This window comes from Pectobacterium atrosepticum, from assembly GCA_019056595.1.
GTDB lineage: Bacteria > Pseudomonadota > Gammaproteobacteria > Enterobacterales > Enterobacteriaceae > Pectobacterium > Pectobacterium atrosepticum.
Genome location: CP036163.1, coordinates 3,633,306 through 3,748,648 on the forward strand (window position 1 = coordinate 3,633,306; position 115,343 = coordinate 3,748,648).

The 115,343-nt window shown below is 49.3% G+C and carries 100 protein-coding genes, 1 other RNA gene, 10 pseudogenes and 1 riboswitch (2 of these 112 cut by a window edge); of the genes and pseudogenes, 51 read left to right on the top strand and 60 right to left on the bottom strand.

Annotated features, from left to right (window positions below; genetic code table 11):
- Positions 1-264 carry the end of an aminotransferase class I/II-fold pyridoxal phosphate-dependent enzyme gene (locus DCX48_17165; protein ID QXE16095.1) on the top strand. It extends 1,017 nt beyond the left edge of the window, so 264 of the gene's 1,281 nt are visible here — the last part of the coding sequence; its start codon lies beyond the left edge, outside the window; the stop codon is at positions 262-264.
- 62 nt (positions 265-326) lie between these two features.
- On the opposite strand, the gene DCX48_17170 is transcribed toward DCX48_17165, so the two are convergent.
- The 4 genes from DCX48_17170 to nifJ all read right to left on the bottom strand — a co-directional run bounded on the left by DCX48_17170 (position 327) and on the right by nifJ (position 6,762).
- Entirely contained in the window at positions 327-1,418 is a 1,092-nt protein-coding gene (locus DCX48_17170; GenBank protein ID QXE16096.1) for a L,D-transpeptidase, read from the bottom strand.
- 181 nt (positions 1,419-1,599) lie between these two features.
- Positions 1,600-2,397 (bottom strand): deaminated glutathione amidase, encoded by a 798-nt coding sequence (locus tag DCX48_17175; GenBank protein QXE16097.1) that lies wholly within the window; start codon positions 2,395-2,397, stop codon positions 1,600-1,602.
- Between the two features lie 21 nt (positions 2,398-2,418).
- Positions 2,419-2,955, bottom strand: a complete 537-nt coding sequence (locus DCX48_17180) for a cytochrome b561 (GenBank protein ID QXE16098.1) — start codon at positions 2,953-2,955, stop codon at positions 2,419-2,421.
- 273 nt (positions 2,956-3,228) lie between these two features.
- On the bottom strand, positions 3,229-6,762 hold the full coding sequence (nifJ, locus tag DCX48_17185) for a pyruvate:ferredoxin (flavodoxin) oxidoreductase (GenBank protein QXE16099.1): 3,534 nt from the start codon (positions 6,760-6,762) through the stop codon (positions 3,229-3,231).
- 389 nt (positions 6,763-7,151) lie between these two features.
- Between nifJ and DCX48_17190 the strand changes: the two genes are divergently transcribed.
- Entirely contained in the window at positions 7,152-7,577 is a 426-nt protein-coding gene (locus DCX48_17190) for a hypothetical protein (protein ID QXE16100.1), read from the top strand.
- A gap of 83 nt (positions 7,578-7,660) precedes the next feature.
- Here the strand turns inward: DCX48_17190 and DCX48_17195 are convergent.
- A pseudogene (locus DCX48_17195) lies at positions 7,661-7,886 on the bottom strand (glycoside hydrolase).
- Positions 7,887-7,936: 50 nt separating this feature from the next.
- Here DCX48_17195 and DCX48_17200 point away from each other — a divergent pair.
- Entirely contained in the window at positions 7,937-8,434 is a 498-nt protein-coding gene (locus DCX48_17200) for a GNAT family N-acetyltransferase (protein ID QXE17285.1), read from the top strand.
- A 43-nt stretch (positions 8,435-8,477) separates the two neighbouring features.
- On the opposite strand, the gene DCX48_17205 is transcribed toward DCX48_17200, so the two are convergent.
- The 6 genes and pseudogenes from DCX48_17205 to DCX48_17230 form a co-directional block, all read right to left on the bottom strand.
- Positions 8,478-9,104, bottom strand: a complete 627-nt coding sequence (locus DCX48_17205) for a LysE family translocator (protein QXE16101.1) — start codon at positions 9,102-9,104, stop codon at positions 8,478-8,480.
- A 196-nt stretch (positions 9,105-9,300) separates the two neighbouring features.
- A complete protein-coding gene (locus DCX48_17210; GenBank protein QXE16102.1) occupies positions 9,301-10,083 on the bottom strand; it encodes an ABC transporter substrate-binding protein in 783 nt (260 codons plus the stop codon).
- Between the two features lie 410 nt (positions 10,084-10,493).
- A protein-coding gene (locus DCX48_17215; protein ID QXE16103.1) for an IS3-like element ISPeat2 family transposase occupies positions 10,494-11,641 on the bottom strand; the annotation gives its coding sequence in 2 pieces (ribosomal slippage) (positions 10,494-11,386 and positions 11,386-11,641; 1,149 coding nt in all).
- A 65-nt stretch (positions 11,642-11,706) separates the two neighbouring features.
- A pseudogene (locus tag DCX48_17220) lies at positions 11,707-12,168 on the bottom strand (hypothetical protein).
- An 854-nt stretch (positions 12,169-13,022) separates the two neighbouring features.
- Positions 13,023-13,739, bottom strand: coding sequence for a hypothetical protein (locus tag DCX48_17225; protein QXE16104.1), 717 nt, complete (start codon positions 13,737-13,739; stop codon positions 13,023-13,025).
- Between the two features lie 775 nt (positions 13,740-14,514).
- Positions 14,515-14,894, bottom strand: a pseudogene (locus tag DCX48_17230) (hypothetical protein).
- Positions 14,895-15,317: 423 nt separating this feature from the next.
- Here DCX48_17230 and DCX48_17235 point away from each other — a divergent pair.
- Entirely contained in the window at positions 15,318-15,863 is a 546-nt protein-coding gene (locus DCX48_17235) for a hypothetical protein (GenBank protein ID QXE16105.1), read from the top strand.
- Positions 15,847-16,047: pseudogene (locus tag DCX48_17240) on the top strand (nucleotidyl transferase AbiEii/AbiGii toxin family protein). The gene DCX48_17235 and the pseudogene DCX48_17240 overlap by 17 nt, the downstream one beginning before the upstream one ends.
- A 327-nt stretch (positions 16,048-16,374) precedes the next feature.
- Here DCX48_17240 and DCX48_17245 read toward each other — a convergent pair.
- The 10 genes and pseudogenes from DCX48_17245 to DCX48_17290 all read right to left on the bottom strand — a co-directional run bounded on the left by DCX48_17245 (position 16,375) and on the right by DCX48_17290 (position 21,320).
- Positions 16,375-16,659: a type II toxin-antitoxin system RelE/ParE family toxin gene (locus tag DCX48_17245; protein QXE16106.1), complete on the bottom strand. Its 285-nt coding sequence runs from the start codon at positions 16,657-16,659 to the stop codon at positions 16,375-16,377.
- A complete protein-coding gene (locus tag DCX48_17250) occupies positions 16,649-16,900 on the bottom strand; it encodes a prevent-host-death protein (GenBank protein QXE16107.1) in 252 nt (83 codons plus the stop codon). Before DCX48_17250 ends, DCX48_17245 begins: the two co-directional genes overlap by 11 nt.
- Before the next feature lie 259 nt (positions 16,901-17,159).
- Positions 17,160-19,487 (bottom strand): DNA primase, encoded by a 2,328-nt coding sequence (locus DCX48_17255; protein QXE16108.1) that lies wholly within the window; start codon positions 19,485-19,487, stop codon positions 17,160-17,162.
- 10 nt (positions 19,488-19,497) lie between these two features.
- The gene (locus DCX48_17260) at positions 19,498-19,839 is read right to left on the bottom strand and encodes a hypothetical protein (protein QXE16109.1); all 342 of its coding nucleotides are present in this window, start codon (positions 19,837-19,839) and stop codon (positions 19,498-19,500) included.
- A complete protein-coding gene (locus tag DCX48_17265; protein QXE16110.1) occupies positions 19,836-20,102 on the bottom strand; it encodes a hypothetical protein in 267 nt (88 codons plus the stop codon). Before DCX48_17265 ends, DCX48_17260 begins: the two co-directional genes overlap by 4 nt.
- Positions 20,099-20,293, bottom strand: coding sequence for a hypothetical protein (locus DCX48_17270; GenBank protein QXE17286.1), 195 nt, complete (start codon positions 20,291-20,293; stop codon positions 20,099-20,101). Before DCX48_17270 ends, DCX48_17265 begins: the two co-directional genes overlap by 4 nt.
- Positions 20,286-20,483, bottom strand: coding sequence for a host cell division inhibitor Icd-like protein (locus DCX48_17275; GenBank protein ID QXE16111.1), 198 nt, complete (start codon positions 20,481-20,483; stop codon positions 20,286-20,288). The genes DCX48_17270 and DCX48_17275 overlap by 8 nt, the downstream gene beginning before the upstream one ends.
- Positions 20,462-20,830: pseudogene (locus DCX48_17280) on the bottom strand (hypothetical protein). Before DCX48_17280 ends, DCX48_17275 begins: the two are co-directional and overlap by 22 nt.
- An 8-nt stretch (positions 20,831-20,838) precedes the next feature.
- Positions 20,839-21,063, bottom strand: a complete 225-nt coding sequence (locus tag DCX48_17285) for a hypothetical protein (protein QXE16112.1) — start codon at positions 21,061-21,063, stop codon at positions 20,839-20,841.
- On the bottom strand, positions 21,060-21,320 hold the full coding sequence (locus DCX48_17290; GenBank protein QXE16113.1) for an AlpA family transcriptional regulator: 261 nt from the start codon (positions 21,318-21,320) through the stop codon (positions 21,060-21,062). Before DCX48_17290 ends, DCX48_17285 begins: the two co-directional genes overlap by 4 nt.
- Positions 21,321-21,866: 546 nt before the next feature.
- On the opposite strand from DCX48_17290, the pseudogene DCX48_17295 reads away from it, so the two are divergent.
- Positions 21,867-22,373, top strand: a pseudogene (locus DCX48_17295) (capsid size determination protein).
- On the opposite strand, the pseudogene DCX48_17300 reads toward DCX48_17295, so the two are convergent.
- Positions 22,358-22,538, bottom strand: a pseudogene (locus DCX48_17300) (hypothetical protein). The pseudogenes DCX48_17295 and DCX48_17300 sit on opposite strands and share 16 nt — an antisense overlap.
- Here DCX48_17300 and DCX48_17305 point away from each other — a divergent pair.
- From DCX48_17305 to DCX48_17315, 3 genes and pseudogenes are all read left to right on the top strand, one after another.
- Positions 22,483-23,362 (top strand): annotated as a pseudogene (locus tag DCX48_17305) (IS630 family transposase). The pseudogenes DCX48_17300 and DCX48_17305 overlap by 56 nt on opposite strands.
- A 22-nt stretch (positions 23,363-23,384) precedes the next feature.
- Positions 23,385-23,630, top strand: a pseudogene (locus tag DCX48_17310) (capsid size determination protein).
- Positions 23,627-23,875 (top strand): hypothetical protein, encoded by a 249-nt coding sequence (locus DCX48_17315; protein ID QXE16114.1) that lies wholly within the window; start codon positions 23,627-23,629, stop codon positions 23,873-23,875. Before DCX48_17310 ends, DCX48_17315 begins: the two are co-directional and overlap by 4 nt.
- Here the strand turns inward: DCX48_17315 and DCX48_17320 are convergent.
- Complete coding sequence (locus DCX48_17320; GenBank protein ID QXE16115.1) at positions 23,826-24,005, bottom strand: hypothetical protein; 180 nt, start codon at positions 24,003-24,005, stop codon at positions 23,826-23,828. The genes DCX48_17315 and DCX48_17320 overlap by 50 nt on opposite strands.
- Before the next feature lie 263 nt (positions 24,006-24,268).
- On the opposite strand from DCX48_17320, the gene DCX48_17325 reads away from it, so the two are divergent.
- Positions 24,269-25,657 carry a hypothetical protein gene (locus DCX48_17325; GenBank protein QXE16116.1) on the top strand — a complete coding sequence of 463 codons (1,389 nt, stop codon included), beginning with the start codon at positions 24,269-24,271 and terminating at the stop codon, positions 25,655-25,657.
- 73 nt (positions 25,658-25,730) lie between these two features.
- Here the strand turns inward: DCX48_17325 and DCX48_17330 are convergent, their stop codons facing one another.
- Positions 25,731-26,918 (bottom strand): DUF4102 domain-containing protein, encoded by a 1,188-nt coding sequence (locus DCX48_17330; protein QXE16117.1) that lies wholly within the window; start codon positions 26,916-26,918, stop codon positions 25,731-25,733.
- A gap of 742 nt (positions 26,919-27,660) precedes the next feature.
- Here DCX48_17330 and DCX48_17335 point away from each other — a divergent pair.
- Positions 27,661-27,864: an AlpA family transcriptional regulator gene (locus DCX48_17335; GenBank protein ID QXE16118.1), complete on the top strand. Its 204-nt coding sequence runs from the start codon at positions 27,661-27,663 to the stop codon at positions 27,862-27,864.
- 918 nt (positions 27,865-28,782) lie between these two features.
- Here the strand turns inward: DCX48_17335 and DCX48_17340 are convergent.
- The 3 genes from DCX48_17340 to DCX48_17350 form a co-directional block, all read right to left on the bottom strand.
- Complete coding sequence (locus DCX48_17340) at positions 28,783-29,160, bottom strand: hypothetical protein (GenBank protein ID QXE16119.1); 378 nt, start codon at positions 29,158-29,160, stop codon at positions 28,783-28,785.
- 36 nt (positions 29,161-29,196) lie between these two features.
- Positions 29,197-29,691 carry a DUF4755 domain-containing protein gene (locus tag DCX48_17345; GenBank protein ID QXE16120.1) on the bottom strand — a complete coding sequence of 165 codons (495 nt, stop codon included), beginning with the start codon at positions 29,689-29,691 and terminating at the stop codon, positions 29,197-29,199.
- A 362-nt stretch (positions 29,692-30,053) separates the two neighbouring features.
- A complete protein-coding gene (locus tag DCX48_17350) occupies positions 30,054-31,385 on the bottom strand; it encodes a hypothetical protein (GenBank protein ID QXE16121.1) in 1,332 nt (443 codons plus the stop codon).
- A gap of 310 nt (positions 31,386-31,695) precedes the next feature.
- Here DCX48_17350 and DCX48_17355 point away from each other — a divergent pair, with 310 nt between their 5' ends.
- The 6 genes from DCX48_17355 to DCX48_17380 are packed head-to-tail and all read left to right on the top strand — an operon-like array spanning position 31,696 to position 33,655.
- Entirely contained in the window at positions 31,696-31,881 is a 186-nt protein-coding gene (locus DCX48_17355; protein ID QXE16122.1) for a hypothetical protein, read from the top strand.
- Complete coding sequence (locus tag DCX48_17360) at positions 31,878-32,213, top strand: hypothetical protein (GenBank protein ID QXE16123.1); 336 nt, start codon at positions 31,878-31,880, stop codon at positions 32,211-32,213. The genes DCX48_17355 and DCX48_17360 overlap by 4 nt, the downstream gene beginning before the upstream one ends.
- The gene (locus tag DCX48_17365; protein ID QXE16124.1) at positions 32,203-32,553 is read left to right on the top strand and encodes a hypothetical protein; all 351 of its coding nucleotides are present in this window, start codon (positions 32,203-32,205) and stop codon (positions 32,551-32,553) included. Before DCX48_17360 ends, DCX48_17365 begins: the two co-directional genes overlap by 11 nt.
- A complete protein-coding gene (locus DCX48_17370) occupies positions 32,546-32,956 on the top strand; it encodes a hypothetical protein (protein ID QXE16125.1) in 411 nt (136 codons plus the stop codon). The genes DCX48_17365 and DCX48_17370 overlap by 8 nt, the downstream gene beginning before the upstream one ends.
- Positions 32,953-33,189 carry a hypothetical protein gene (locus DCX48_17375; protein QXE16126.1) on the top strand — a complete coding sequence of 79 codons (237 nt, stop codon included), beginning with the start codon at positions 32,953-32,955 and terminating at the stop codon, positions 33,187-33,189. Before DCX48_17370 ends, DCX48_17375 begins: the two co-directional genes overlap by 4 nt.
- Before the next feature lies 1 nt (position 33,190).
- Positions 33,191-33,655, top strand: a complete 465-nt coding sequence (locus DCX48_17380) for a hypothetical protein (GenBank protein ID QXE16127.1) — start codon at positions 33,191-33,193, stop codon at positions 33,653-33,655.
- Between the two features lie 201 nt (positions 33,656-33,856).
- On the opposite strand, the gene DCX48_17385 is transcribed toward DCX48_17380, so the two are convergent.
- The 4 genes from DCX48_17385 to smpB all read right to left on the bottom strand — a co-directional run bounded on the left by DCX48_17385 (position 33,857) and on the right by smpB (position 37,968).
- Positions 33,857-35,596, bottom strand: coding sequence for a hypothetical protein (locus DCX48_17385; protein QXE16128.1), 1,740 nt, complete (start codon positions 35,594-35,596; stop codon positions 33,857-33,859).
- Positions 35,597-35,678: 82 nt separating this feature from the next.
- The gene (locus DCX48_17390) at positions 35,679-36,908 is read right to left on the bottom strand and encodes a DUF4102 domain-containing protein (GenBank protein ID QXE16129.1); all 1,230 of its coding nucleotides are present in this window, start codon (positions 36,906-36,908) and stop codon (positions 35,679-35,681) included.
- A 164-nt stretch (positions 36,909-37,072) separates the two neighbouring features.
- Positions 37,073-37,435, bottom strand: a transfer-messenger RNA (tmRNA) gene (gene ssrA / locus DCX48_17395).
- 50 nt (positions 37,436-37,485) lie between these two features.
- On the bottom strand, positions 37,486-37,968 hold the full coding sequence (gene smpB, locus DCX48_17400; GenBank protein ID QXE16130.1) for an SsrA-binding protein SmpB: 483 nt from the start codon (positions 37,966-37,968) through the stop codon (positions 37,486-37,488).
- 155 nt (positions 37,969-38,123) lie between these two features.
- Between smpB and DCX48_17405 the strand changes: the two genes are divergently transcribed.
- Both DCX48_17405 and DCX48_17410 read left to right on the top strand, forming a co-directional pair.
- Positions 38,124-38,570, top strand: a complete 447-nt coding sequence (locus DCX48_17405; protein ID QXE16131.1) for a type II toxin-antitoxin system RatA family toxin — start codon at positions 38,124-38,126, stop codon at positions 38,568-38,570.
- Positions 38,551-38,841 (top strand): RnfH family protein, encoded by a 291-nt coding sequence (locus DCX48_17410; protein QXE16132.1) that lies wholly within the window; start codon positions 38,551-38,553, stop codon positions 38,839-38,841. Before DCX48_17405 ends, DCX48_17410 begins: the two co-directional genes overlap by 20 nt.
- A 237-nt stretch (positions 38,842-39,078) precedes the next feature.
- Here the strand turns inward: DCX48_17410 and bamE are convergent, their stop codons facing one another.
- From bamE to nadK, 3 genes are all read right to left on the bottom strand, one after another.
- Complete coding sequence (bamE, locus tag DCX48_17415) at positions 39,079-39,414, bottom strand: outer membrane protein assembly factor BamE (GenBank protein ID QXE16133.1); 336 nt, start codon at positions 39,412-39,414, stop codon at positions 39,079-39,081.
- 154 nt (positions 39,415-39,568) lie between these two features.
- Positions 39,569-41,230: a DNA repair protein RecN gene (recN, locus tag DCX48_17420; GenBank protein QXE16134.1), complete on the bottom strand. Its 1,662-nt coding sequence runs from the start codon at positions 41,228-41,230 to the stop codon at positions 39,569-39,571.
- Positions 41,231-41,309: 79 nt separating this feature from the next.
- Positions 41,310-42,188: an NAD(+) kinase gene (nadK, locus tag DCX48_17425; protein QXE17287.1), complete on the bottom strand. Its 879-nt coding sequence runs from the start codon at positions 42,186-42,188 to the stop codon at positions 41,310-41,312.
- Between the two features lie 148 nt (positions 42,189-42,336).
- Between nadK and grpE the strand changes: the two genes are divergently transcribed.
- The gene (grpE, locus tag DCX48_17430) at positions 42,337-42,924 is read left to right on the top strand and encodes a nucleotide exchange factor GrpE (GenBank protein ID QXE16135.1); all 588 of its coding nucleotides are present in this window, start codon (positions 42,337-42,339) and stop codon (positions 42,922-42,924) included.
- Between the two features lie 436 nt (positions 42,925-43,360).
- On the top strand, positions 43,361-44,593 hold the full coding sequence (gene mntH, locus DCX48_17435) for an Mn(2+) uptake NRAMP transporter MntH (GenBank protein ID QXE16136.1): 1,233 nt from the start codon (positions 43,361-43,363) through the stop codon (positions 44,591-44,593).
- A gap of 31 nt (positions 44,594-44,624) precedes the next feature.
- Here mntH and DCX48_17440 read toward each other — a convergent pair whose 3' ends face one another.
- From DCX48_17440 to DCX48_17450, 3 genes are all read right to left on the bottom strand, one after another.
- Positions 44,625-44,828 (bottom strand): 4-oxalocrotonate tautomerase family protein, encoded by a 204-nt coding sequence (locus tag DCX48_17440; protein ID QXE16137.1) that lies wholly within the window; start codon positions 44,826-44,828, stop codon positions 44,625-44,627.
- Between the two features lie 13 nt (positions 44,829-44,841).
- Entirely contained in the window at positions 44,842-46,008 is a 1,167-nt protein-coding gene (locus DCX48_17445) for an MFS transporter (GenBank protein QXE16138.1), read from the bottom strand.
- A 198-nt stretch (positions 46,009-46,206) separates the two neighbouring features.
- Positions 46,207-47,304, bottom strand: a complete 1,098-nt coding sequence (locus DCX48_17450; protein ID QXE16139.1) for a glycerol dehydrogenase — start codon at positions 47,302-47,304, stop codon at positions 46,207-46,209.
- Between the two features lie 377 nt (positions 47,305-47,681).
- On the opposite strand from DCX48_17450, the gene nudK reads away from it, so the two are divergent.
- The 6 genes from nudK to DCX48_17480 all read left to right on the top strand — a co-directional run bounded on the left by nudK (position 47,682) and on the right by DCX48_17480 (position 54,676).
- The gene (gene nudK / locus DCX48_17455) at positions 47,682-48,263 is read left to right on the top strand and encodes a GDP-mannose pyrophosphatase NudK (GenBank protein QXE16140.1); all 582 of its coding nucleotides are present in this window, start codon (positions 47,682-47,684) and stop codon (positions 48,261-48,263) included.
- Positions 48,264-48,657: 394 nt separating this feature from the next.
- Positions 48,658-49,923: an extracellular solute-binding protein gene (locus tag DCX48_17460; GenBank protein ID QXE16141.1), complete on the top strand. Its 1,266-nt coding sequence runs from the start codon at positions 48,658-48,660 to the stop codon at positions 49,921-49,923.
- A 63-nt stretch (positions 49,924-49,986) separates the two neighbouring features.
- Positions 49,987-50,868 (top strand): sugar ABC transporter permease, encoded by an 882-nt coding sequence (locus DCX48_17465; protein QXE16142.1) that lies wholly within the window; start codon positions 49,987-49,989, stop codon positions 50,866-50,868.
- A 1-nt stretch (position 50,869) separates the two neighbouring features.
- Positions 50,870-51,682: a carbohydrate ABC transporter permease gene (locus DCX48_17470; GenBank protein QXE16143.1), complete on the top strand. Its 813-nt coding sequence runs from the start codon at positions 50,870-50,872 to the stop codon at positions 51,680-51,682.
- A gap of 36 nt (positions 51,683-51,718) precedes the next feature.
- Entirely contained in the window at positions 51,719-52,804 is a 1,086-nt protein-coding gene (gene ugpC, locus DCX48_17475; protein ID QXE16144.1) for a sn-glycerol-3-phosphate ABC transporter ATP-binding protein UgpC, read from the top strand.
- Positions 52,805-53,152: 348 nt separating this feature from the next.
- Positions 53,153-54,676, top strand: a complete 1,524-nt coding sequence (locus DCX48_17480; protein ID QXE16145.1) for an exotoxin — start codon at positions 53,153-53,155, stop codon at positions 54,674-54,676.
- Positions 54,677-54,794: 118 nt separating this feature from the next.
- Here DCX48_17480 and DCX48_17485 read toward each other — a convergent pair whose 3' ends face one another.
- From DCX48_17485 to rpiB, 10 genes are all read right to left on the bottom strand, one after another.
- Entirely contained in the window at positions 54,795-55,826 is a 1,032-nt protein-coding gene (locus DCX48_17485) for a LacI family DNA-binding transcriptional regulator (protein QXE16146.1), read from the bottom strand.
- Positions 55,827-55,962: 136 nt separating this feature from the next.
- Positions 55,963-56,724 carry an amino acid ABC transporter ATP-binding protein gene (locus tag DCX48_17490; protein QXE16147.1) on the bottom strand — a complete coding sequence of 254 codons (762 nt, stop codon included), beginning with the start codon at positions 56,722-56,724 and terminating at the stop codon, positions 55,963-55,965.
- A 74-nt stretch (positions 56,725-56,798) separates the two neighbouring features.
- On the bottom strand, positions 56,799-57,743 hold the full coding sequence (locus DCX48_17495) for an amino acid ABC transporter permease (protein ID QXE16148.1): 945 nt from the start codon (positions 57,741-57,743) through the stop codon (positions 56,799-56,801).
- Positions 57,740-58,636, bottom strand: a complete 897-nt coding sequence (locus DCX48_17500) for an ABC transporter substrate-binding protein (GenBank protein QXE16149.1) — start codon at positions 58,634-58,636, stop codon at positions 57,740-57,742. Before DCX48_17500 ends, DCX48_17495 begins: the two co-directional genes overlap by 4 nt.
- 411 nt (positions 58,637-59,047) lie before the next feature.
- Entirely contained in the window at positions 59,048-59,896 is an 849-nt protein-coding gene (locus DCX48_17505) for a PRD domain-containing protein (GenBank protein ID QXE17288.1), read from the bottom strand.
- Positions 59,897-60,044: 148 nt separating this feature from the next.
- The gene (locus tag DCX48_17510) at positions 60,045-61,472 is read right to left on the bottom strand and encodes a glycoside hydrolase family 1 protein (GenBank protein ID QXE16150.1); all 1,428 of its coding nucleotides are present in this window, start codon (positions 61,470-61,472) and stop codon (positions 60,045-60,047) included.
- Between the two features lie 65 nt (positions 61,473-61,537).
- Entirely contained in the window at positions 61,538-63,457 is a 1,920-nt protein-coding gene (locus tag DCX48_17515) for a PTS beta-glucoside transporter subunit EIIBCA (protein QXE17289.1), read from the bottom strand.
- A 316-nt stretch (positions 63,458-63,773) separates the two neighbouring features.
- Entirely contained in the window at positions 63,774-65,768 is a 1,995-nt protein-coding gene (gene tkt, locus DCX48_17520) for a transketolase (protein ID QXE16151.1), read from the bottom strand.
- A 15-nt stretch (positions 65,769-65,783) separates the two neighbouring features.
- Positions 65,784-66,734: a transaldolase gene (tal, locus tag DCX48_17525; protein ID QXE16152.1), complete on the bottom strand. Its 951-nt coding sequence runs from the start codon at positions 66,732-66,734 to the stop codon at positions 65,784-65,786.
- A 198-nt stretch (positions 66,735-66,932) separates the two neighbouring features.
- On the bottom strand, positions 66,933-67,391 hold the full coding sequence (gene rpiB / locus DCX48_17530; protein QXE16153.1) for a ribose 5-phosphate isomerase B: 459 nt from the start codon (positions 67,389-67,391) through the stop codon (positions 66,933-66,935).
- Between the two features lie 543 nt (positions 67,392-67,934).
- Between rpiB and DCX48_17535 the strand changes: the two genes are divergently transcribed.
- The 8 genes and pseudogenes from DCX48_17535 to DCX48_17570 all read left to right on the top strand — a co-directional run bounded on the left by DCX48_17535 (position 67,935) and on the right by DCX48_17570 (position 78,963).
- Positions 67,935-69,317: an MFS transporter gene (locus DCX48_17535; protein QXE16154.1), complete on the top strand. Its 1,383-nt coding sequence runs from the start codon at positions 67,935-67,937 to the stop codon at positions 69,315-69,317.
- 1 nt (position 69,318) lies between these two features.
- Complete coding sequence (locus DCX48_17540; protein QXE16155.1) at positions 69,319-71,091, top strand: dihydroxyacetone kinase family protein; 1,773 nt, start codon at positions 69,319-69,321, stop codon at positions 71,089-71,091.
- The gene (locus DCX48_17545; GenBank protein QXE16156.1) at positions 71,088-71,867 is read left to right on the top strand and encodes a triosephosphate isomerase; all 780 of its coding nucleotides are present in this window, start codon (positions 71,088-71,090) and stop codon (positions 71,865-71,867) included. Before DCX48_17540 ends, DCX48_17545 begins: the two co-directional genes overlap by 4 nt.
- Before the next feature lie 16 nt (positions 71,868-71,883).
- Positions 71,884-72,711 (top strand): annotated as a pseudogene (locus tag DCX48_17550) (sugar phosphate isomerase/epimerase).
- Positions 72,712-72,738: 27 nt separating this feature from the next.
- A complete protein-coding gene (locus DCX48_17555; GenBank protein ID QXE16157.1) occupies positions 72,739-73,596 on the top strand; it encodes an oxidoreductase in 858 nt (285 codons plus the stop codon).
- A 199-nt stretch (positions 73,597-73,795) separates the two neighbouring features.
- Positions 73,796-74,758 carry a sugar-binding transcriptional regulator gene (locus tag DCX48_17560; GenBank protein ID QXE16158.1) on the top strand — a complete coding sequence of 321 codons (963 nt, stop codon included), beginning with the start codon at positions 73,796-73,798 and terminating at the stop codon, positions 74,756-74,758.
- Positions 74,759-75,012: 254 nt separating this feature from the next.
- The gene (locus DCX48_17565; GenBank protein ID QXE16159.1) at positions 75,013-77,292 is read left to right on the top strand and encodes an NADP-dependent oxaloacetate-decarboxylating malate dehydrogenase; all 2,280 of its coding nucleotides are present in this window, start codon (positions 75,013-75,015) and stop codon (positions 77,290-77,292) included.
- A gap of 396 nt (positions 77,293-77,688) precedes the next feature.
- Entirely contained in the window at positions 77,689-78,963 is a 1,275-nt protein-coding gene (locus DCX48_17570) for a tryptophan permease (protein QXE16160.1), read from the top strand.
- Between the two features lie 78 nt (positions 78,964-79,041).
- On the opposite strand, the gene DCX48_17575 is transcribed toward DCX48_17570, so the two are convergent.
- Positions 79,042-79,494, bottom strand: a complete 453-nt coding sequence (locus DCX48_17575) for a YaiI/YqxD family protein (GenBank protein ID QXE16161.1) — start codon at positions 79,492-79,494, stop codon at positions 79,042-79,044.
- Between the two features lie 3 nt (positions 79,495-79,497).
- Positions 79,498-80,430 (bottom strand): oxygen-dependent coproporphyrinogen oxidase, encoded by a 933-nt coding sequence (locus DCX48_17580; protein ID QXE16162.1) that lies wholly within the window; start codon positions 80,428-80,430, stop codon positions 79,498-79,500.
- 181 nt (positions 80,431-80,611) lie between these two features.
- Between DCX48_17580 and DCX48_17585 the strand changes: the two genes are divergently transcribed.
- The gene (locus DCX48_17585; GenBank protein ID QXE16163.1) at positions 80,612-81,037 is read left to right on the top strand and encodes a GNAT family acetyltransferase; all 426 of its coding nucleotides are present in this window, start codon (positions 80,612-80,614) and stop codon (positions 81,035-81,037) included.
- Between the two features lie 106 nt (positions 81,038-81,143).
- On the opposite strand, the gene DCX48_17590 is transcribed toward DCX48_17585, so the two are convergent.
- The gene (locus DCX48_17590; protein QXE16164.1) at positions 81,144-83,342 is read right to left on the bottom strand and encodes a TonB-dependent receptor; all 2,199 of its coding nucleotides are present in this window, start codon (positions 83,340-83,342) and stop codon (positions 81,144-81,146) included.
- A gap of 650 nt (positions 83,343-83,992) precedes the next feature.
- On the opposite strand from DCX48_17590, the gene DCX48_17595 reads away from it, so the two are divergent.
- The 10 genes from DCX48_17595 (at position 83,993) to cysM (ending at position 98,141) form a co-directional block, all read left to right on the top strand.
- Entirely contained in the window at positions 83,993-84,955 is a 963-nt protein-coding gene (locus DCX48_17595) for a TonB family protein (GenBank protein QXE16165.1), read from the top strand.
- Positions 84,956-85,031: 76 nt separating this feature from the next.
- Positions 85,032-87,623 (top strand): TonB-dependent receptor, encoded by a 2,592-nt coding sequence (locus DCX48_17600; protein QXE16166.1) that lies wholly within the window; start codon positions 85,032-85,034, stop codon positions 87,621-87,623.
- A gap of 105 nt (positions 87,624-87,728) precedes the next feature.
- Positions 87,729-90,503, top strand: coding sequence for an insulinase family protein (locus DCX48_17605; GenBank protein QXE16167.1), 2,775 nt, complete (start codon positions 87,729-87,731; stop codon positions 90,501-90,503).
- Positions 90,500-92,173: an ABC transporter ATP-binding protein/permease gene (locus tag DCX48_17610; GenBank protein QXE16168.1), complete on the top strand. Its 1,674-nt coding sequence runs from the start codon at positions 90,500-90,502 to the stop codon at positions 92,171-92,173. The genes DCX48_17605 and DCX48_17610 overlap by 4 nt, the downstream gene beginning before the upstream one ends.
- 188 nt (positions 92,174-92,361) lie before the next feature.
- Positions 92,362-92,961: an RpoE-regulated lipoprotein gene (locus DCX48_17615; GenBank protein ID QXE16169.1), complete on the top strand. Its 600-nt coding sequence runs from the start codon at positions 92,362-92,364 to the stop codon at positions 92,959-92,961.
- Between the two features lie 166 nt (positions 92,962-93,127).
- Complete coding sequence (locus DCX48_17620; GenBank protein ID QXE16170.1) at positions 93,128-94,027, top strand: Dyp-type peroxidase; 900 nt, start codon at positions 93,128-93,130, stop codon at positions 94,025-94,027.
- 282 nt (positions 94,028-94,309) lie between these two features.
- Entirely contained in the window at positions 94,310-95,338 is a 1,029-nt protein-coding gene (locus tag DCX48_17625) for a sulfate ABC transporter substrate-binding protein (GenBank protein QXE16171.1), read from the top strand.
- Positions 95,338-96,192, top strand: coding sequence for a sulfate/thiosulfate ABC transporter permease CysT (cysT, locus tag DCX48_17630; protein ID QXE16172.1), 855 nt, complete (start codon positions 95,338-95,340; stop codon positions 96,190-96,192). The genes DCX48_17625 and cysT overlap by 1 nt, the downstream gene beginning before the upstream one ends.
- The gene (cysW, locus tag DCX48_17635; protein ID QXE16173.1) at positions 96,192-97,085 is read left to right on the top strand and encodes a sulfate/thiosulfate ABC transporter permease CysW; all 894 of its coding nucleotides are present in this window, start codon (positions 96,192-96,194) and stop codon (positions 97,083-97,085) included. The genes cysT and cysW overlap by 1 nt, the downstream gene beginning before the upstream one ends.
- A 174-nt stretch (positions 97,086-97,259) precedes the next feature.
- Positions 97,260-98,141, top strand: a complete 882-nt coding sequence (gene cysM, locus DCX48_17640; GenBank protein QXE16174.1) for a cysteine synthase CysM — start codon at positions 97,260-97,262, stop codon at positions 98,139-98,141.
- A gap of 42 nt (positions 98,142-98,183) precedes the next feature.
- Here the strand turns inward: cysM and macB are convergent, their stop codons facing one another.
- Positions 98,184-100,136 (bottom strand): MacB family efflux pump subunit, encoded by a 1,953-nt coding sequence (gene macB / locus DCX48_17645; protein QXE16175.1) that lies wholly within the window; start codon positions 100,134-100,136, stop codon positions 98,184-98,186.
- 3 nt (positions 100,137-100,139) lie between these two features.
- Entirely contained in the window at positions 100,140-101,336 is a 1,197-nt protein-coding gene (locus tag DCX48_17650; protein QXE16176.1) for an efflux RND transporter periplasmic adaptor subunit, read from the bottom strand.
- Between the two features lie 250 nt (positions 101,337-101,586).
- On the opposite strand from DCX48_17650, the gene DCX48_17655 reads away from it, so the two are divergent.
- Positions 101,587-102,267 carry a response regulator transcription factor gene (locus DCX48_17655; protein QXE16177.1) on the top strand — a complete coding sequence of 227 codons (681 nt, stop codon included), beginning with the start codon at positions 101,587-101,589 and terminating at the stop codon, positions 102,265-102,267.
- Positions 102,267-103,634 (top strand): HAMP domain-containing protein, encoded by a 1,368-nt coding sequence (locus DCX48_17660; GenBank protein QXE16178.1) that lies wholly within the window; start codon positions 102,267-102,269, stop codon positions 103,632-103,634. Before DCX48_17655 ends, DCX48_17660 begins: the two co-directional genes overlap by 1 nt.
- Positions 103,635-103,700: 66 nt before the next feature.
- On the opposite strand, the gene DCX48_17665 is transcribed toward DCX48_17660, so the two are convergent.
- The 5 genes from DCX48_17665 to cysZ all read right to left on the bottom strand — a co-directional run bounded on the left by DCX48_17665 (position 103,701) and on the right by cysZ (position 108,823).
- A complete protein-coding gene (locus DCX48_17665) occupies positions 103,701-104,210 on the bottom strand; it encodes a PTS glucose transporter subunit IIA (protein ID QXE16179.1) in 510 nt (169 codons plus the stop codon).
- Positions 104,211-104,359: 149 nt separating this feature from the next.
- A complete protein-coding gene (ptsI, locus tag DCX48_17670) occupies positions 104,360-106,087 on the bottom strand; it encodes a phosphoenolpyruvate-protein phosphotransferase PtsI (GenBank protein QXE16180.1) in 1,728 nt (575 codons plus the stop codon).
- A gap of 45 nt (positions 106,088-106,132) precedes the next feature.
- A complete protein-coding gene (locus DCX48_17675; protein QXE16181.1) occupies positions 106,133-106,390 on the bottom strand; it encodes a phosphocarrier protein Hpr in 258 nt (85 codons plus the stop codon).
- Positions 106,391-106,843: 453 nt separating this feature from the next.
- Entirely contained in the window at positions 106,844-107,812 is a 969-nt protein-coding gene (cysK, locus tag DCX48_17680; GenBank protein QXE16182.1) for a cysteine synthase A, read from the bottom strand.
- A gap of 162 nt (positions 107,813-107,974) precedes the next feature.
- Positions 107,975-108,823, bottom strand: a complete 849-nt coding sequence (gene cysZ, locus DCX48_17685) for a sulfate transporter CysZ (protein ID QXE16183.1) — start codon at positions 108,821-108,823, stop codon at positions 107,975-107,977.
- Between the two features lie 207 nt (positions 108,824-109,030).
- On the opposite strand from cysZ, the gene zipA reads away from it, so the two are divergent.
- Both zipA and yjeH read left to right on the top strand, forming a co-directional pair.
- Positions 109,031-110,026 (top strand): cell division protein ZipA, encoded by a 996-nt coding sequence (gene zipA / locus DCX48_17690; GenBank protein QXE17290.1) that lies wholly within the window; start codon positions 109,031-109,033, stop codon positions 110,024-110,026.
- A 128-nt stretch (positions 110,027-110,154) separates the two neighbouring features.
- Complete coding sequence (yjeH, locus tag DCX48_17695) at positions 110,155-111,408, top strand: L-methionine/branched-chain amino acid transporter (protein ID QXE16184.1); 1,254 nt, start codon at positions 110,155-110,157, stop codon at positions 111,406-111,408.
- A 73-nt stretch (positions 111,409-111,481) separates the two neighbouring features.
- Here the strand turns inward: yjeH and DCX48_17700 are convergent, their stop codons facing one another.
- On the bottom strand, positions 111,482-111,775 hold the full coding sequence (locus DCX48_17700) for an accessory factor UbiK family protein (GenBank protein ID QXE16185.1): 294 nt from the start codon (positions 111,773-111,775) through the stop codon (positions 111,482-111,484).
- Between the two features lie 311 nt (positions 111,776-112,086).
- Positions 112,087-112,287: riboswitch (FMN riboswitch) on the top strand.
- A gap of 127 nt (positions 112,288-112,414) precedes the next feature.
- Here DCX48_17700 and ribB point away from each other — a divergent pair.
- Positions 112,415-113,068: a 3,4-dihydroxy-2-butanone-4-phosphate synthase gene (ribB, locus tag DCX48_17705; GenBank protein ID QXE16186.1), complete on the top strand. Its 654-nt coding sequence runs from the start codon at positions 112,415-112,417 to the stop codon at positions 113,066-113,068.
- An 84-nt stretch (positions 113,069-113,152) separates the two neighbouring features.
- On the opposite strand, the gene tehB is transcribed toward ribB, so the two are convergent.
- Positions 113,153-114,013: an SAM-dependent methyltransferase TehB gene (gene tehB / locus DCX48_17710; protein QXE16187.1), complete on the bottom strand. Its 861-nt coding sequence runs from the start codon at positions 114,011-114,013 to the stop codon at positions 113,153-113,155.
- 371 nt (positions 114,014-114,384) lie between these two features.
- A protein-coding gene (gene norW, locus DCX48_17715; protein ID QXE17291.1) for an NADH:flavorubredoxin reductase NorW crosses the window boundary here: on the bottom strand, positions 114,385-115,343 show its 3' portion. It continues 178 nt past the right edge of the window; 959 of the gene's 1,137 nt are visible here — the last part of the coding sequence; its start codon lies off the right edge, out of view — the gene reads right to left on this strand; its stop codon occupies positions 114,385-114,387.

Below are 115,343 nucleotides of genomic sequence, written 5' to 3' on the forward strand. Positions count from 1 at the left end.
ATCAGCTTTGGTATTAAAGGTGGAAAGACATCAGGTGGCCATTTTATTGATGCGCTGAAGATGATCTTACGGCTGGTTAATATTGGCGATGCTAAATCGCTTGCGTGCCATCCGGCAAGTACCACGCATAGGCAGTTGAATGCGGAAGAACTGGCGAAACCGGGAGTGAGTGAGGATCTGGTTAGAATCTCGGTCGGCATTGAGCATATTGACGACATCATCGCTGATGTGGCGCAGGCGCTGGAAGCCTCGCAGAAAAATTAAACGGTAGGGGCGTTTGAGAAACACGTTGGAAACCCGAATCGGTTTCCAACGTGTCATAGCGATCACGAACGGTTGGCGTTGGCCTCTGTCGTAGTCGTCTGTGGCTCAACGGGTGCAGCGTTTTGTACCGCATTGAGGCTGTCTTGCGGCTGTGCTTCTGGTGCTTCTTGTTGAATTTCTGGTGTAGCGGGTACCGCAGCAGATTCAACCGGAATTGCCGGTGTGGCTTGTTCGATCAGACCATTGATTTTGGTCGGCATACCAGAACGTCTCTGGACTGCCTGATCGACTTCGCTGGTGTTCACACTGGCATCAGCCAGAACCTTGCTCACTTTTGGCGTCATGCTGATCGGTGCCGGAGAATCAGAATGGAATTCTTCTACCGTGCGGGACAGCGGATTGTGAACTTCAACATAGCGTGAACCATCTGGCTCAACGGTGGCTTTCACTGGCTCATTGATGAACTGAACGCGTGTACCGACCGGAACGCTGTTGAACAGATATTTAATATCATCGGCACGTAGACGAACACAGCCGTGGCTTACGCGCAGGCCAATACCGAAATTGGCGTTGGTCCCGTGGATCGCGTACAGATTACCGATGTAGAGCGCATACAGCCCCATAGGGTTATCCGGGCCTGCTGGGAAAACTTTTTGCAGCGTCTCACCGCGTGCTGCATATTCTGCGTGCATCTTGGCGGTTGGTGTCCAGGTTGGGCCCGCTTTCTTACGCTGAACGGAGGTTGTCCAGTTAATCGGCGTATCTTTACCTAATTCACCAATCCCGATTGGCAGTACAACTACGGTCTTGGAACCTTTCGGGTAGTAGTACAGACGCATTTCGGCGCTGTTGATGACAATGCCTTCACGCGGTGCGTCTGGCAGAATTAACTGATGAGGAATCATCATTTTGCTGCCGGGAACGGGCAGATAAACGTCCGCTTCTGGGTTGGCTTCCATGATGTTACTCAGGCCCATTTGGAACTGTGCAGCAAAATGTTCCAACGGCTGCGTGCTATCTTCCGGTACGGTGATTTCTAGATTTTCGCCTACCAATCGGCTGTTAGCCGCAGGCAGAGGATAAACTACGGCAAAAGCGGCCTGGCTGAATGTGGCGGCTGCAAGAACTAAAGTAAAGATCGCGCGAATACTCATTTTCATTTCTTTATTTGAGTGATAAATGCGCCTCCGAATAGGGAGGCCGGGCTGCTAAGGTCGATAACGACCGGATGCGCATTATATGTGCAGAATGGCCTTTGAGGGAAACAACATGTGTAACTAATCACACTTTTTGACGCACCAATGAGAGAGCGGGTTTATCGAGTATATAGCTGACTTAGTTTTCCCCTTCCAGTGTGGGTTTTTGAAAGCGGCGATTAGCCAGTACCGGAAGAGCCTGACGAGCGTACGCCAGCCGTTCTGGTTCAATGTCGGCATAGATAAGAGCAGGTGTTTCCGGTGCCTGAACCACGACAACGCCCAGAGGATCGACAACCATGCTGTTGCCGATATTCTTGACGCCGCATTCGCCAACGGCGACGAGATAAGTGGTGTTTTCCAGTGCTCTTGCGCGCACCAGCAGCTCCCAATGCGCTTCTTTCAGCGGCCCTTTAATCCAGGCGGAAGGGAGGACAAGTACGTCTGCGCCGTCCAGAACCAGACGGCGTGCAAGCTCAGGGAAGCGAATGTCATAGCAGGTCATCAGCCCAACGTTCAACCCAGCGATGGTCAACAGCGGTGGAATCGCTTCACCTGCTAGTACGTTTTCTGATTCTTGTACGGAGAACGCATCATACAAATGCAGCTTTCGGTATTGGGCGATGATCTCGCCGTTGCGCAGCGCCAGCAGCGTATTCCAGACTTTCCCCTCTCCGTTCGGGATATGCACACACAGCATGGTCGTCAGGTTGCTGCCCTTGCTGGCTTCCAGCAGATGTGACACAAACGGGCCATCAAGCGGCTGGGCGGCGGTGAGCACCATGTTGGGATTGGTGATATCGCGAGCCAGCACGCCTTCAGGCAGCACCAGCAGATCGGCACCGTTTTGCTGTGCTGCCGACATAAATTCAGCGATTGTCGTGGCGTTTTGTTGCCACTTGCGGTCAACAGCGAATTGTCCCAGCGCGACTTTCATTCTTGCTCCTTCTTTGCCTGATTAATCACGTTTGGCTGGCATCATGCGCAGCAGCGTGTTGTCTTTCATGACATAGTGGTGGAACAGGGCGGCTGCGGTATGCAGTGCAATGAGCCAGTACCCTAGCGGTGCCAGCGTTTCGTGCCAGCCAATCAGTGTTTCAGCAAGCTCGAAATTCGGTGTAGCGGATGTTGGCATACTGATACCAAAAAGCATCCAGTCGCGGCCATTGTAATAGCGTGAGGCAACGCCCAGTATCGGCAGCGTGATAAACAGCAGGTAAATAACGGCGTGAGTGAGTGAGCCCAGCGCACTCTGCAAACGGGACAACGGCGGCGTAATAGCGGGTGAGGTATGCCGATGGCGTAAGAACAGACGAGCCAGCATAAGAACAAGTATGGCTACACCACAGCTAAAGTGCGTCACGATCATCACGGTGCGCAGCAGTGAACCTCGTTCAGCAAATCCGCGTAGTTCTATCGTGGCATAGGTAACAACGAGCAAAATAAAAACCAGCCAGTGCAGTGCAATCTGCGATGGTGCGAACTTTCCTTTCATGTTTCATCCTCTGCAACGTTGAGCTCGATTTAACACCGTAACGAACGAATAATCCCATAAAGTATAAGGTAACGTGCTTCTTGTCAGCCCTTCTTTACCCTGCCTGACAAACTGGGTTATCAGCGTTGGATTTCTCAGTATTAATCCCTATTCGGTTCTCCGTTTATCGTAAGAGAAAGCAGATCAAATTGCATTGATGAGCCAGTACAAAGGGGAGATCTCGGAAAACGTAGATATAAAAAAACCGGCCGAAGCCGGTTTGGAGGGGAAAGGTTATTCCTGCGGGTTTTTCTCTGCCTTGCCTGCCATCATGGTCAGGAAGTCAAAGCGGCGACGCAGATCCAGTTCTGCCTCTTCATAGAGCCGTGCGGTTTCTTCCGGCATCATGTTATTCAGGCGGCGGAAGCGTTGCTCTTTCAGCAGCGTTTCACTCAGGCTGCTTGATGGCGGACGAGAATCCGTCACCAGCGCAGGTTTACCTTCCTCGGTGCGACGTGGGTCGAAGCGATAGAGTGGCCAGAAACCGGTAGCCGTCAACTGACGCATCTGATCGTGGCTGAATGCCAGATCGTAGCCGTGCTCTTCACACGGGCTGTAGGCGATAATCAGTGACGGACCCGGCCAGGCTTCTGCTTCCTGAATCGCTTTCACGGTCTGGTTCAGCTGTGCACCCAGCGAGATCTGCGCAACATACACGTGACCATACATCATGACGTTGATGCCCAGATCTTTACGCGCTTTGCGTTTACCCTTCTCACCAAATTTGGTCACTGCGCCCAGCGGCGTGGCCTTGGATTGCTGGCCGCCGGTGTTGGAATAACACTGCGTATCCAGCACCAGTACGTTGACGTTTTCACTTAGGCTCATGACGTGATCTAACCCGCCGTAGCCGATGTCATACGCCCAGCCATCACCACCGATGAGCCAGATGGATTTATCAACAAAGTGGTCGGCTTCGCTCGCCAGCACTTTGGCGTCAGTATCATTGACGGCTGCCAGCAATCCACGCAGTTGCTCAATCTGCTGGCGGCGCAGATCGGGCGCGATGGCGTCTTCCTGCAACGCACTAACCAGATCTTGCGGCAGTTGCGGTGCCAGTTTATTGAGCAAACGTACGGCGCGCTGACGGTGTTGATCGACGCTCAGACGGAAGCCCAGACCGAATTCGGCATTGTCCTCGAACAGAGAGTTAGCCCAGGCTGGGCCGCGACCGTTGGCATCGGTGGTCCACGGCGTGGTCGGCAGATTACCGCCATAAATAGACGAACAGCCCGTTGCGTTCGCCACCAGCAGACGGTCGCCATAGAGCTGCGTCAACAGCTTGATGTACGGCGTTTCGCCACAGCCGGAGCAGGCACCTGAATACTCGAACAGCGGTGAAATCAGCTGAGAAGTCCGGATATCGATACGTTCCAGCGTAGATTTGTCGATTTCCGGCAGTTGCAGGAAGAAATCGAAGTTCTCTTTTTCCGCCGTCAGATTATCCAGACGGGATTCCATATTGATAGCTTTGATTTCTGGGTTCTGACGGTCTTTAGCAGGACAGACTTCCACACACAAATTACAGCCGGTGCAGTCTTCCGGAGCGACCTGCAACACGTATTTTTGGCCGCGCATGTCGCGTGCTTTCACATCCAGTGATTGCAGTGACGCAGGTGCATTCTCCATCGCATCTGGCTGGACAACTTTGGCGCGGATGGCAGAGTGCGGGCAGGCGGCGACACAGTGGTTACACTGCGTGCAGAGCTGCGGCTGCCATAGCGGAATCTCTTCCGCGATATTACGTTTTTCCCACTTGGTGGTGCCGGTTGGCCAGGTGCCATCGGGCGGCAGGGCTGAAACGGGCAGCGTATCACCCAGCCCAGCCAGCATCGCGGCCGTGACGGTCTTGACGAAATCGGGTGCGGCGTCGGAAACCACTGGTGGCCACTGCGGGCTGTCTGGGTTAACGGCTTCTAGCGGGACTTCTGCCAGCGCTTCCAGCGTGGCGCTCAGCGCCTGCCAGTTACGTTCAACCAGTTCCTGGCCTTTACTGCCATAACTCTTGGCGATGGCGGTACGCAGTTTTTCTACCGCAACATCCGCTGGTAAAATCTGTGACAGGTGGAAGAACGCCATCTGCATGACGGTGTTAATACGCGCACCCAGATGGCACTCACGGGCAATTTTGGCGGCGTTGATACAGTACACGCGAGCATTGCGCTGATTCAGCCCTGCCTGCACTTCCTGCGGCAAACGGTGCCACAGATCGTCGCTGCTATACGGCGAGTTGATCAGGAAAACGCCGCCGGGCTTCAGTCGTTCGACCATGTTGTACTTGTCGATAAACTGCCACTGATGACAGGCGACGAAATCGGCCTGATCGATCAGATAGGCTGAGTTGATCGGGTGCGGGCCAACGCGCATATGGGAAACGGTGAGGCTACCGGCCTTTTTCGAGTCATAGACAAAGTAGCCTTGTACAAACATCGGGGTGGTTTCACCGACGATTTTGATTGCGTTCTTGGTTGCAGAAACGGTGCCGTCACTGCCTAGGCCGTAGAACAGGGCTTCGAGTGATGCACTACTTGGAAAACGCTGTTCTGGCAGTGGCAGGGACAGGTTAGTGACATCGTCATAAATCCCAACGGTAAAGCGGGGTCGTGGGTTAGCAAGTGCTAACTCATTAAAGATCGCCTGTATGCACTGAGGGGTAAATTCTTTGGAAGACAGCCCGTAACGTCCACCAATCACGCGTGGCATAAGTGAACGCTCACCAGCGGAGAACGCCTCGGCCAGCGAGGTCATCACATCAAGATATAGCGGCTCTGCCAATGCACCTGGCTCTTTAGTGCGATCCAGCACCGCAATGCTCTTCGCCGTTTGCGGAATGACGGCCAAAAAATGTTTGGCAGAGAACGGGCGATATAGGCGGATTTTCACCACGCCGACTTTCTCGCCGCGCATCAACAGCGTATCGACGACTTCTTCGCAGGTGCCGACGCCGGATCCCATCAGGATGACGATTTTGGTCGCTTCTGGGTGGCCATAGTATTCAAACGGCTGATATTGGCGTCCTGTGGCGGCGGCGAAATCATTCATCGCCTGCTCAACGTGCCCATAACCTGCGTCATACCACCGGTTAGTGGCTTCACGAGCCTGGAAGAAGGTATCTGGGTTAGATGCAGTACCTCGAATCACCGGACGTTCCGGTGTGAGTGCTCGCTCACGGTGTGCATCAATGGCGTGCTGTGGCAGAAGCTGGAGGAGCACCTCATCACTCAGCGGCTCAATCTTGTTAATTTCGTGCGAGGTACGGAAACCGTCGAAGAAATGGATAAACGGCAGACGGCTGTTCAGGCTAGCGATTTGCGAAATCAGCGCAAAGTCCTGCGCTTCCTGCACATTGCTGGCACACAGCATAGCGCAACCCGTCTGGCGTACGGCCATGACGTCCGAGTGATCGCAGAAGATGGACAACGCATGCGTCGCAACCGTACGCGCCGCGACATGCAGGACGAACGGCGTCAGCTCACCGGCCAGCTTATATAGCGTGGGGATCATCAGCAGTAGACCCTGCGATGAGGTAAATGTGGTGGCTAGAGTGCCCGTCTGTAATGCGCCGTGGACGGTAGCGATCGCGCCGCCTTCCGATTGCATTTCAACAACGCGTGGCGTGTCTCCCCATATATTCAGCCCGCCGTCGCTCGACCAGGCGGCCGCGTGTTCAGCCATGCTGGAGCTGGGAGTGATGGGGTAGATGGCGATGACTTCACTGCTTCGCCACGCCACAGAGGCGACTGCGTTATTACCGTCGGTGGTGATCATGACTTATAGCCTTCTTGCTCACTAAGCCTTTCATTTTACATGGTCTTTTGGGGCGATGAAAATGACTGGGCATAAACGAAAATACGATTTTTATCGGAGGATTATCGCATTTCAGGAAAAAAGAGGGTGGAACGATGTATGCAGAGTTGTATCAATATGTGTTTTATCTCCGTCATACTTCAAGCTGCCTTTCTGCGCGTTGCTTTCGTGATTAGGAAGAGCCGCGTTTCCGAAAGATTGGCGTTATTATACACCGCAGAGCAGATTGATGTCTTTTTGTACCTCTTCAAGAGTACTGGAGCATGATTTTGTTTGCTCATTACTGTCATGACAGGTAGCGTGCTTATACTAAAATAACATCTGCAATGAATGTATGAAGGAACCGAACGATGGCAAATGATGAAATAAAAAATAAATTGGTTTCCGTACTGGCTTCACAACAGGCGCAGGGAAAAACGCCAGAACAGGCCGTCGAACACATCCTTCAGGCATTGGGTGGGCGAGCAGGTGATGTGTCCCGTATTTCAGTTTTGACGTCGACATTAATTGCTGATGTGCTTTATACCGTGTATCAGGATGCGATAACACACCAACAGATTGCGGTGATTTTACGCCAACTGTGTTATCCCGCTCGCGACATTGCCGTCGCATCACACGCCATCTACCCTAAGTTGACGGTACAGGAAATTGGCCAACTTTTGCAGAGCCCAGAGATTTATCCGACGATCGATCGCGCCGCGCTACTTGATGCGCTGACCTACGCAAATTTTTCCAAAGCGGAAAGCGAGCAGGCTGCTGATGTTCTCGGCGTTTAATACCCGAGCAATTCGATACCAGAACAGTACCGAAGAGTAGACAGCCAGACTCGTGATTTTCCTATAGCCGCTATCGGACCGGACTATTGTTCGATAGCGGTGACCTTAACGTCCTTTACCCGAGCGTGACTTCCGCTGTTTCCTGATGCAGTCGTCAGCTCATACAACCCCACTTTAGCGCCTACCCATTTCTGCGGCGAAATGTTCGTCAAGTGTACAATATTCCCCGTTATCGCCCAGCCAGGCGAACTGGCAAATGGCGTTCTGCCGCACGGTGACACGCAGTGTGATGCTCTGCGGTCCGAGTAGGTACTGGAAAGTTAGCATCATAGAAGAGAGACTTTATGAATCGAGCCCGTATGGACCGAACCTGTATAGATATAGTCATCCGCCCCGCGCAGAAATCAGATGCGAGCGTGATTCTGGAGTTAATTATTGAATTGGCCGTATACGAGAAGGCGCGCCACGAAGTGTTAGCCTCGCTTGAGGATATTGAGAACTCGCTATTTGGCGAGGGTGCGACGGCCGAAACGCTGATTTGTGAGATTGACGGCAAACCTGTCGGCTATGCGATTTTCTTCATGAGCTATTCAACCTGGCTGGGGAAACACGGCATTTATCTGGAAGATCTCTATATTGCGCAGGCGTATCGTAATGCGGGAGCAGGAAAGGCGCTGCTGAAACAGATTGCGCGTCTTGCGCAGGAAAGGCAGTGCGGTCGTTTGGAATGGAGCGTGTTGGACTGGAACCAACCTGCGATCGATTTCTATAAAAGTATTGGTGCGAATCCGCAGGATGAGTGGGTTCGCTATCGGATGGACGAGAAGGGCATTGCTGATTTCGTTACGGCATCGTAACGACTTTGCTCCTGCTGGCTTTAAGGCAGCAGGAGCTGATGGTTTAACGCGTTGACGCCGCCAGCGTAGTGCCTGCCAGAATAAATATGCCACCCGTTGAGCGGTTAAACATCTTAATGCGGCGTGGGTTGGAAAACAGGCCCGATAAACGGCGGCCGGTGCAGGCATAGATAAACATGATGCTGAAATCGAAGAAAGCCCAGGTTACCGCCAGAATGATGAGCTGTAAGGCGTGCGGCGCGCTGGTATCGATAAAGTTTGGGAACAGTGCAGCGAAAAACAGCAGATCTTTTGGATTGCTGATCCCGACCAGAAAGCCTTTGCGGTATAGCGGAAACCATCCCGGAGCCCCTGTTTCCCGCACGTCCTGCTCCGCTGTGGTCATATCTTTGGAACGCCATGACGCGATACCTAACCAGATGAGATAAACCGCACCAATAATTTTTAATGCGATAAATGCAGTGGTTGACGCGGCGAGGATGGCACCTAACCCCAATGCTGAACAGGACATCAATATCATTGCCGCGCTGACTCCGCCGAGTACGGTTGCTGTTGCGCGTGAAGCGCCGTAGCGTAAACCGTGCGACATGCTGATTAAGGCAGAGGGGCCCGGAATGGCAATCAGGGCGATGATGATTCCTGTATAAGCCAGCCAGAGGTGAAGGCTCATGATTTCTCCTGCGTGTCGTTCACGGTGAAAGCGTCATTAAAAACGGTGATGTCGAGCAATATGTATTCACATACATATCGATATTTTCCAACGCGTGATAGTAACAGAAAAGGGGCTGATGGCGCGCTCCCTCTTTATCAACATTCTGTTGCTGACGCTGGTGTGGGGCGGATCATGGCTGTAACCACGCCTGATGTTATTCCTTCACGCTTAAATCGATATCGCCAAAATAGCGTTTCTGTATATTGGCATATATGCCTTTTTGGACGATATTTTTCAGCCCCTGATTGATTAGCTGTTTTGTTTTTATATCATCTTTGCGTATGCCGTATGCGGAACCAATACTGAATAAATTAGCATCGGTGACTTCCGGGCCTTTTAGTTCAAAATCCTTGCCCTGCGGACTGTGTAAAAATCCAAATGTCAGAGCAACGGACGGGCACAGCGCGCCTTCAACTCTGCCTGAATATAAATCCTCATAAATGGCTTCTTGGTCAGGATAGCTTTTAACTATGACTCCTGCGGGCAGCCAATATTTGTTGGCGTAAGCTTCCTGAATAGTGCCTTGCTGTACCGCGATATTTTTCCCGCGCAGCACATCTACATTGGGAAGAATATTTGCCTCTTTCCTTGCGACAAGTTTAGTGGGGGCGTGGAAAACGTAGTTACTGAAATCTATCGATTCCCTTCTCTTACGCGTCACCCCAAGCGGTGCAATAACGTCTATTTTTTTCGAGAGAAGGGCGGGAATCTGGGAATCGAATGTGTTGACGATATAGTCGCATTTTGCATTTATTGATTGGCAGATGGCATCGGTCACCTCAATATCAAAACCCGATGGATTACCATTTGTACTCATGCTCTGAAAAGGAGGATAGGTCAAATCGACGCCAATACGCAGTATGTCCGATTTTGCACATGCAAAGGGCGAAATAGCAAAAATGGCAACGATTTTCAGGAAAGATAATTTTCTGGACATAATAGTAACACCTCTTTTTAGTCGTATGAAATGAAGATGAATATTCCGATCTTCATATCATCAGTGATCGGACTTGAGCGGATTGGGTGCCGCAATATCATTCAGGCATATTCGAAAAACTGACGTTAATTTACACTTGAAATTATAATCAATTGTTATTATTTCTTTTCGGAATGTAATATTGAGAAATCGATGATGTCCAGACGTGTAAATAATAAATCGATTCCAATCGATAATTTAATTTTTTTTGCGGGGAGTCTTACTTGTAGGTAAACCGATAATCGACAATATAAGTGCCGAGTTTATTAACTCGTGCGGTGATCCATAACTCATCCATGCCTTGTCTTCTTTTTTTAAACAACGTCTCTCTATTGGTACACTGATCCTACCCACCTAATGTGGACACGGCCCTAAGCGAGGTTCTGGTTTTCAAATTGTTCCGGGCTGAGTCCGCCACAGGCACTGTGACGACGCCAGCGATTGTAATCACACTCGATATAATTAAACACCGCTGTTCGCATTATTTCCCTGCTGACAAAGCGTTCGCCGTGGATACATTCTACTTTTAGCGAGTGAAAGAAGCTTTCCGCGCAGGCATTGTCGTAACAACATCCCTTCGCACTCATACTGCCACGCAGATTATGCTCATTCAGCATCGCTTGATAATCCGCTGAACAATACTGACCACCGCGATCGGTATGTACAATAACGTTTTGTGGACGCTTTCGCCTCCACAGTGCCATTTGCAGTGCATTACATGCCAGCGCCGCCGTCATTCGCGATGACATCGACCAGCCTATAACTGCACGCGACCACAGGTCGAGAACAACGGCAAGATAAAGCCACCCTTCATCCGTGCGTAAATACGTGAAATCGCCGGCCCATTTTTGATTCGGGCCGCTGGCGTAAAAATCCTGCTTCAATAGGTTCTCTGATACTGGCAACCCATGTTCACGGTAGCTGACCGGGCTGAACTTCCGAGCCGCTTTCGCTCGTAGTCCCTGACGACGCAGGCTGGCGGCAATGGTTTTGATGTTGTAGGCCGGAAGCTCATCAGCAAGACGTGGCGCACCATAGCGCTGTTTTGCGTCACCGAATGCCTTACGGACCGCGCCATCGCAAGTGAGACGGAACTGCTGACGCGGGCTTATCTGATGGCGGCGCACTCGCCAGGCATACCAGCCGCTGCGGGCAACCCGAAGCATACGACACATGGTCCTGACAGTGAATTCAGCCCGATGTTTTTCGATAAAGACATACTTCATTTCAGGCGCTTCGCGAAGTATGTCGCGGCCTTTTGGAGAATGGCCAACTCCTCATCCCGCTCAGCCAGTTGTCGCTTAAGGCGGGCATTTTCAACGGCAAGCTCGCTCTCACGCTCTGAAGAAGTCATTTGTTGCTGCTGTTTACTGCGCCAGGCATAAAGCTGTGACTCGTACAGGCTGAGTTCACGGGCTGCGGCAGCAACACCGATGCGTCCAGCCAATTTTAGGGCTTCATCGCGAAACTCTGGCGTATGCTGTTTACGGGGCTTCTTGGTTGATACTGATTTTGTCATGTGAGTCACCTCTTACTTGAGAGTTTACTCACTTAGTTGCGTGTCCACTATTGTTGGGGAGGATCACACAGCTGTTTAAATTGACCGGTATGCACATCTTTAATCCATAAACCTGCTTCGCAACGACTACTTTTCCCTTTGGATGGCCCGGGAAAAACAATTTCATAGTCGGATGTGTAATTAATCACGTCATCGGGGAACAGATAAACGTATACGTCAAAAATATTAACGATGGAAAGAAATCCCAAAACAAAGCCACCTAGGAACATTTCGAGCATGTGTTTTAGTTTTTTCTTTATCGATTGAGAGTAGAGCGCTCGGACAGAAAAAATCAGCCCCAGAACGAGTCCAAAGGTAAGATAGAGGGCGAAGTCTGGAAGTGTCTTTATCAATATTGTGCTACGCGACAGATTCGAAGCCCAAAGCATGTACCAGAGAATCGGTAACATGATGGATAAAACGAGGAGAATAACGAGAAAATCCTTGGATAATAAATAGGTTATCGATTTTTTATAGAGACGTTGCATCTATCCATGACCTTGTATCAACAGCTTGTTTTGTTGGTATGTTACATGACTTTGCCACTTAGAGAACCAAGATGGTTACTTGTTATTGCTTATTGGCCTATGCGCTACTGCTTAATAAAATAAATCATTATATTCAACCCATTGTCGTTGTAGGGTATTACCGCAACAATACAAGGCTATTTAATTTATTCAGAAGGGTTCGTTATAAACCACTTGATACTAAATAGCCTCACCTATTGTTGCTCCATTTTAGCCCTGTCGTGCTGGGGGAAGTTGAGGTAAATGGCTATCTTTATTTTTTAAAATGTTAATTCTGAATCCAGATCTGTAGTGTGTACCTAAACGTATACCAGTACAGATAACTGTGCTTCGTGATGTTCATATTTTGAACTCTTTCGAAGAGGGACTTTGACAAAACCTACGCAATAAAAAAGAATTATGGAAAAACTGATTGTAGTATTCATTTTTTAATCTAACTGATTAATGATTTATATAGTGATGACTATGTTGTTAGTTGACCTAAACTAACTAACCAGCTGTTATTAAAAGTCTTTCTTCTAAGAAAATATTAGTCTTAAGCAGCGCAGATATTCCAGAGGTACTATATATGTAATGAACATTGAAAATAATAGGAAGTCCTGTAAGTATGCCTTGCTAAAATAAAATGACATAATTTTTTTAAAATTAAAGTGTTGTTCTATTAAAAATAGCATATTAAATATCATAAGTTATTTTGTGAATTAAAGTAATTAGCGCTGTGTTATTTAGTGTTGTATCTTTTATTTTTGTATGAGGTTTTTTTATATGTAAGTTTAAAGTTTTTTCAATCGACATGAAATGTATGATTAAATGTGTTATAAAAAGTTTTTTAATAACAAGTTTTCTATGTGTTTATATCTTGCAGTGTGCTTTTTAGAATGATTGCTATCCGCAATGATTGGTTTGGGGTATTTAAGGTATGCAATGCATTTCGATTCAAAAAAATCTACTGAATCGCTTTTTATTTTCTCTATTCCTAAAGTCCCAATCATACCACTACCGTAATAAGCACAGCTTAGATAACTAATAGATATTATATTTTTAGGTACTAATTGGTTTAACATAACAGCTAATACTTGTTCCCGTATTTTCCTTCGTAGCGTTCGCTCATAACGTTGAGTTATGGTTCTAACAAATTGTTGCTCTATAGTGCTTGCTCCCTGATATTTCCCATATAATATGCGTAATTTTATAACACGCAGTATAGCCAACAGGTCAACACCAAAATGAAGGCTGTTTCTGTGATCTTCTGAAATCACTAATGCTTTTATTAATTGGTTCGTGATTGATGAATTTTCATTTCCTTGCGTTGCATGAATATACGTTAGACATTTTTTCAAATCTTTAATAAGTGGTTTGTAATTAACCAGTTTTAAGAGGAATATTATTGTAAATATCGGGATGGTGAAGAGTGCGAAGGATGTTCTGTAAATTTTGAATCTTGACATATTATAGAGCCTTTTGAATCTGCAGAACTTGAAAAGAAACTTCCACTGAACAATTTTGATTCTCTTTTTTTCCAAACTTTCCATTTGAATGGATCGTTATTTTTTAAATAGATATAGTGAGAAAAGGATCTTAAACTGCCATTTTCTTCAATGTGTATGTGTATCTTATGAGGTCTTAGATATCGTCTTTCTATTCTTCCTGTTACTTTTCCTCTACTTCTGAATTTTCCAGTATACAACCAATCTCCCTTGATAGGGGCTGTCTCTGCTGTTTTTTCAGAGGTTCCCTCTATAATGCTTCCATCAGAGTAAATTATTAATGTATAATAAATAATTATGTTTTTGTATGGATTGTAAGATGATTCTGTTGTCGTTGATTTAAGATAGAAAACTCCAGATAATTTTGGCGGTATTCTGAAAAATTCTTTTATGAAAAACAATATAAAAGCAACAATAATAGCTGAAACGATAGAACCATAATTATCAGGTTGATGAACTACTTTATTTATATAATTAAATGTTAAGGAAGTGAATTCAAGAAAATTGCAAATAATCATAATAAATCCTAACTATTTATGTTATAAAAACACTGGGTTCTCAGCATTGCGCTCACAGCATCTTTCATTAAACCATTGAAATCTTATTTAAGTAATATGAATATAATATCCTTAAAATATCTCATTTAAAAGGGTTCTAGAACAATTAATTACTTTATCTATTTATTTTAATTAAGCCTTAAAAAACATATAGTTAGTTTGCAGGCGGTCATGAGATGGTTAGGAAGATGAAAATTTTTAGATCTACCGTCTAATATTGATAAACTGGCCTGATTCGGTTTTATTGAGTAAGTAATTTAGGCTTAGTACTTCGGCAACCAATCCACCTCACTGTCGTCGTTTAATGTAAGATTAGTTTGCACATTCCCTGATTTGTCTTGCGCTTCAAAAATTCAATCTCATACTCCTTTAACGTTTGCGGCACTGCCCGACCAAAAGCCGTCATGCTCATAGGGCGCTCATGCCCTCGCGCTTCCATCATACACGAAAGGTAAGCGTGATAGAGGTACTTGCGCGGGTTAGCAGGATGCCAATATAGAGGGCATTAGTCGCACTGGCAGACAGCAGGTAACCGCAGAAATCAACTAAAGGATCGGCGCTGCGTTTTATCTCCAATGCCTCATTGGAATTCTGCTGTATCTGTAACAGCGCGTGCGTCATCGGGAACGGCAAAGCGTTGCATCAAGTGGTGAACAATGATGACCAGTTCCTGACCTATTTTCTCTACTACGGACACAAAAAAAACCGCAGGGCTTGCGCCATGCGGGTTTTTCGTACTTCATCGGACTTATCTGGTAATACCCGATGTCTAAATTGGGCTGGGGAATCTGAATAATTCACATAACATCATGATATTTATGTTTTAAGTATGAGTTTAGACTTTGTTGGTATACCTAAACGTATACCAATGCAGAAAAGTGATAGGTTTTTTTGCTAACGTTCTCACCCTACTAGCCCCACCTTTTTGTTACCTCAATCTATGACGATTCTTTGATAAGTACACGTGAATATCACTTTTTAGTGGTATTGGCGTCAACTTGACGGATGGCTTCTATTTAAGTATACGTGAATAACACAATTATGTGGTTTTCATGTGGACTTATGAATGGACAGGATCACTGCTATTGAGCGTTTAAATGCTTTCGATAAGCAAGGGCGTTATGTCTTCACCTCCCGCGATTTAGCCAAGATTTTCCATGAAGATACGCCCAGAGCGTTTAATGCTGGGCTAAATCGTTTGGTAAAAGATGGCATTCTTACCCGTGCGATTCGCGGCGTGTACGTTTACAACCATGCCAAAAGCAAAGATGCCTATACGCTTGAGCGCATCGTGTTAGCGCTACGCCGTGGTGAATATAACTATCTTAGCCTTGAATCCGCATTGTCTGAATATGGTGTGATTTCTCAAATCCCGATTGACCGGATCACGGTGATGACTACCGGACGTTCCGAAGAACATAAAACGCCTTTTGGGGTGATTGAATTTACCCATACCAAGCGGCCCCCAGAGCAGATTTTGCAGGATACCTATTTTGGCAATTCCCCGTTACGGCAAGCGACGAAGAAAACCGCCGTGAGGGATTTACGCCGCGTTGGGCGCAATACCCACCTGATTGACGAATCGGAGCTATATCATGAATCAGAAAGTTAACTTTGCCGAATTGGTCAGCAAAGCGGTGGAATCAGCCGAGCTTGAAGGCTTGCGCAATGTGGTGGAGAAGGAGCTTTTGCACTACGACATCCTCTATTGTTTGGATAATGCGGGCTTGCTGGAGCAGCTTACTTTTCAGGGAGGGACATCGTTAAGGCTGTGTCATGGCGCAAACCGCTATGCGGCGATTCCTGCCACAAGCAGTATTTGATAGAACGTTAGGGAGTGAGGCTTTTAGCCAATATTTAAGCAGCGAATTAAAAGCACTCTTAAGTGCGTTACAGCAAGCGTTAAAAGGAGAGGGCGGGAAAGTGCCGTTCGTCATGTAAGCGTCAGTAGCCAAAATAAAAAGATTTTGCACAAAACTGTTCACTCTCTTCACTATGGTTTTTTATTTTTACTAATCAATACATTAATGGGTGATGAGTTGGTGAACAGGTGACGAGTGACTCATCACCTTGATGGCAGATAGGCCATATAACAAAAAGCTGTAAATGTAAGATATTCGCGCTTATAGTCGGTCTTTGGCTGCTTGATAAACCTCTGAGCGTTCACGCTTGCCCACAGCTAAAACCAGTACTACGATCTCATGCTCAAGCACTTGATACACTAGCCGATAGCCAGCGGAACGAAGTTTGATTTTGTAGCAGTCAGCCATTCCATGAAGTCGGTTGGCGGGAACGTGGGGATTTTGTAAAACCGCTTTCAGCTTTTTGGTGAACAGCTCCCGCACGGGTGCACCCAGCTTCTTAAATTCTTTCAGCGCGTGCTCTTCAAACTCCAGCTTATAACTCATCCAGATCGACCTTCACACGTTTCCCCTTCATCCGGGAGCGGGCAATTTTGGCAAGTTCGATATCTTCCTGATAGTCGGCCAGCGCTTCCCATGTTTCCGGGGAAACATAATAGCCAGAGATACGGCCATTGGTTAACACGGCTACAGGCTCGCCGTTAGCTTCTTTCAACGCTGCATTGGGCGATTTTTTAAAGTCGCTAATACTCACGGCAGCATTGGCAAGAATAGGTTGCACGGACATAATCAGCCTCTTTTAAGTATGATATTTGATACTTAATTTAGCACTTAATCAAAAAATCAGCAACGCTATGGTATAAACGTGACACCAAATAAAAAAATTTTTCACAAAACTGTTCACTATCTTCACTACGGATTTTTATTTCTATTAATCAATTAATTACATAGTGATGAGTCGGTGAACAGGTGATGAGTAACTCGTCACCTTTGAAGTGTTTGGACGTAAAAAAACCGGCCGGAGCCGGTTTTGTCGTTTCTGGTGTCTACCTCGCTATCTCGCATTTGGGCAGCCAGTCAGCGTCGGATTCGTCTTTCAGTTCAAGGTTAGTCTGTATGCCCTGATTGGTTCGCCCCTTGAGATACGTCTGCCCATATTCCGACATCATGTTCGGCAGCACCTTACCAAACGCCGTCAGGCTGATAGGCTTCTGGTGGCCGTGCGACTCCATAAAGGACAGGTAGGCATGGTACAGGTATTTACGCGGGTTACGGGGCGTGATGTTGGCGTTGCCCATATACAGCCCGGTGGTGTCGCCATGTGCCAGCAGGTAGCCGCAAAAATCAACCAGCGGGTCAGCCTGCCGTTTGATTTCCAGCGCCTCAGCGGAGTGTTGCTGTGCCTGTAACAGCGTCCGGGCATCGTTCGGGTCAGCAAAGCGTTTCATCAGGTGACGCACAATCACCGCCAGTTCTGCGCGGATTTTCTCTTTCAGCTTGGGGTCGCGTTCGCTGGCCGGGATGGTTTCGCCGAAGTGGATAATCACCCGGCGACGGGACACGCCGCCGCTGCGGTCGCTAAAGCGCATCGGCGAGTTATTGACGGCCAGAATCACCGCCGGAATACGGGTGGAATAGGCATCACGGTATTTCGGGTCAACCATCACCGCATCGCCGCCGGTAATGGCTTTAATGCCTGCACCGTCACCGCTCCATTTTTCTTGGTCAGGCAGGACGATTAACGAGAAGCCGATAATCGACGAGCGTTCACGGGACGATTCAATGGTGTTGATGGTCGCCGCCGTGGTGTTGTCCTCCCCGGCCAGCATGGTGGCAATTTCTGCCAGAATACTTTTTCCACTGCCGCCGGGGCCGGTGACCTCAAGAAACAGTTGCCAGTCGTAGCAGTTCGCCAGCACCATAAACAGCGCGGCCAGAATACGCTCCTGCTTATCCGCGTGGTTCCCGGCGGCACGGGTCAGCCAGCGCCAGAAGTGCGGGGCGTTATCCGCAAGGTTTTCCCCAGCCTTAAACGGCGTGTAATCCACATCATTGACGGTATTCAACCAGTGCTCCCGGCGATGCGGTTTAAATTCACCGCTGGCAGTATCAAACACCCCGTTACGAAAACCGATTAACCGGCGCTGGGGCTTCTCCTGCGTCGGGATAATCAGTTTCAGGGTGTCCAACACGCTGCCAATGCCGGACGCGGTAAAGGGGGCGTGTATCTTCTGAAACAGCGCTGCGATATCCCGGCTTAACAGGCGATAGGGCAACACTTTCCACGCACCATTCTGATACTGGAAGAAGGTTTCCACGAAGGCGTCAATCGCCAGTGTGTCGCGGTAGTGGTCGCGTATCTTCTCTGCTTTCTCGCTGGCGCTCATGGCCTTGAATTCAGCCTCGCCCAGCGACGCAAACGGGCTGACTGGCTCCGGCTGGGTAAACACGTCCAGGTGCTGCCGGGTGGCGTCAGCACCCTCGGCACGATAGACATCATTCCAGTCACCAAACACCGGCGGCAGCGCGACACGGCCATTCACAGCCGCGGCGGCTTGTTCGGCTTTGGTCTGGCCGGTGCCGTTCTCGTCCCGGTCAGCGGCTATCAGCAGCGTGACCGCCGGGTGGCGGGTTTTCAGCTCACGGGCAAGGGACGGCAGGTTGTTGGCACTGAGCGCGACATACACCGTATCACCGGTTAACTGATGCAGCGTTAAGCCCGTGGCGTAGCCCTCAGCCAGCCAGATAACGCTGGCCTGCTTACCGCTGAAAGCGTGAAAGGTGCCTTTGACCTGTCCACCTTTTAACGTGCGCTTGTCACCCTGTGCATTGATAAGCTGGAGATTCACCACTTCACCGTCCGGTGTGGTCAGCGGCACCAGTACATCGCCGGGCTGATAGGTGATACCGCCCACGCGCAGCGGCTTACCCTGTAGGGTTGGCACGGCGCTATCCGGCCAGCCTTTGACGCTGAGATACGCGTTGCCGGGTTGTGTCACCGCCTCTTTCAGTTTCGCCTGTGCCTGAACCGCCGCCCGTTGCCGGGCGGCCTCGCTGTCTTCTTCATCGGGTGTTGACGCTGCCGGACTGTCCGGCAGATCGCCCAGCCATGCGCCCACTTTCAGGGCGGCTTCTGTCGGCGTCAGCTTCAGCACTTTTTCAACCAGATTCAGGCCATCCCCCGCGCCGCACTGGTTACAAATCCATGTGCCGCGCCCTTCCTTGTTATCGAAGCGGAAACGGTCTGTGCCCTCGCACATCGGGCAGGCGGTATGCTGCCCGGTGGCATCAATGCGGATACCCACTGCGGGGAGCAGTTGCGGCCAATGGCCGCTGGCGCGTTTCACAGTCTGTGTCACGGTAAGGTGTGCCATGCGTTGCCCCTTAATGTAGTGTGGTGGTCGGGGTCGCCGCTGTCGCGCACTGGCACAGCTCCCCCATGATGATGTGCCCCAGCACGGTTAGCCGGGGTTTATCGGTCAGTAAGGTGGGTTGCACCATATCACCCAGCATGGCGCAGGCGATTTCCATCCCGGTGGCGGTGCCGTGCTCACGCACGTGTGCGCCCTCCAGCTCCAGCGCAATGGCGATTTCCAGTTCGGTTAAGTTGCAGTTCAGGGCAATGCCGGTTTCCCGGCAGTTATCCAAATAGGCCTGTGCCACGGCGCGACGGTACACGGCAGTACGCACTTCCAGCGGAATACAGGACTGATTATTGATGTTCATTGTGCTGTCTCCCGTGCGGTGAAAAGGTGGGCTTCACAGTGGGTCATGACGTGGCCTATCTGGTCAGTCAACAGCGCCACCAGTGCGGCCATATCATCGGCCGGTAGCGTATTGGGTTTGGCGGCGGTCATGCCGCATTGCTGGGCATCCAGCATATCGAGAAACATCACGCCGACGCGGTGCGCATGAGACAGGCGCAGGTAGTCAGCATGGGAAACAGGATAGGTATCATGATTATTGAGACGGGCGGCTAAGGTATTCATGCGCTCACCCCGTTCTCGGTTTCGGACGCTTCCGGGCTTTGCAGCGTCGTCGCCAATAATTCCAGCCGTTCAGCGAGTACAAACGTCAGCACCTCTTTGGCTACCGGGTTATCCAGCTCAATCACGGCGTGCGTCAGGGCGCGGCACTGGTCGGCGATTTCATCAAGGGTCAACGGAGTAGAATCAAACATGGCTAACCCCCTGAGCAGGCAGACGGCCAGCAAAAGACAGCACATAGTCACGCGCCAGTAAACGGCGGGCGCTGATTTCATCCGGAGCGATAACAGCTTCACGGTGCGGTAAGGCGCGTAATTCGGCGCGGCGCACGGCCAGAAACAGAAAGGTAAATTGCGGGTGTGACGGAGTGAGGGTCGTAGCCATGTGGGAGTCTCCAAGTTTAGCTGATAACAGCTACCACCGGAGTTCCTACACTCATGGGTGGTAGCCCAGACGGGGGTAGGAATACCGGCAACCTTGGAAACCGGCCAGCCCGAAGGCTGCCCCGCCTGAGCCACCATTGTTTGGATGCAATAACGGCGTAAAACATGCCGCACAACATGCAGGTGTGCTAAGGCTACGACACAAAAAAAGACGCAAGCGGCGTCTGGTGTCGCCAAGATTAAACACGGGTTCCTACGCCCGGCTGTCGATTTTGCGACAGCAGCGAGACTATAACGCCAAAAAGCCCCGGCAGGCAAGCCGGGGAAACGGATAAATTGCGCAGTCATGAACAGCCTCAGCAGTTGGTCAGCGCATCACCGGCACGGGATGCACAGTAACGCCGGGGTGAATCAGAAGCGGCGGGCGTCGGTGCAACGCTCAGCAGCAACGCGCCGAAACGCTGTTCACGGGCGGCAACGGTGGCCGGATTACGGATGGCGGGAAACAGTTGATCGCACAGGCTGAGGGCTTCCCGTTCATCGAGTGTGACTGACTGACCGGCGATAGTTAAGGTGATCATGCGTGGTTCTCCTGTTGACGGGCGGCGATACGCTCAGCCACCCAATGATGAATTTCGGACTCAACCCATGCGACGTTCTTTCCACCCAGTGGAACACGGGCGGGAAAAACTTTGCGGCTGCTCAGTTCGTACAGCGTCGAGCGGGAAATGCCGGTGACGTGCAACACTTCCGGCAGACGCATTAAGCGCTCTCTGACCGGATGAAGTGGCATCGGGGGCATAGCAGGAATAGGGGCTAGGGGTGTGGCTGACAACATGTGATGCTACCTCGTTAATGTCCGCCCGGGTCTGGCCGGATGGCGCTGGATTGCTCTGGTAGCTCGCTATTATGTGAATATTTTCGGAGACCGCAACAAGGTGCTGTTGTGCTATCGGTGAGCAAAATACGGTCTATTTTTTCCACCAACTGTTAATAAAGGGCAATAAAAAGCAACGAAGGGCAGCGTGATTTATTCAATAAAAATATAAGTGTTTGTAACTATCGATAACCCACTTATCTATAGGAAATAACATCGTAAAACAGGCTCGCCAGAAAAAGGCTCAAAAAAACGGGTGAACAGTGTGAACACTCGGTGAAGAGTTTTTTACCGACTATTCACCTCTTTATTTATTGATTTATCTATTCTTTTCTCTCAAGTGAAGAGTAGTGAATAGTTTTATAAAAGAGTTAGTTCTAAATCGAGGAAACCGCCTAAGGGTGAGATTGTTTTGTGTGGTCGATGGCAGGACAGGCTCAGATAGCGGGGGTTGTGTGGTGAATTGCACAATAGCCACCAGACACTAACCCCATACAGAGAATGACAATGAGCCAGACAACCACATCAGACACGAAACCGGTTAATACCCTGCCGGATACGCTGACAAAAGCGACTGACTATTACCTGAAAATGCGGGAAGCGCACACCGTTAACGCGGGTGAGCTGGATAACATCGATACCGCCATTGCGCGTGCCAAAGAGCAGAAAGCCAACACGGAAGCGGAAAATCAGCTTTCCGATACCGACTGGCGTGCGCGTTTTCTTGCCGCACGTGGCGAAATGACGGAAGAACTGAAAAATCAGCAGTTACAGCGGCTGGCACAGCGTGAGCTAGCGCAGGAGTATGACGGCTTGCTAGCACAGTTGGAAATAGAGCAACTGAGACAGAAAGCGAAGTGTCACTCATCAGCAAAAGATTGCTCTAATGCTCACGCCAGCGCCCTACGTGACTACGCTGAATGGGAGTTTAATCAGGCGTTAAATAACATCAGTACAAACCTGATCCGGGCGATTGAGTTAAAGCGGCATATGCTGGATATCACCACCTCTGAATTTACCCTAAATAGCTGTTCCAAATAGTAGATCACCAGAAGGGAACTCAGTCCGATTTAAGCGATCTGATCAATCGCTGAATATCCCAAATCACCAACCGGACTGAGTCATGCCGATCATAGCACCGATACCCGACGCCGAAAGGTGTCTGATGCAAAAAACCATCCATAAAACATGTGATAAAAACTATGCCCGCAGACTCACCGCGATGTTGATGCTTCATCGTGGGGACAAGATAAGTGACGTTGCCAAAACGCTTTGCTGCGCACGTTCATCGCTGGGGCGCTGGATTAATTGGTTCACACTTTACGGGCTGGAAGGCCTGAAATCATTACCCTCAGGTCGTGGCCGACGCTGGCCGTTTGAGCGCATTTGTGTGCTGTTGCGTCAACTGATTAAGCATTCGCCGGAAGATTTTGGTTATCAGCGTTCTCGCTGGAGTACTGAACTGTTAGCAATAAAAATCAACGAGATAACCGGGTGCCGTTTTTTACGAGGATGAGGTCGATATCCATCTCAACCCCAAAATAGGTGCTGACTGGCAGCTACGTGGTCAACAAAAGCGAGTTGTTACGCCAGGGAAAAACGAAAAATATTATCTGGCTGGCGCGTTGCACAGCGGCACAGGAAAAGTCAGTTACGTCGGCAGCAGCAGTAAAAACTCGGGGTTATTTATCAGCTTGTTAAAACATCTAAAAAGCACGTACCGGCGAGCAAAAACGATCACGCTGATCGTTGATAACTACATCATCCATAAAAGTCGTGAAACGCTTCGTTGGCTGAAGAATAACCCAAAATTTATTGTTATTTATCAACCAATTTACTCACCGTGGGTGAACCACGTAGAACGGTTATGGCAGGCATTACACGACACAATAACTAGAAATCATAGCTGTCGTTCGATGTGGCAATTACTGAACAAAGTACGCTATTTTATGAAAACGGTAAGCCCATTTCCTGGCAGGAAGCACGGTCAGGCAAAAGTGTAGCGATATTAGGATCAGCTATTTAGGAGTCGCCTATCAGAAGCCTGAAAAAGTGGTAATGGATTTGATTGTTGAAAAGCTGAAGGTGAAAGCGAATGACTACCGCTTTGATATGAGTAACGAGCCAGTGCTGTCATCGCTGGGGCTGAACTCCCCTTCACTGCCGCATGCCGATTTCGCACCGGTATCCAGCCCGGCAAAACGAATGATATTTTCCCGTGAATTGAAAGAAAAAGAAGAGGCATTAAAAACACGGAGCCAAAAATTATGATGCATTGCCCGTTCTGCGGCCACGCTGCTCATGCCCGCACCAGTCGCCCGTTATCGGAGAACGTCAAGCAGCGTTATCACCAGTGCCGGAATATTGAATGCTCGGCAACCTTTCGGACACTGGAATCAATAGAAGAAATTATTCAGCCATCGAATAGACGAGATCTGCCAATACCGGATATTCCATTATCACCGGCTATGCAGAAAAAATATAAGGATTACCCAGCCTCAGCCCTACGGAATTAATTAGCCAGATTATGGTTTCATTTCCGCCAATATCAGGACGTCGCCCGCCACTGCGCGGGCTTTTTTGCGAGCTTTTTTCTCTGGCTAGCGATTTTTTGGCCGTACATGCATACGGTGCATGGATTTGCATGCAATACTTACCCCCGAATCTGCCCTACAGCGCCAGTATTGGCGCGGCCTGAACGCTTCCATGCAACTGCATGAAATGCGCTACATAAAGCGGGCAGGCGTGGCGGGGATAGCATTGCGCGCTAGTGGTTGGTGATTTATTTTATAGCTTTGCTGGCGTAGCTGCAGTGGTGGTACTCAATACGTTGAAAGTCAGAAATTATGCTGGTATTGATTTTTAATTAAGCTGATATAAATAGAAAATATTAAAGGAATTATTTGGATATGAAAAACATTAAGTTTTACGGAGAGTCTGTTGATGAACACCGTAAGGGGGTGATAAGAGTTGATGGAGAAGATTATCCTGCGGACTTGAAAATAACACAGTCTAATATAGAAATTCGTTTTTTCGATTTTAGTTGTAAAATGAACCGGGATTTCTCAGACCTTCTCAACCTCAAAACCGCAGTTTTTAATGGAAGTGGCGGCTTTTTTCGCCTTTTTGGCATGGAATTAAATGAAAGCTCCTTTAGGTTTATTGAACCATCCAATAGTTTTAACGATTATACCTTCTCGGCAAGTGGTTTTTTATATTCGAGTGCTAACTTAAACGATATTGAGATGTATCAAGTATTGAGCTTTTATTCAAGTGGAATAAAAAATTGGTTGGGGAATACTGAAAAATTAAATAAAATAATAAATCGGTCTATTTTAAATAAATTACCTGAACAGGAAGATTTAGTTGAATTTGAGAGGGGTATTAAAGATGTAGGTACAGTAGGTGGCTATTATGGATATAGATATGGTGGTTTAGATGGCTTACATACCGTAGGCATGTCAGTTACACCACACATAACATTGCATCTTGAAAACAAAGTGGACTTAAACGGACTGCTTGAGAGATATACTGATCTCTATATGCTTATGAGGTTTTTAATTGGGAGACAACTCGATTTCACGGATGTTAAGGTTCGTGTGAGTGAAAACAGCAGGCACAGTGACATTAGCCTTTACTTTCCAGAAAGAAAGAGCATCAGCAGTGAATTGCATAATTCGATGTCACTTCTCTATTCTTCAGTATACAATGACGGTTCTGAAAAAAAATTCCCGCTTCAAATATTTGATAATTATTTTCATGGCAAAGAAAATGAAACTAATTTGCTAGTTAAGAAATTTATTAATTATTCTCTTATAGATAGTGATGAAGAGAGGTTTTTAGGTTTTTATCGAATAATAGAAAGATCAACGTTTAAACAATCTTATTATGTTGATAAAAATAAGCTATCGGTATTACTTGACCGTTCAAGAAGTATACTCCAAAAAACATTCCATGGCTCATCAATTAGTGAATTCAAAAGAGCAGTGATGAGGGTGAATGGTAGCAAGGAAAACACTGAGACATGCATTCGGCATTATATAAAAAACCTACCTGAAGAGTTTGTGGTTGCTTTGGGGCTTGATAAAATAAAGATAGATGCATTATGTAGAGTCAGAAATAATATAATTCATCAACCTTTGTTTTCTGTGTCTATTTCTAAACTGCATGACTGTATGGTTATATCAAGAATATTGGCATTTGTTATACTAATGGAGAAGTTAGGTATACCTTATGGTTTGATTGAAGAAGTAGCTAACTTGAATAGATGGAAGGGGGGGATATCATATTTAATCTGAGGGTTTCTTAGATATTATATATTTATTCAATATTAAAAATTGGCATATTTATTAATCTGCCAATTTATTTAAATTATTTTTTTACTACCTTTCCCCACCAAACCATCAATTCTTTCCGCTGTTCAAGATAGGTAGAGCGGTTATAAGCCCGTCTAACTTCATTCTTATCACAATGCGCTAACGCTGCTTCAATCACATCAGGATTAAAACCAGCTTCATTCATGGCTGTGCTGGCTATTGAGCGTAAACCATGTGCGACCAGTTTGCCACCGTAGCCGATGCGTTTTAACGCAGCATTCGCGGTCTGGCTGTTCATGGATTTTTTAGGATCGTTACGGCTTGGGAATACGTGTTCGCGGTTTCCGCTGATAGGGCGCATGATATCGAGCAGTTCCAGCGCTTGATCGGAGAGCGGAACGATATGATCGCGCTTGGCTTTCATTCGTTCAGCCGGAATGCTCCACGTTCTTTTCTCTATATCGATCTCTACCCATGCCGTCGCGGAGGCTTCTGCCGGGCGAATCAGCGTCAGCAACTGCCATTCTAATAAGCAACGGGTCGGAATGGACAGGTTAGACATGGCAATGGTGCGCATCAGCTTAGGGAGTTCTTCTGGCCGGATAGTCGGCATGTGCTGCTTTTTCGGGCGCTCAAAGGCCATACCAATGCCAGAGGCGGGGTTAGCGTCAATCAGCCCCGTATTGACCGCGTAAACCATGATTTCATTGATGCGCTGTACTAACCGCCTGACTGTTTCCAGTGCGCCACGGGCTTTAATCGGCTCTAGCGCCTGTATCAGCGTGCGGGCTTTGATTCCTTGTACCGGGATATTCTCAATCGCCGGGAGTACGTCTTTTTCCAGCGATCGCCAAATGTCTTTGGCATGATCCGCACTGACCTTGGTCTGCTTCAACGTGAACCAATTACGCGCCACATTGATGAAGATGCTTTCTATCGCGATTTGTGCTTCTTCGACTTCCTTAGCCACTTTTTCCTGTGGGTCTATTCCTTTGGCTAACAAAGACAGTTTTTCGTCTCTCATGGCGCGTGCGTCGGCTAATGACAATGCCGGGTAAGTGCCAAATCCGATCATAGTGCGCTGGCCGGTTATGGGTTTCTGGTAGCGGAACCGCCACAGCTTTTTACCTGTGGTTTTGACTAAGAGGAATAACCCGTTGCCGTCATGTAACGTCAGATCTTTGTCTGTCGCTTTGGCTTTTTGTACTTCAGTGTGGGTGAGGGAGCGGGTTGTCCGTGCCATGGGGGAATATCCTTCGTGATTGGTATACGCATGCAATTGGTATACGCCTTTTGGTATATATCCTACCGTATACCAATTCGTATACCAATAATCTCTGGATTCAGGCGAATATCGTCGGACAATGACGGACACAAAAAAGCCCGCAGAGCTTGCGCCATGCGGGCTTTCCGTACTTCATCGGACTTATCTGGTAATACCCGATGTCTAAATTGGGCTGGGGTCCCTGTGATTATACTTATAATAAATTGATTTTTATCGTTATTTTGTTATGGTTTTTAATTGAGGGTTCAATAAAGGAACCAAAGAAACACTATGAGCAAAGTCGTATCGTTTTTCAGCGTTAAAATCATCGATTGTGCCGATGCTGAGGAGTTGAACTCACGACAAGCATCAAAATCTATTAGGATCAGAGATAGCATATTTAAAGGTCAGTGGTAAATCTTACACCTACCCAAATCTTTTTTAGCCTGAAGCAAGATGAATAGCAGATAATAGTGCAGAATTTAAACGCAACGAAATTAACTAGATGATAAATAAGGTAATATTAAATAACTTAAAATAGAGCGAAAAATAGCACTTTTTGCAAAACAGCTTCAAAGCCCGCAGCAACTGGCTTTTTCTACTCCCATCTCTAATCTGCCTAAAAATCCACCACCGCTTGATCAATTCGTGCTTTTTGAACGTTGATCGTCATAAGCGATCTGAAGATACTACCTCCATCAAAACAACAATGGAGAAATGTATGACCAAAGCAAAAAGATTTATCCGTTTACCTGAAGTGCTGGAAAGAACCGGATTTTGTAAAGCTTGGATTTATCGATTGATCAGTCGTGGTGAATTCCCTGCGCCTATAAAAACAGGTGACCGAGCAATCAGGTTTGTAGAAAGTGAAATAGATGCATGGATTGATGAAAAGATATATTTCTCAAGAAATAAAGTCGCCTGAATGTTATTGCATTCTTTTTTGATTTATTCCTGACAGATTACATCATTAAAAGTGAAAGCATCTCAAAATCGCGTATAGAGCGTTTTAGAGCCACATATGAAAAATATCATTTATTTAAAATAAAAGACTGGGTTTTTATCTGGTCTTTTTTGTTTTTTATCTAATCGTGTTTTTAAAATATTTTTGATTTTATCTATTGACTGATGTTATAAATGTATTTATATAATATAAAGATACAAAAAATTAAAAACTCTTCGCCGACTTTTAACTTATGTTAAATACCACTTCCAGAAGATTTTAATCTTTAATAAAGCAATAACGCTAATCCTATGTATCGGGTATAAGAATGAAGGTTCCTCAAGTGTTTGGCAATTCTTATGTTATTGTGGCAGTGCCGGATGACGCGTAGCTGCCAACCTGAATCGCACAATCTAAAAAATTTACAAATGGTAGTATAAACTCTTTAGTAAAACGAGAGTCGTTTGAAAGTTTAATGATTTGTGTTTGCGCGGGTCGTGGGGGAAGTATCAGGATGGAAACGTTCTGAATATTTTCAAGGCGCAATGAGCATCTCCTATCTCTCTCTTTTAGCCTTTTCGGCGTGGGGGGTAGGGGGGGAATGCTTAAAGAAAAACTATTTCCTCCTTCGGAGGAAAACTACTACGGCTGAAAGCCGCCCCGCTAAAACACAAACCCCAAAACCTTAAAACAAAAAACTTTTAAATTAATTAATTAGTACTACTAGTACAAAATTAATTTCAATAAAAACAAAGGTTAAACCCCCATATAGAGAAATATAAAAAGTAAGGTGCCATTTCATAAGGCACTAATATAAGAAATGTCATGTTATTGATAAAATATAAAAGAAGTCGGATTATTCCAACTTCTTTTTAAAGATAAAATGGTATTTTATTTAAATTAATCTAACAACCCGCGAGAAGCTTTGCTTGCCGTTTGTCTAAAGGTATAGCGTTCAACCACATCACCTTTAAACCAGATCTCAAGTTCTTTCATGTGCGCTGTGCTGCTATTCTTCAATAACGCTAATCCCGGTATGTAATTTGAAATCTGAGATTCACCGGACATAACGGAATATCCCCACATTTCTTTACCATCGTTAGTTTCTTTAGTCTGAGGTTCTCCATAAAGTTGAAGGATATCTTTTTGAGTAGTTTTACCTTTTATAATTTTAGAAGCTATATTTTGCTGCGTTTCGTCTTTAATGGAATTGTTTCCATAAACAGTACAACTCGCTAAAGGGAGAATAATAAATACTGCCGCAATCAATTTTTTCATGTCAACTCCATATATAAATAATAAAACGCAACAAGGTTATAAAACGTATTTATTAAAAATGAGAAGCCAGCGATCGCAGATCTCCTGATTGGTCGATGATGTTTTGTTTTTCATTGGTAGATTGATTTTCCATGAAGGATTTTTTATATCATCTGTAAGTATAAAAATACCGGAACGCTGATTAGCTAACATTTGTTCATTACTGTTAGCTCCAGCGGACTTTATCATAGAGTTTAGATTATTACCTGCGTTATAAATTTTTCCAGCTTCGGATAGCGTATAATTTATTTCCCTGATGTTGTCGTATTCAAAAGTGCTATCTTTATCTGCATTGAAAATACGCACTGTGCGTTTTTTAGTATTAATGACTATACCGGTGTTTTGGCATTCATATGAGAGAATATCACCATCTAATATCTCTGTGTAAGTATTGAGATGCCTTCTTTTCTTAGGGCCAAAGTAAAAAAGCTGGCAGAGAATCAGGATAAAAATCACTGCCCAAAAAAGAAAAATAATGTTTTCGGTTTTCATAAAATTTCATTCCTCATAGAGTGATAGTTTTTAGCTTAATCATGAAGATACCAAGGTGATTCGCCCGGTCTTCCACGCTCCGAGCATAACATGAGGAGGGCTGCTCTCAAGTAAAATGATCGTTATTACAGATCAATTATTTAATATTGATAGTTTTTAACGATTAAAAAGTGCTTATCGATCGGTTTTTTAATTGTTTTAATCGATCAATGGTATCATTATGATAGGTGGTAACTATCATTATATCGATTTTGATCGATATAAACGATACGACGGCAGGTGGAAATAAACCAACACTATCAATTGGTTAAAGTGAATATGACTCCAAGTCATTCATTGGGGATAAAAAATGAGCAAAATATTTAGCGCGTTATTGGTCGGTTTCTTCTTTTCTCATATGCTTCACGTTCTTCATTAAATCTCTGTTCAGTTAATGATATTGATTGTTTAGCTGTATGAAGCTTATTTTTAAACTCACTTTTTGACTGTGTTTTGTTATCTTGAGAAAGTTCAGGAACGACAGCGCCGCCCATCAGATAAGCTTTTTTCTTCGCTGCTGTTTCTTTATTTTCTAAATCCTCTAACTCTTCTTTTTGTGCTTCTGTTAAGTGTAGATTCTTATCTACTTTCTCATCGGTTAAATTAATATTTGATGTTGAACCTATAGCCGCTGCTGAACTGCTTTTACTATTATTTTTAGTGGTGTGAACTTTTATTTCATTATCAGCATTAAGATCTGCTTTATCTTCTTTATTGAGTTTAGATTGAAGATATTCGCCAACTTCGCCGAGTCTATTTTTCGGGTTGTTTTCATTGCCTCCCTGTGTAGCATCTTGCAAAGATGCGGCAGGGAAGGAAGCTGGAGCCAACGGCGAGGGCTTAAGCTGTTTCTGTTCAATGTGGTTAAGTGCTTTTGCCTCTTGTGATACTTTCACTTCTTGGAGCACGTCAAAGCGTGCTTGTCGCTCTGGATTGCGGCTATGGCCTCTATGGATAGTCGCCGGTCTGTCTAAGCTGATTGCCTGCGCCTCTTGCTCAACCGTTCTGAGAGGGGGCAGGATAGCGTCAAACTCTGCTTTTTGTTCTTTCAGTGATCTGTGATCGATATGCGCATCGATGCCAGCCTTTTGCATGTGCTCGTTTGCTGCGTCTGCCCAGCTCTTGCGCCATTGCTCTAACAGTTCTTTATCGTTCCATTTCCTTTCCTTCTGACCGAACCCCGCGCCATCAGGAGTAAGGAGGCGAGTAGTTAGCATTACGTGAAAATGCGGGTTGTCGCTATCGAGTTTGTGGAAGGCTATATCAGCAATCATTCCATTTTTTACAAAATTCTCTTGGCAAAAATCTATTGCTAACGCCTTTTTTTGTTCGTCTGTCATTTCGACAGGAAGCGCAATATTAAACTCGCGTGCTAACTGCGCATCTTTTCTTTTTTCGCTTTTTTCTATCGTGTTCCATAAATACGCAGGCTTTAAAAAATTACGGTCTGCGCTTTCAGGTAATAATATCACACTGTCTGAAATACCTTTCTTTTTGCTGTAGTCGTGGATCTCTCCTGTGTGTTCGTCCATTAATTTTTCGCCGTGGCGATAAGCTGCCGCAGCTACGCTACTATGCCCCTTGCTGCGTGTTATTGTTTGAGCGCTCATATGAAATATTGCCATTGTTTTTATCTCCTGATATTGAAAGCACATACTTTTTAAAACAAGAAAAATATATTTGTTTTTTTAAAAATTGATTAAGTAATATTGAGCATAAAGCGAATATTACTTTTTATTTTTATGCGTTAGTAAATCCCCATTTATGGGGCGCGCACATTCGAAGAATGTATAAGTGCGCTATTGTAGTTTTTAGCAAAACTAAAATAGCCGCTATACGTAAACCTTTTATCTATAAAATCGCGCTCTGGAAATTAAAATACATATATCGCGCTTTACTTAAATAAATAAATATATTACTTAAAATATATATAACAGAAAAACATAAAAATAAAAGAGGTGAAATATGAATGATAATGATAAAAAAATAGAAGTGGCAGCGTCTGAACTTGTTAGATTGATTATTAAAAAGCTACAAGATGAAAATACGGATGTTATATGTAGAACGAGCTTATTTATAACTTACAATCTTTTTTCTCATGAAAGCGATTTTACTGTTGTTTATGACACGTTAGGGGGAGATCTGGAATGATTGGAAATTATAACAATGATTACGACTATGATGATAATGAGTATTTAAATGATGACACTATAGAAATCCCTTTGAGCTGTGAAGATGACGAATATAGAGAGGATTATTTAAGAGAACAAGAGCAAGAACAAAAATCTGTTTTACAGAAAATGATTGAGTATAAAAATGAAAATACATTTTTTGGTCATTTATACGAAATGTCCGGCATTTTTGGTTTTACTGTTGTTTTATTGTTAGGGTTTATTTTTACGCTGCCGATTTTGTTTATAGCTGGATTGATTGCGTTTTTTATTACGATAAAAGAAAAAAGAGGCTCTAAAAATGGCATTTAATATTGATAAATATAATAAATTGAAAAAAGAACTTGAACAAAAAGCAAACTTACTAAATAGGTTGGAGCAAGAAATGAAAGCTGAAAAAAGAAAAGAAGATACAGCGCGCAAAATAAAAATTGGTGCTGAGTTAATAAGGATAGTTAGAGAAAATAGCAAAGAAGTATCTGACGAGTTAGATTTTATTAATGATTTATCGCTATTGGTCGGGGCTTTAACTAATCATATGGTATTAAAAAGAATATACGATCAGCGCGAGTTTTTGAGAGCGGAAGGGGATAAGAGGCTTAACGAATGGAAACTAAAAAACAATAAAAAAAGGAGTAAAACGGATGAATAACTTAAGACCTAACCCGAACCCTCCACGCGAGGGAACGGCGGACATGATTAACCGCCTGAACTTCTATGATACGTCTTTTACTTGCTTACATTTTTTAATGATAGATTTTGATAATGACATGCAAGAAATGAAAAGAAAAAAAGATTTTAACCCGCTCCAGCTTTTAATCAAGCACGATAGAGCAAGTTTATATTTAGAGATATTAAATATTATTAGAATATCACTTGCTAGCAAAACTTTAGATATTCAAAGTGAAGAGCTATTGAGTGCTTATTTATATTTTAATAAAAAAGATGAGTTAGATATGGGGGAGGATGCGAGAATAATAGGTTTTGTGTTTAGAGACTTTGTAAAACAAAGAATAGAAACAGCGATTAAAACTATTGAGGAGAAAAATATATGAATATATTAGGTTTAATAGCAAAAGCAAAACCTGCTGTAGACGATGGCGGCGGTAGTCTCATTCCTGCCGCGATGGGTTTTTTTATTTGTGCTTTTTTAGTTGCTATCATTGCCTCTGTTGTTTCTAGTGCTTTTCGTTCTGCTAAAAATTCAGCAGACGTGAGTATAAACAATGCAAAAAAATATCACATAGCACTAATAAAAGAGCAGTATAGAAAGAAAGGCGGGGGCTGATATGTTTTATTTAATATGTATGGTTTTTATGGTCATATTTTTTATTGCTTGTATGTTGTCGGTTATATATGCGTCTGAAATATATCAGTGGCAGCATTATAACAGCTATAAGTTTAAGCAATGGTTAAAAAGTGGGAGTATAAAAAAAGATGTGCATGAAGAAAAAATAAAAAAGGAAGTGAAAAAAATGCCTATAGATTATATATTAAAACTTCTTAAAAAATACAATATAGATTTTGATGCTAACGAGTTTGTAAAAGCAAGTTTTAATATTAAGATGAAATACTACAAGTTAATATTAAATGAAAAGGAGAGGCTGAAAGAAAATAAAATATTAGATGAAGCAGTTAAACAAAAAATAAAAATAGAGACTGACACATTTGACGCTGAAAAATTTCAAAAAGAAGCTGATGAACGTTATAAGTTATTCATGGAACGCCGCAATCTCTCCAATAGAGAAAAATAACAACTCCTATATTTAGGACGTCAAGAAGAATGGCGGGGGTTCCCTTTTAAGGGTTCCGCTATTGTTCTTGATGACACATAGATAAAGAATTTTTATGAGTGGGTGATTCACGTAGTGAAACACTCCACCTATTAGACCTTTTTATCACGGCCTTACATGAAAAAGCATATGTTTAGATCTGCTGAAATGTTCTTAGTACAATCATAAATTATGCTTGAGTGGTACTTCTCTTTGCATGTAAATACCGTCGTTTGGGCGTTTTCGCTCTTCAAAATGGATAGCTAATGATAGATACATTATTGAGTTACGAGCTAAGCCAATGAGTTGCATAATTCTTGATTCGAATTGGCTTATTGGCACTAAAAGACAATGTGATGATAGTTTTTCTTTTTCATGGATTTTTGCTTTTAAGTCTGAATGCTTAGTATTTAGTTTGTTAATCTTTTCTTTAAGCTGTATAGATAAATGAGGGTCATTGTCTTCATTTGTTTTTTTTATCTTTAATTCAATTTCTCTAATTTCATCTGGTATCGTATTGACCTCTCTTTGCAATTTTGTAAATTCTTCATCATTGTAAGTATTATGTGATGTTGCGAGTTCATAGCCAAAATCATCAACAATTTTCAATGAACGATGTTCCATAGCATTTCTGATTTCAGCAAATGCTACAGCATTTGGATCTAACCATTTTGATACTGAATCAGAGCTACCAACTTTGCGAATATCTTTTAATATATAGAATAAAGCATGGATAAAAGGATTATCACTATCCTTAAGTTTTTTATGGGGCTTCCATTCATTATTCTTGCCTGTGAAGTCGCGAAATAAATTGTCGATGCTTATTTTTCTGTCATGCTTCAAGTCATTTAAATCAAAAAAATGGCTAATTAGGTATGCTATTTTGTCAAAAAGTGAATATATTATTCTGAATGCTGATTTGTATTGGGCAACCTTTAAATTGTTAATTGAGTAAGTCATATCTTCAACGTGTTGAAAAGTTGAGTTGAATATATGAGGCGCATCGTCCGGTATATCCTTTGAGGAGTATATTAAATACCGCGCATAGCAGTAATCATTTTTTAATTCATCATAATTACCATGATATGATAATTCTTCATGCATTGTAAGCGCACCATTAAGAGATTGGATAAATGATGGTAATGAAAAAATATCTTGGTAAGTAATCTGGTAATCGCAAACATCATTTAAATCATTAAGGAAAAGCTTGTTTTTTGCACACCATTCAAAATACTTTTTCTGTTTTATTGATGTAAGTTTTTCAGTGTATTTCATGAAATAATCGAAAGATGATATCTCAAAATTATCCTCAAACCATTTTTGGAAATTGTGTAATCGCCCCCCATCTTCAAGTGATTCTTTTTGTTCTGGATATTGTTTTTTGAAATTATCGAGTCCCTTTTTTAATAGATTGTAAGCAATGAAATAATGATATTCAGAATGTCCTTCATCGTATAGTGAATTTCCAAGAAATAATTCATTATTGGCTTTTGATATAATTGCTACGGGATTGTTATCTATAGAAATAGCTTTGTCATAGTGAGGGATACAGCATAGTGCTCTTCCCTGTGATGAAAGACGGTTAGCTAAATTTGTCTCAATCATAGATCTAAGACTATCATATGCATGAATGTTATTTACGTGTTCCTGCCAGTTTGCTTTAGGGAGAGTATGTATGGCTTTTCTGTAGAAGATGACCGATTTCATCAAATCCTCTGAATACCACTCTGTTTTACGTGTTTCATAGAGTTTGGAATAACAATTTCCTAGACAGTAGAGATAATGGGCTTCGTACAAGGGGTGAGAAAAGGTGAAATCCTGTTTTGTATAACTTTCGACTAACGCAGCTAAAGAAGCGTGATCACATGTTATGATGTATTGATCCGCAAGTTTACTGAACTCCTCAAGTTCATCTTTTACCATTAACAAGGGAACTCCTTAAATATTGATAATTACTGATTGCCGAACTTCGATATTAAAAGATAGTATACATTTCTGTGTTTTATCATGCGGCAATAGACTTATATTTTTGTATTTGGACGTAATCACTCCACCATTGCATTAACTCGGCACGCTCGGCTAAATATTCTGCACGGTTGTATGCCGCAATGATTTCATCTTTTTTAGAGTGAGCGAGGGCTGCTTCAAGAACTTCTGTTCTGAACTTACTGGATTCCTCGGCGGCAGTTCTGGCAATAGAACGCATACCATGTGCCACCATTTCACCGCCAAAACCCATGCGGATGATCGCAGCGTTAGCTGTTTGCTCGTGCATATGGCTAAGAGGAGCTTTGATGCTGGGGAAAACCCACTCACGATGTCCGCTGATTGGCTGCATTTTTTCGAGGATGCGTAGTGCTTCTTTGCTAAGCGGAACCTTATGAGGCCGTTTCATCTTCATGAACTCTGGCGGGATGTTCCAAAATTTATTCTCAACATCAATATCTGCCCAACGCGCCCGAACGGCTTCCCCCGGACGAACCCACGTCAACAACTGCCATTCGATCAGCATACGTGTTTCGAGTCGTATGGAAGCATTAGCCAGCGCAATCATAAATCTTGGCAGCTCGCTGGGGGGAAGGGCAGGCATATTTTGCTTTTTAGGCTTACTGAAACGCTGTCCAAGATTGTCAGCCGGATTGAACTCGATGAGTTCTTCTGTTGCGGCATAGCGGAAAATTTCATTCAGTCGTGAAATTATGCGCCGCAAGGTTTCCAGAACACCGCGTTGCTCAATCGGATCAAGATGCTGCTTTAAGAGCTTAGGGCGTATTTCTTTGATAGGGACATTGCCCAGACCGGGAAAGATGTTTCGTTCAAGGCTACGCCAAATATCATCAGCGTGGTCTTGTGAGATGCCCGAGGTCTTTACCTTCTCATCTAACCACTTACGAGCAACAGCCTGTAGCGTGTGTTCAGTAGCATCCTTTAGGGCATTGGCTTTATCGCTATTATGGATCTGTGGGTCGATGCCATTGGCAAGTAAGGTGAGGTATTCATCACGTAAAGCTCTTGCTCTCGCTAAGGTAAGATGAGGGTAGGTCCCAAGGCTCATCTTCGTCCGTTTTTTAGTCACTGGCACAGGATACCTGAGATACCAATTTTTCTTCCCACCTTTTGCGATGGGGGCTATGCGGAGAAGTAAGCCATCGCCATCAAACAGGCTGATTTCTTTATCTGCAGGTTTGGTATTTTTGATTTCAGTATCGGTGAGTTTCTTAGCGAGCTTAGCCATTTTGGACCCTCTAGTTTTGGACCCTTAACGTTGGGTCCCAAAAAGGGTGCCATAAGTAGTAGCTTCTAGCAATTCTCTGTAGACTTCAATAGACGTAAAAAAGCCCGCGAGGCTGGTTCCAAGCGGGCTTAATAGACTTCAGTATACTTCAAACAACTAAAAAGTGGTGGAGCTGGGGGGATTTGAACCCCCGTCCGGAACTACTCTACCGTCGGTACTACATGCTTAGTCAGTCTTTACATTCGCTTGCCAGCTGCGGACAGACACGCCACTAACAAACTAGCCTGATTAGATTTAGCCCTTCAACCCCAGGCAGGGCATCCACGCGATCTCTTTTGGGTTTGACCTCTCTTGATCCCCGTCCTAAGAGCGGAGGCTAGGGAGAGAGGGCTCTTAGCAGGTTATTAAGCTGCTAAAGCGTAGTTTTCGTCGTTTGCGACTATTTTTTTGCGGCTTTTTACGAGGCAAACCGCCCCTCGGCATGCACCTTGGGCTTTGCAAATCCCGTCGAATCCAGAATCAGCCCCCAAGAAACTGTCACCAGTATACCAGAACTTACCGTTGTTAAGCCAGTGGCTTAGCGATTGGCGTTCTTCATGATACGGGCTTTATCTAACTTCCATTCACGTTCTTTAATGTCATCACGCTTGTCGTGATCTTTTTTACCTTTCGCTACGCCGATTTTGACTTTGCTCCAGGCATTTTTCCAATACATGGACAGCGCGACGACCGTGTAGCCATCACGGCTGACGCGGCCAAACAGCGAATCCATCTCGCGTTTGTTGAGCAGAAGTTTGCGTGTGCGGATGGGATCGCAAACAACGTGCGATGAGGCCACATTCAGCGGCGTGATCGTTGCGCCAAACAGGTAAGCCTCACCGTTCATGAAGGTGACATAGCTGTCGCTGAGGTTTGCTTTGCCTGCGCGCAGTGATTTGACTTCCCATCCTTGCAGCACAAGGCCAGCCTCAAATTCTTCCTCAATGGAGTATTCGTGACGGGCGCGCTTGTTCTGCGCAATGGTGGCGGAACCGGGTTTGTATGCTTTTTTCTTTGTCATAGTACCGTCATTATACTGGATGTCATTGGGAATGAAATCCCCGCCGTGCGTCCGTGTCGTGGTTAATGATATCGTGCGATAAGCTTCGCAGAATTTTTGTCTGCCGGGCTATCAATGCTATTATTTTGCGCGTTTTATGAATCTCGGAAAATAGTATGCCAAAGATAAGTCGTTCCGCATTGGTGCCGTTCAGTGCAGAGCAGATGTACAAACTGGTGAATGATGTCTCTTCCTACCCCGCGTTTTTACCGGGCTGTACGGGGAGTCGCGTGCTCTCTTCCTCAGAAGAGGGGATGACTGCCGCAGTAGATGTTTCCAAAGCCGGTATCAGCAAGACATTTACTACACGTAATACGCTGACGCACAACCAGAATATCAATATGCAACTGGTCGATGGCCCATTCCGTCAACTGAGTGGCGACTGGCACTTTACACCGCTGAGCGCCGATGCCTGTAAAGTTGAGCTGCATCTGGAATTTGAATTCACCAATGCCTTGATTGAACTTGCTTTTGGCAAAGTATTCAAGGAGCTAGCGGGGAATATGGTGCAGGCTTTCACGCAGCGAGCAAAAGAGGTTTACAGTGTCCGCAATGCAGGTTGATGTGGTCTACGCGTTGCCGGAACGCCAATATCTACGCACGGTGAAGCTGGAAGAAGGCAGTACGGTCGAGCAGGCGATTGTGGCATCAGGTCTGCTGGAGTTGCGCCATGATATCGATTTGCAGGTGAATAAAATCGGTATTTACAGCCGTGCGGCGAAACTGGCCGATGTGGTGCAGGATGGTGACCGTGTGGAGATTTATCGTCCGCTGATTGTCGATCCGAAAGAGCTACGCCGTCAACGTGCTGAACGTTCTAAGAATAAAGCCTGAGCAATGCCGTTAAATGACAAGTGACGTTCTCCCGATGGCACATTACCAATGCGTCCTTATAAAAAACACAGGCAAACCTGAAATATTCAGATTTGCCTGCTGTTGTACCCATCGTATATCAAGCCGCGTGTGCGTTGGCTTTCCTTAAGTACTCTGCCGCAGTGGGCTTCGTCTTAAAGCGACGCTTCTAGCTGATAGGATCATTCATCCTGATTCAACTTAGCGGCATTGAAAGCATTAATCCAGCGCAGGCTTGTTGTTGATGTTGGTTAACACGCCACTGCCGCTGAACGTTAGCGTCAGCGTCTGTTGTTTTACCGATTCATGGCCAGGCTGCTGGCGGAAGACGTAAAACCAGGTATCGCTGCCAAACGGATCCTGCATCATAGGCGTACCCAGCGTATAAGCGACCTGTTGTTTGGTCATGCCGGTGTGAATTTTCGCAACGTCAGCCGGTGCCAGATAGTTTCCCTGATTGATGTCCGGCCGATACACCACCTTTTCCAGCGTGGAACAACCGGCGGTCAGCATAACAACCACCGCGGCGACGACAGTCAGCGTTTTACAGCGCATAGTGATTACATTCCTTAAGGGCATAGGTTGCTGATGATAATAGACCTTGCAGGACTTGGAAACCTGCAAGGCGATTGTATGACCCCAGGAAGGTAAAAAAGTTGAGCTTTTTTACCTGTAATGCGCCTTTCTTGCCCTGTGTCGGCAGCAGATTTTAGGCTGCCAACAATTCTTTGGCGTTCGCCAGCGTGTTTTTGGTCACGGCGCTGCCACCCAGAAGACGAGCCAGTTCCTGTAACCGCGCACGTTTGTCCAACGGTTGCATCAGCGTTTCCGTTTCTGCACCGTCCGTTTGTTTGCTCACGAAGAAGTGCTGGTGACCGCAGCCTGCAACCTGTGGCAGGTGTGTCACACACATAACCTGCGTCGATTCGCCGAGCTGGCGCAGCATTCTGCCGACGATGGCGGCTGTTGGCCCGCTAATACCCACATCGACTTCATCGAAGATCATTGCTGGTGTGTCCATTTTCTTCGCGGTGATGACCTGAATAATCAGTGCAATACGCGACAGCTCGCCACCCGATGCCACTTTCGCCAGAGTCTGGTGCGGTTGACCGGGGTTGGTGGTTACGCGGAATTCGATATTGTCGGCACCGGTGGCCGTCAGGCTGTCTGGCGTAAACTTCACATCAATGGTGAAGTAGCCGTGCGGCATCGCCAGTTCACGCATATTGGTGGTGATGAGCTGTGCCAGTTCGCTGGCATGGTGCTGACGACGCACGTGCAATTGTTCGGCAAGCTGTAACGCCTGCTGATGATATTCACTGACGGAGGCACTGAGCACCTCATGGTCGCTTTCCTGCTGTTCCAATTGTCGGTGTTCTTCCTGTAATTGCTGATGGAACGCTGGGATCGCTTCTGGCGCGATATGATGTTTGCGTGCTAACGCCAACTGACGTGACAGGCGCTGTTCCAGTTCATACAGTCGAATCGGGTCGAGATCCATCTGTTCGCTGTAGTGGCGCAGTTCATCACTGGCTTCGCTAAGCTGAATGCCCGCTTCTTCGAGCATGGACAGCACACCGGACAGCGTTTCATCCATACCGATCAGTTCGCCGAGCTGACTTTTTACGCTGTGCAACATACTGAGTATGTTTTGCTCTTCGTCTTCGCTCAGCAACTGCATGGCCTGCTGGCTCATCGTCAGTAGCTGACCGCTATTTGCCAGACGCTTGTATTCAATATCAATGTGTTCATATTCACCGAGCTGTGGGGCGAATTCATTCAGCTCTTTTAATTGATATTGCAGTAGTTCTCGGCGGGCTTCGCGTTCAATAGCTGCTTGTTGCAACTGCGCCAGTGCACGGCAGCTTTGGTGCCACTGATGCCAAACCTGTTGCATAGCAACCAGCAATTTCGGTTCATCGGCATAAGCATCCAGCAGGTGTTTTTGATGATCGGGGCGCAGCAGTAGTTGATGAGCATGCTGGCCATGTATCTGAATCAGGTGCTGGCCGAGTTCACGCAGTTGAGACAGCGGCACGGCGGTGCCGTTAATAAAGCCGCGTGAACGACCATCGGCGCTAATCACGCGGCGTAACAGGCACTCATTACTGTCATCCAACTGGTTTTCTTCCAGCCACTGACGTGCCATTGGGGTATCCGTCAGCGCGAAGCGGGCGCAGATGTCCGCTCGGGCAGCCCCCGGCCTGACCATGCTGGCGTCAGAACGATTTCCCAGACATAAACCGAGGGCATCAATCGCAATTGATTTCCCCGCACCGGTTTCTCCGGTGATTACGCTCATCCCTGACTGAAAATCGATTTCTAATTCGCGCACGATGGCGAAGTTACTGATAGTGAGTTGCGCCAGCATGATAGTTTTCCTGTATGGGAACTGTGTTTACATACAGTATAAACTGGTTTTATATACAGTAAAGTAGCTTGGTGGAATTTTAGAATAATTTTTTTGACCAGCCGAGCTTTGAACTTAGTGTATTGAAATAACTGTAATTTTTTGGATGAATCAAATTCAGGTGATGTTCACTACGGCGAATCAGCACTTCTTCGCCTTCCTGCACTGGCAGCGCAATCTGGCTGTCACAGCTGATTTCCAAATCGTTGGTAATGCAGGAAAATTTCAGCCGAATCGTGCTGCTGCTATTGATCACCAGCGGGCGGGCAGACAATGTGTGCGGGAACATCGGCACTAGCGCAATGGCTTCCAATGACGGTGTTAGGATAGGGCCGCCAGCGGAAAGCGAATAGGCGGTTGAGCCTGTGGGCGTGGCGATAATCAGGCCATCTGAACGTTGGGAAAAGGCGAATCTGTCGTCAATATAGACTTCAAATTCAATCATGTGTGCGACTTTCCCTGGGTGAAGTACCACTTCATTAATTGCGGTACTGATGCTGTCGGGCTGGTTTGTGCGGCAAACGTGTGCTTCCAGCATGAAGCGCTGTTCGCTCAGATAATGGCCGTCAAGAACGTCAGAAAGCTGCTGCTGAGCATGATCGGGATCGAGGTCAGTCAAAAAGCCGAGATTGCCACGGTTTACGCCGATTACTTTGATGTCATAGCGCGACAGCACGCGCGCGGCGCCCAGCATGTTGCCGTCACCGCCGACGACCACGGCGAGATCCGCCTGCTGACCGATGTCGGCAAGGCTACCTGTTGGTGCGTCTTTCAGGTTAAGTTCCCGTGCAATCTGTTGTTCGATCAGCACGGAGTAACCTTTTTCGGTGAGCCAATGATAGAGCATCTCATGCGTTGCCAACGCCGTTGGGTGGCGCGGGTGGCCGACAATGCCAATACAATTAAACGGCTTGTTCATTGTAAGCGGTGTGTTCATTGCTGTTTTGTCCTCAGCGTGGTGTATCGGCAGCAGCAGGAACCAATATATGACAGGTTCCCTTGAATCTCCGGTTTTGATCCCCATAATAAGCAACTAGCGAGATTAATGCTAAACCGCGGAGAATTTCATGAGTAGTAAAGAACAGAAAACGCCTGACGAGCAAGTCCTGGATCAAAAGGAAGCAGCAAAAGGGCAGCAAGCGGATGCCGCGCCAGAGACGGCAGACGTAGCTGACCCGCGTGATGAGCGCATCGCCGAGCTGGAAGCCCAGTTTAGTGAACTGCAACAGCGTGAACGTGACAATATGCTTCGCGTCCGTGCAGAAGCCGATAACGTTCGCCGCCGTGCGGAAATGGATATCGAGAAAGCGCATAAATTTGCGGTAGAGAAATTTGCCAGTGAAATGCTGCCAGTCATCGATAACCTGGAACGTGCGCTGGATACGGCGGACAAAGCCAATGAATCACTGGCTTCAATGATTGAGGGTGTCGAATTGACGCTGAAATCGTTGCTGGATGCCGTGCATAAATTCGGTATCGAGGTGGTGGGCGATGTGGGTGTACCGTTTAACCCAGAAGTGCATCAGGCTATGACGATGTTACCTTCAGCCGATCACCAGCCGAACCATGTCATGATGGTAATGCAAAAAGGCTATACGCTGAACGGTCGTTTACTGCGTCCGGCGATGGTTGCTGTATCAAAAGCACAAGACTAATACTCTCTGCTTTTACGCACGCTATTTAAAACGTATCTTCATCCTAAACCCCGTGCTCAGCATGGGGTTTTTTGTTTGTATACCCGTCATACTTCAAGCTGCATGTGCGTTGGCAATACTCGGCTCATCTCTGAACCTCGCCCTGAAGGGTCGCCACAAGCGGCGTTCAAATTGGCTAAGCCAATTTGTCTTCGCTCACCCCAGTCACTTACTGGAGTAAGCTCCTGGAGATTCACTGTGTCGCCGCCTTCCTGCAACTCGAATTATTTAGTGTACATTTTGTTAAGATTTGTTTGATAAAAAAGATGTTTTTTAGATTTTTAATGACTCATCATCATTAGCTATCAAAAGAATTGGTATTACCAATCTAAATGCACTTGATAATCATTATCATTTTTGTGAGAGTAATAAACAACAGCGTTAGAAGGGTCATACTATGCCGGGTGTTATTGAGTCAACAAGCCGTACATCAAGGAAGGTAAAACTTTCTCTGATGGGCCCGGCGTTTATCGCGGCGATTGGTTATATCGATCCGGGTAACTTTGCCACGAACATCCAGTCTGGCGCGGCCTATGGCTACACGCTGCTGTGGGTTGTGGTGTGGGCGAACCTGATGGCGATGCTGATCCAGCTATTGTCGGCCAAATTAGGCATCGCAACGGGTAAGAATCTGGCGGAACATATCCGCGATCGCTTTCCGCGTCCTGCTGTTTGGGCGTACTGGGTACAGGCCGAAATTATTGCGATGGCGACCGATCTGGCCGAGTTTATCGGTGCAGCGATTGGTTTCAAACTGCTATTGGGCGTGTCGCTGCTGGAAGGCGCGATCCTCACCGCGATTGCCACTTTCCTGATTCTCATGCTGCAACAGCGTGGTCAGAAGCCGCTGGAGATGGTCATCGGCGGCCTGCTGCTGTTTGTTGCGGCGGCGTATATTGTCGAACTGGTATTTTCTCAGCCTGAGCTGTCCGCTTTAGCCAAAGGCATGGCAATCCCTAGTTTGCCGACTTCCGATGCCGTGTTGCTGGCCGCAGGCGTGTTGGGGGCGACAATTATGCCGCATGTGATTTACCTGCATTCTTCCCTGACGCAGCATGAAGGCGGTCATTCCCGTGCCGAGCGCTATTCTGCAACGAAAGTTGATGTCGCGATTGCGATGACGATTGCCGGATTCGTCAATCTGGCGATGATGGCAACGGCGGCGGCGGCATTCCATTTCAGCGGTAACCAGGATATTGCCGATCTGGATAAAGCCTACCTCACGCTGGAGCCGCTGTTAGGTAAAGCCGCCGCGGTGATTTTCGGTCTGAGTCTGGTGGCGGCAGGCCTTTCTTCCACCGTTGTCGGTACGCTGGCGGGTCAGGTAGTGATGCAAGGGTTCGTGCGCTTCCATATCCCGCTCTGGGTTCGCCGAGCCGTGACGATGCTGCCATCGTTTATCGTAATTTTGTCCGGTATGGATCCGACGCGAGTGTTGGTGTTGAGTCAAGTAGTGCTGAGCTTCGGGATTGCGCTGGCGCTGGTTCCTTTGCTGTCCTTCACTGGCAATCGTGAACTGATGGGGTCGATGGTTAACGGAAAATGGGTACAGCGCATCGGACAACTTATTGTCGTGCTAGTGGTTTCCCTGAATATGTATCTGCTGATTGATACGATCATAGGGATATAAATCTGGTGCCACATAGCGTGGCACCGTTTCGCTATTTGCTTGCCTTCCTCAACTCTGTCACCGGCACGCCGCCGATTCCCCAGTTGTCCGTTTCAACTTCATCAATTACCACCACAGTGGTTTTCGGGTTTTTATTGAGCACATCGACCAGCAGCTGAGTTACGCCTTCAATCAATTGACGTTTTTGTTCAGCGGTGACGCCTTCATTGGTGATTTTGATGTTGACGTACGGCATAGGTTCTCCGGAGTTAGAGTGATGAGCGGCGATTGGGTAAGCAGAGCCCAGCCGCGATGAAAAGTGCTGCTGCGCTACACAGAATCGCAGGTGCGACAGCGTGGGTGTCCGTCAGGACGCTGGTGAGTAGTGGGCCAAGAATCTGACCAATACCGTAAGTGAGCGTCACCAGCCCAAGCAGGTTGATGCCGTGCGGCGCGCGTAGCCGCTTGGCTAATGGCATCACCAGTGAGGTGGTTCCCATAAAAGTAGCACCAAAGCCGATACAGCTGAATATCAATGCCACCAGAGAGTGGCTGAACAGCGTCAGCAGGACACACACGCCTTGAATCAGCAGATTAGCTGTCAGGCAGGGTAACGTTCCCCACCGACTGGCGGCCCACAGCCAGAAGAAACAGCCAGGGATGATTGCTAGCCCAACCAGCGACCATAAATGCAGGGATAAATGCGGTATGCCTAGCGCCGTCACCATCAGCGGCAGATAGGTGGCGACGACGATATAGCCGAAGCCCGCGAGGCCGTATAGCAGCGCGAGCCGTCGCCAGCCAAGGTGAGGCTGTTCATCAACATTGACCATAGGCTGCTGCGGTACGGTCGTTTTGTGCGGCGAAAGTATGAGTAGGGCGAGCAGAAGTAGCGTGGAGATCAGCGCCGCTCCCCACCACAATAGTTCGGCCGTTAGTACGTAATGCCGTCCCATGATGATGAATTCATTGCCTAACACGATCCCCACGCCAACCCCAGCATAGAGCGAGGCGATAATGCCAGTATGCCTTGTGTGGTGTAAAACGATTAGGGATCCGAAGATCATCATCGCTGCGCTGGCGATCCCCGCGATGAAGCGAATGAGCATGACCAGCATCGTATTGGTGGTCAATGTCATCGCGAAGAGCAACACGCTGGTCGCCGCCGCTGCGGTAAACAGCAGGAACACTGGTTGAGAGGTTGAGGCGCGACGGCTGAAAGAGAAAAACAGGCTGCCGAACAGATAACCGACGTAGTTTGCGCTGGCAATATAGGAAAGCTGGCTGAAGGTGAAATCACCTTCTTCCAGCATGACGGGCAGCATCGGTGTATATAAAAAGCGCCCAAGCCCCATACCCAATGCCAGTACGATTGTCCCAAAAAGGGCAAGAGTCAGCGTGCTCGATAGGGCGATAAAGCGCGGACGTTCCATCATGCGATGACCCAAGACATAGAGAATATGTCGTTATCCTGCCCGTTTTCTCGTCAAATAAAAGTGAATAGTCATGAATAGGTTGATGACGCAGAGAGAATGTTTTCTGGCAGAAATACGCTGGTGAAAATCGCCTGTTATATCAAGCCCGGCTCCATTGCACTGTTCCGCTGGAGCCGGGTTTTTTTACCTCAATTGCGATTAGCTGATGGTTTTACTGAACGCGTCGACAGCAATAATCGCGTGAGCGACGTCTTCAGCCGTTAATCCGCTGTCCAGATTTTTCAGCGTATCGGCGTCGCTGCACGCCAGTTCACCCACTTTGATCAAATTCTCAAACGGCTCATTTTCCAGATGCAGATCTTTTAGCAGCGTCGGCATGTTAATCGCGCGGTAGAAGCGAATGTAGCGTGCGATTTCCTCGTCAGGACGTTGCTCCAGCACCATATGTGTCAGCGTGCCGTAGGCGACTTTTTCCCCATGCGTGAGGTGGTGGATGTCGCCTTTGATCGCGGTAAACCCGTTGTGGATGGCGTGAGCGCCCGCCAATCCGCCATTCTCAAAGCCCAAGCCGGAAAGTAGCGTGTTGGCTTCAACTACGGATTCCACTGCGGGTGTTACCACACCTTTTTCCACCGCTTTGTAAGCACTATAACCGTAGGCTAGCAGCGTTTTTTCGCAGGTTTCGGCAATCGCCATGCCCGCTAGCGTAGGTTTACCGCCCAGCATAGAAAGTGCGTGAGAGCGCAGAACCGCCTGTGCTTCGACAAAGGTTGCCAGACCATCGGCAATGCCGGAGGCAAACAGGCGTGCTGGAGCCTGCGCACACACGGCGGTATCGACCAATACCAGATCGGGATTCTTGTCGTAAAAGCGGTAGGACTCGAACACGCCCTCGTCGGTGTAGATGACGGACAGCGCGCTGCACGGTGCATCCGTTGAGGCCACGGTTGGGACAATCGCGACATTGTGTTTCAGCTCATCAGCAACCGCTTTCGCCGTATCCAGCGTTTTACCGCCGCCTAACCCAACGACAATGTTGGTGCCCGCGTCGCGTGCTAGTTTAGCAAGACGGGTGATTTCGTTGCTGGACGCCTCACCGTTAAAACGCTCGTAATGGTAGCCGATGCTCACCTGTTTGAGGGACGCATCTACGCGCTGGCCGATGATGTCCCAAACAATGCCATCTGCCATCAGAAACGCTTTCGTTCCCAGAGGCTTGAGTTGTTCACCCAGTTCATCCAGCACGCCGCGACCCTGAACATATTTTCTAGGTGAAGAGAAAATGAAATGACTCATGTTATCTACCTCGATGATGTGGTTTGAGAAGTGATGCGGTATTGAATTCGAGTGAATCATGGAAGGCGGTTGCGGTACGCGCGTTATGACGAGACAAATTGACGGTGGTGATGGGGAAAACGAAAGCGCAGCACGACTTCCTGAAACGTGACTGATTTAAGGTATAGCATAGTCGATAAACGCGAGATGGACGAAAAGAGCGGAATGAGAGAATGAAACTAAACCATGAATATCATAGGTTTGGTGCGTGACGATGCCGTAATTTCCACCAGACATACGTTTCCTTATTCGTTTATGCGGGAGTTCAAAAGGGATATGATGGCTTCGTTGTTATAAATGAATGCGCTCTTCCAACCATCGATCACCGAGGTGTTTGCATGTCGTCTCCTATTGATATCGTCGAAAAGAAGCTGCTATCCGATCACTGGTTTATTCTTCACAAGTATGTTTTTGATTTGAAAAGAAAGAATGGTGGCGTAGTACGCCAAATTCGTGAAGTTTACGATCGTGGCGATGGTGCGACAATTCTGCTGTACAACCGGGCGAAAGGCACGGTGATTCTGACACGACAATTCCGTATTCCTACCTACGTTAACGGCAACGAAAGCGGCATGCTGCTGGAAGCCTGTGCCGGTTTGCTGGACGACTATTCGCCCGAAGAGTGCATCCGCAACGAGGCGATAGAAGAAACCGGTTATGCGGTTGGTAACGTTGAGAAGTTGTTTGATGCCTACATGTCGCCCGGCGGCGTAACAGAACGGCTGCACTTCTTTGCTGCCGAGTACGATGAATCGCTACGTGATAATTCGGGTGGCGGTGTGGAAGATGAAGATATTGAGGTACTGGAGCTGCCGTTCAGCGAAGCCATCGCGATGATGAACGATGGGCGGATTAAAGACGGCAAGACCATCATGCTGCTACAGCACGCGATCATTCGCGGCTGGTTTGCCAAAGGGTGAACGTATTTTATGGCACACGGCTCTCTCCGTGTGCCGCTTGATTTGTAGTGGTAGCGTTTTCATTTTTGGGTAATGCCGCAGTGACTATGTGATCATGTCGATTATTACCTGAGTAAACGTTTTATTTATTCTTCTGTGACTCAGTTTTAACTTAAATTTCAATGTTATGGGTTGGTTTTTAGGTTGATTTTCATCACTTTTATCGGTCAGGTATAGACTTTTTTGAAGGAAATTTTTCCTAAATTTATTCTATTGAGATCGAATATTCAGCTATTTCTCTCCCTGTTGTGTGACCCGTATCACTGGATGAAGGAATGTAAGCGGTGTAACTCGTTGCTTCATTATGCAGTAACTCATATTCTCTCTTTACAAAAAGTAAAGAAGGACTGCTCTGATGAAGATCAAGAATAAAGTATCTACCCTATTTGCAGTTTCATTTTTCACGCTGGGCTTATCGAGTCAAAGCTTGGCTGCTGACGTCACCGTATGGGCCTGGGATCCTAACTTCAATGTTGCGGCAATGCATGAAGCCTCATCGATATATAAAAAAGCTGACCCAAGTTTCAGCCTGAAAGTGATCGACTCGGGTAAAGAAGATATTGAACAGAAATTAAATACCATGTTGGCTTCTGGGGTTAAAAATGTTCTTCCTGATATTGTGCTTATAGAAGATTATAATGCACAGAAATACCTTCAGGCTTATCCTGATGCGTTTGTCCCATTGCAGGATGCCATCGATTATAGTCAGTTTGCGCCTTATAAAACGAAAGTGATGACGGTCGGGAATAAGATTTACGGTATTCCCTTTGATTCCGGCGTGGCAGGGATGTTCTATCGACTCGATTATCTGGAAGCTGCCGGATATAAAGAGAGTGATATGGTGAATATTACCTGGGATAAATACATTGAGATCGGCAAGAAAATAAAGGAAAAAACTGGCGTTGATATGCTGACCTACGATATGAACGATGTTGTTCTTCCTCATATTATGATGCAGTCCGGTGGAGAATGGTTCTTCGATAATCAAGGCCAAATTAATCTCACCAAAAACGCTGCATTGAAAGAAACGTTAAAAACGATTAAAGCGATTAACGACGCGAAAATTGCACGTCCTATTTCTGGCTGGTCGAGTTTTGTTGGCAGTTTTAATGCCGGAAAATCGGCGAGTGTGGTTTCCGGTGTATGGGTGATTGGCTCAATTAAAAGTGCCGACGATCAGAAAGGAAAATGGCGTGTTGCGCCGATTCCACGGTTAAATCTCGACAAAGCGGTGCGAGCATCTAATCAAGGTGGGTCGAGTTGGTATGTATTAAAGGGCGGCAAAAACACTCAACAGGCGATTGAATTCCTGAAAAAAACATTCGCGGCAGATAGTGATATGTATCAAACCCTTTTGGTTGATCGCGGCGCGCTTGCAACCTTCCTTCCTGCCACATCTGGCCCCGCTTATGCAGTAAAAGATCCGTTCTTTGGCGGGCAACCCGTGTTTGCTGATTTCTCTAAATGGGTGACTGAAATCCCGCAGGTATCCTATGGCATGTATACCCAGGAAGTTGATAACGCGATTGCCGCTGAAATACCCGCATTACTGAAAGGCGATTCTGTTGATGACGTTTTGAAACGCGCCGAAACTGCATTAAAAAATCAGATTATGCAGTAGTGAGTGTGAGCTTGGGGGCCGTGAGCCCCCAAGCACTTCTCTCCAGAAATATATGGTGTGATAATGATGTATAAACCTAAAATGAATAGGCTTTATAACATCAACGGCTGGGCTTTTGTCTCTATAGCTGTTGGGTTAATTGCCCTAATGACGATATATCCTATTTTCAAATCACTTTGGCTTTCCTTTCAGTCTGGCCGTGGAGTGGTGACGCAATTTGTCGGCATGGGAAATATCATTCGTTTATTTAATGATCCGATGTTTAAAACGGCGCTTTGGAATACGTTGACGTTTCTGGTGATCCAAGTGCCGATTATGATTTTGCTCTCATTAGCGATTTCTTCTTGCCTGAATTCGTCGCAGCTTAAATATCGCCAGTGGTTTAGAATAGCGATCTTTTTACCCTGTGTGACGTCGCTGGTTGCCTACTCGATTCTTTTTAAGAGTATGTTTGAACTGGATGGTGTGATTAATTCATTTTTGATGTTTATTCATGTTATTGACGATCCGATTCCGTGGCTCTCCGATCCTTTCTGGGCGAAGGTGACCATTATTATCGCGATCACATGGCGCTGGACGGGATACAATATGATCTTTTATCTTTCCGCCATGCAGAATATTGATAAATCGATTTATGAGGCCGCCAGAGTCGATGGCGTGAGTCCAATCAAGCAATTTATCTTTATCACCATACCATTATTGAAGCCGGTCATTCTTTTTACCAGTGTGACATCAACGATTGGCACACTACAGTTGTTTGATGAGGCCATGAATATCACGAACGGCGGCCCGGCAAATGCGACCCTGACATTATCACTTTATATTTATAATCTGTCGTTCAAATTTGTGCCTAATTTTGGTTATGCGGCAACGGTTTCGTACGTGATTGTCGTTTTTTCAGCAATATTAGCGCTGATTCAATTTAAAGCGGCACGGAAGGGATAATATGAGAAAAAGTAAAATTAACAGCATATTGATGCATGCTTTTCTCGTGTTGATGAGCATTTTCTCGCTTTTTCCGTTCTATTGGATGGTGGTATCCAGTACCAATAGCACCAGTCAAATCAACATGGGGAAATTTACGTTTGGCGATCAATTATTGGTCAATTTTACCAATCTGACGAGCCAGGTGGATCTCGCATTGATATTTTGGAATACATCAAAAATTGCACTAATCAGCACCGTATCGACGCTTGTGGTGTGCTCCATTGCGGGTTATGCATTTGAGATTTATTCCAGTAAACATCGCGAACGTGTCTATGTCACACTATTAGCGACGATGATGATTCCGTTTGCGGCGTTAATGATCCCACTCTTCACCATGTTTGGTAAGGCGGGGTTACTGGACACACACTTTGCCGTGATTATGCCGACGGTGGCAGGGGCATTTATTATTTTCTACTTTAGGCAATGTACTAAAACGTTTCCGAGAGAGTTAATCGATGCTGCCCGCGTGGAGAGCGTCGCAGAATGGAAAATTTTCCTGTATGTCTATGTGCCGATTATGCGAGCCAGCTATTCTGCTGCGTTTATCATTGTTTTCATGACGTCATGGAATGCTTTTCTCTGGCCACTTATTGTCCTCCAGTCTACTGAATTAAAGACGATTAATCTGGTGCTATCCAGCTTTGCTTCGGCCTATTCTCCAGACTTCGGGCTTATTATGGTGGGAACGGTTATTTCTACTCTTCCTAGTTTGCTTATCTTCTTCGCCATGCAAAAGCAATTTATTGCCAGTATGACGGGCGCAGTAAAGTAATACACGCGCAATGGAAAATTAAGTTTGAGGTTCAACATGGCTGATATTTTACTAAAGAATATAGTGAAGCGTTACGATAAAACTGAAACGATCCATCGTATTAATCTTGAGATTAATTCAGGCGAATTTGTGGTATTTGTTGGCCCGTCGGGGTGTGGTAAATCAACGTTACTGAGAATGATCGCGGGATTGGAAGAGATAACGGATGGCGAGATCCATATTGATAACCGCGTAGTTAACCATTGCGATCCCGCAGAGCGGGGGATTGCGATGGTGTTCCAGTCATATGCGTTGTACCCGCATATGACGGTGGCTGAAAATATGGGGTTTGGGTTGAGAATGAATGGGCATCCCAAAGCCGAAGTCGAGAAAATGGTGCGAAAGGCTGCGATGACGCTCCAGTTAGAAGCCTTGTTAGATCGGACACCGAAACAGCTATCTGGCGGCCAGCGTCAGCGCGTTGCAATTGGGCGGGCCATTGTGCGCGATCCTAAAGTGTTCTTATTCGATGAGCCCTTATCGAACCTTGACGCCGAATTACGCGTGGAAATGCGTTTACAAATTGCCCAGCTTCATCAGGAAATGCGTAATACCATGATTTATGTGACGCACGATCAAGTGGAAGCGATGACGTTGGCGGATAAAATCGTGGTGTTAAACAAAGGGGATATTGAGCAGGTCGGGACGCCGATGGAGCTATACCATAAGCCAGAAAATCTTTTTGTCGCCGGTTTTATCGGTTCGCCGAATATGAATTTTCTACCCGGTGAAGTGTTACAGGTTGAAGGAAATAAAGTGAGCATCTTGATCAATAAACTCACTACACTTTCCGTTAATCTTGCTAGCCGCGGATTGCACGCCGATCAGAAAATTACCGTGGGTATTCGCCCTGAGCACCTGAGTATTGATCCGCAGGGGGGAGATGTCAGCCTGTCGATCAATAGCGAAGTAACAGAAAGGCTGGGTAATGCCACGTATATTTTTGGTACTTACTCTGGCGTTAATCATTTCAAAGTACATTTGTCAGGTGACAATAGTATTGTGCCTTACTCAACGATTCCGCTCACATGTCGTAGTGAACATCTTCATTTTTTTGATGAAAATGGGAAAAGAATTAACTAACTATAAATAACTGGTTATATGGGGACCATTAATTCCATATAAAACGCTACGTTGACTCGGTGGAAAAGTCAGAAATTTAACTAAGCAGCCGTTCGTATTCACATCGGCTGCTTATTTTACTATGCGATATTTATTTTTATAAATATCGTCCTCTGTTTTTAATCTGTCCCTAGAAATACCATAAATAATTCGAGTTTCAGAAAGGCGGCAAGGGAAGGAATCCCGATGAGCTTACTCAAGTAAGTGATTCGGGCGAGTGAACGCAGCCAACGCACATGCAACTTGAAGTATGACGGGTATATTTACGTGATAAATACCATTTAAGAGTATCGACTCAAGGAGAAATGAATGAAAAAGAATAATTATTCAGGAATGATCTCTATATTGTTAATGCTATTTATAGGGTTCATGGCAGCCAATGTGGCGAAAGCAGCGCAGCCGTTTGCTTATGGTGCGGATATTGGTTGGGTAAAGCAATTGGAAGATCGGGGGGTGACCTGGCGTGACGATGCAGGAGCTCAGCGCGATGTATTACAGATATTGCGCGATCACGGCATAAACTCTGTGCGGCTACGCATTTTCGTTAATCCTGACCCCAGTGCACTATGGCATAAAGATAATACGACCTGGACGATGCTCGGTTATACGGATAAAACTCGCGTGGTGGATGCCGCTCAGCGTGCCAAAGCGATGGGAATGCGTGTCATGGTAGATTTCCACTACAGTGATGTTTTCGCGGATCCAGGTCATCAAATAAAGCCAGCGGCATGGGCGAGCTACAATATTAGCCAATTAACTACGGCCGTTTATAACCACACACATGAGGTGATGACTGCGCTCGTTTCCGCTGGCGTGACGCCGGAATGGGTGCAGGTTGGTAACGAAATGAACCCGGGGATTTTACTACCGGAAGGGAGCACAAGTCGGTTTGCTAATTTAACGCAGCTACTGAATGCAGGCTATGATGCGGTTAAAGCGGTCAGCCCTTCCTCTAAGGTGATTAGTCATTTGGCGCATGGGGATAATAATTCAAACTCTCGCTGGTTTTTTGACAATTTCCTCACCACGCACGGTGGAAAAACCGATGTGATTGGCTTTTCATTCTATCCCTACTGGGAGGGGAAAAATTATTGGGAACTCACCGGCGCACTGGCTAGCAACCTCAATGATATGGCGAGCCGCTATGGTAAGGAAGTCATGGTCGTTGAAGTCGGCGGTTTAGAGACGAATCCGACAGATAGCTATTGGACTATCAAGGATACGATTAATCTTGTTAAAGCGGTGCCGGGAAATAAAGGGATCGGGGTTTTTTATTGGGAACCTGCGGGTAATGCCAATGTGCTGCTGGATGGCTACGCATTAGGTGCGACGAGACAAGTTTCAGCTAATGTATTGCAATTTACCCGAGCTCTGGACGCGTTTGCCGAATCACAAATCAATTTTATCAACGGAACCCGCTATAAGATCGCTAATCGGCATAGTGGTAAATCGCTTAATGTCGTGAGCGGCTCACATGAGGATGGCGCATTTGTTGAACAATACAGTGACAGTAATTGGGATAGTCAGCGTTTTTATTTTAACGCGATTGGCAATGGTTACTTCAATCTGGTGAATGTTAATAGCGGAAAGTACATTGATATTGATTCCAGTGCCAATGAGGATGGTGCGCAAATTCTCCAAATGTATAACACCGGTCATTTTAGCCAACAGTGGCTAATTTTGGATGCTGGCGATGGCTATTATAAAATTATGAATAGGAACAGTGGGAAGCTTTTGGATATTAACAGTCGTTCAACAGAGAACGGTGCATCAGGTATTCAATGGCATGATAACGGGGGATGGAATCAGTTGTGGCAAATAACCGCTAATTGACGCTCGCTGGCCGCGTAATTTCTTTGCGTGGCCGCATTATCTCTTCAGGTAAGTGTGCCAAGTAGCGTAGCCAACACACCGTCAACTTGACGTATGACGGATATATAAGCGGGTACCGTTATATCGTGCTGAGTGTGAAACTTTCACGCCAGACCATGTCATAACCAATCTGTACGTGTTTCTTATAATGGCGTCCCGCCACCAGTTCTAAAAATAGATCGACGGCGGCTTCGCCCATTTCAGTGGGGTAGAGTCGCATTGTGGTCAGACTGGGGTTGAGGTGCTGTGCCATGGGGATATCATTCATTCCAATCACTTTTATTTGTCTGGGAATGGAAATGCCTTTCTCTTGAATCGCGCGGTACACGCCGATAGCGATAATGTCTGTCGCGGCGAACACAACATCGGGCCATTCTTTTTGTTGCAGCAACTCATTCATCGCCTGATAGCCGGATGCAATACAGAATAGCTGACTGACCTTACATCGTGATTCATGGTAGATACCGTATTTTTGGGTTATTTCTTGAAATACATGCAGCCGGCTCTCATTGTTCCCGATGAATGCAGGTCGCTCAGCACCGCTCTTAACAATGTAGTGTAATACTTCGCGTGCAGCCGCTTCCCGGTCAAAAATCACGGCATCACATTTTTTATTGAGGGGAGCCGAATCGATAAAAATCAGGTTTTTATTTAATGAATAGATTAAGGCGATGTCATCATCGCTAAAATGCCCTACGCAAATGATCGCCTGCGCCTGAGATAACGTATGACTATTGGATGATAAGTTTGTGGTGAATATATTTCGCAACGAAATAGCAAAATGGTGGCAGCGATTTTCAATGCCAATGCGCATTGCGGTAAAATAAGGATCGTTGAGTTCTTCAGAGGGCGTAAGAAAGTGGACGACGGCGAGATGTAATAAATTGTCGTTATCCATTTTAAAATGAGATCGTACAACAAGCGAGTTCTCTAACTTTTTTTTCTGCTGCTTGCGTTGTGTGGGCGATAAATAGGCCAACTCATGGGCAATGTTCTTGATGAGCTGGCGCTTTTCTTTGGTTACCGACAGACTGGGGTCGTTATTCAGCACGCGAGAAACTGTTGATGCTGCGACTCCGGCTTTTTGGGCAATATCTCTAATCGTTGTCACAAAAAATTTTCCATAATTTTTCTATGAAACTTATATTAGCCAATGATTAATTAATTTAACATCCTCATTATTCAAAAGTACGAGTAAATCGTCAGAAATCTGATGGTTGCCAATATCAATGACTATACCCACGTTATCACAGCACCGTTGAGAAAAAGGCCTGTGTACGGCGGTTTTGCGGGGCATCGAGTAGCTGTCTGGCTGGGCCAGTTTCGACAATTCTGCCATTTTCCATAAACACGATGTTATCGGCGATCTCACGGGCGAAACCGATCTCGTGTGTGACGATGACCATCGTAATACCGGAATGCGCCAGCTTTTTAATTACCTGAAGCACTTCGCCGACCAGTTCCGGGTCTAACGCCGAAGTCGGTTCGTCAAAGAGCATCACCTGGGGATTCATGGCGAGGGCGCGGGCAATCGCCACCCGCTGCTGTTGGCCACCGGAAAGCTGGTGCGGCCAATCGTCGGCTTTTTCTACGAGTCCAACCTGTCGCAGCAGCGAATACGCCTGATCGAACACCTCCTGCTGAGCGCGTTTTTTGACACGCAGCGGGGCATCGCTAACGTTTTGCAGCACGGTACGGTGAGGGAACAGGTTAAAGTGCTGAAATACCATACCAATCTTGCTGCGCTGGGCCGCGACCTGTTTGTCACTCAATTCATAGAGCCGATGGCCTTTCTGCCGATACCCGACCAGCGTGTCGCCAACGCAAATAGTGCCGCCATCGAGCTTTTCGAGGTGGTTAATACAGCGCAGCAGCGTTGATTTACCCGCGCCGGACGGACCCAGAATCGCAGTAACCGAACCCGCCTCCATCTGCAAATCGATGTCATCTAAAATCAGGTTTCCCGACAGGGATTTACGCACGTTCCGTAGTGTAATGGCCTCGCCCATAGTTGCGTTTCCTTCATGATTCATTGAGTGCATGACATTGTTCGCCAGTCGTTGATGCGTGATAGCCCGCCAGTTCAGGTGCTGGGGGATTCGCTGGGCTGTGGCCTGTTCGTTGGCTGAGCACGTTGGGTAAACCTTGCGGCACGCAGTTTGCGGCTTTTACCTGGCTTGTTGCGTTTGAGCGTTGAACGGCCGAAATAGCGTTCAATATAGTATTGGCCGACAGACAGCACGGAAGTCAGCAGCAGATACCAGATAGTGGCAACCAGCAGCAGCGGGATGACTTCATAGGTTCGCTGATAAATGATCTGTGCCGAGTACAACACATCCTGAAGTGAAATCACCGAAACCACCGCTGTGGTTTTCAGTTGGCCGATGACCTCATTACCCGCCGGAGGCAGGATGGCGCGCATCGCCTGCGGCAGAACGGTGTAGAAGAATATCTGCGGTTTACGGTACCCCAATGCTCTGGCGGCTTCCAACTGACCGGGGTTGACGCTCTGAATACCTGCGCGAACAATCTCCGCCGCATACGCAGATTGATGCATAACCAGCGCCAGCACGGCGGCATTAAACGGGCTGATGAGCGTATTGCCAGGAACGCTGAAAACCTCGCCGAAGAATGGCAGCGAGAGTGAAATCGTCGGGTAGAGCGCTGCAATGTTGTACCAAAGAAACAGCTGTACCAGCGTGGGGACGCCACGGAAAAACCAGGTGTAGCCGCAACTGACTGCCACCAGCACGGGGTTGCTGGATAGGCGCATCAGCGCCAGTATCGTGCCGCCGCCAAAGCCTAACACCACCGACATTGCGGTCAGTTTCAGCGTCATGATGACGCCCTGAAGAATGGAGTCTTCCGTAAAACTGTCCACAACGACCCGCCATTCAAAGCGGGGGTTGTTCAGCACAGAATGGGCGATAGCGCCCAATAGCAACAGAACCAGCAGGGCGCTGAGCCAGCGCCCGTAGTGTCGGTTGGCGACGATATGCAGTTCCTGATGTGGTGAGGGGAGACTCATCCGAAGATCTCTGCGTTACGTTTCGCCTCTGGGACCGCGCCGTAGCCGATATCCCACTTATCCAAAATCTTCTGATAGGTGCCGTCTTTAATCAGCGAGTTCAATGCGGCCTGAACGGCGTCTTCCAGAGCCGAATCTTTAGGAAACGCAATAGAGACTGGCGCATCGTTGACGGCGATATCACCGCTGATGGCTAGCCGTTTGACTTGACTCACCTGATAGCGTAACCCTTCATAAGGGCCGAAGAACAGCGGGACACGTCCACTGATCACCGCCTGTACGCCGGATGGACGATCGGGGAAGATCGCAATTTTGATCGCGTCTTTCTGTTCTGCAACGCACTGCTTGTCGGCTTCTTGCAAGCGCAGTAGCTGAGTCGTACCGGCCCCTGCACCAATGTCTTTACCGCACAGTACGCTGAGGGAGGTAAATGGCGCGACGTTAGCGTCTTTAAGGGAAATGATGGCCAGTTTTGACGCGTTGAAATAGCCGATGAAGTCGATCTGCTCAAGGCGCTTGGGTGTTGCATTGATATTCGACAGTGCCACATCGTAACGGCCTGATTTTAAACCGGGAATAATATTGTCGAACCCACCGGTATCGTGCCAGTTCACCGGTACGCCCAGCCGGTCGCCAATAGCGTTCATGATATCGATCTCGCGGCCTGCCAGCGTTTTATTATCTTCCTGATAAAAGGTGGTTGGCGGCGTATTGGGATTGGTGCCTGCAACGATAAATCCTTTTTGCAGGACGGCATCTGGCACTTTGGCTTTTAAGGCTGCATCGGGCTGTATCTGAAAGGTGCGAGTCGTGGGGACGTTTTGATCGGCAGAGAAGGCAGGCGGTAATACGGCAAGCATCAGTAATGGAAAGGCAAACAGATTTTTTTTCATTATCTTTACCCAGATTAATTGGCATGTCTTTTTCATCGGACATGGAAAAATAAATGCATTTCTCTTATCAAAAGAAAAGGGACTGATGCGGTATGTGATTTGCCAAACGGCATTTTTTGACACCTTTCTCTTTTAATCTTCAGAGTAAAACCGGACAAATAAAAAAAGGTTATAAGTTATAAACTGGCGGTTTTGTTACGTTTTTTTTTGCAAAAAAAAGTGGGTGAGGTGTTTTTTATCTTTAATAAACATATTGATAGAAGATGTTTTATTGTTCACGCTTCGGAATGAAGACTAAAGAAGAAATATCGCAAAGCAAAGGTGAACCGCAGATATACCCGATACACTGCCAGATGGTAATGGCCGAGAATTTACCCAACTGCGGCGTTTCATCTGGTGAGTGGGTAGGACTTACTCTTGCGGGGCGATGCGAACGATATGAATCATCAGGTACAGCATTTCATCGTTAGAAATGTCGATATTGAGCAGGTTGTGAATATAGTCTTTGATCAGTCGGCTGCATTTATAGGCATCAGGATACTCTTTGGTGACCTGATCAAAAATAAAGTCATCACTTGAATGGATTAGGGTGTTTTCCAACAGGCGCTGGATAAAGAATTGCATGTGCGTCAGGAAGCGTGAGTAATTAATCGATTCTTTATCAATCACGATATGGAAGTTGTACTGGATGATATTAAAGATATCTTTCAGCATCTTGACCGACTGGAGCGTGTTCTCCATATTCTGGACGTCGGTTTGCGCGTTGACTAAATGAAACGCGATATTGCCCGCTTCCTCTTCTGGCAATTCCAGCTTCATCTGCTGGTTAATGTCGTTGAGCGCCCGCGAAGCAATCGCAAATTCCTGCGGGTAGAACCGCTTTACCTCATAAAGCAGACGATTTTGTATGCTGATGCCTTTGCGATAACGCTCAATCGCAAAGCTGATATGGTCGATCAGCGTAAAAAAGACCTGTTCGCTCAAGCGGCCATGAAGTTGCCGGTTCGCATCATCAATAATCTTATTCACGATGTGAACATATTCTTCCCCGACGTGCTCAATCAAACGGGCAAATTCGCGTGGTGATGGGCCACCTTTGAGAATAAAGGTTTTCTCAATTTTGGCTGGATCGAGAATATCTCCAGTCTTGCTGTTAAAGCCGATCCCTTTCCCCATGACAATGATTTCGTTGTTATCTGCATCAGAAGATAACACCAGGCTATTGTTCAGTATTTTTATTGCTTTTATCGGTTCAGCCATCATGCGTTTCTTGAGTGATATCAGTGGGAACGTCAGTGAAATAATAACCCATTTCTTCTCTTTCATGTTGCGGGTGATTGTCCCGCAACATGAGTCATGCAGAGTAGGGCTTATCCCCGTTTTAACGCGGTGTTCTAGGGCGTCAGTATTAGGGCTCGCGGGGAAATAACCGCGTGCCATTTGATTCTATGACACCCTGATACCAGTAAAAACTTTTCTTTTTGATACGGCGTAGATCTTTCAGATCGAATTCATCGCGGTTCACATAAATAAACCCGTAGCGCTTACCGTAACCCTGATGAGTGCTGACCACATCGATCGCCGACCACGGACAATAGCCAATCAGATCAACCCCATCGCTGATGGCGAGCTGCATTTGTTCAATATGACGGGCAATAAAATCGATACGGTATTGATCGTTGATTGTACCGTCAGCTTCAAGTTTATCCGGCGCGCCCATACCGTTTTCCGTAATCAGTATCGGCAGATGATAGCGCTCGTAGGTTTTACGTAATGTTAAGCGCAGGCCAATGGGATCGATGACCCAGCCATAGGGCGTTTTATCAACGTGCGGATTTTCCGCCGCGCGATAGACGCCGGGTTCACCCAGCATGATTTGCTGATCGCCCGCGCGGGCGCTGACGTCCGATGCATCGCCTTTGCTAGCGGCAATGGTGGCGGTGGAATAGTAGTTGATCGCCACGTAGTCAGGTTTTCCTGACTGTAGGATCTCGTCATCGCCGGGTAATGTCTCCGGTGCCAAACCGCGATCTTCCAGATAACGCCAGGCTAGCGCGTTGTAGCGGCCATGCACGGCGACATCCAAAAAGCTCCAGCAGCGCAGCGTTTCCCAGTTGTGCGCGGCGATAGCGTCTTCCGGTTTGCTGGTGGCCTGATACATCGAGGTAGTGTTGATCGCCGGGCCAATCAAACCGTTGGGCGCGAGTTCATGACACAACGCCATGACCTGCGCCTGCGCCAGCATCATGTGGTGGTTCTGCTGATACAGCGCTTTTTTGGATGGTAAAACGCCACCTTCCGGTAAGCCAATCGCGCCGGGATGCAGAATCATGGTGTTCTGCTCATTAATTGTTAGCCAGTATTTAACCTTGTCGCCGAAATGTGTAAACAGCGTGCGAGCGTAGTGAACAAAGGCATCAATCGTGGCGCGATTTTGCCAGCCACCTTGAGCTTCCAGACAATAAGGCAAATCGAAATGGTAGAGCGTGACGACCGGTTCGATACCGTGCGCGTTCAGCTCATCAATTAGCTCGTTGTAAAACGCGATGCCCAGTGGATTTACGTCACCGGTGCCGTTGGGGAGAATACGCGTCCAGGCGATAGAGAAACGGTAAGCCTTCAATCCCAGCTCCGCAAAAAGTTGCACATCGTCTTTAAACCGATGGTAGTGATCGCTGGCTACGGTGAAATCAGCGGTGTTTTCCGGGTGCTGACACTTATCAATGATCGACGGGCTTTTCCCATCGGCCTGCCAGCCACCTTCAACCTGATAAGCCGATGTCGACGCTCCCCACAGAAAGCCTGCTGGGAAATGTTTTTGCTGTTGATAGTGCATATTTTCTCTCACACCTAGGAAGATGGTAAGGCATTGGGTAGAGCACCCAATACCTTTATGGGCGATCAGGCGTTCACGTTAATGATGGTATCCATCGGTGCGATCGGCTGTGGCACGGTGCAGACGACGCTAGCGTACTCATCGCTGTTGATGATCACGACTGGCGTAATCGGGTCATAGCCCAAACGCGTTATCTCATGCAGATCGAAGCTAATTAACCTGTCGCCCGCGGTGACACGGTCGCCCGGTTTGATGTAGCCGGTAAAGTGCTTGCCGTTGAGGTTCACCGTATCGAGGCCGACATGAATCAGTAATTCCAGACCGCTATCCGTGCGGATACCGACGGCATGTTTGGACTCAAGGAATGTGATGATTTCGCCACTGACGGGCGCGACCACTTCACCGTTGTCAGGAATAATCGCAACGCCTTGCCCCAGTAATCCCTGTGAGAATACGTCATCGTTGATGTCGCTCAGCGCGACCAGCTTGCCGGACAGCGGGCTGAGAATCGTTTGCGGTTCAGCGTGGTTTTCTGTGGCCTGTGATTTTTGTGTGGTATTAGCTGCTGGTGCAGATTGGCGCGCGTCTGATTGGGTCGAGTCGGTTTGGGCATTGTCAGTTTCATCCACCGGATCGTCGAATCCCATAATCCAGGTGAGCGCAAACGTGACGACGATTGCAATGGCGCAGGTGATCAGCGCATGTACGATGTTCATCGGGTTTTCGCCAATAAAGGCAGGCAGCGCTGCCAGTCCCGGTGAGACGAAGGCGTAGCGAACCAGACCCGCTAAACCGGCATAGATGCCCGCGCAGCCCCCGCCAATCATGGCGGCAATCAGCGGTTTCTTCAGTTTCAGCGTTACCCCGTATAAAGAAGGCTCGGTGATACCCAGCAGGGCAGTGAAGCCCGCAGAAGAAGCTAACTGTTTCAGGTTTTTGTTCTTGGTTTTAAACGCAACGCACAGTGTGGCGGCACCCTGAGCAATATTGGAAGCCAGCATGCCGGGACCGTTAATCATCTCGAAACCGTTGCGGGTAAGCTGCGAGGTAGCAATCGGCGTCATCGCCCAGGCCGTACCGGTGATCACCAGGAACGGTTGCAGTCCACCCATCAACATCGGAATGAGCCAGCTTGCCTTTCCGTCAATGATAGCGGCACCGCTGGCGACTAAATCGTTGAGGAAAATACCGAAAGGCCCAATCACTACCAGCGCCAACGGTGCGGTAAACAGCAGCACGATCATTGGCTTGGTGAAAAAGGTGATCATCGAGGGCGAAATTTTTTCAGCGAAGCGCTCGATGTAGGACATGATCCACACGGTGAGGATGATCGGTAACACCGATCCGGCATAGTCTGCCAGCCGTACTGGAATACCGATAAAGCTGATCGGCCCGCCTGATGCCAGCAACTGAGCCAGATTTGGGTGCAGCAAGGCGCCCGCAATCGTCATCGCCAGAATCGGGTTACAGGCGAACTTGATGGAGGCACCGTAGGCCAGCAGCACGGGCAGGAAGAAGAAAGCCGCATCGGAGATAGTATCCAGCAGGCGATAGGTCGTGCTGTCGGCGGAAATTAATCCGGTCAGTTTGAGGATCGCCAGCAGCGCTTTGATCATCCCCGCACCGGTAATCGCCGGGATGACAGGAGTGAAGGTGGTGGATATTACGCTGATGATTTGCGAGAAAATGCCGCCTTTCTTCTGCTGCTTGTTTTTATCAGAAGTGCGCTGGCCGTTCATTTCGCCGATCTCATTCAAAATCGCCCGGTAGGTGATTTGAACATCGTTGCCGATCACCACCTGAAACTGACCGCCGCGATCTACGACGCTGATGACGCCGGGAAGTTTGGCAATCGCTTCTGCCTGTACCGCATGGCTATCGTTGAACTCAAAACGTAAACGAGTGGCGCAGTGGGTCAGTTTGCTGACATTCTGCTTGCCGCCGCTCAACGCGAGTATGTCGACCCCAAGTTTTTGATAATTCATTTTTTGATAATTCATAGTTTCACCCTGTGTTGACGCCAATTAGGCCAAAAAAAAAGACCAAAATAAAAATGCACCTCTTAAAAAGAGGAAATGCATTTTTACTTTGGTCTTGCCTGCCGTAGCAGTAGCACGCCGCGATAAAAATAGGCTGGTGCAACGTGTTGTGTTGCGCCGCAATATCAGCATGCGGCGCCAGAGTCATGCAATGTACTCAGGTGAATTAATTGATCTGGATCACAAACAATATCGCCGTTTGCGATCCTTTTGCGCGGAATATCGCAGTCTTACTTCGCTGCAATATGGCTCCATCACAATATTACTTCAGCAGCGCCTGCGCTTTTTCGACCACGTTATCGACAGTGAAGCCGAATGCTTCGAACAGCAGTTCAGCCGGAGCCGATTCGCCGAAGCTCGTCATACCGACAATTGCGCCGTTCAGGCCGACATACTTGAACCAGTAGTCTGCAATACCCGCTTCAATGGCTACGCGCGCCGATACCGCTTTCGGCAGCACCGCTTCACGGTAGGCGGCGTCCTGCTTGTCGAACGCATCCGTTGACGGCATCGACACCACGCGCACCTTGCGGCCGGCGGCAGTCAGCTTGTCATACGCACCGACAGCCAGTTCGACTTCAGAACCGGTGGCAATCAGGATGAGTTCCGGCTGGCCGTCGCTGTCTTTCAGCACGTACCCGCCTTTCACCACGTTCGCCAGTTGTTCTGCGGTACGCGTCTGCTGCGCCAGATTCTGACGCGACAGGATAAGTGACATCGGACCGTCCTGACGCTCGATGGCATATTTCCACGCCACCGCCGTTTCCACCTGGTCTGCCGGACGCCAGTTGCTCATGTTCGGCGTTACGCGCAGGCTGGCCAGCTGTTCAACCGGCTGGTGCGTCGGGCCGTCTTCCCCCAGACCGATGGAGTCGTGGGTGTAAACGTAGATGCTGCGGATTTTCATCAGCGCGGCCATACGCACGGCGTTACGCGCGTATTCCACAAACATCAGGAAAGTCGCGGTATACGGCACAAAGCCACCGTGCAGCGCAATCCCGTTGGCAATGGCGGTCATACCGAACTCGCGCACACCGTAGTGGATATAGTTACCCGCGTGGTCTTTATCCAGCGATACCGAGCCGGACCAGATGGTCAGGTTGCTCGGCGCCAGGTCGGCAGAGCCGCCAAGGAATTCCGGCAGCAGTTTGCCATAGGCTTCCAGCGCGTTCTGTGAGGCTTTACGGCTGGCGATTTTCGCCGGATTAGCCTGCAAATCCTCGATGAATTTCTGTGCATCGGCCTGCCAGCTGGTCGGCAGTTCACCACCGGTACGGCGTGTGAATTCAGCAGCCAGTTCAGGGTACGCGCTGGCGTAGGCGGCAAACGCCTCATCCCAGGCCGCTTCCTTACGCTGACCGGCCGGTTTGGCGTCCCAGGCGGCATAGATATCCGCCGGAATATCAAACGGCGCGTGCGTCCAGCCCAGCTGTTCGCGGGAAGCCGCGACTTCCGCCTCGCCCAATGGCGCACCGTGCGAGTCGTGCGTGCCGGCCTTGTTCGGTGAACCGAAGCCAATCACGGTTTTGCACATCAGCAGCGACGGTTTGTCGGTCACCAGCTGTGCTTCGCCGATGGCGCGCTTGATGGCATCCGCATCGTGACCGTCCACGCCGCGCACCACATGCCAGCCGTAGGCTTCAAAGCGGGCGGCAGTATCGTCGGTAAACCAGCCTTCTACGTGGCCGTCGATGGAAATACCGTTGTCATCATAAAACGCGGTCAGTTTGCCGAGCTTCATGGTGCCTGCCAGCGAGCAGACTTCGTGAGAAATCCCTTCCATCATGCAGCCGTCACCGAGGAAGGTGTAGGTGTGATGGTTAACAATCTCGTGGCCCGGGCGGTTGAACTGCGCCGCCAGCGTGCGTTCGGCAATCGCCATCCCGACCGCGTTGGCAACACCCTGACCCAGCGGGCCGGTGGTGGTTTCAACGCCGGCGGTGTAGCCGTATTCAGGGTGACCCGGAGTTTTGGAATGCATCTGACGGAAGTTTTTCAGTTCTTTAATCGGCAGGTCGTAGCCGGAGAGGTGCAACAGGCTGTAAATCAGCATGGACGCATGACCGTTGGACAGCACGAAGCGGTCGCGGTTGGCCCAGTTGGGATTGGCCGGATTATGGTTAAGATAATCACGCCACAGCACTTCGGCGATATCGGCCATGCCCATCGGTGCGCCCGGGTGACCGGATTTGGCTTTCTGCACCCCATCCATGCTCAACGCGCGGATAGCATTGGCAAGTTCTTTACGAGAGGACATGCTTGACTCCAAAAGTTACAGCTTGGCCGCCAGCAGCGCTTCCAGCTTTTGTTGATCGGCGGCGAACAGGCGAATGCCTTCCGCCAGTTTATCGACAGCCATCGCATCCTGATGGTGTTCCCAGCGGAATTCGGCTTCAGACAGCGGTGAAGGGGGATGGAATGCTTCGGTGGACGGTGTCAATTGGCGTTCGACAGGATCACTGCTATTTTTCAACTGCTCCAGCAGCGCAGGGGAAATCGTCAGACGATCGCATCCCGCCAGTGCCAAAATTTGTTCCACTTTGCGGAAGCTGGCACCCATGATCACGGTTTGGTAGCGGTGGCGTTTGTAATAATCATAGATATCACGCACGGAGATCACGCCGGGATCGCTTTCGGCCTGATAATCGCTGGTGGGCTGTTTTTCCTGATACCAGTCATAAATCCGGCCCACAAACGGCGAGATCAGGAAGACGCCCGCTTCGGCGCAGGCACGCGCCTGAGCAAAAGAGAATAGCAGCGTCAGGTTGCAGTTAATCCCTTCTTTCTCCAGCTCTTCAGCCGCGCGAATGCCTTCCCAAGTGGCGGCGAGTTTGATCAGGATGCGCGAGCGTGGAATGTCTTTTTCCTGATACATCCCAATAAGTTTACGGGCTTTGGCGACGCACATCCCGCGATCGAACGAGAGGCGGGCATCCACTTCGGTGGAGATGCGGCCGGGAATACTTTTCAGTACTTCTGCGCCGATGTTCACCGCCAGTCGGTCGCTGGCGTTGATGAGCCGCGTTTCCGGGCTACCGCCTTGCAGGTTAGCATAGGCAATCGCGTCATCAAAGAGCGGTTGGTATTGGGGCAGGGTGGCTGCTTTCAGAATCAGAGACGGATTCGTGGTGGCATCTTGTGGTGAAAATTGGCGAATGGAGTCGATATCGCCGCTATCGGCGACCACTACGGTAAACTGCTTAAGGGCTTCTAATTGATTCATGATTGAGCTCCTTGATGTAAATAGAGAAATGGCATGCGCAAAACAGAGCTAACACACTGCACCATGAGGTCGTGGAATAATATGCGCTTTTTCCGATTGCTGCGGTTGGACTCTCTCGACTGAACCCATATTCGGCTGAATGAACAATAAGACTGACGGCCAGTCAGTCTGGGGATAACTGCGGGCCGTCAGACAGGATTACTGGTGTTTTTCCTGATGTTCGTAGTAGCCGATTTTCTCGACTTTTGGCGCGGAGCCGCCACCTTCAAACTCGGCATCCAGCCAGGCGCCAATAATCTCTTTTGCCAGTTCGGGACCGATAACCCGCGCACCCAGTGCGATGACCTGCGCATTGTTACTTTTTCTGGCCCGCTGAGCGGAATAGGTGTCATGGCACTGAGCGGCACGAATGCCGTTGACCTTGTTAGCCACGATACACATGCCGATCCCGGTGCCGCATAACAGGATCCCACGATGGTGCTTACCATCTTTAATCGCGTGCGCCAGCGTGTAGGCAACATCGGGGTAGATCGGATTTTCCCCGCTGGGATCGTAGCTGTAGTCGGTCACCGTCAGCCCTTTCTGCTGTAAATAATCAGTAATCGTGTTTTTCAGATCAATCGCGGCGCTGTCTGCACCAATTGCAATCGAGAGCATATCTATCTCCTGCCTGGCTGAGGGTCAAAGTGAGCCTGATATGTCGCTTTCGTTAGGTTGTTTATAAAAACATGAATAAACAAACACTAACGAGAATCTCTCTGCCTGATTCCGTACATTTCCGGCCTTTTCATGGCTAAACATATACCGCTTCTTTCAAATGTTCAACGTGTGATTATTTGTTTTTTGTTTTGTCAGGGAAGATAAAGCGATAAAAAGAGTGGCTCTGGTCACTTTTACGCCTTTTATGGCGGTATTTTACCTTTTTGATACATATTTAGATCATGCTCACAATTTTTAAACAGAGAGATAGGCAAAAGATCGGGGCGAATATATCGTTCATATGTTCATTGAGTGTGTTAATGATCTGAATCTTTTAGAGGGCATAACAATGTGTCAGACCTGTATGCAAACCATAAAAAAGACAATAAACAATAAAGGTCACACCGGGTATCGAATGACGAAAGAGGATGAAATGCAGGAACAGCCTGGCGTAGAGGCAATGACAGGGAAGGGATTGGCTATCGGTAGTAAGGGGGCTGTATGAGTAAAGTATCGGCTACTGCAACGGCGGGGCAATCTGCCACAAACCCGTCCACCACAAAACCATCTGCTGTAGAACAATCGGCCATTCGCAAGATCTCTTGGCGTTTGGTGCCTTTCGTCGGCTTGATGTTCTTCATTAACTTCCTCGATCGTACGGCCATTTCGTTTGCGGGCCCGAATGGCATGAATGCCGATCTTGCGCTAACCGTCGCACAGTTCGGGCTAGCTTCTGGCATTTTCTTCATTGGTTATATTCTGCTGGAAGTCCCTAGCAATCTGGCGCTGCACCGCTTCGGCGCACGCAAATGGCTATCACGTATTATGGTGTCGTGGGGCATCGTGTCACTGCTGTTTACTTGGGTAAGTAGTCTTGAAGGGTTGTATATCCTACGTTTCCTGTTGGGGATTGCAGAGGCGGGGTTCTTCCCCGGTGCGATCTTGTTCCTCAGTATGTGGGTGCCTGCCCGCTATCGCAGCAGAATCCTGTCATTGTTCTATCTGGCACAACCCCTGACGGTGGTACTCGGTGCGCCACTGGCTGCCTGGCTGATTGAGCAGCATGGCCTGTTCGGACTGTCGGGTTGGCGGGTGATGTTCCTCGGTGTCTCTATTCCCGCCATTATCGTCGGTATTATTACCTGGTTCTATTTGGTGGATCGTCCGGCCGATGCAAAGTGGCTTAACGCCGATGAGAAACGCTGGCTGGTCAGTGAGTTGGAAAGCGAACATGCCACCAAAAGCCACAGCAAACACCCTAGCGTGACGACCGTGATGTTTAATAAACGCGTGTGGGTATTGTGCCTGATTTACTTCGGTTTTATTTACGGTCTCTACGCGCTGGCGTTCTTCCTGCCCACGATTATCGCGGGTTTCCAACAGCAGTTCGGCACGACGTTTAATGTCATGGATAAAGGCCTGATTACCGCTATCCCTTACTTGCCTGCGGCCATCGTGATGTATTTCTGGTCGCGTGATGCAACGCGTCGCGGCTGCCGTTCGTGGCACATTGCTATCCCAGCGTTGACCGGTGCGATCAGCATTCCGCTGGCGCTGTTTATGGAATCCCCGACGGCGACCATTGCGGTGATCACCGTAACGGCCTGCTCCATCTTTGCTGCGCTACCTAACTTCTGGACATTACCGACCCAATTCCTGACGGGAGCATCAGCGGCAGCGGCTATCGCGCTCATTAATACCATTGGCAATGTTGCCGGATTTTCAGCGGGATACATCACCGGTGCGGTACGGGGCGTAACGGGAACCTACGTGATGCCTATGATGATTGTCGGCGGATTTATGCTGCTTTCCGCTGTGTTAATGGTTCTGCTCAGTCGTTCGGATCGGGTATCGAAAGCCGCCTCAGTAACACAGGAGCATTAATATGACGTATTTGTTCAACCAACCTTCCGCCTTTGCTCGGGAACTGACCGAAGGCTTTGTGGCGGCACATGCTGACAAAGTGCGTCAGGTACCTGGCGGCGTGGTCAGAAGTACTCGCAGTCGTGAAGGTGGGGTCGCCATTGTGGTCGGAGGTGGCTCCGGCCACTACCCGGCGTTTGCCGGGCTGGTCGGGCAGGGGCTGGCGCACGGTGCGGCGATGGGTAACCTGTTTGCATCGCCATCAGCCCAGCAAATCTGCTCCGTCGCCCGAGCGGCACACAATGGCGGTGGCGTGCTGCTGACGTTCGGTAACTATGCGGGCGATGTGCTTCATTTCGGACAGGCCAAGGCACGTCTGAATGCGGAAGGTATTCCGTGTGAGCTGCTGGCGGTTACCGATGATATTTCCAGTGCGCCACTGAACGAATGGCAAAAGCGTCGCGGGGTTGCCGGCGATCTGATGGTCTTCAAGGCAGTCTCTGCGGCGGCGGAAGCGGGTTACGATTTGGCCGCCGTGCTTGAGGTTGCCGAACGCGCCAACCAGCGTACCCGCTCGCTCGGCGTGGCCTTTTCTGGCTGTACCTTGCCGGGTGCGGAACACCCGCTGTTCACCGTTCCTGAAGGTATGATGGCGGTGGGCATGGGGATTCACGGCGAGCCGGGCATCCGTGATGTCCCCATCTCAACCGCCGATGAACTGGCTGAGCTGCTGGTCAGTTCACTGTTGAAAGAGGTGCCGCACGGTATTACGACGCTCTCCGGGCAGCGGATCAGCGTGGTACTCAACGGCCTCGGTGGCGTGAAATACGAAGAGTTGTTTGTGGTTTATCGCCGCGTTTCACAGCTGTTGGTTGAGCAGGGGCTGACGGTGGTCGAACCGGAAGTCGGTGAGCTGGTAACCAGCTTCGATATGGCGGGTCTATCGCTCACGCTGTTCTGGCTGGATGAGGAACTGGAGCGTTTCTGGCGTGCGCCTGCCGATGCACCCGCATTTCGTAAAGGCAGTATGTCTCCCGCCGAACCGCTTGCTGAGCGCACATTCACGGCAGAGCTCGAGGTGATCCCACCCGCTACGGCGGCATCGAAAGCGGCAGCACATTGTGTTGCGGCAGCGTTGAATGCGGCGCGTGACATTGTGCTGGCTAACGTCACCGAGCTGGGCCGTATCGATGCGATTGCCGGAGATGGCGATCACGGCATTGGCATGGAGCGCGGGGTGATTGCCGCAGCGGAAAAAGCCACGGAGATGCTGGAACGGCAGGCGGGTGCCGGTACGTTATTGCAACGTGCGGCAGATGCTTGGGCCGATCAGGCTGGGGGCACGTCTGGCGCAATCTGGGGCGTTGCGTTAAATGCGCTGGGAACCGTGTTGGGTGATGAACAACGGCCTGACGGTCGCCGTGTGGCAGATGGCGTGCGTCAGGCCAAAGAGAGCGTGATGCATTTCGGTAAAGCAAAACCGGGGGATAAAACGCTGGTGGATGCCTTAATCCCCTTTAGTTTGGCACTTACGCAACGAGTCGAGGCGGGAATGAGCTTGCCAGAAGCCTGGCAGCAGGCCGCGCAGTGTGCCCAACAGGCGGCTGACGACACGGCACAGCTGTTACCCAAAATTGGCCGCGCCCGCCCGCTGGCAGAAAAAAGTCTGGGAACACCCGATGCGGGGGCGATATCACTAGCCATGATCCTTGATGCGGTGTCGGCCGTGTTGAACCGTGATACGACGTCGACTCTCTCGAATCAGACGGTGACGCAAGCGGAGAGTGAGCGATGAGTTCGCGCAAATTGACGCTGGGCGTCAGCCTGAAAATGTATTTTGGCTATCAGCAGACGCTCGACTGGTGCCAGAAAATCCACGAGATAGCCGAACAGCATCCGCTGGCATCACTACCCTCAGCCCGGCTGTTTGTGTTGCCCGCATTCCCGACGTTAGCACCCGTGGTGCAGCGGTTTGCGCAGTCACCCGTTCATGTCGGTGCACAAGATTTGCACTGGGCGGATAACGGAGCTTTCACTGGGGAAGTGAGCGGCACCATGCTGCACGAAATGGGGTGTTGCTATGTAGAAATCGGGCACGCCGAGCGTCGCCGTTATTTCGGCGAAACGGATGAACATTTCGCGCTGAAAACGGCGGCGGCCTGGCGCAATGGGCTAACGCCAGTGCTGTGCGTCGGCGAGGAACAACGTGGCTCGACGCAGCAGGCAATCGACACCTGTCAGGCTCAACTGGCGGCGTCGCTGAATCTGGCCCAGAAGCAACAGCTGACGGGCGATCTGGTACTGGCCTATGAACCGCAGTGGGCTATTGGCAGCACGGAGCCCGCCCCGACGGCGTACATCAGCGAAGTCTGTCAGGCATTAAAACAGCATCTTCCAACACAGGCTGGCGTGCGCGAGGGGCGAATTATTTATGGCGGTAGCGCCGGACCGGGATTGCTGAGTCAGCTCGGCGACGCCGTTGATGGCTTGTTTCTGGGGCGCTTTGCCCACGATCCGGCCGCGTTTAACGCCATTATGGATGAAGCCTTCACGCTCAGCTCGCAGGCGTAAGAGAGAGGAAATAACCATGGCAATTGGATTAAGTACCTACGCGTTCTTCTGGCGAGCCTCTTCCCGCGTGCCGAATCCGCTCGGTTTGGCAGCCATGCTGGAGCAAACGGCAGAGTCTGGTGCGGGCGTTTTTCAGATTTGTGATTACGCGGCGGTGGAAGCACTCTCGTCTGCCGGGTTGGAAACATTGCGGCAGCGCGCGGTCGATCTCGGTATTCAGTTGGAACTAGGAACACGAGGATTAGCTACTGAACACCTGACGCGCTATCTCACGATGGCTCGCGCGCTGGATGTTCGTTTTATCCGCACCATGTTCAACAGCGCAACACATAAGCCGACGCAAGATGAAGCGCTTGCTTTGCTGCGTCGCGTGCTGCCTGAGTTTGAGCAGCACAACATCTAACTGGGGTTGGAAACCTACGAACAAGTCAAAACGCGTGACGTGCTGGCGGTCGTTGACGCCATCGACAGCCCGGCGCTGGGTATTTGTCTCGATCCCGGTAACTGTGTTGCCGCGTTGGAATACCCGCATGAGGTGATTGAATTAACCGCCTCACGGGTGCTTAACCTGCACATCAAAGATTTTGCGTTTGCCCGTCAGGAAGGATGGGTGGGCTTTACCTATTCCGGCTGTCTGCTGGGAACTGGCCTTTTGGATTACGACGCGCTTCACCAGATCGTACGCCCGAACGAAAGAAACATTAACCAAATCGTCGAGCATTGGCTGCCGTGGCAGGCCAGCGCGGAAGAAACGTGCCGTCTGGAAGACGCCTGGACGCGCCATAGCCTGAATTATCTCTACACACGTAATCCCTATGCGAACCGTTCATCACACATTCTTTGAATATCCCAAATCTGAGGAGTAACAATCATGGCTGCTGAATTGAAAACCATTACCGTACTGGGCGCTGGCGGAAAAATGGGCATGCGTATCTCTGCCAATTTCCAGAAAAGTGACTATCAGGTGTTTTACTGCGAGAACTCGCCACGCGCGCAGGAGCAAGTGGTTGCCGCAGGTAGGGAATTGTCCATTGCTGAACAGGTTATTCCTGAAAGCGATGTAGTAATTTTGGCGGTGCCGGATATTGCGCTGAAAGCGGTCTCTGGGATTGTCGTTCCGCAGATGAAAAGCAACGCAGTGCTGCTGACGCTGGACCCGGCTGCGGCCTATGCCAATCTTATCGCCAAACGTGATGATATCGATTATGCCGTCGCTCATCCGTGCCATCCTTCCGTATTCCTGGATCGCTTCACGCCGGAAGAACATGCCGATGCTTTTGGCGGCGTGGCCGCGCCACAGCACGTTGCTGCTTCTTATGAGACAGGCAGTGACGAGCAGAAAGCCACGTTAGCCCGCGTAGTTAAAGTGATGTATGGCCCGGTGATTGATGTGCACTGGGTGACGGTAAAACAGCTGGCCTATCTGGAACCGACGCTGGTTGAAACCGTAGCCTGTATGGTTGGTACCTTGATGAAAGAAGCGCTGGATGAAACCATCAACACGATTGGCGTGCCGGAAGCGGCGGCGAAAGCCATGCTTTATGGCCACATTCAGATTGCACTGGCAGTGGCTTTCCGCAGCACTAACCCGTTCTCGGATGCGTGTATGATCGCGATTGAATACGGTAAAGAGAACATCATTAAGCCGGATTGGAAGAAGATTTTCGATGAGAAAGAGCTCGATCTGGTGATTGCAAAAATGCTGAAGATCGATGCTATTGAGCGGTAATGTGCCACGTTGCCGGAGTCAGTTTTTTTGTCTGGCTCCGGCGCTTCTGCCTCTGTCCGTTTACGCTACCATCAGGGATAATCGCGCTGGGCTTGAGCCTCTCCTCCCAGCGTGTAACAATTATTCATTGCGACGGTTTTCATCTGTAGACACAGCGTCTGTATAAACCGATCCCCTTGCGTAAGGAAAATGTGACCAGATGGAAAAACAATCAGGATCTCAGGAAAGCGAACTTCTGACTGAAATCGCCGTCGCTTATTATCAGGACGAAATTACTCAGGAAGAGATCGCCAAGAAATTCGGCATTTCGCGCATCAAAGTCGGGCGTTTACTGAAACGCGCGAAAGAAGAAGGCATTGTTGAAATTACCGTACGCTATCACCCGGTATTCAGCACGCGTCTTGAACAGCAGATGCTGGAGCGCTTTTCGATCAAGCGTGCCCTGATTGCATTAGATCATCAGGATGAGGAGGAACAGCGTCGGCAGGTTGCGGCACTGGTTTCTAACTATCTTGCGCTGTCGTTGAAAGACGATACGGTGGTGGCGGTTGGCCAAGGACGTAATGTGGCGGCGGTCGCCGACCATGTGAGCAATGTGACAGAACGTAACTGCCGCTTTATCTGCGGTATCGGTGGAACACACCGTCCCGGAGATGCGATTAACGCCGACCATATCAGCCGCCGTCTGGCAAAAAAATTCGGTGGCAGCAGTGAAACGCTATATTCACCCGCCTATGTCGAAAACCGTGCGCTGAAAGAGGCTTTCATGCAGAACGGCACCATTAAAGAAACGCTGGATCGGGCGCGCAAAGCCGATATCGCGCTGGTGGGCATTGGGGATATGAATGAGAACAGCTACATGGTCAAACTCGGCTGGTTCACCCCGCATGAAATTATTGACGCCAGCCTCAACCAAGGCGTGATTGGCGATATCGCCGGATATGATTTCTTCAACGCGCAGGGCCTGCATGTCGATACGGTGATGAACGAACGGGTGATTGGTGTGAGTATTGAAGAGTTACATAAAATCCCCTGTGTGATTGCGATTGCCTCTGAAAACACCAAAGCCTTAGCAATTCTCGGCGCGCTGCGCACGGGAGCCATCGATATTGTCGCCACCAGTGCAGGTAACATTCGTACTATTCTGAATATGACGCAGTAACCTCTCTTTCTCCGTTGCGTGGTGTGTTCACATCACGCGACGATCTTCCCCGTTTTCTCTGTATCTCTCCCGATTATCCCGCTCGGCGTATCTGACGCTGACTGCAAGCTGAACAAAAAACCGTCAAATAAAATAACTATATTAACCAGCATTGCCCCTCAGTTTTTGCCATCCTCGGTAGTTTAGCCATTGGCAAACACTATACTGGGTACTCTTTACCCTACAGACACAACAAAACCGAAAAGGTACATAAAATGGATGAACAGCTAAAGCAAAGCGCCCTTGATTTCCATCAGTATCCGATTCCCGGCAAAATTCAGGTTTCCCCAACGAAGCCGCTGGCAACGCAGCGCGATCTGGCGCTGGCGTATTCCCCAGGTGTCGCTGCACCCTGTCTGGAAATTGCGGCGGATCCGCTGGCCGCTTACAAATACACCGCGCGCGGCAATCTGGTCGCTGTTATTTCTAACGGAACCGCCGTTCTGGGTCTCGGCAATATCGGTGCACTGGCCGGTAAACCGGTAATGGAAGGCAAGGGCGTTCTGTTTAAAAAATTCTCCGGCATTGATGTTTTCGATATCGAAGTCGACGAGCTGGATCCTGACAAGCTGATCGATGTGATCGCCTCTCTGGAGCCGACGTTCGGCGGTATCAATCTGGAAGACATCAAGGCACCGGAGTGTTTTTACATCGAGAAGAAACTGCGCGAGCGGATGAAGATTCCTGTCTTCCACGACGATCAACACGGTACTGCGATCATCTGTACCGCCGCCGTTCTGAACGGTCTGCGCGTCGTAGAGAAGAATATTTCTGATGTGCGTCTGGTGGTGTCCGGTGCGGGCGCGGCGTCTATCGCCTGTCTGAACCTGCTGGTGGCGCTGGGTCTTCAGAAGCACAACATCGTGGTGTGTGATTCGCGCGGCGTGATTTTCCACGGTCGTGACGAAAATATGGAAGAAACCAAGGCCGCTTACGCGATTAAAGACAATGGCGCACGCAAGCTGGCTGACGTGATCCCTGATGCGGACATCTTCCTTGGCTGTTCCGGCCCCGGTGTTCTGACGCCGGACATGGTGAAAACCATGGCGCCACGCCCGCTGATCATGGCGCTGGCTAACCCGGAACCTGAGATTCTGCCGCCGCTGGCGAAAGAAGTACGCCCGGATGCGATTATCTGTACTGGTCGTTCAGACTATCCAAATCAGGTGAACAACGTACTGTGCTTCCCGTTCATCTTCCGTGGCGCACTGGATGTCGGCGCCACCACGATTAACGAAGAAATGAAGCTGGCCTGCGTGCACGCGATTGCCGATCTGGCGCTGGCGGAGCAGAGTGAAGTTGTCGCCTCTGCCTATGGCGATCAGGAGCTGTCATTTGGCCCGGATTATCTGATTCCGAAACCGTTCGATCCGCGTCTGATCATCAAGATCGCACCAGCGGTAGCGAAAGCGGCGATGGATTCCGGTGTGGCGACGCGTCCGATCGAAGATTTCGATGCTTATGTCGAAAAACTGACTCAGTTCGTCTACAAAACTAACCTGTTCATGAAGCCGGTCTTCGCACAGGCTCGTCAGCAGCCGAAACGCGTGGTATTCGCCGAAGGTGAAGATGCACGCGTATTGCACGCCACGCAGGAACTGGTGACGCTGGGACTGGCGTTCCCGATTCTGATTGGTCGTCCGAGCGTCATTGAAATGCGTCTGCAAAAGCTGGGGCTGCAACTGACCATCGGTAAAGATTTCGAAGTGGTTAATAACGAATCCGATCCGCGCTTCAAAGAGTACTGGAGCGAGTATTTCGAACTCATGAAGCGTCGCGGCGTGTCGCAGGAAAAAGCGCAGCGTGCGGTGATCGGTAATCCAACGCTGATTGGTTCGATCATGGTTCACCGTGGTGAAGCGGATGCGCTGATTTGTGGCACGATTGGAACGTATGAAGAGCATTTCGACGTCGTCGAGAAAGTGTTCGGCTACCGCGAAGGCGTACATACGGCGGGGGCGATGAACGCGCTGATGCTGCCGAGCGGCAACACCTTTATCGCCGATACCTACGTCAATGCGGATCCGACACCGGAACAACTGGCGGAAATTACCCTGATGGCAGCAGAAAGCGTACGTCGTTTCGGTATCGAACCGAAAGTCGCGCTGCTGTCTCACTCCAGCTTCGGCACCTCTGATTCTCCGACTGCGCAGAAAATGCGTGCAACGCTGGCGCTGGTCAACAAGCTGGCACCGGAACTGGAAATCGACGGTGAGATGCACGGCGACGCCGCGCTGGTGGAAGCGATCCGCCGCGAGCAAATGCCGGACAGCCCGCTGAAAGGCTCCGCCAACATTCTGATCATGCCGAACATGGAGTCTGCGCGTATCAGCTATAACCTGCTGCGCGTGTCGTCTTCAGAAGGCGTGACGGTCGGGCCGGTACTGATGGGGATCTCGAAACCGGTACACATCCTGACGCCGATTGCCTCGGTTCGCCGGATCGTGAACATGGTCGCGCTGGCGGTGGTGGAAGCACAGACTCAACCGCTGTAAGTTATTTCCATTAATACAGACAAACCCAGTCGATTGTTGGCTGGGTTTTTTATTTACCGCAGTTTAGACCCTAAATAATTCGAGTTTCAGGCAGGCGGCAAGAGAAGGAATCCCGATGAGCTTACTCAGGTAAGTGATTCGGGTGAGTGACAAATCTGTTAAAAGCAGATTTGAACGCTGCTTGCAGCGGCCCCTACGGGGCGAGGCTCACGTCAGTGTGCCGAGTATCGTAGCCAACGCACATGCAACTTGAAGTATGACGGGTATATCGACCAAATAATCGTCTAACCTGTACGAATCAATGGAATAATTTTCGTTTTATGCCATGATCCCGCCTCGTCTGTAGGAGCCCCTTTTTCCGGACTCGATAAAAAAACCAACGAGCGAATATCGGCTATGGCAACACGCGCAGTGAAAGAAAATACAGTAGAAAAAAACGGTACAGAAAAGCGTCTTCCTTCGCTGTTTGGCGGGTCGATGATTATTGCAGGGACGATTATTGGCGCTGGGATGTTTTCCCTGCCGGTGGTGATGTCGGGTGCCTGGTTTTTTTGGTCATTTGCCGTGTTGGTCTTCACCTGGTTTTGTATGTATCACTCTGGGCTAATGATATTGGAGGCTAACCTTAATTATCAGGCAGGTGCCAGCTTCGATACACTGACCAAAGATTTGTTGGGTAAGGGTTGGAATGTGATTAACGGCATATCGATTGCCTTTGTCCTCTACATTCTGACCTACGCCTACATCTCGGCGAGCGGTTCAATTATCCATCACACGCTTACTGAGATGTCGATCGATTTCTCTGCCCGCGTCGGCGGCTGCCTATTTGCGCTATTTGTTGCGTTTACCGTATGGCTGAGCACGGCGGCGGTGAGCCGCATGACCGCCTTTTTTCTGGCAGCAAAGGTACTGACCTTTTTCATGACGTTCGGCAGCCTGCTGTGGAATGTGAAGCCGGTTGTTTTACTCAATGTTGCGGAGGAGGCACCCAGCTACCTTCCGTATGTGTTGATGACATTGCCATTTTGTCTGGCCTCTTTCGGTTTTCATGGCAACGTTCCCAGTTTGGTGAAGCATTACGGCCACAAGCCACAGGTAATCAAGCGTTGTCTGTTTATTGGCAGCGCGCTGGCGCTGGTGATGTATGCCATCTGGCTGATTGGTACGATGGGAAATATTGCTCGTCCAGATTTTATCGGGATTGCAGAGCGGGGCGGTAATATTGACGTTCTGGTACAGACGCTGGCCGGCGTGCTGAATAGCCCTTATCTGGACGTGTTGCTCACTGTCTTTTCCAACTTCGCCGTCGCCTGTTCGTTTCTTGGGGTAACGCTGGGGCTGTTTGATTATCTGGCAGATTTGCTGAAATTTGACGATAGCCGAATGGGTAGGGCTAAAACGGCGCTGGTAACCTTTCTGCCGCCTATTATTGGCGGGCTGGTCTATCCGAACGGTTTTATTTACGCGATTGGATTTGCCGGGTTAGCTGCCACCATATGGGCGGTGATTACGCCTGCGTTGCTGGCGCTTGCGTCGCGTCGCCGCTTCGGTAGCCCGCAGTTCCGCGTGCGGGGCGGTAATGCGATGGTGGTGCTGGTGCTGCTATTTGGCGTCGGCACCGCGCTGATACATATTCTTTCCAGCCTCGATTTGCTACCGGTTTATCGCTAGTCGATATCGCCATCCCAGTTACCTGCTAAAGCAGAAGAGACAGGATGGCGAGCGTTCCAGGTAACGACTCTTAGATAGCTATGACTTCCGTACCTGCTGCAACCACTTGTCCAGTTCATTGGCAAACTGCTGACGATCCCGCTGGTTCAAGGTACTGGGGCCGCCGGTCTGTATCCCGCTGGCACGCATGGTATCCATAAAATCCCGCATGTTCAGCCGTTCCCGAATCGTATCCGGCGTATAGCGCTCGCCGCGTGGATTCAACGCGATGCCACCCTTTTCTATCACTTCTGATGCCAGCGGAATATCTGCGGTGATCACCAGATCGCCTGATTCAACGCGGCGTACAATCTCATTATCGGCGACATCAAAGCCTGCCGCGACGCGCAGCGTGCTAATAAAGCGTGACGGCGGCACTTTTATGGTCTGGTTGGCGACCAGCGTGACCTGCATTTGTGTGCGATCCGCCGCGCGAAATAGCACTTCTTTAATAACGTTAGGGCAGGCGTCGGCATCGACCCAAATCTGCATGACTTATGCTTCCTTGTTGTGCGTATTACTTTCTGCCAGCCAGTCTCTGGCGGGCAGAAAATCTCGATAAAGTGCGGCCTCCGGGCTATCCGGTTCAGGCTGATGCTGGTATTCCCAGCGAGCCAGCGGCGGCATCGACATTAAAATGGACTCGGTGCGTCCGCCGCTTTGCAGGCCAAACAGCGTACCGCGATCCCAAATCAGGTTGAATTCCACATAGCGGCCACGGCGATAGAGCTGGAAGTCGCGTTCGCGCTCTCCCCACGCCAGATCTTTACGCCGTTCGACGATGGGCAGATAACCATCGAGAAATCCATTACCCACGGCACGGATGAAAGCAAAGCTGGTAGCAAAATCTGGCTCGTTCAGATCGTCAAAAAAGAGCCCACCGATGCCGCGTGCTTCGTTACGATGCTTGAGAAAGAAGTAATCGTCGCACCACTTTTTGTAGCGCGGATACACATCGTCGCCGAACGGTTGGCACAGGTCGTGAGCAGTCTGATGCCAGTGCACTGCGTCTTCTTTAAAACCATAATAGGGCGTCAGATCGAACCCACCACCAAACCACCAAACCGGCTCTTCTCCTGGTTTCTCGGCAACGAACAGACGCACGTTGGCGTGGCTGGTGGGAATGTAAGGGCTTAGCGGGTGAATCACCAACGACACGCCCATCGCCTGAAAGCTACGACCAGCCAGATCGGGTCGATGCGTGCTGGCCGAAGGGGGCAATGACTTGCCGGTCACGTGGGAAAAATTTACGCCAGTGCGTTCAAAAATGCGCCCGCCCGACAACACGCGACTGCAACCACCGCCGCCTTCTGCACGTTGCCATTCATCCTCGGCGAAATCGGCTCCGCCATCGATCGCCGCAAGCTGCTGACAGATATCTTTCTGTAAGCTAAGCAGAAAATGTTTTACCGCGTTGATGTCAGACATAGTGGGTATCTCGTTTCCATAGCGATGGTGGCACAGCAATAAGGCGCGCAGTATATCATCAATAAAATCGATTCCCGGACACTCGTTGTGTGATTCCTGATGGCGGCGCGCAATTTGAGATTGCGTCTGATAAAAATCACGCGATAATCACGATTTACCTTATTGCAAAATGGCGACTGTGATGGAAATCCGCATATTCAGGCAGGATGACTTTGAAGCCGTGATCACCCTCTGGGAACGCTGCGATTTGCTGCGCCCGTGGAACGATCCTGAAATGGACATCGAACGTAAGCTCAATCACGATCCCGATCTATTTCTGGTCGCAGAGGTGAACGGTGAAATCGTGGGATCGGTAATGGGCGGTTATGACGGCCACCGCGGTTCGGCGTACTATCTGGGTGTACACCCAGATTTTCGCGGGCGCGGCATTGCGAATGCGTTGATTAGCCGGTTGGAGAAAAAGCTGATTGCTCGCGGCTGTCCGAAGATCCACCTGATGGTGCGTGAAGACAACGACGCCGTGATCGGCATGTATGAAAAACTCGAGTATGAGACCGTCGATTGCATCACGCTGGGAAAACGTCTGATTGAAGATCGGGAATATTGATCTCGGTTTGCTTTTTGTTGCTGTTTAACGGCACTACATTTCGTGAGCCTTGTGAGATCATGGTCAGGAAGGATTGCCCGACGCCCGCCGGACAATCAGGACTGGTTTAAAAAATCACTGAATAGTTAACGCCAAACGTTCGTCCACGGCCTTTGTAGTCGTACAGTGAGGTAGAACCGTAGGTTGGGCTATAAAGTAGCGGTGCTCGCTGACCCCAAACGGTGGTGTATTCTTTGTCCAATAGATTTTCGATGCTGAAGCTCAATGTACCCACAGGGAGTTGGTAGCTACCGATAAAATCAACAGTGTTGTAACCGTTGATTTTATTGCCTTTTGCGTCAGTTAAGTCAAAGGATTGGGTGCTTTGTACGCGTAGATTCCACGGATCGGGCGCCCAGCCGATATAGGCAGTTGCTTTGGATGGGCTGGCGTAAATCACATCCCATTTCTGCCATTTTCCGCTGACTTTGGTTTCAGATTTCAGCACGTTGAAGTTGACGCCTGTGCTCCAGACCGTATCTGGAATAATGTAATCCACCGCACCTTCCAATCCATAAATACGGCGCTTATCGTCATTGACGTTAATGGTCATATCACTGCGGTTAATCGAAATGGACTTATCAGAGAGCGAGTAGTATGCGGCAAGCTGCGTACGCAGCGCATCACCGGTGTAGCGCCAGCCTAGCTCGTAGGAGTCAACTTTGATTCCCTGTAGTTTGGACTGTCCTACATTGACGCTGTTAACCAACTGATAGTGGCCGTTGACCAGACGATAGGTACCGTTGCCATAGTATTTACCGGGATCCGGCAACTCCACGCCCTGAGAGAAGTTAAGCCACGTTTGTTGACGGTCGGTTATGTGCATCAATATACCGGCGTTATACAGAACGTTGTCATAATCGGTTGACCCGCCAGGAATTGTATCTGCGGAGGTCGCTTGACCGTTAGCGATGGCCTGTTGTTGCGCGTAGCCAACGAAATCATCAATTTTGTTCTGAGTATGCTGGTAACGTACGCCACCGCTCAGGGTTATGGTGTCGTTAATGTCATAGTTTGACTGGAGGAAGGCAGCCAGATTGGTCATTTCATAACCCGGATAACGCCCCGTTGTGTAGATGCTTTGATTGTTCAGGCCTCCAGACGCGTTAGCTTTTGCTAAATCGAAGAACATCTGGTTTGAGGTAAAGCGTTCGTGATCGGCATCCAGACCGTAGGTAAGCTGTAGACTGTCCAATGGCTTACTGTTTAGCGTCAATTTAGCGCCATATTGGTCGGTATCTTGTTGAGAAGAGGAAAGGCTACTGACTCTATTGCTGGATACAGTAGGGAACGGATAGAACGACAGAGACTCATCGCGGTAATAGAATTGGCTTACCAATTCTTGCCCGAAGAAATCCGTGTTGGAGTATTGCATGCTGATCAAGTGACGCTCTGTACCTGGAACCCGGTCAGAATTTAGTCCTTTACTGGCGTAGGCGGTTCCGTTACCAGTCACCGCAGAGAAATTGTTGCCGAGAAACAGGCCGTAGTTATCGTCACCTTGGCTCTTGTAGTATTGCGTTACCAGTTGCAGTTGCTGAGTTTCATCAATATTCAGCGTACCGGTGCCCATCAGATCGAGACGATCGGAATACTGAAGGCCGGTTTGTGTGTTATCAAGTAGTGTGGCGTTACCATTGCCGTCGTACCAACCGCCAAACTTCTGGTAAGCAATAGACATTCGTCCGGAAATACGTTCGTTACCGCCGGAGAAGGCGCTGGCAATACGCTCATCATGATCTTTGTTTCTATTGAAACCGCTTTTGGTTCCGACCTCAAATTCTGTCTCAATTTCCGGTTGGCCTTTTTTGGTGACGATGTTGATTAAGCCTCCCGTACTGCCTCCTCCGTAAAGTGAAGTGGCGCCGGAGATGACTTCGATATGCGCAATATTGAACGGATCAATAGCGTCCAACTGACGGCTATCGGTACGGGATGAGTTCAGCCGCACACCGTCAATCAGCACGACAATCGCGCGCCCACGCATATTCATACCGTAGTTGGTACGGCTCTGGCTGCTGACATCGAGGCCGGGAATCAATTGCGCTAATGCATCTTTTAACTCTTTGCCACCATGGATTTGTTGCTCCAGTTCAGTGCCTTCGATTACCCAGGTGGTTTGTGCCATTTCTGTGACAGTTCGGTGGGTTCTGCTTGCGGAAACTACCATTTCATCTTCACCTGTTTGCTGTGCAGTGACAGGGGCGATCATGACTAGAAATAACGGATTAAGTGTCCAACGCGTGTATTTTTTTATGTTCATCATTCTTCCTTTAATCAGGTGAAACATTTACCCCAGAGGCGCGATAATGCTGAGCAGGCAATAAGTTACGTCGAGTTGAATTGCCTGTGATACGTACAGGAGAACCATCAAATCAATTTGCCAGTATTGGTGAATCTGCAATTGTGGAATCACGGGAACGTAAAGTCAGAATACCCACACTACTTGTCAGTGTTTTATGCGGCAAAGTCATCATCAAACAGCGTTTATGTGGTGTGATAATGCGAATTATGTCGATAATGACTCTTATCATCAATCTCGGTTTTTCGACTAGACATAATAGATGTTGAAAATAGCCAAGCTAAATTAGCGGCTTACTGCGCTGTGAGAGGGCAAACCTCAACCTCGATACCCGTTTCATCGTGATAAGGAATGTGCTGGTTTCTTATAATTCTTAACTGATATCAATGAATTACATCTTGTTGTAATGATATTACTGAAATTTTGTCAATCTTTATTAGTAATAGTTTTCATTTGTAAAACGATTATCATTTGTATTATTATTTATTAATGTTGCTCGACCGACCTTGACACGTTTTTTGGTGTTCCGATCTTGCTTACATTTTTATCGCCTGGAAGATTGTGATTGCACGACTGACACCAGGAAGTTGACGTTCAAGAGACGGAGTTGGATTGTGAGTCGTGAAAATCTTCATGGGGCTTTATTGGGTGCGAATCGCACCGGCAGCAGTGTATTGCTGGCTCCTCTTACTCATTCCTATTCAACAACAGCGCTAACCTCCGATGTGCCTAACTGGCGCTCGCTGGCCTTTTTTGTTTTGTCCTGCGTGGCGCATGCGGCGCTGGCAGTTTTCTTTTTATTGCACTATTCCCCGAAAGAAAGCATTGAAGAGATGGCGGGAAACGCAGGCGGAAGCATGCAGGTGACGATGATGGCTGCGGCGATGTCACAGGCTGCTGATACGTCGCCACCTGTAGCCGACCCTCCCGTTGCTCAACCGACTCCCGTCGTGATGCCGATTTTAACGCCATTGCCAGAACACCCCAATCCTGTCATTAAACAGCCAGTCATCGAGCGTAAGCCTGTCACTCCCGTTACGGAAAAAAAGCCTCCCGTGCGTGAGAGAAAGCCGCTTGAAAAGAAACCGGAAGATAAACCGAAAGAACAGCAGCAGGCCCGATCGCAGCAGACACAGCAAACACAGCAGGCAGAGAAGAAAAGTGAGTCTCCGGTAGCGACAGCTCAAACCGGTGACGCACCGTCTCCAATGCCATCTTCTGTTGGCATGCCGGGTAGTGCGTCAACGGCCAAAGCAGGAGAAAGCGATAGCGGTCAGGCGGTTCGTGGTGCAGGGAAAAGCAATAGTCAAAATTTCAAAGCGCTGCATCGCCGCGTGAATTATCCCTCTCGGGCAAAAGCGCTGGGCGTGGAAGGAAACGTGCGCGTCAAATTCGATATCACCGGTAGCGGCACAGTCACTAATGTACAAATTCTGTCTGAAACGCCAGACGGCGTATTTGGCGATGATGTGATGAAGGACATGGCGCGTTGGCGCTATCGGACAGAGGCACCGGTTGAGAATCAGGTGGTTTCCATCGTTTTCAAGCTTAATGGGCACATTCAGGTTGACGATTAGTCGTAAGCATTACATGCAGTACATACAACAATAATTTTATTTCTTAATAATTGGATTCATTGGGGATTTTGAATAAATGAATAAGAACGTCTATTTAATGATGCTACTGTCATTATTATCAGGGCCTGCACTCGCACAGCAAAATGACACCTCTGCCGATGAAAACCAGCAGAAAAAAAATGCAGAAACCGAAGAAGAACAGCAAAGCGATTCATCTTCGGGAAATAGTGAAGATACCATTTTAGTTCGCTCAACCCCGACCAGCCAGTCGATGGGGTCGCAGATCATTAATGCAGAGCAGATTAAAAAAATGCCTACCGGAAACGGTTCAGTGCCGGAGTTATTAAAAAATAACCCAGCAGTACAATTCTCTAATACGGCGAATAGCAGCAATACGCCAGGTGAATTAGCGCCGGAAAATGTCTCGTTCCACGGCGAGAAGTTTTACAACAATAACTTTATGATTGATGGGTTATCGAACAATAGTAATATCAACCCCGGAGCCAATAAGGGTGAATTGGGCTCGAATCCTGATGGATACAGCCCGACCGATTTACCTGCTGGTGGCACGCAATCGTTCTGGATTAACTCGGAGCTGATTGAATCACTCGAGGTTTTTGATAGTAATATTTCGGCTAAGTACGGTGATTTTACCGGTGGTGTGGTGGATGCCAGACTAATGGATCCCAAGCTGGATAAAGCCTCTGGTAAGATTTCTTATCGCACCTCGCGTGACAGTTGGACCAGCTATCACGTCGATGAGAGTATTAGCGACGAATTTTATTCTGGTACCAACTTGTACTACCAACCAAAATTTAAGAAGCAGTTTTATTCGGCCACTTTTAATCAACCGTTGAGTGATAAAGCCGGCTTTATTTTTGCCTATAACCGCCAGCAGTCAGATATCCCCCATTATCAGGAGTTCTTGCGGCAGTGGAGCGATCAGGAACGGATTAGCGAAACCTACCTGCTCAAAGGCTCCTATCTGGCGGACAACGGCGATATTGTCCGCATGACGGGCATGTATTCCCCGCATGAATCTAAATATTACAAAAAAAATGTGAAGAACGGGTCTTATACCAATAACGGCGGTGGCCATCGCTTTAATATGGAATGGGAACACAATGCCCGTTGGGGGAAAATGACCAGTCTGGCGGGATATCAGTTTGAACAAAATAAAATTGAGCATGAATCTAATGAGTTTATTAGCTGGTTCCACACTGTTCCTGGGTTAAATTTTACTTCCCCATCACTGGGGTGGCAGACTACAAACAGAAATTCACAGGTTGGTGGCTATGGAACGTTTACGACAGAAAAAAAGACTACCACGCTGAAGCAGGATTATGAACTTAACCCCGTCTTCTTGCTAGGGATGACCCATCAGGTCGATTTTGGCTGGCAGACTGACTTTGCTAGTGCGCAGTATATCCGTTCTCAAAATGCCAATTTTGCCAGCGTTGCGGCGAATGCTATCTACATTAATCCCAATGTTGTATGCCTACCCGGTGACACGACGTGTATTCCCGGTGAGCAGTTTGCTGGCACTAACATAGTTTACCCAGCCCGTTCCGTACAGGTTAGTAATATTAACTATGCAGTTTATTTGCAAGACAGCATGGCATGGGGGCGTTTAGAAGTGACTCCAGGCGTGCGTGTCACATATGATGACTTCTTGGAAAATCTGAACGTTGCCCCTCGTTTTGCCGCCTCTTATGATGTATTCGGTGATCGATCAACTCGCGTATTCGGCGGAGCCAACCGCTACTATGCGACAAATCTGCTGACATATAAGTTGCGTCAGGGGATTGGTACAAATACTGTGCAAAACCGCAGGTCACCTACTGCACCATGGACTGCAGCTTCGGAAAGAACGGGAACCAATTACGCCGTTTCTGATTTAAATACGCCTTATAGCGATGAAGTGACGCTAGGGTTATCACAGCGCGTGATGGATACAGTTTGGACGGCAAAATGGGTTAACCGTCAGGGGAAGGATCAGTTTGGTCGCGAAACGACCACGATTGATGGCCAAAGTTACCGCGTGATGAATAATGATGGTCGGACAGAGGGGAATACACTGTCTTTAGAAGTGGAGCCAATTAGCCCGCACCGTTTTAGCTTTGCTGAAGTGAACTGGAAATTGGGTGCTAGCATCACGAAAAATAAAGCTAATTCGATCGCTTACTACGAGGATACGAATACAGACGAGAGTCGGGTGATTGTTGACGGTAAGTTGATGTATAAGGGCGATATGGATGCGATGGATTTCAATACTCCATGGCGGGCCTTCCTGAGTGTGGATACTTACTTCCCTGCGGCTCGTCTCAACTGGGGGCAGAGCGTGGGCTATATCGCGGGTTACAAAGGCTATACAACCTTGTCATCCGCGACGGTGTGCCCCGGCGGTAGCCCTGCGTGTAATGCTGAACCTAGCTTTACAGGAAGCGCTATAGAATATATCTCGACCCAATATGACGACTTTATCTCCTACGACTGGCGTTTCTCCTACTCGCAGCCGGTATACAAAACTCAGACGCTGGATATCACTCTGGATGTACTGAACGTTTTAGATAACGTGGTCGAAACATCGCAAAAAACTGCTTCTGGTAGTGCCGTCACCTACAAACCCGGCCGTCAGTTCTGGCTTGGCGTCGCTTACACCTGGTAAATCCTATGCCCTGTCATTCGTCACATGCTGACGTATGACGGGGCATTTTGCATTGATGCACTCAAAGAATTGCCTTACGGCAAAAATAAAAACGAAAAGGTTGTTATGAACTGGAAGAAATGTTGCTGGTTATCGCTAACGGCTGTCGGTCTGTTAGCGGGAAGCGTTGTAAGCCAGGCTGAAGAAATAAAAAGTCCGTTGCCGGTTTTTAAAGAAGGAACGCTGGCGAATGGATTTCGTTACACCCTCGTGCAGCTGGAAGGGCCGAAGACGCGAGTGGATATTCGCCTGATTGTTGATGTCGGGTCGATTGATGAGAAAGACAATGAATCCGGCGTGGCGCACATGGTGGAGCATATGGTGTTCCGCGCCAGCGACGAGTTTCCTCAAGGTGTGAGTACGGAACTGCATAAACAAGGCTGGGGACGCGGTCAGAGCTATAACGCCGTAACCAACTATGAACGCACCATGTACATGATGAGCCCGCCGAAAGGTAACCTCGATCTGGGAGCGACTTTGCAGGCGCTGAGCCAGATGACGGGCCATGCCAAGCTGTTGCAAAGCGATCTCGACGACGAGCGCAAAATCATTCTGGAAGAGTGGCGCGGCAAGCTGGGTGTAGCGGAACGCATGAACCAGCAGCGCGTACAGGCTATTCGGCATGACTCCCGTTATCCTTCCCGCCCGGTAATTGGCACGGAAGAGTCGATTAACGATACGCCGGCCAGCGTGCTGCAGGATTTCTATCAGCGTTGGTATCACCCGTCGAATATGCGTTTGATGATTATTGGTGATATCACGCCTGCGGATGCGGAGCGCGAAATTCAACGCTATTTTGCAGCGCTGCCGAATGTCGCGGTGCCTACACGTGATTACTACGAACCGTTACTGAAACCGCAGCTCAAAGTGGCGCGTTTGCAGGATAGCCAAAGCGGCAGCAGTCAGGTGTCGTTTGTCTACCGTTTCAATGATAAAGACGCATTCGGCCAATCAGAGTACCGTCACCGTTTACTTACGCAAATCACGATGTCTGCGGTAACGCGTCAGGTTCGTCGACAAAAAGCGGAACTGCCGCAAGACGCTAGTAGTCTGGTGGTGCGTAAATCGGATATTGGCAAAACCACCGCAGCACTGGGCTTTTTCGCCAATGTGATGCCGGGTGGTCATGACGCCGCTATTTCCGCCGTACTGAAAGAAATTGAGCGATTTAAACGCTATCCGTTAAATGAGCAGGACATCACGGAGATCACCTCCGACATTCGTGAAGTCGCGCAGCGTATGAGCGTTACCCCTGAAACGCGCGAGTTTGCGGATTGGGTTCAGCAGTTGACCATCGTATGGCAACAGGATCGCCCTTATGTCGGCAGCCAGCAGCGTGGTAAAGACGCGCTGGAAGCGCTGGACACGATTAAGGGGGAAGATGTGAACCGCCATTGGCAACGCTGGTTAGCTTCGCCGGATACGCTGGCGCAGTTTAGCGTGCCGGGCGCGACACCTTTCACGTTGCCTAAGCCGGATGCGATTAGCAAATTGCAGAAGCAGTGGGCGCTGGCGACACTGGCACCGCTGCGATTGGAAGAGAAGAAAATCATCCCTGAGCTTCCTTCTGTGACACAAAGCGGAAAACGCACGGCGGTGAAGACCTTTGCTGCACAGAAAGTAGAGCAGTGGCAACTGAGCAACGGCGATCGCGTGGTATGGCTACGTGCGCCAGAAGCGGGTAAGAAAGTGTATCTTACCGCGACGAGTCAGGCTGGGTTCATGGCAACTGCGATGAATCCGTGGCAGGCACAGTTGGCGAGTCAACTGGTCAATCAAAGCGGCCCCGCGACGTGGAGTGGAGAATCGTTAAGTAACTGGAAAAAAGAAAAAACGCTGTCGCTGAGCATCGATCAGGAAGCGGATCAACTGACGTTGAGTGGAACCGCGCCAACGGAGCAGCTAGCAAGTCTATTTGGGCTATACCGTGAGCTGAATGTGGCGCCGGGCATCGATCCTGATGTGATGAAAGAGAGCATGATGAGTCTGGCGCGTCAGAAGGCCAATGACGATCAGTCCGTCGGTGGAAAACGTGCTAGCGAAATGACTAAACTGCGCTTTGGCGAACCCGCCTGGCAGCAGCCTGAAATTGCAGAACTGAAGAAAATTTCTGCGCCAGCATTACTGTCACAGTGGCATAAAGCCGCTTCTGCACCAGTGACTTACTATCTGATCGCAGATATGCCCGCTACACAGCTGTTGCCACAGGTTGAACGCTATCTTGCGACCATTCCGCGTCAGCCTGCCAGCGAGGTAAAACAGCATCTGGCGCTGTCGGGTAAACGCGAAGCAACTTCTGCTATCAATGTCGAACCGCGTGCCGATATCCTGACCTGGAGTTTCACGCCACATGCGTGGACGCCGCAGGCAGCGGTGCAGGTGAGCATTGCCCGTAACATTGCGAGTAAATATCTCAAGACGAGCCTACGTGATGATGCTCTCGGTATTTACCGCATGCGTGTCGATAGCGAGCTGGAAGATAAGAAACAGCGTATCGAGACGGAGGTGAGCTTCACCAGCGCGCCTGAGCGTGCGCAGGAGCTGTGGACGCTGGCTGAGCAAGCCTTCTCTGAACTGCCGACGAAGATTACTCAGCAGGATGTGGATGAGCAGAAAGCACAGTTCATCCGTGCTGAAAAAGGGCGTCAGGGTGATCTGACCACGATACAGCGCCGCCTGATTCTGAGCTATCGCCATTACAACGATCCGCGTTATCTGAGTAATGCATCCAAACTGGCGGACAGCATCACATTGGAAAGCGTACGCGCGATGTCAGCGAAGCTGTATAACCCGGATAACCGCGTGCTTTACATCACCTTGCCGCAAGAGGTGAAAGAGTGAAGAAGATGGCGGCACAGTTTGTCGATCTCTGCCGTCCTTTTTGGCGGGGAAAACAAGGTTGGTTAGCGCTGTTACTTCTCATTACCGCGACCAGCATGGGATGGGCAATCGTCTATCTCAACGTATTGCTCAATGATTGGAGTAAAACGTTTTACGATGCGCTCGGTTCGTTTGATAGCAGCGTGCTGCTATCTCTGATGAAAGAGTACGGCATCTATATCCTGATTTATATCGTGGTATTTGTGCATCAGGACTGGTTCACCCGCTGGTTGATCATTCGTTGGCGTAGTGCTCTAACGGAAGAGCTAGTGAATAGCTGGCTGGCAAAGCGGGCGTTTTATCGGATGTCGTTAGCGGGAAAAATCGACAATCCCGATCAACGCATCGCCGAGGATATCAGCTTATTTGTTGATAAAACGGTGAGTCTGGTGGTGTCGTTCTTGGTTGTGACTGCCCAGTTGTCGTCTTTCGTCATCATTCTCTGGGAATTATCGGGAGTGCAGCGCTTTACGTTGTTCGGTGAAGAGTGGGTAATCAAAGGTTATCTGGTCTGGGCGGTTATTCTCTATACCGTGTTCGGAACCTTGATTACGCATCTGATCGGTAAACGGCTGCACGGTATTAACTATGAAAAACAACGCGCTGAAGCAGATTTTCGTGCTTCGCTGTTGCGTAAGCATGATAATGCCGAGCAAATTGCACTATATGGTGGTGAACAGCAGGAAAAAAGCCATCTTCAGCGCCAATTTTCTGTGATTGTCTCTAACTGGTGGCGTTCAATGAATACGGAACGTAACCTGGGCTTTTTCACCACGGGTTACATGCGTATTAGCTTGATCGTCCCTATTTTTGCTGCATTACCTGCTTTTCTCAGCAAAACGGTGACACTCGGTGGGTTGATGCAAATCCGCGGAGCGTTTGCACAGGTACATAGTGCATTGAGCTGGTTTATCCGTATGTACAAAGAGCTGGTGGAATTATCAGCCAGCATGGAGCGTCTCAGCCAGTTCAAACAGGAAATCAAACGTCACCAGTCAGAACAGGAAGTGGCTCCCGTTGGTGAGCGTTTGCAGGTGGATCAGCTTTCTTTCACCACTCCGCAAGGTTCTCCGCTGCTACAAAATGTGGATCTGAGTTGTGACGCAGGTAGCTGGAGTAAACTTTCTGGCCGCAGCGGGTTGGGGAAATCAACGCTGCTGCGTACGCTAAATGGTCTGTGGCCGTATTACGATGGCCGCTGGCAGTCGCTTGAGGGTCATAGCCTGCTGTTACCGCAGCAAAGCTATTTGGGGCAGGGTACGCTGGCAGAAATTCTCTGCTACCCGCATCCGCCGCTGGCCGACAGCGAGATGCTGCGTCAGACGCTGGATAGCGTCGGGCTGGGTGCATGGCGCGATCGTTTGAGTGAACAACTGAACTGGGATCGGGTATTCTCCGGTGGCGAACGGCAGCGTATTGCCTTTGCCCGCGCGTTGATTGCCAAACCTGACACGCTCTATCTGGACGAAGCGACCAGCAATCTGGATCACGATTCAGCCAGACAACTTCTGGCGTTGGTCAAGCTGGCGTTGCCGATGTGTACCGTGGTGGCAATTACGCACCAGACGGAGCTGGACGATCTGTTCCCGCATCGTTATGACCTAACAGATTTTGCCTCACAGCGTAGTTGATGTTGTCCGCAGGCCTTCTGACTCTCGGGAGGCCTGCAGTTCTGGTAGGTTTCTTCCCATATGCCCCCTATAATCTTCCGCAGGATTATCCCGTCTTTTACGGCACTTTTCGTCGCTCGCAGACTCAAATCCCCATCTTGCTAGGGTGTCTGACGACAGAAGCCGCTCAATTTTGAGGAGTACATACCATGAATTTTCGCCCGCTGGGTTTATCGCTGGTGCTGGGTTTACCGCTGTTGCTGGCCGGATGTAGCACGCTTTCCAATTTTTCCTGGTCTAGCCTGTCGCCGTTTAACTGGTTCGGCAGTGCATTACAGGTCACCGATGCAGGCGTTGGCGGCATCAATGCGGGTACACCGTTGTCCGAAGGGGCGTTACAGAACGCGCTGGATGGTAGTTATCAACTGCGTAGCGGAATGGGGACATCCAACGGTCAACTGGTCGCGTTTTATCAGGCGCTGGACGGCAAAGACGTGAAGATGATCATCAGCGGTCAGCCGAAAGGCAGCGTGAGTAAAGTTGACGTCATGGATCCGGCGATTGACAGCGCAGGTGGCGTGAAAATCGGTGACGCCTTTAGCAATACTTACAGCAAAGCATTTGAGTCCTGTCAGTTGGGACAAGGTGACGATGCGCAGAGCGTTGAGTGTGCTGCGCCACAGAGTACGCACGTCAGCTATGTCTATTCCGGTGAGTGGAGTGGTCCGGAAGGTTTGATGCCGCCCGACGATATTCTGAAAACCTGGAAAGTGAGCAAAATCGTGTGGCATGCGCAGGCGCGAAATTAATTCATCTTGATGTAAAAGACTAATTTGTTTTTACGCAAGGTAAAAGTCAGGCGGCTTCGGGTATGATACCTGCGCCGCCTGATATTTTTTAGGCAGCCATATTCGCCATAACTACCGTAGTAAACCATAACAACAAAAGAAAAAACTGACGCTTGAGGAAGCAGAAATGACACCAATTCAAAGCGGTATTTTATTGGAACACCGCCGTTTTGCCATTTTTATGGAAGCGATGATTCAGGGAGAGTTTGATGCTATCCGGCAGGGATGCAAAAAATTCTGTCAGACGTTACAAGAATTACAGCAGCAATATCCCGATGCCGGGTTAGGCGCCGTGCTGGCGTTTGGTAACGATGTTTGGCGCGATCTGGACTGCAATCACTGTGCAGCGGAACTCAAGCCATTCACGCCTTTGGGTAAAGGGCTTGCGCCTGCCACGCAGCGCGATTTGTTGATCCATATTCAATCGCTCCGTCATGATGTCAATTTCACGCTGGCACAGGCGGCGCTCGCCGCGTTTGGTAGCGCGATTCGTATCGAAGAAGAAACACACGGTTTCCGTTGGGTGGAAGATCGCGATTTAAGCGGCTTTATCGACGGCACGGAAAACCCGCAGGGCGATGCCCGTCACGCCGTGGCGATTATCCCTGAAGGCCAGCCGGATGCGGGCGGCAGCTACGTGTTTACTCAACGCTGGGAACACAATCTGAAGCAGTTACAGCGTTTTAGCGTGGAACAGCAGGAACAGATGATCGGCCGTACGAAGCAGGATAATGAAGAGCTATCGTCCGATGAGCGCCCTGTCACCTCGCACCTCAGCCGCGTGGATTTAAAGGAAGATGGCAAAGGGCTGAAAATCCTGCGTCAGAGCCTGCCTTATGGCACCGCCAGCGGGAAGAACGGGCTTTACTTCGTCGCTTACTGCGCGCGTTTGCACAACATTGAGCAGCAGTTGCTGAGTATGTTCGGCGGTCGTGACGGTAAACGTGACGACATGCTGCGCTTTACGCGTGCGGTCAGCGGCAGCTATTTCTTCGCGCCGTCTCTGGATCAGCTTTTGTCCCTGTAAGATCCAACGTGTTTTCCTGATGCCTGTCTCCGTGCAGGCATCGGTTCTTTCAGCTTTCTTTCATGGGCTATCCTGCCGTATTTTCCTCTGCTATCTCTCCTCTTTTTTCCTGTTATCTCTCGCCGTGGTGTTATGCCCTTTAGCGCTTAAAAACTCCGAAATGTTATATATAAAGGTTATATGTTAACCACCGCTTCCCCCTACACTGACAAGTGCATGCTATGCAAGCGATAGCCCCTATAACAAGGCCTACCGAATAGGCTAACTCTGGCAGGAAATAAGATGAATCAAGTACAGGTGAAAGGCTGGCTGGTGAAGGGTTCTCTGGCGCTGTCATTGCTGCTGGGTGGGCAGAGCGCGGTCTCTGCTACCGAGTTGCTGAACAGTTCTTATGATGTGTCGCGTGAGCTATTTGTTGCGCTCAATCCCGGCTTTGAAAAGCAGTGGTTGGCGCAGCACCCCAACGATCCGCTGACGATCAAGCAGTCGCACGCGGGCTCGTCTAAACAGGCGCTGGCTATCCTGCAAGGCTTGAAGGCTGATGTTGTCACTTACAATCAGGTGACGGACGTCCAGATCTTACACGATCGCGGTCAGTTGATTCCCGCCGATTGGCAGGCACGTTTACCGAATAACAGTTCTCCGTTCTACTCAACCATGGCTTTTCTGGTTCGCAAAGGTAATCCAAAAGGGATTCACGACTGGAACGATCTGGTACGTGATGACGTTAAGCTGATTTTCCCGAACCCGAAAACGTCCGGTAATGCCCGTTATACCTATCTGGCAGCCTGGGGCGCGACCAGTAAAGCCAACGGTGGCGATGAGGCTAAAACCCGTGCGTGGATAACGCGTTTTCTGGCGAACGTCGAGGTATTTGATACCGGCGGTCGCGGGGCAACGACCACGTTTGTTGAGCGTCAGTTGGGTGATGTGCTGATCAGCTTTGAATCTGAGGTGAATAACATCCGTAACCAGTACGGTGCTGAGAATTACGAGGTGATCGTCCCGAAGGTCAACGTACTGGCGGAATTCCCAGTGGCGTGGATTGATAAGAATGTCGAGAAGAATGGCACCGAGCAGGCGGCAAAAGCCTATCTTAATTACCTTTATACGCCGGAAGCACAGAAGGTGATTACCGATTTTTACTACCGTGTGAATAACCCTGAACTGGCGCAAGCGCTAAAATCCCGCTTCCCAGAGACCACCTTATTTCGGGTAGAAGATCAGTTTGGGTCATGGCCCCAAGTGATGAAAACCCATTTCGATACCGGTGGTGAATTGGATAAACTGCTGGCGGCTGGTCGTCAGTAATGTCTTTTGGTGCGGGTAACCTCTTTTCTGGTTCCAGTAAACGGGTGCTGCCGGGATTCGCGCTGAGTCTGGGCAGCAGCCTGCTGTTTGTCTGTCTGATTCTGTTACTGCCCTTAAGTGCGCTAGTGATGCAACTCTCTGAAATGAGTTGGGCGCAGTACTGGGCGGTGATTACCAATCCACAGGTGGTGGCCGCTTACAAGGTGACGCTCTTGGCTGCCGGATTGGCGACGGTATTTAATGCGGGGTTTGGCCTGTTAATGGCGTGGATTCTGACGCGTTACCGCTTTCCCGGCCGTGCTCTGCTGGATGGGCTGATGGACTTACCCTTTGCGCTCCCCACCGCTGTAGCGGGGCTGACGCTGGCTGCACTGTTTTCAACCACAGGTTGGTACGGCGCATGGCTGGCCGAATACGGTATCAAGGTGTCCTATACCTGGCTTGGCATTACGGTCGCGATGGCATTCACCAGTATTCCTTTTGTGGTGCGCACCGTTCAACCGGTATTGGAAGATCTGGGGCCGGAATACGAAGAAGCGGCGCAGACGCTGGGAGCGAATCGCTGGCAGTGTTTTCGCTACGTTATTTTACCGGAATTAACCCCGGCGCTATTAACGGGCACGGCACTGTCGTTTGCCCGCAGTCTAGGCGAGTTTGGCGCGGTTATCTTTATTGCGGGTAATCTCGCCTGGCAGACGGAAGTTGTTTCGCTAATGATTTTTATCCGCTTGCAGGAGTTTGATTTCCCCGCCGCCAGCGCGATTGCTTCCGTCGTGTTAGCCGTTTCTTTATTGATACTGTTTGCTGTCAATGTGCTGCAAAGCCGTTTTGGTCAACGGACCCGGAGCGTGTAATGGCGGAAATTCGTAACGTGAAGCCGCAGCACCAACCTCATCCTGTTCGGCAAGAGCGCAACTGGGCGAAAGCGGCGTTGATTGCACTGGGCGTCATATTATCGCTCATCATGCTGGTCATCCCCTTGGTGTCAATTTTTGCTGCTGCACTATCGCACGGGCTAGGCGGTGTCTGGCGTAACCTGAGCGATCCTGACATGCTGCACGCGATCGGCCTCACGCTGCTGGTGGTCGCGATTGTCGTACCGGTGAACCTAGTATTTGGCACGCTGCTGGCGTGGCTGGTCACGCGTTTTCAGTTTCCGGGGCGGCAACTGTTACTCACGCTGATCGACATTCCTTTTGCCGTCTCGCCGGTGGTTGCCGGTTTGCTGTATCTGCTCTTTTACAGTACCAATGGCCCGGTTGGCGGCTGGCTGGACGAACAGGGGCTACAGCTGATGTTTGCCTGGCCGGGCATTGCACTGGTGACGATATTCGTGACCTGCCCGTTTGTGGTGAGGGAACTGGTTCCGGTGATGATGAGTCAGGGCAGTCAGGAGGAAGAGGCTGCCGTGCTACTCGGTGCGTCAGGCTGGCAAGTGTTCTACAAGGTGACGTTACCGAATATTCGCTGGGCGCTACTCTATGGCGTTGTGCTCACCAATGCGCGGGCGATTGGCGAGTTTGGCGCGGTATCCGTGGTCTCTGGCTCGATTCGGGGCGAAACCTACACGTTGCCGTTACAGGTCGAATTATTGCATCAGGATTATAACAGTGTGGGGGCGTTTACCGCTGCGGCGCTATTAACCGTGATGGCGATACTGACGCTGTTTATCAAAAGCGCTATACAGTGGCGCGTTAATCGACAGTTGACGCAAGGACGAGAACAGAACCCGCCAGAGAAGCCGTAAATTGAGATTGCCGGCAACATCAGATTTTAGGGGAAACACAGGGATGAGGTTCCCGTAGGGATGCCTCGCCCTGTGGTAGCCCCGTGTATCTCGTATTAACCATGATGGGTTTGTCAGCAACGTTAACTTTATCGTTCACTCCGTAAGTGGGTGAGACATTTTAGGACTCAACTTGTGACAACGCTTGAGCAGTGTATTGGCAATACCCCGCTGGTGAAATTACAGCGCATGACGCAGGGGTTGAAGAGTGAAATCTGGCTGAAGCTGGAAGGGAATAATCCCGCCGGTTCGGTAAAGGATCGCGCTGCATTCTCTATGATCCTGCAGGCGGAAAATCGTGGTGACATTACTCCCGGTGACCGGCTGATCGAGGCGACCAGCGGCAATACCGGTATTGCGCTGGCAATGATTGCTGCGCTAAAAGGCTACCGGCTGCGCTTGCTGATGCCGGACAACATGAGCTATGAACGCCAGACTGCGATGCGTGCATATGGCGCAGAGCTGGTGTTGGTCAATCGCAAGCTGGGGATGGAAGGGGCACGAGATCGGGCGAAACAGATGGTACTGGCGGGGGAAGGGAAGACGCTCGATCAGTTCAATAATCCAGACAACTCGCTGGCGCACTTTCTCACGACGGGTCCAGAAATCTGGCAGCAGACGGCAGGCAAGCTGACGCACTTTATCTCCAGTATGGGAACGACCGGTACGATCTCCGGCGTTAGCCGCTACCTGAAGCAGCAGAATCCGGCAATCTGTACGGTAGGGTTACAGCCTGCGGAAGGGAGCCACATTCCCGGTATTCGCCGTTGGACGCCGGACTATATGCCAGGTATTTTCCGCGCCGATCTGGTCGATCGTATTCTGGATATGACGCAAGTGGATGCCGAGAATACGCTGCGGCAACTGGCGCGTCAGGAAGGTATTTTCTGCGGTGTCAGTACCGGTGGTGCGGTGGCTGGCGCGCTGCGGATTGCGGCGGAAAACCCCGGCAGCGTGATTGTGGCGATCGCCTGCGATCGTGGCGATCGGTATCTGTCCACCGGGGTATTTGATTAAGGTTACTCGAATTATTTAGAGTACTTAATGTATGTGCGTTGGCTATTCCCGCTCCAGCGCATGAATCGGTTCCATTCGCGCCGCACGACGGGCGGGGAAGAAGCCGAAGATAATACCGATTAGGCTGGAGCACAGGAACGCGGCAATAATCGATGAACTGGAATAGATCATCGCAAAATTGCTGCTGAGCGGTGCGAATAGCACGCCGATAGCCAACGACAGCGCCACGCCCGCAATGCCGCCGAACAGACAAACCAACACGGCTTCGATAAGAAACTGCTGCATGATGTCGCTGGTGCGTGCGCCGACCGCCATACGAACGCCGATCTCTCGGGTTCGCTCCGTGACCGACACCAACATGATATTCATCACGCCGATACCGCCGACCAGCAGCGAAATCAGGGCAATCATCGAAACCAGTAGCGTGAGCGTGGTGGTGGTTTTCTCGATCATTTGACGGATGCTATCGGTGTTCATGATAAAGAAATCTTTCGTACCGTGCCGCTGCATCAGTAGATCGGTAATCCTCTGCTCGGCGATGCTCATATCAACATTGTCTTTCACCCGCACCGTGATGCTTTTCAGGTAGGACTGCCCGACCATGCGTTTCATCACCGTAGTGTATGGCACCCAGACGTTCAGGTTTTCATCGCTGCCAAAACCGCCTTGATTCTTGCTGACGACGCCAATAATCCGAACGGGCAACGAGCCCAGCAAAATCACCTGACCAATGGGATCCTCGCCGTGGGGAAAGAGCTTATCGCGCGTGTTTTTGTCAATCACCGCATCCTGCGTCAGTTCATCGACGCTGCTACGAGGGAAAAGCACGCCACGTTCTAACGTATAACCACGTACGGTGAAGAACTGTTCGCCAACCCCAGAAATGCTGGCGGAAACGGCAATATTACCGTAGCGCATCGTTACGCTGGTGGAGACAGAGGGCGTCACGCTATGCACGTAGGGCTGCTGCGTCAGTGGCTGAATATCACTGGCGCGTAGCGTCTGGATAGCACTGGCATCCATGTCGCCGAAACCTTTGCCGGGGAATATTTCCAGCGTACTGGTGCCCATCGAGTTGATATTGGCCAGCACCTGCTCTTGTGATCCTTTTCCCAGTGCGACCACTGAAACGACGGACGCGATACCGATGATAATGCCGAGCATGGTCAAAAAGGTACGCATCCGCTGGGCGTTCATTGCCAGCAGCGCCATTTTAAACGCGTCAATAAAGCGATCTTTGAACTGGTTCAGGGCAGAGGTTGCTGGAGAGCTTGCCGCTTCTGGTGACGATGCTGTGGCTTCTTCTGGGCGCGTCTGTCTATCGGCAATCACTTCGCCATCGCGCAGTTCGATAACGCGCTGTGCGTGTTCAGCAATCGTCATATCGTGCGTGACGATCACGACCGTATTGCCCTGTCTGTGTAGGTCGCGAAGTATGCTCAGAACTTCATTGCCGCTGTGGGTGTCCAGCGCACCGGTCGGTTCATCCGCCAGAATAATGCCGCCAGCGTTCATCAGCGCCCGTGCGATACTCACTCGCTGCTGTTGGCCGCCTGAAAGCTGGCTGGGTCGATAGTGAAGGCGATTTTCCAGCCCCAGTCTGGTCAGCAGATCTGCCGCCCGTTGACGGCGCGCCAGTCGGCTCTTTCCAGCATAAATCGCGGGCACTTCAACATTTCCCAGCGCGGTCAGATCGCCAAGCAGGTGATAGCGCTGGAAAATAAAGCCGAAATGTTCGCGGCGCAGTTCAGCGAGCTGGTCGTTATCCAGTTTACCAACGGCGCGTCCTGCCACCTGATAGTCACCGGCGGACGGTTTATCCAGACAGCCGAGAATATTCATCAGCGTGGATTTTCCCGATCCCGACGCGCCGACAATCGCCACCATTTCGCCCTGATTGATGGTCAGGTTGATGTCCTTGAGAACGGTAACGTCCTGTTCACCGTTGGTGAAGCGGCGGGTAATGCCGGTCAACTTAAGTAAGGATGTAGACATGTGTTACATCCCCGTCTGCGGGCCGGGATGCGCGGAGGCCGCATCGCCGGATGACTGGCTGACAACCACCTGTTCACCGACGCTGATCCCCGAACGGATTTGGGTACGCACGTTATCGTTGAGGCCAAGCGTTACCAGACGGGATTCAACCTTCTTGTTCGCGTTCACGACCTGCACATACCACATGCCATTGCGCAAGGTGAGCGCGGTCGCGGGAACGACGATGGCATTTTTCACCGAAGACAGCAGAATATAGACCTGAGCCGTCATTGAAATACGCAATACGCCGTCGGCGTTTTTCACATCGAACTGACCGTTGTAATAGATTGCGGTACTGGATGATGAACTGGAGCTGCTTGTGCTGGATGACGTCGTTGTCGAGTCAGTGTTGATGGAGTCTGGCGCGGGCTCAATCGAACTCAGCGTGGCTTCGTAGCGTTTATTCGGCTCGCCCAGAATGCTGAACCAGACCGGCATACCGGTTTTTACCTTGACGACATCGGCTTCTGATATTTTGACCTTGATGGTCATGGTGTCCAGATTGGCGACTTTGGCGATGGTTGGCGTCGTCTGGATCGCGTTCACCGTTTGGCCAGCTTCAACCGGAATCGCGACGACGGTGCCATCCATCGGTGAGCGAATCTGCGTATATCCCAGATTAACCTTGGCGGTGTTGACGGTGATCTGCGCCTGAACGATTTGGGCGTCTAGCGCGTCGATATTGGCTTTGGTCGCATCGAGCGTCGCCTTCGCACTATCGTAATCGGCCTGTACGCCAACGCCGCGCTTCATCAGCATTTGCTGACGCTGCCAGCTTAATTCGTTATTACGCAATTCCGCCAGTTTGGCGGCTCGCTGAGCCTGAACGTTTTTTAGCGCGGCCTCGCCATTCTTTAACGTGTCCTGCTGGGTGAGGTCATCAATCTCGGCGATCAATTGCCCTTTTTGCACTTTATCGCCGAGCTTGACGTGCAGTGCTTTGATTTGTCCTGAGGCTTGTGCGCCGACGCTGACCTGCTTCTGTGCCTCAATTTTTCCGTCGGCGAGTACCGTCTGTTCGAGATCCGCAATCTCTGCGGCGGTAGTAAGCGCATTGGGGGCTGGCGAGGGTTTGTTAAAAAACAGATGAATAAGTACGGCAGTGACGATAAGACCAATGGCGATCGTCGTACGGCGACGAGTAAAAAATCGTGATTGCATCAGGGGAAGTCGTCCTTAATGAATGCTCTTAACGGAAGTAAATAACGCAGATGAGTAATTTACCCCGAGTCCGTAAAGGTATCGGTAATCTTTGCTGAAAGAAATGGTAAGGATTAAGTAAATCTGGCTGCGAATATTCACGTCAGGCCTGAGAATACATTATATATACCCGCCATACTTCAAATTGTGCGCGAATGGCTTTCCCGCAACGTGAAGTATGACGGGTATGCCCGATTAATGAGGACAGGATATGAATATTTTACTGGTCGATGACGACGTAGAGCTAGGCGATATGCTCTGTGAGTACCTGAATGCGGAAGGGTTTTCGACATCTCGGGTGCTAACGGGTAGAGAAGGCGTCAATGGCGCGATATCAGGTGACTACACCGCGATGATCTTGGATGTCATGTTGCCGGATATGAGTGGGATTGATGTGCTGCGCCAGATCAGAAAAACCCAGCAGTTGCCCATCATTATGCTGACGGCGAGAGGTGACAATATCGACAGAGTCATCGGTCTGGAAATGGGGGCGGATGACTATATGCCTAAACCTTGCTACCCGCGTGAACTGGTAGCGAGGCTGCGTGCGGTGCTACGTCGCTATGACGATCAGCCGAGTACAAAGCGAGACGAAAGTGTGGCTGCCAGTGGCGATCTGGTATTGAACCCCGCAACGCGCATCAGTGAATGGCGTGGGAAGCCGTTTGATCTAACGGCGTCTGAGTTTAATTTACTGGAGTTGCTGCTCCGTTCCCCTGAGCGGGTTGTGTCAAAAGATGAGCTGTCCGAAAAATGTCTGGGGCGTCGCCGTGAGGCCTATGACCGCAGCGTGGACGTACACATCAGCAATATTCGTCAGAAGCTCGGGGCATTGGCGGGCAACACGATGACGATTGAAACGGTGCGCAGCGTAGGATATCGGATTCGCTGATGATGATTCGTGGAAGACTTTTCTGGAAGATATTGCTGGGGTTCTGGCTGACGTTTCTCGTCATATCTCAGTTGCTATGGCTGGCTTTTTCCTTGGGCGGCGATCGCCATAAGCCGTTGGAAGAAATCGTGGTTTCACGCATTGCGACGATGCAAGCAGAGATGGTGGCCGCAGCGTTGCAACATGGCGGTCTGGGCGAACTCAACGATGTGATGTCGCTGCTACCGGAAAAAGAACAGCAATACATTTCCATCACGGAATCGCCTCTGCCGCTGTCGGAACAGGAATTAGTTTCCTCCCCGCAAAATGCTTTGCTCGACGACGCTTTTACGCCGGACAAACGTGGTGCGCAGCGTGCCACTTACGTGATCAAGCAGGTTAGTGGCCCAGCGGGAAAGTGGTATCAGATACGCTATGACGCCGAATTGCTACGCAGCGAATTTCGTCCTCCTCGTCCCGTCGAATTTCTCAATGTGCCTGCGCCGTTTGTGATCATTGCGGGGTTTGGTGGCTTGCTGTTCAGCTCGGTGCTGGCATGGAGTCTGGCACGCCCGTTGAACCAGATCCGCGCTGGTTTTGATCAGGTGGCGCAGGGCGATCTGAATGTGCGCCTGCTGCCGGTAATGCGTAAACGTCACGATGAAATCAGCGATGTGGCGCGTGATTTCGATTCCATGGTCGAACGGTTGGATAGCTTGGCTAGCGCGCGTGAACAGCTGCTTCATGATGTTTCGCATGAGCTGCGATCCCCACTGGCGCGTTTGCAGCTTGCCATCGGGCTGGTGAGGCAGAACCCGGACAATCTAGAAAACTCTTTGCAGCGTATCGAACGTGAAGCTTTGCTGATGGATAAGATGATTGGCGAACTGCTGACGCTATCGCGCACGGAGAATTCCGGTGTTGAGGAGGCCTATTTTGATTTATTGGGGCTGGTGACGGCAGTGGTAAACGATACGCGTTATGAAGCGCAGGTCACTGGCGTTGAAATCCTGCTCGTGGCGGATGAAGACGACGATTACACGATCAAAGGCAACGCGGAGCTGATGCGCAGGGCTGTCGATAATGTGATGCGCAACGCGCTACGTTTTTCTGCACCCGCACAGCAGGTTGCGGTGTCGTTAATTGGCAATGAGCAGGAGTGGACGATTCAGGTTGCCGATCAGGGGCCAGGCGTGGAGAAAAGTAAGCTCTCCAGTATCTTCGATCCTTTCATTCGTGTTGATTCACCATTGTCCGGCAAGGGCTATGGATTAGGGTTGGCGATTGCTCGCAAAGTAGTGCTGGCACACGGTGGGCATATTGAGGCGGATAACGGTGAGCCGTGTGGGTTAGTGATTCGTCTGTGCGTGCCGCGCTGGAAAGCCTGAAACGAAAACGGCACCATCCGGGTGCCGTTTCGTGCAAACGTAGTAAACCATGCGTAGAATGGCGGCTTACTTTTTGATACGGATAACCGGTGTTTCACCGACAACAACCGTACCACTCAGTTTGGTCAATTCCTTGATTTCATCCATGTTGGAAATAACCACTGGTGTCAGGGTAGACTTCGCTTTTTCTTCTAGCAGAGCCAGGTCAAACTCGATAACGACATCGCCTTTCTTCACGCGTTGACCTTCTTCGGCGATGCGCTTGAAGCCTTCGCCTTTCAGTTCAACGGTATCGATACCAAAGTGCACAAACAGCTCAATGCCGCTGTCAGACTCGATGGAAAACGCATGGTTGGTTTCAAAGATTTTACCGATGGTGCCGTCTACCGGTGCGACCATCTTGTTGCCAGTTGGTTTGATGGCAATGCCGTCGCCGACGATTTTCTCTGCAAATACGACATCAGGAACATCTTCAATATTGACGATTTCACCAGACAGCGGGGCAATGATTTCGATGCTGCCAGTGTCTTTTTTATCGTCAGAAACCAGAGATTTCAATTTATCGAACAAACCCATGATTCTCTCCTAAGCATTAATATTGGGCCAGCGTATACCCTAATCTTTCAAGTCGGTGTGGCATTGGCTTTCTTCGCTACCCCGACTGCGAATGTATCGCCTGTCGGGGGTGCTGATTACCACCTTGAAATCTATTAGGTAAAGCAGAATCAGCAGAGCGTTTTTTCTTTAATAAAGCGGCTCACCAGATTGCTTAACTCTTGTGCTGTCGGTTGAGCTAATGCTTGCTCCGCCAGCGCCTTCGCATCTTCGTAATTTGCATTACGGATGATTTTCTTGATGCTCGGGATAGAGATCGCACTCATGCTGAATTCGTCCAGACCCATTCCCAATAACAGTAGTGTAGCACGTTCGTCACCGGCGAGCTCACCGCACATCCCTGTCCACTTGCCTTCGGCGTGAGACGCGTCGATGACCTGTTTAATCAGGGTAAGGACGGCTGGGGACATCGGATTATAGAGATGAGAAATCAGCTCATTACCGCGATCAACTGCCAGAGTATACTGGGTTAAGTCATTTGTCCCAATACTAAAGAAGTCGACTTCTTTGGCTAAATGTGGCGCGATGACGGCGGCGGCAGGTGTTTCAACCATAACGCCGACTTCAATGCTTTCGTCGAAGACTTTACCTTCTTCTCTCAACTGCGCTTTCAGCATCTCAAGTTCGGCTTTCAGCTCACGTACTTCTTCCACGGAGATGATCATTGGGAACATGATACGCAGTTTGCCAAAGTTGGACGCGCGCAGAATAGCACGCAGCTGAGCGTGCAGGATCTCTTTACGATCCAGACAGATACGGATTGCACGCCAGCCAAGGAACGGGTTCTCTTCCTTCGGCAGATCCATGTAAGGCAGGTCTTTGTCACCGCCGATATCCATGGTGCGGACGATAACTGCCTGAGCGCCAACGGCTTCAGCAACGGCCTTATATGCCTGGAACTGCTCTTCTTCGGTCGGCAGTGAGTCACGATCCATGAATAGGAATTCGGTACGATACAGGCCAACACCTTCTGCGCCGTTACGCTCAGCACCCGCGACATCGCGCACGGTACCGATGTTGGCACAGACTTCAACCTGATGACCGTCCAGCGTGATGGCCGGCAGATCTTTCAGCTTGGCCAGCTCATACTTTTCAGCGTGGTATTGCTGCTGAACGGCTTTTAATTCTTCAATTTTATCCGCAGTCGGATTCTGGTAGATCTTGTTGTTTACTGCATCCAGAATCAGATAGTCGCCGTTTTTGACCTGACGGGTCACATCGGTCGTGCCGACGATCGCAGGCAGTTCCAGAGAACGGGCCATAATGGAGGTGTGAGACGTGCGGCCACCGATATCGGTAATGAAGCCCAGCACTTTGTCCAGATTCAGCTGCGCGGTTTCTGACGGCGTCAGGTCCGTTGCAACCAGAATGACTTCATCCTGAATATCGCCCAGATCGACGATGGTCATATTGAGAATGTTTCGTAGCAAACGCTTCCCAATATCACGCATGTCCGCAGCGCGTTCTTTCAGATATTCATCATCAAGCTCTTCCAGTGCTTTGGCCTGATTTTCGATGACAGAAAACGCGGCGGCGTCGGCGGAAGCATGTTCATCTTTAATCAGGGCTATGATTTCCTGCTCGAACTCTTCATCTTCAAGCAGCATGATGTGCCCTTCGAAGATGGCTTCTTTCTCTGCGCCCAGCGTCTCGCCCGCTTTCTTCTTGATAGCTTCCAACTGTGCGGATGCTTTGGAACGGCCAGTCAGAAAACGTTCAATTTCCTGCTCCACCTGATCCGCAGAGATTTTTTTCCGGTTGATGAGAATTTCATCTTCTTTCAGTAACAGTGCCTTACCAAAAGCAATACCCGGTGATACTAATATGCCTGAAATCATAACCCTACCTTACTCGATTCTGGTGTTCACTAAAAAACTCGTCGGTTATTCGAGCTCAGCCATCAGCTTGACCAGGTGTTCAACCGCCTTTTGTTCGTCTTCGCCTTCCGCAGCGATAGTAACCACAGTTCCTTGTGTTAAGCCGAGTGTTTGTAATTTGAACAGACTTTTGGCGCTAGCGCTCTTGCCGTTGGACGTCACGGTGATGTCTGAAGTGAAGCCTTTGGCTTCTTTGACGAACTGAGCAGCGGGACGAGTGTGCAGGCCATTCGGTGCGGTGATAGTCACTTCTTGCTGGAACATGCTTTTTTCCCCAACTTATGGATTAGATTAATGTTGTGGAACTAAAGTTTAGTTGATTCACTGAACTTTAGCCTGTTTGGTTAGCTCCTGATTTATGTTACAGGGGCAGGCCACGATGCGACAAGAAAACCGTCAAACGTATTTCCTGAATAAAATACCATCAAACACCGCAGATTCCGCCACCCATTATCTTAACCTCAGTCGCAAAACGGCGATGTGGTCTATCGTGCGCAGAGAACAAACCGTCGTGCGCAGGACAAAAACAATGTGATGAGGCATGGTATTTGTCGGATATTAATTTCACGCATCAAAATAATTGTTCGGTTAAATACTAAACCTGATGCAGAAAAGCAATCCGTATGTGGTGGAAAGTTTGAACTGTGCCACAAAAAAGCACCTAAATAGGTGCTTTTTTAACACATTGGTCACTTATTGTCCGAGGATGACCTGGGGCTATTGTTGCAGTTCCTGCTCGGTGAACAGGTCGGCAAAGAGTGCGGTACTGAGGTAGCGCTCGCCGGAAGAGGGCAGAATAACGACGATAGTTTTACCGTCGAACTCTTTCTCTTTGAGTAAATTCAGTGCTGCGGCAACAGCTGCGCCGGAAGAGATACCAGCCAGAATGCCTTCTTCTTCCATCAAACGGCGTGCGGTGCTGATCGCTTCTTCGTTCGTCACTTTTTCTACGCGGTCAATCAGTTCCAGATCCAGGTTTCCAGGAATGAAACCTGCGCCGATGCCCTGAATCTTGTGCGGACCGGGTTTCAGCTCTTCGCCCGCGAGCGCTTGAGAGATCACCGGTGAATCAGTAGGTTCAACCGCCACGCTGATGATGGCCTTGCCTTTGGTGTTCTTGAGGTAGCGGCTCACGCCAGTCAGCGTACCGCCTGTACCGACGCCAGAGATAAAGACATCAACCTCACCGTCAGTATCTTCCCAGATTTCAGGGCCGGTGGTCTTTTCGTGAATCTCTGGGTTAGCTGGGTTGCTGAACTGCTGCAACAGCAAATAACGGCTCGGATCGCTAGCGACAATCTCTTCTGCTTTGGCGATAGCCCCTTTCATGCCTTTGGCGCCTTCGGTCAGCACCAGATTAGCACCCAGCGCTTTCAGTAGCTTACGACGCTCAATACTCATGGTTTCCGGCATGGTGAGAGTGAGCTTGTAGCCGCGAGCCGCCGCGACGTAGGCCAGGGCGATTCCTGTGTTTCCGCTGGTAGGTTCAACCAGTTCGATGCCCGGTTTGAGAACGCCACGCTTTTCTGCATCCCAAATCAGGTTGGAGCCGATACGGCATTTTACGCTGAAGCTGGGGTTGCGGGATTCCACTTTAGCCAGAATGCGTCCGTTGCCGATACGGTTCAGGCGAACCAGCGGCGTATGGCCGATTGTGAAAGAATTGTCTTCGTAGATCTTGCTCATAGCCTGTCCTTATAACTGTATGAAATTTTTGTGAACGTAGAGAGAATACCCGTTCACACTTTTCAGTGAAGTAAAGAATTGCTATATCGTTATGTTCTTAAGAAATATCTTTTCATTACAATAGAAAGCACTGGCCTTTATGAGCCAGTGCACATTGTCTTTTTATGGTGATTTTTTCGGCAGCGTTGCGGATAGATTCCGATAACGATCCACCCACAGCTGCGTTGCGCCGCATACCGCAACGGGCATGATGACCAGATTCAAAAAAGGCACCAGCGTAAACAAGCTGACCAATGCGCCAAACTGCATATTGGCGACTTTATGGCGGCGTAATGCCTGCCGCATCGTAGAAAAGCCTACTTTGTGGTTATCAAAAGGATAATCGCAGTACTGAATCGCCAGCATCCACGCGCTGAACAGGAACCATAAAACCGGAGCGACAGTCTGCCCGATGCCGGGAATAAAATAGAGAAGCAATAGCACAATGGCGCGCGGCAGGTAGTACGCCAGTTTTTGGACCTCACGTTTCATGATGCGTGGGACGTCTTTGGCAATACTCAGTATGCCGCTGTCCGGCAGCGTTTGGCCGGTTAGTTTTGCTTCCAACTGCTCCGCCAGTAAGCCGTTAAACGGTGCGGCAATAAAATTGGCGATAGTACTGAATAGGTAGCTGAATACCAGTAAGATGGAGAGGACGGCGAGTGGCCAAATGAGGTAGCTGAGCCATTGAAGCCAGCTTGGAATGTGGCTCATGATCTGAGGAATCCAATCATTCAATTGGGTGAAAAGCCACCAAAAAGCGCCGCCCATCAGCACGATATTCATGAGTAAAGGAAGAATAACGAAACGCCGGATGCCCGGCAGAGAGATCAAGCGCCATCCGGCAAAAAAATAGTGTACGCCGCTGCGAGTGTGGTCTGCGGTGTTGCTGTGAGACGGTTTTTCGAAAGACGGTGGTTTTTCTGGAAACGATGATTTTTCTGAAGACATGGTGCCGATATACTCAGTCATTTGTTTGTTAAGGCATCATATCGGGATGATCTTATGCTGACTAGCCCATATTTGGATGAAAAAGCAGCAAAAAAGTGCGTTGTACCTATCTTTATTGTCATTAAAGTACCGTGCAGGCTTGCACTTGTGTACTCAGGCAAATAGAGTTAGTAGTATAAGTATTTGTCATATTGGCAATGTATTGTCGGAACAATTGGGATAGCAATGATGCAGGACTTGCGTCTGATATTAATCGTTGTTGGCGCGATCGCTATAATAGCGCTTTTACTTCACGGCTTGTGGACCAGCCGTAAAGAGCGTTCGTCCCTTTTTCGTGACCGCCCGGTTAAACGTGCAAAGAAAGCGCGTGATGAAACGCCGCTTGACGATCTGGATGAAGGCGTTGGCGAAGTTCGCGTTAAGGGGGCTCGCCCGCAGCAGAGTGAGCCTTCATTTGATAGCGCTTCAGTTGATAGCTCTTCATTTGATAACTACGGTAGTGCGCGCGAAGATGTTCGCTCAGAAGCGAAATCGCCGTTCGAGCACATGTCTCCCGTGTCTGCTTACGATCCTTTACTGGACGAAGCGACGCCAGTAGATTCTCCGCGTTCTCAGGTGCGTGGTGATGCCAATCCGCAGGTTGTCGACCCCAGACAAACCTTTATTCCTGAATCGGATATTGACGCTCCGCGTGAACCGTTTGCGTATGATGCGCCGTCATCTGCGCAACAGCAGCCTGTCTCGCATTCGCTGCATGAGAAAGTTCAGCCTGCGCCTCAGCAACCTGCTGAGCCTGCCGCGGCAAAAGAAACCGTTTTGGTGCTGCATGTGGTGGCGCATCAAGGCGGTGTCATCGGCGGTGAACTGCTGTTACAAAGCCTGCTTCAGGCCGGTTTCCAGTTTGGTGAAATGAATATTTTCCATCGTCATGTAAACCCAGCTGGCGCTGGGCCGGTGTTGTTTAGCTTGGCGAATATGGTTAAACCTGGCTCGTTCAATGTGGATACGATGTCCGAATTCTCGACGCCCGGCGTGTCTATTTTCATGATGGTGCCGTCTTATGGTGACGCCGGACAAAACTTTAAACTGATGTTACAGTCTGCGCAGCGTATCGCTGACGATGTTGGCGGTGTGGTGCAGGATGATGAGCGTCGTATGATGACGCCGCAGAAGGTTGAATCCTACAAAGCCCGCATTCGCGATGTGCTGAAAGCCAACGCCTGATAGCATAAAATTTGTGAATGCAGTGGGTGAGAGAAGCCTCCGTTAGTGGAGGCTTTTTTTATTCTTCCATCCGACCGTGATTCTTCGATCCGACATTGATGTAGAAAGGCAGGAAAAGGTGAAACGTTGTGAGTGAAGCCAAAGGGTTAAAACAAGAGCTTGGCCTGATTCAAGGCGTAGGGCTGCTTTCTACTTCGCTACTGGGGACTGGGGTGTTTGCGGTTCCTGCGCTGGTCGCACAGCTGGCACAGCAAGACAGCCTGTGGGCGTGGCCGATATTGATCCTGTTTGTTTTTCCTATCGCAATTGGCTTTGCTGCGCTGGGGCAACATTTTCCTAATGCGGGCGGTGCCGCTCACTTTGTTAATCTCGCCTTTGGGCCGCGCATGGCGCGTGTGACCGGCTGGCTATTCCTTTCCGTTATTCCCCTTGGTCTGCCTGCTGCCTTGCAGATTGCCTCGGGGTTTTGGCAGGCGGCATTTGGCTGGAGCGATCTGGGGCTGCTCTGCGTACAGTTGCTGACGCTGGGCGGTATCTGGCTGCTTGGCCTGCGCAGTGCTGGGTCCAGCGCTAACATTCAGATCGTTATTGCGATGTTGGTTGTGGGGCTGGTTGCTGCAATCTGGTGGCAAGGTGACATCACGCCCGCGCATATTCCCTGGCCGTCGGTGAGTGAACTGTCATGGCCTAACACCTTCGGCGCGCTGGCTGTGATGTTTTGGTGCTTCGTTGGCCTTGAAGCGTTTGCTCACATGGCGACGGAATTTCGGGTACCAGAGCGGGATTTTCCACGGGCTTTACTCATCGGCATGCTGGTTGCTGGCGCGGTTTATTGGGGATGCACGGTAGCGGTGTTGCATTTTAAGGCTTACGGAGAAGGGATTGCCGCAACGGCATCGCTGCCAGGTATTGTCGTGCAACTGTTTGGTCAGCACGCTTTGTGGATTGCCTGCTTTGTTGGGTATCTGGCCTGCTTTGCCAGCGTGAATATCTATACGCAGGGTTTTGCCCGTTTAGTCTGGTCGCAGGCACCGAAAGGCAGTGCGCTGGCTAAGCTGTCCGCAGGGCAGGCGCCGGTTAATGCGTTGTCGATTGTTGTTGCCTGTTGTCTGGTGTGCTGCCTGTTGATCTACTGGCTCAGGCTGCCGCTGGATATGCTGATTGTGTACGCTAATGGCATTTTTGTGCTGATTTATCTGCTGTGTATGCTGGCAGGATGGCGTTTGCTGAAAGGGCGCGCCAGAGTGATGGCGGCAATTGGCGGAGTACTCTGTTGTGCGCTGTTGCTGATGATAGGCTGGAAATCGCTGTACGCGTTAGTCATGCTGGCGGTGCTATGGTTGTTCCTACCGCGCAAGTCGGTTGAACTGGTTTCCCACTGATCGGACGATCGCTGCTGTTACGGTGTAGATAATCGAGCAACGCCCTGAGCAGGGCGTTGCATCGCGATGATGATTAGTCGTTTTCCGGCGCGACTTCCTGCACTACGGCTGGCTTTTCTTCCGCAGACAATTTCGCTTCTAGCTCGGTCAGGCGCTGTTCCAGGCGCGCAATCTTCTCGCGCGTGCGGAGTAGAACCTGCGTCTGAATATCGAACTCTTCACGATTTACCAAATCCAGTCGTGTCAGCTGTGCTTGCAAGACCTGACGGATCTTTTTCTCCACATCATCACCCAATTCCCGGATACCTTTTGGCATGGATTCATGCACTTGACGGGCGATTTGCTCAATCTTCTTTGGGTCAATCATGTCGCTTTCCTGATTAGGTTATTTAAGTAAATATTATATACCCGTAATACTTCAAGCTGCATGTGCGTTGGCTGCGCTCACTCACCCGAATCACTTACCTGAGTAAGCTCATCGGGATTCCTTCCCTTGCCGCCTTCCTGCAACTCGAATTATTTGGGGTATAGCAAGAGTAAGTGTAATGCCTATAAACGAAATCCGACATCTGCTTTGCACATATTCAGCATAATTTTACTGTAATTCAGCATACGTTTTGCCCTATTTCCTGCGGTGGATCAATTGCCCTATCGAGGTATTAGCGTTATAGTAAACCCGCTTATTCTCAGGGCGGGGTGTAATTCCCCACCGGCGGTAAACCAGTGAACGTATGAACGAATAAGGTTCTGCGCACTGGAAGCCCGCGAGCGCTCAGGCTGTGTTTTCCGATATTAATCGTCGGTTTTCGCAACATGAGGTCAGCAGACCCGGTGTAATTCCGGGGCCGACGGTTAAAGTCCGGATGGGAGAGAGTAACGGTATCTGTCGGGCTGCATGCCCGCTCGCGTTATTTTTGTTAGCTATTGCTATGCAATCTGTAGTAGTGGTTACTCCTCAAGCTCGCCCTGATTCTGGTAATCCATAATAACATTGAGGTTTTTTACCATGAATCAGACATTACTTTCTGAATTTGGCAATCCTACCGAACGCGTAGAACGCGCACTTGATGCATTGCGTCATGGCCGCGGCGTACTGGTACTGGATGATGAAGATCGTGAAAACGAAGGTGACATGATCTTTTCCGCTGAAAGCATGACCGTTGAACAAATGGCGCTGACGATTCGTCACGGCAGTGGCATTGTGTGCCTGTGCCTGACGGAAGAGCGTCGCCAGCAACTGGAACTGCCTATGATGGTGGAGAAAAACTCCAGCCATTACCAAACGGCGTTCACCGTAACTATCGAAGCCGCCGAAGGCGTGACGACAGGCGTTTCTGCCGCTGACCGCTTGACTACCATTCGTGCTGCGATTGCGGATAACGCTAGGCCGAGCGATCTGAATCACCCTGGCCACGTATTCCCGTTGCGCGCCCAGCCGGGTGGCGTATTAACACGCGGTGGTCACACTGAGGCAACGGTTGACCTGATGACGTTGGCGGGCCTGAAGCCATCTGGCGTACTGTGTGAACTGACGAACGATGATGGCTCAATGGCGCATGCGCCGGAAGTGATCGCGTTTGCCAAACAGCACGATATGCTGGTGCTGACGATTGAAGATCTGGTCGCTTACCGCATTGCGGCAGAGCGCAAAGCCAGCTGATTCACGCGGATACGATGCATACAAAAAGGGCCGATTAATCGGCCCTTTCGTTTTATGACAAATACAGCAACAACTCACTCGTGCTTAGGGCTTTCTTGCCAGCAGCGTAGCGAAACGCAGCTTGATGCGATTACCCTGTGCATCTGTCTTGTGTAGTTCGCCCATATCCTCGTTATATTTGAGGATCTCCCAATCGGCGTAATAGTTCTTCAGCTCGTCTTCTTTAAAGGTAAACGAGAAGGGCATCGGACACGGACAATCTTCCGTCGACATCGCCGCGATAATCAGGTTATAGCCACCGTCAACGGTGCTGTCTTGCATATTGCTGATGATGTGCGGAATACGGTCACGTTCCAGGAACATCAGCACAACGGTCGACAGGATGAAATCGTACTGCTCTTTGATTTCTGCCAGATTGATGTTGTAAACGCCCGCCCGGATGTTTTCCAGTGCTTCGCTCTGGATGATGTTATTCAGCGAATCAATGCTTTGCTCGTGCTTGTCACAGGCAGTTACGTCAAACCCGCGCAGGTTCAGATACAGCGAGTTGCGCCCGCCACCGCAGCCTAAATCCAGCGTTTTGCCCGGCTTAATGTGCTGTACTGCGTTGATCACTTCGGAATGGGTTTGCGTCAGACCGTATTTTTTATGGTAGAAATCTTCCGCCGAACAGAAAAAGCTAAGCTGACATTCCAGATCGTCAGAGAACGAGACGATGCGATGCCACGCCTGTGGCTCCACAAACGGTGGCTGGTTCTGCTCGGAGAAGTGAAACGTCTCCAACGTATCACCGTCTTCGGTCAGCATGGAAAAGGTCATTTCCCCTTTCAACACGGTCAGTTTTGCCCAAGTGCCTTCTTGTGTGTTGTGCTTTTCCTGGAACGCGGCAGGCAGCGTCTGGCTGTTCCACTGTGGCATCTTCTTATAACAAATGAGATCTTGCATCGTTACCTCGGTCTGTAAATTCTACAATCTATATACCCGTCATACTTCACGTTGCATGTGCGTTGGCTGCGTTCACTCACCCGAATCACTTACCTTAGTAAGCTCATCGGGATGAAATGAGAGACATCCTGTCTCTCACCGGAGGCCAGCCGTTGGCTGGTCAAATTCGTTCCCGACGAATTTGACCCTCTCTTGCCGCGTTACAAGGCTTACAAATAAGCCTTGCCCTAGCGGGCCAACGCTTTGCGTTGTTCAAAACGCTAACGTTTTGTCCTGAAACTCGAATTATTTAGGGTATAGCCGTATTCTATTAATCCGCACGCGGGCTTACCAGAAATATGTATTTTAAATGCATTATTTATTTTGCTGCATCAGATGGTAGCTGAAAGCTGTCGTAGCAGCGGAAATGCCTCTTTCATCCGCTCGCCGCCGACCACAAAGGCACGCAGCCTTTGCTGACTATCTAACGCTTTGGCCACCATACCCTGTTCGTTCCATTCCTGCTGCCAGTGCAAATCGCTGCCGGTGGTATCGCCTGCCATCTGTAAGGGAAACAGCGGCGTTTTGATTTTAACCAGCATCGGCGGCAGGGTCAGCGCCTCACTGGCACCCAGCAGGTTTTTCGCCAGCGTGATGGCACTGAGTTGAATCGGTTGCAGGAAAGGTAAGAGCTTACCGCCAATTTCCGCGCAGTCGCCCAACGCATAAATCTGCGGATCGGGGGTCTGTAATTGCGCATTGGTCTGAATGCCTTTCTGCACCGACAAACCTGCCGCTTTCGCCAGTTGCATGTTGGCCTGCAAACCGACAGCGGAGATGATTTCGTCTACTTCCACCGTGCGCCCATCAGTAAACCTAGCCTGCACGCCCGTTTCGGTTTTCTCCAGTTGCTGCACAGTCGTGTTTAGCAACAGTGAAACGCCCTGCTGCGTCAGCGTGAATTGCAGGCGTGCGCTGACTTCAGGCGGCATCAACGTAGGCAGAATGCTGCTGGCGCAGTCAACCAGCGTGACGCGTTTTCCGGCGCGGCTCAGATCCATCGCCAGTTCGGTGCCGATGAGTCCGGCACCGAGCACCAGCACGCGTTCGGCCTGCCAGAGCCGAGCTTCGTGGGTGCGGTATTCCTGCTGACTATTGAGCGTCAGCATGTGTTCGCGCCCCGGAATTGGCGGCACTATTGCGCTGGCCCCGGTTGCGAACACCAGCTTGTGGTAATCGTAACGATCCGTTCCGCAGACGACCTCTTGCGCGTTGCGGTCAATGGCGGTAACGCGGGTGTTTGCCAGTAGCGCAATACAGTTTTCTTCAGCAAACGCGGTTGCCTGCATTT

Bases quoted from the DNA above. Each gene is read 5' to 3' on its own strand.
- DCX48_17665 (QXE16179.1), bottom strand. From the start codon at position 104,210: ATGGGTTTGTTCGATAAATTGAAATCTCTGGTTTCTGACGATAAAAAA.
- DCX48_17600 (QXE16166.1), top strand. From the start codon at position 85,032: ATGAATAAGAACGTCTATTTAATGATGCTACTGTCATTATTATCAGGG.
- DCX48_17585 (QXE16163.1), top strand. From the start codon at position 80,612: ATGGAAATCCGCATATTCAGGCAGGATGACTTTGAAGCCGTGATCACC.
- tkt (QXE16151.1), bottom strand. From the start codon at position 65,768: ATGTCCTCTCGTAAAGAACTTGCCAATGCTATCCGCGCGTTGAGCATG.
- DCX48_17505 (QXE17288.1), bottom strand. From the start codon at position 59,896: ATGGCTGAACCGATAAAAGCAATAAAAATACTGAACAATAGCCTGGTG.
- DCX48_17380 (QXE16127.1), top strand. From the start codon at position 33,191: ATGTTTTATTTAATATGTATGGTTTTTATGGTCATATTTTTTATTGCT.
- DCX48_17330 (QXE16117.1), bottom strand. From the start codon at position 26,918: ATGGCACGGACAACCCGCTCCCTCACCCACACTGAAGTACAAAAAGCC.
- DCX48_17385 (QXE16128.1), bottom strand. From the start codon at position 35,596: ATGGTAAAAGATGAACTTGAGGAGTTCAGTAAACTTGCGGATCAATAC.
- DCX48_17335 (QXE16118.1), top strand. From the start codon at position 27,661: ATGACCAAAGCAAAAAGATTTATCCGTTTACCTGAAGTGCTGGAAAGA.
- DCX48_17370 (QXE16125.1), top strand. From the start codon at position 32,546: ATGAATAACTTAAGACCTAACCCGAACCCTCCACGCGAGGGAACGGCG.
- nadK (QXE17287.1), bottom strand. From the start codon at position 42,188: ATGAACAAGCCGTTTAATTGTATTGGCATTGTCGGCCACCCGCGCCAC.
- DCX48_17355 (QXE16122.1), top strand. From the start codon at position 31,696: ATGAATGATAATGATAAAAAAATAGAAGTGGCAGCGTCTGAACTTGTT.
- DCX48_17180 (QXE16098.1), bottom strand. From the start codon at position 2,955: ATGAAAGGAAAGTTCGCACCATCGCAGATTGCACTGCACTGGCTGGTT.
- DCX48_17275 (QXE16111.1), bottom strand. From the start codon at position 20,483: ATGGCTACGACCCTCACTCCGTCACACCCGCAATTTACCTTTCTGTTT.
- DCX48_17175 (QXE16097.1), bottom strand. From the start codon at position 2,397: ATGAAAGTCGCGCTGGGACAATTCGCTGTTGACCGCAAGTGGCAACAA.
- nifJ (QXE16099.1), bottom strand. From the start codon at position 6,762: ATGATCACCACCGACGGTAATAACGCAGTCGCCTCTGTGGCGTGGCGA.
- DCX48_17235 (QXE16105.1), top strand. From the start codon at position 15,318: ATGGACAGGATCACTGCTATTGAGCGTTTAAATGCTTTCGATAAGCAA.
- macB (QXE16175.1), bottom strand. From the start codon at position 100,136: ATGTCTACATCCTTACTTAAGTTGACCGGCATTACCCGCCGCTTCACC.
- DCX48_17375 (QXE16126.1), top strand. From the start codon at position 32,953: ATGAATATATTAGGTTTAATAGCAAAAGCAAAACCTGCTGTAGACGAT.
- DCX48_17580 (QXE16162.1), bottom strand. From the start codon at position 80,430: ATGTCTGACATCAACGCGGTAAAACATTTTCTGCTTAGCTTACAGAAA.
- cysK (QXE16182.1), bottom strand. From the start codon at position 107,812: ATGAGCAAGATCTACGAAGACAATTCTTTCACAATCGGCCATACGCCG.
- cysT (QXE16172.1), top strand. From the start codon at position 95,338: ATGTCTTTTGGTGCGGGTAACCTCTTTTCTGGTTCCAGTAAACGGGTG.
- DCX48_17325 (QXE16116.1), top strand. From the start codon at position 24,269: ATGAAAAACATTAAGTTTTACGGAGAGTCTGTTGATGAACACCGTAAG.
- DCX48_17405 (QXE16131.1), top strand. From the start codon at position 38,124: ATGCCAAAGATAAGTCGTTCCGCATTGGTGCCGTTCAGTGCAGAGCAG.
- DCX48_17270 (QXE17286.1), bottom strand. From the start codon at position 20,293: ATGTTTGATTCTACTCCGTTGACCCTTGATGAAATCGCCGACCAGTGC.
- DCX48_17255 (QXE16108.1), bottom strand. From the start codon at position 19,487: ATGGCACACCTTACCGTGACACAGACTGTGAAACGCGCCAGCGGCCAT.
- DCX48_17190 (QXE16100.1), top strand. From the start codon at position 7,152: ATGGCAAATGATGAAATAAAAAATAAATTGGTTTCCGTACTGGCTTCA.
- DCX48_17225 (QXE16104.1), bottom strand. From the start codon at position 13,739: ATGGAAAGTTTGGAAAAAAAGAGAATCAAAATTGTTCAGTGGAAGTTT.
- DCX48_17390 (QXE16129.1), bottom strand. From the start codon at position 36,908: ATGGCTAAGCTCGCTAAGAAACTCACCGATACTGAAATCAAAAATACC.
- DCX48_17245 (QXE16106.1), bottom strand. From the start codon at position 16,659: ATGAGTTATAAGCTGGAGTTTGAAGAGCACGCGCTGAAAGAATTTAAG.
- DCX48_17250 (QXE16107.1), bottom strand. From the start codon at position 16,900: ATGTCCGTGCAACCTATTCTTGCCAATGCTGCCGTGAGTATTAGCGAC.
- DCX48_17590 (QXE16164.1), bottom strand. From the start codon at position 83,342: ATGATGAACATAAAAAAATACACGCGTTGGACACTTAATCCGTTATTT.
- DCX48_17625 (QXE16171.1), top strand. From the start codon at position 94,310: ATGAATCAAGTACAGGTGAAAGGCTGGCTGGTGAAGGGTTCTCTGGCG.
- DCX48_17495 (QXE16148.1), bottom strand. From the start codon at position 57,743: ATGAGTCTCCCCTCACCACATCAGGAACTGCATATCGTCGCCAACCGA.
- DCX48_17560 (QXE16158.1), top strand. From the start codon at position 73,796: ATGGAAAAACAATCAGGATCTCAGGAAAGCGAACTTCTGACTGAAATC.
- DCX48_17515 (QXE17289.1), bottom strand. From the start codon at position 63,457: ATGAATTATCAAAAACTTGGGGTCGACATACTCGCGTTGAGCGGCGGC.
- DCX48_17545 (QXE16156.1), top strand. From the start codon at position 71,088: ATGAGTTCGCGCAAATTGACGCTGGGCGTCAGCCTGAAAATGTATTTT.
- DCX48_17535 (QXE16154.1), top strand. From the start codon at position 67,935: ATGAGTAAAGTATCGGCTACTGCAACGGCGGGGCAATCTGCCACAAAC.
- bamE (QXE16133.1), bottom strand. From the start codon at position 39,414: ATGCGCTGTAAAACGCTGACTGTCGTCGCCGCGGTGGTTGTTATGCTG.
- DCX48_17210 (QXE16102.1), bottom strand. From the start codon at position 10,083: ATGTCCAGAAAATTATCTTTCCTGAAAATCGTTGCCATTTTTGCTATT.
- ribB (QXE16186.1), top strand. From the start codon at position 112,415: ATGAATCAGACATTACTTTCTGAATTTGGCAATCCTACCGAACGCGTA.
- tehB (QXE16187.1), bottom strand. From the start codon at position 114,013: ATGCAAGATCTCATTTGTTATAAGAAGATGCCACAGTGGAACAGCCAG.
- mntH (QXE16136.1), top strand. From the start codon at position 43,361: ATGCCGGGTGTTATTGAGTCAACAAGCCGTACATCAAGGAAGGTAAAA.
- DCX48_17655 (QXE16177.1), top strand. From the start codon at position 101,587: ATGAATATTTTACTGGTCGATGACGACGTAGAGCTAGGCGATATGCTC.
- DCX48_17615 (QXE16169.1), top strand. From the start codon at position 92,362: ATGAATTTTCGCCCGCTGGGTTTATCGCTGGTGCTGGGTTTACCGCTG.
- DCX48_17440 (QXE16137.1), bottom strand. From the start codon at position 44,828: ATGCCGTACGTCAACATCAAAATCACCAATGAAGGCGTCACCGCTGAA.
- DCX48_17350 (QXE16121.1), bottom strand. From the start codon at position 31,385: ATGTGCTTTCAATATCAGGAGATAAAAACAATGGCAATATTTCATATG.
- DCX48_17500 (QXE16149.1), bottom strand. From the start codon at position 58,636: ATGAAAAAAAATCTGTTTGCCTTTCCATTACTGATGCTTGCCGTATTA.
- DCX48_17555 (QXE16157.1), top strand. From the start codon at position 72,739: ATGGCTGCTGAATTGAAAACCATTACCGTACTGGGCGCTGGCGGAAAA.
- DCX48_17460 (QXE16141.1), top strand. From the start codon at position 48,658: ATGAAGATCAAGAATAAAGTATCTACCCTATTTGCAGTTTCATTTTTC.
- DCX48_17660 (QXE16178.1), top strand. From the start codon at position 102,267: ATGATGATTCGTGGAAGACTTTTCTGGAAGATATTGCTGGGGTTCTGG.
- DCX48_17315 (QXE16114.1), top strand. From the start codon at position 23,627: ATGATGCATTGCCCGTTCTGCGGCCACGCTGCTCATGCCCGCACCAGT.
- DCX48_17465 (QXE16142.1), top strand. From the start codon at position 49,987: ATGATGTATAAACCTAAAATGAATAGGCTTTATAACATCAACGGCTGG.
- DCX48_17620 (QXE16170.1), top strand. From the start codon at position 93,128: ATGACACCAATTCAAAGCGGTATTTTATTGGAACACCGCCGTTTTGCC.
- DCX48_17345 (QXE16120.1), bottom strand. From the start codon at position 29,691: ATGAAAACCGAAAACATTATTTTTCTTTTTTGGGCAGTGATTTTTATC.
- tal (QXE16152.1), bottom strand. From the start codon at position 66,734: ATGAATCAATTAGAAGCCCTTAAGCAGTTTACCGTAGTGGTCGCCGAT.
- DCX48_17260 (QXE16109.1), bottom strand. From the start codon at position 19,839: ATGAACATCAATAATCAGTCCTGTATTCCGCTGGAAGTGCGTACTGCC.
- ugpC (QXE16144.1), top strand. From the start codon at position 51,719: ATGGCTGATATTTTACTAAAGAATATAGTGAAGCGTTACGATAAAACT.
- DCX48_17565 (QXE16159.1), top strand. From the start codon at position 75,013: ATGGATGAACAGCTAAAGCAAAGCGCCCTTGATTTCCATCAGTATCCG.
- DCX48_17470 (QXE16143.1), top strand. From the start codon at position 50,870: ATGAGAAAAAGTAAAATTAACAGCATATTGATGCATGCTTTTCTCGTG.
- DCX48_17510 (QXE16150.1), bottom strand. From the start codon at position 61,472: ATGCACTATCAACAGCAAAAACATTTCCCAGCAGGCTTTCTGTGGGGA.
- smpB (QXE16130.1), bottom strand. From the start codon at position 37,968: ATGACAAAGAAAAAAGCATACAAACCCGGTTCCGCCACCATTGCGCAG.
- zipA (QXE17290.1), top strand. From the start codon at position 109,031: ATGCAGGACTTGCGTCTGATATTAATCGTTGTTGGCGCGATCGCTATA.
- recN (QXE16134.1), bottom strand. From the start codon at position 41,230: ATGCTGGCGCAACTCACTATCAGTAACTTCGCCATCGTGCGCGAATTA.
- DCX48_17285 (QXE16112.1), bottom strand. From the start codon at position 21,063: ATGATCACCTTAACTATCGCCGGTCAGTCAGTCACACTCGATGAACGG.
- DCX48_17200 (QXE17285.1), top strand. From the start codon at position 7,937: ATGGACCGAACCTGTATAGATATAGTCATCCGCCCCGCGCAGAAATCA.
- DCX48_17340 (QXE16119.1), bottom strand. From the start codon at position 29,160: ATGAAAAAATTGATTGCGGCAGTATTTATTATTCTCCCTTTAGCGAGT.
- DCX48_17570 (QXE16160.1), top strand. From the start codon at position 77,689: ATGGCAACACGCGCAGTGAAAGAAAATACAGTAGAAAAAAACGGTACA.
- DCX48_17205 (QXE16101.1), bottom strand. From the start codon at position 9,104: ATGAGCCTTCACCTCTGGCTGGCTTATACAGGAATCATCATCGCCCTG.
- DCX48_17365 (QXE16124.1), top strand. From the start codon at position 32,203: ATGGCATTTAATATTGATAAATATAATAAATTGAAAAAAGAACTTGAA.
- DCX48_17675 (QXE16181.1), bottom strand. From the start codon at position 106,390: ATGTTCCAGCAAGAAGTGACTATCACCGCACCGAATGGCCTGCACACT.
- DCX48_17290 (QXE16113.1), bottom strand. From the start codon at position 21,320: ATGTTGTCAGCCACACCCCTAGCCCCTATTCCTGCTATGCCCCCGATG.
- DCX48_17490 (QXE16147.1), bottom strand. From the start codon at position 56,724: ATGGGCGAGGCCATTACACTACGGAACGTGCGTAAATCCCTGTCGGGA.
- rpiB (QXE16153.1), bottom strand. From the start codon at position 67,391: ATGCTCTCGATTGCAATTGGTGCAGACAGCGCCGCGATTGATCTGAAA.
- DCX48_17265 (QXE16110.1), bottom strand. From the start codon at position 20,102: ATGAATACCTTAGCCGCCCGTCTCAATAATCATGATACCTATCCTGTT.
- DCX48_17480 (QXE16145.1), top strand. From the start codon at position 53,153: ATGAAAAAGAATAATTATTCAGGAATGATCTCTATATTGTTAATGCTA.
- DCX48_17445 (QXE16138.1), bottom strand. From the start codon at position 46,008: ATGATGGAACGTCCGCGCTTTATCGCCCTATCGAGCACGCTGACTCTT.
- DCX48_17450 (QXE16139.1), bottom strand. From the start codon at position 47,304: ATGAGTCATTTCATTTTCTCTTCACCTAGAAAATATGTTCAGGGTCGC.
- cysZ (QXE16183.1), bottom strand. From the start codon at position 108,823: ATGACTGAGTATATCGGCACCATGTCTTCAGAAAAATCATCGTTTCCA.
- cysW (QXE16173.1), top strand. From the start codon at position 96,192: ATGGCGGAAATTCGTAACGTGAAGCCGCAGCACCAACCTCATCCTGTT.
- nudK (QXE16140.1), top strand. From the start codon at position 47,682: ATGTCGTCTCCTATTGATATCGTCGAAAAGAAGCTGCTATCCGATCAC.
- DCX48_17650 (QXE16176.1), bottom strand. From the start codon at position 101,336: ATGCAATCACGATTTTTTACTCGTCGCCGTACGACGATCGCCATTGGT.
- grpE (QXE16135.1), top strand. From the start codon at position 42,337: ATGAGTAGTAAAGAACAGAAAACGCCTGACGAGCAAGTCCTGGATCAA.
- DCX48_17575 (QXE16161.1), bottom strand. From the start codon at position 79,494: ATGCAGATTTGGGTCGATGCCGACGCCTGCCCTAACGTTATTAAAGAA.
- DCX48_17360 (QXE16123.1), top strand. From the start codon at position 31,878: ATGATTGGAAATTATAACAATGATTACGACTATGATGATAATGAGTAT.
- DCX48_17605 (QXE16167.1), top strand. From the start codon at position 87,729: ATGAACTGGAAGAAATGTTGCTGGTTATCGCTAACGGCTGTCGGTCTG.
- DCX48_17320 (QXE16115.1), bottom strand. From the start codon at position 24,005: ATGCAAATCCATGCACCGTATGCATGTACGGCCAAAAAATCGCTAGCC.
- DCX48_17700 (QXE16185.1), bottom strand. From the start codon at position 111,775: ATGATTGACCCAAAGAAGATTGAGCAAATCGCCCGTCAAGTGCATGAA.
- ptsI (QXE16180.1), bottom strand. From the start codon at position 106,087: ATGATTTCAGGCATATTAGTATCACCGGGTATTGCTTTTGGTAAGGCA.
- DCX48_17540 (QXE16155.1), top strand. From the start codon at position 69,319: ATGACGTATTTGTTCAACCAACCTTCCGCCTTTGCTCGGGAACTGACC.
- DCX48_17170 (QXE16096.1), bottom strand. From the start codon at position 1,418: ATGAGTATTCGCGCGATCTTTACTTTAGTTCTTGCAGCCGCCACATTC.